90 protein-coding genes, 1 tRNA gene and 1 CRISPR repeat array (2 of these 92 running past the window's edge) are annotated in these 115,343 nt (G+C 55.3%); of the genes, 53 read left to right on the top strand and 38 right to left on the bottom strand.

Going from position 1 to position 115,343, the window contains the following annotated elements; all coding sequences use genetic code 11:
* Positions 1–1,705, top strand: the 3' portion of a protein-coding gene (locus FBR45_RS05820) for a glycoside hydrolase family 78 protein (protein WP_138500193.1). It extends 1,043 nt beyond the left edge of the window; only the last 1,705 of its 2,748 coding nucleotides appear in the window; the start codon falls outside the window, past its left edge; it ends in the stop codon at positions 1,703–1,705.
* 116 nt (positions 1,706–1,821) lie between these two features.
* Here FBR45_RS05820 and FBR45_RS05815 read toward each other — a convergent pair whose 3' ends face one another.
* Together FBR45_RS05815 and FBR45_RS05810 are read right to left on the bottom strand one after the other, a co-directional pair.
* Positions 1,822–2,847 (bottom strand): SPASM domain-containing protein, encoded by a 1,026-nt coding sequence (locus FBR45_RS05815; RefSeq protein WP_138500191.1) that lies wholly within the window; start codon positions 2,845–2,847, stop codon positions 1,822–1,824.
* Positions 2,848–2,894: 47 nt separating this feature from the next.
* Entirely contained in the window at positions 2,895–4,880 is a 1,986-nt protein-coding gene (locus FBR45_RS05810; RefSeq protein WP_138500189.1) for an alpha-amylase family protein, read from the bottom strand.
* Positions 4,881–4,913: 33 nt separating this feature from the next.
* Here FBR45_RS05810 and FBR45_RS05805 point away from each other — a divergent pair, with 33 nt between their 5' ends.
* The 7 genes from FBR45_RS05805 to FBR45_RS05775 all read left to right on the top strand — a co-directional run bounded on the left by FBR45_RS05805 (position 4,914) and on the right by FBR45_RS05775 (position 11,035).
* Positions 4,914–6,056 (top strand): NAD(P)/FAD-dependent oxidoreductase, encoded by a 1,143-nt coding sequence (locus FBR45_RS05805; RefSeq protein WP_394344357.1) that lies wholly within the window; start codon positions 4,914–4,916, stop codon positions 6,054–6,056.
* 141 nt (positions 6,057–6,197) lie between these two features.
* Positions 6,198–6,614, top strand: coding sequence for a hypothetical protein (locus FBR45_RS05800; protein ID WP_138500186.1), 417 nt, complete (start codon positions 6,198–6,200; stop codon positions 6,612–6,614).
* Between the two features lie 129 nt (positions 6,615–6,743).
* Complete coding sequence (locus FBR45_RS05795; protein ID WP_138500184.1) at positions 6,744–7,346, top strand: hypothetical protein; 603 nt, start codon at positions 6,744–6,746, stop codon at positions 7,344–7,346.
* A gap of 18 nt (positions 7,347–7,364) precedes the next feature.
* Positions 7,365–8,510, top strand: a complete 1,146-nt coding sequence (locus tag FBR45_RS05790; RefSeq protein WP_138500182.1) for a serine hydrolase domain-containing protein — start codon at positions 7,365–7,367, stop codon at positions 8,508–8,510.
* Complete coding sequence (locus FBR45_RS05785; RefSeq protein ID WP_138500180.1) at positions 8,507–9,199, top strand: hypothetical protein; 693 nt, start codon at positions 8,507–8,509, stop codon at positions 9,197–9,199. Before FBR45_RS05790 ends, FBR45_RS05785 begins: the two co-directional genes overlap by 4 nt.
* An 8-nt stretch (positions 9,200–9,207) precedes the next feature.
* Positions 9,208–10,251 carry a sensor histidine kinase gene (locus FBR45_RS05780; RefSeq protein ID WP_138500178.1) on the top strand — a complete coding sequence of 348 codons (1,044 nt, stop codon included), beginning with the start codon at positions 9,208–9,210 and terminating at the stop codon, positions 10,249–10,251.
* Positions 10,252–10,258: 7 nt separating this feature from the next.
* Positions 10,259–11,035 (top strand): LytR/AlgR family response regulator transcription factor, encoded by a 777-nt coding sequence (locus FBR45_RS05775; protein WP_138500176.1) that lies wholly within the window; start codon positions 10,259–10,261, stop codon positions 11,033–11,035.
* 12 nt (positions 11,036–11,047) lie between these two features.
* On the opposite strand, the gene FBR45_RS05770 is transcribed toward FBR45_RS05775, so the two are convergent.
* Positions 11,048–15,730 (bottom strand): translocation/assembly module TamB domain-containing protein, encoded by a 4,683-nt coding sequence (locus tag FBR45_RS05770; protein ID WP_138500174.1) that lies wholly within the window; start codon positions 15,728–15,730, stop codon positions 11,048–11,050.
* Positions 15,731–15,860: 130 nt separating this feature from the next.
* Between FBR45_RS05770 and tsaD the strand changes: the two genes are divergently transcribed.
* The 3 genes from tsaD to FBR45_RS05755 all read left to right on the top strand — a co-directional run bounded on the left by tsaD (position 15,861) and on the right by FBR45_RS05755 (position 18,683).
* Positions 15,861–16,859 (top strand): tRNA (adenosine(37)-N6)-threonylcarbamoyltransferase complex transferase subunit TsaD, encoded by a 999-nt coding sequence (tsaD, locus tag FBR45_RS05765; protein ID WP_138500172.1) that lies wholly within the window; start codon positions 15,861–15,863, stop codon positions 16,857–16,859.
* A gap of 63 nt (positions 16,860–16,922) precedes the next feature.
* Positions 16,923–17,822, top strand: a complete 900-nt coding sequence (locus FBR45_RS05760; RefSeq protein ID WP_138500170.1) for an MOSC domain-containing protein — start codon at positions 16,923–16,925, stop codon at positions 17,820–17,822.
* A gap of 33 nt (positions 17,823–17,855) precedes the next feature.
* The gene (locus FBR45_RS05755; protein WP_138500168.1) at positions 17,856–18,683 is read left to right on the top strand and encodes a UbiA prenyltransferase family protein; all 828 of its coding nucleotides are present in this window, start codon (positions 17,856–17,858) and stop codon (positions 18,681–18,683) included.
* On the opposite strand, the gene FBR45_RS05750 is transcribed toward FBR45_RS05755, so the two are convergent.
* Entirely contained in the window at positions 18,672–19,697 is a 1,026-nt protein-coding gene (locus FBR45_RS05750) for an alpha/beta fold hydrolase (RefSeq protein WP_138500166.1), read from the bottom strand. The two genes, FBR45_RS05755 and FBR45_RS05750, sit on opposite strands and share 12 nt — an antisense overlap.
* A 128-nt stretch (positions 19,698–19,825) precedes the next feature.
* Here FBR45_RS05750 and FBR45_RS05745 point away from each other — a divergent pair, with 128 nt between their 5' ends.
* Complete coding sequence (locus tag FBR45_RS05745) at positions 19,826–20,014, top strand: hypothetical protein (RefSeq protein WP_077920388.1); 189 nt, start codon at positions 19,826–19,828, stop codon at positions 20,012–20,014.
* A gap of 127 nt (positions 20,015–20,141) precedes the next feature.
* Here the strand turns inward: FBR45_RS05745 and FBR45_RS05740 are convergent, their stop codons facing one another.
* Complete coding sequence (locus tag FBR45_RS05740; RefSeq protein WP_138500164.1) at positions 20,142–20,684, bottom strand: PAS domain-containing protein; 543 nt, start codon at positions 20,682–20,684, stop codon at positions 20,142–20,144.
* 256 nt (positions 20,685–20,940) lie between these two features.
* Here FBR45_RS05740 and FBR45_RS05735 point away from each other — a divergent pair.
* The 4 genes from FBR45_RS05735 to FBR45_RS05720 all read left to right on the top strand — a co-directional run bounded on the left by FBR45_RS05735 (position 20,941) and on the right by FBR45_RS05720 (position 24,037).
* Positions 20,941–21,017, top strand: a tRNA-Asp gene (locus tag FBR45_RS05735).
* A gap of 509 nt (positions 21,018–21,526) precedes the next feature.
* Entirely contained in the window at positions 21,527–21,973 is a 447-nt protein-coding gene (locus FBR45_RS05730; RefSeq protein ID WP_138500162.1) for a lasso peptide biosynthesis B2 protein, read from the top strand.
* A 131-nt stretch (positions 21,974–22,104) separates the two neighbouring features.
* Positions 22,105–22,887 carry a phosphoenolpyruvate carboxykinase (ATP) gene (locus FBR45_RS05725; protein ID WP_246082119.1) on the top strand — a complete coding sequence of 261 codons (783 nt, stop codon included), beginning with the start codon at positions 22,105–22,107 and terminating at the stop codon, positions 22,885–22,887.
* Position 22,888: 1 nt separating this feature from the next.
* Positions 22,889–24,037, top strand: a complete 1,149-nt coding sequence (locus FBR45_RS05720) for a nucleotidyltransferase domain-containing protein (protein WP_138500158.1) — start codon at positions 22,889–22,891, stop codon at positions 24,035–24,037.
* A gap of 33 nt (positions 24,038–24,070) precedes the next feature.
* Here the strand turns inward: FBR45_RS05720 and FBR45_RS05715 are convergent, their stop codons facing one another.
* Positions 24,071–25,897, bottom strand: coding sequence for an asparagine synthase-related protein (locus FBR45_RS05715; RefSeq protein ID WP_246082118.1), 1,827 nt, complete (start codon positions 25,895–25,897; stop codon positions 24,071–24,073).
* 435 nt (positions 25,898–26,332) lie between these two features.
* Between FBR45_RS05715 and FBR45_RS05710 the strand changes: the two genes are divergently transcribed.
* Genes FBR45_RS05710 through FBR45_RS05695 form a run of 4 tightly spaced genes read left to right on the top strand, consistent with a single transcriptional unit; the run spans position 26,333 to position 32,443 of the window.
* Complete coding sequence (locus FBR45_RS05710; RefSeq protein WP_138500154.1) at positions 26,333–26,809, top strand: MarR family winged helix-turn-helix transcriptional regulator; 477 nt, start codon at positions 26,333–26,335, stop codon at positions 26,807–26,809.
* A gap of 55 nt (positions 26,810–26,864) precedes the next feature.
* Positions 26,865–28,220: a TolC family protein gene (locus FBR45_RS05705; protein WP_138500152.1), complete on the top strand. Its 1,356-nt coding sequence runs from the start codon at positions 26,865–26,867 to the stop codon at positions 28,218–28,220.
* 23 nt (positions 28,221–28,243) lie between these two features.
* A complete protein-coding gene (locus FBR45_RS05700) occupies positions 28,244–29,299 on the top strand; it encodes an efflux RND transporter periplasmic adaptor subunit (RefSeq protein ID WP_138500150.1) in 1,056 nt (351 codons plus the stop codon).
* 12 nt (positions 29,300–29,311) lie between these two features.
* Complete coding sequence (locus FBR45_RS05695; protein ID WP_138500148.1) at positions 29,312–32,443, top strand: efflux RND transporter permease subunit; 3,132 nt, start codon at positions 29,312–29,314, stop codon at positions 32,441–32,443.
* 38 nt (positions 32,444–32,481) lie between these two features.
* On the opposite strand, the gene FBR45_RS05690 is transcribed toward FBR45_RS05695, so the two are convergent.
* Both FBR45_RS05690 and FBR45_RS05685 read right to left on the bottom strand, forming a co-directional pair.
* The gene (locus FBR45_RS05690) at positions 32,482–33,045 is read right to left on the bottom strand and encodes a TetR/AcrR family transcriptional regulator (protein ID WP_138500146.1); all 564 of its coding nucleotides are present in this window, start codon (positions 33,043–33,045) and stop codon (positions 32,482–32,484) included.
* Between the two features lie 73 nt (positions 33,046–33,118).
* Positions 33,119–34,114, bottom strand: a complete 996-nt coding sequence (locus FBR45_RS05685) for a helix-turn-helix transcriptional regulator (RefSeq protein WP_171044840.1) — start codon at positions 34,112–34,114, stop codon at positions 33,119–33,121.
* Positions 34,115–34,293: 179 nt separating this feature from the next.
* Between FBR45_RS05685 and cas6 the strand changes: the two genes are divergently transcribed.
* The 10 genes from cas6 (at position 34,294) to FBR45_RS05635 (ending at position 50,085) form a co-directional block, all read left to right on the top strand.
* On the top strand, positions 34,294–35,157 hold the full coding sequence (gene cas6 / locus FBR45_RS05680; protein WP_138500141.1) for a CRISPR-associated endoribonuclease Cas6: 864 nt from the start codon (positions 34,294–34,296) through the stop codon (positions 35,155–35,157).
* Between the two features lie 358 nt (positions 35,158–35,515).
* On the top strand, positions 35,516–37,351 hold the full coding sequence (locus tag FBR45_RS05675) for a hypothetical protein (RefSeq protein WP_138500139.1): 1,836 nt from the start codon (positions 35,516–35,518) through the stop codon (positions 37,349–37,351).
* Position 37,352: 1 nt separating this feature from the next.
* A complete protein-coding gene (locus FBR45_RS05670) occupies positions 37,353–38,450 on the top strand; it encodes a DevR family CRISPR-associated autoregulator (RefSeq protein WP_138500138.1) in 1,098 nt (365 codons plus the stop codon).
* Positions 38,443–39,147 (top strand): CRISPR-associated protein Cas5, encoded by a 705-nt coding sequence (locus tag FBR45_RS05665; RefSeq protein WP_138500136.1) that lies wholly within the window; start codon positions 38,443–38,445, stop codon positions 39,145–39,147. The genes FBR45_RS05670 and FBR45_RS05665 overlap by 8 nt, the downstream gene beginning before the upstream one ends.
* Positions 39,148–39,153: 6 nt before the next feature.
* Positions 39,154–41,430, top strand: a complete 2,277-nt coding sequence (cas3, locus tag FBR45_RS05660; RefSeq protein WP_138500134.1) for a CRISPR-associated helicase Cas3' — start codon at positions 39,154–39,156, stop codon at positions 41,428–41,430.
* Positions 41,431–41,435: 5 nt separating this feature from the next.
* Positions 41,436–41,951, top strand: a complete 516-nt coding sequence (cas4, locus tag FBR45_RS05655) for a CRISPR-associated protein Cas4 (RefSeq protein ID WP_138500132.1) — start codon at positions 41,436–41,438, stop codon at positions 41,949–41,951.
* Positions 41,952–42,014: 63 nt separating this feature from the next.
* Positions 42,015–42,548: a serine/threonine-protein kinase gene (locus FBR45_RS05650; protein ID WP_138500130.1), complete on the top strand. Its 534-nt coding sequence runs from the start codon at positions 42,015–42,017 to the stop codon at positions 42,546–42,548.
* A 48-nt stretch (positions 42,549–42,596) separates the two neighbouring features.
* Positions 42,597–43,604 carry a type I-B CRISPR-associated endonuclease Cas1b gene (gene cas1b, locus FBR45_RS05645; protein ID WP_138500127.1) on the top strand — a complete coding sequence of 336 codons (1,008 nt, stop codon included), beginning with the start codon at positions 42,597–42,599 and terminating at the stop codon, positions 43,602–43,604.
* Between the two features lie 95 nt (positions 43,605–43,699).
* The gene (gene cas2, locus FBR45_RS05640) at positions 43,700–43,963 is read left to right on the top strand and encodes a CRISPR-associated endonuclease Cas2 (protein ID WP_129600129.1); all 264 of its coding nucleotides are present in this window, start codon (positions 43,700–43,702) and stop codon (positions 43,961–43,963) included.
* 213 nt (positions 43,964–44,176) lie between these two features.
* Positions 44,177–49,342: direct repeats of the CRISPR family, unit length 30 nt; unit sequence CTTCTAATCGTACCTGAGTGGAATTGAAAT.
* Positions 49,343–49,440: 98 nt separating this feature from the next.
* Positions 49,441–50,085: a 3-keto-disaccharide hydrolase gene (locus FBR45_RS05635; RefSeq protein WP_138500126.1), complete on the top strand. Its 645-nt coding sequence runs from the start codon at positions 49,441–49,443 to the stop codon at positions 50,083–50,085.
* An 85-nt stretch (positions 50,086–50,170) separates the two neighbouring features.
* On the opposite strand, the gene FBR45_RS05630 is transcribed toward FBR45_RS05635, so the two are convergent.
* The gene (locus FBR45_RS05630; RefSeq protein ID WP_138500123.1) at positions 50,171–51,160 is read right to left on the bottom strand and encodes a gluconolaconase; all 990 of its coding nucleotides are present in this window, start codon (positions 51,158–51,160) and stop codon (positions 50,171–50,173) included.
* Positions 51,161–51,259: 99 nt separating this feature from the next.
* The gene (locus FBR45_RS05625) at positions 51,260–52,249 is read right to left on the bottom strand and encodes an SMP-30/gluconolactonase/LRE family protein (RefSeq protein WP_138500121.1); all 990 of its coding nucleotides are present in this window, start codon (positions 52,247–52,249) and stop codon (positions 51,260–51,262) included.
* 101 nt (positions 52,250–52,350) lie between these two features.
* On the opposite strand from FBR45_RS05625, the gene FBR45_RS05620 reads away from it, so the two are divergent.
* From FBR45_RS05620 to meaB, 4 genes are all read left to right on the top strand, one after another.
* Positions 52,351–52,716 (top strand): hypothetical protein, encoded by a 366-nt coding sequence (locus FBR45_RS05620; protein WP_077919005.1) that lies wholly within the window; start codon positions 52,351–52,353, stop codon positions 52,714–52,716.
* Between the two features lie 112 nt (positions 52,717–52,828).
* A complete protein-coding gene (gene queA, locus FBR45_RS05615) occupies positions 52,829–53,872 on the top strand; it encodes a tRNA preQ1(34) S-adenosylmethionine ribosyltransferase-isomerase QueA (protein WP_077919006.1) in 1,044 nt (347 codons plus the stop codon).
* 55 nt (positions 53,873–53,927) lie between these two features.
* Positions 53,928–54,629, top strand: a complete 702-nt coding sequence (locus FBR45_RS05610; RefSeq protein WP_138500119.1) for a 2-C-methyl-D-erythritol 4-phosphate cytidylyltransferase — start codon at positions 53,928–53,930, stop codon at positions 54,627–54,629.
* Positions 54,630–54,742: 113 nt separating this feature from the next.
* Positions 54,743–55,714, top strand: a complete 972-nt coding sequence (meaB, locus tag FBR45_RS05605) for a methylmalonyl Co-A mutase-associated GTPase MeaB (protein ID WP_138500117.1) — start codon at positions 54,743–54,745, stop codon at positions 55,712–55,714.
* Between the two features lie 51 nt (positions 55,715–55,765).
* Here the strand turns inward: meaB and wrbA are convergent, their stop codons facing one another.
* The 9 genes from wrbA to FBR45_RS05560 form a co-directional block, all read right to left on the bottom strand.
* Positions 55,766–56,377 carry an NAD(P)H:quinone oxidoreductase gene (wrbA, locus tag FBR45_RS05600; RefSeq protein WP_138500115.1) on the bottom strand — a complete coding sequence of 204 codons (612 nt, stop codon included), beginning with the start codon at positions 56,375–56,377 and terminating at the stop codon, positions 55,766–55,768.
* 101 nt (positions 56,378–56,478) lie between these two features.
* On the bottom strand, positions 56,479–56,931 hold the full coding sequence (locus tag FBR45_RS05595) for a hypothetical protein (protein ID WP_138500113.1): 453 nt from the start codon (positions 56,929–56,931) through the stop codon (positions 56,479–56,481).
* 110 nt (positions 56,932–57,041) lie between these two features.
* Complete coding sequence (locus FBR45_RS05590) at positions 57,042–57,593, bottom strand: hypothetical protein (RefSeq protein WP_138500111.1); 552 nt, start codon at positions 57,591–57,593, stop codon at positions 57,042–57,044.
* Positions 57,594–57,957: 364 nt separating this feature from the next.
* Positions 57,958–59,448 carry a SusD/RagB family nutrient-binding outer membrane lipoprotein gene (locus FBR45_RS05585; protein ID WP_138500109.1) on the bottom strand — a complete coding sequence of 497 codons (1,491 nt, stop codon included), beginning with the start codon at positions 59,446–59,448 and terminating at the stop codon, positions 57,958–57,960.
* A 60-nt stretch (positions 59,449–59,508) separates the two neighbouring features.
* A complete protein-coding gene (locus FBR45_RS05580; protein WP_138500107.1) occupies positions 59,509–62,772 on the bottom strand; it encodes a SusC/RagA family TonB-linked outer membrane protein in 3,264 nt (1,087 codons plus the stop codon).
* A 539-nt stretch (positions 62,773–63,311) separates the two neighbouring features.
* Positions 63,312–64,820: a glycoside hydrolase family 130 protein gene (locus FBR45_RS05575; protein ID WP_138500105.1), complete on the bottom strand. Its 1,509-nt coding sequence runs from the start codon at positions 64,818–64,820 to the stop codon at positions 63,312–63,314.
* 106 nt (positions 64,821–64,926) lie between these two features.
* Positions 64,927–67,326, bottom strand: coding sequence for a glycosyltransferase family 4 protein (locus FBR45_RS05570; RefSeq protein ID WP_138500103.1), 2,400 nt, complete (start codon positions 67,324–67,326; stop codon positions 64,927–64,929).
* 240 nt (positions 67,327–67,566) lie between these two features.
* Entirely contained in the window at positions 67,567–68,328 is a 762-nt protein-coding gene (locus FBR45_RS05565) for a LytR/AlgR family response regulator transcription factor (protein ID WP_138500101.1), read from the bottom strand.
* Positions 68,325–70,337 carry a sensor histidine kinase gene (locus FBR45_RS05560; protein WP_246082117.1) on the bottom strand — a complete coding sequence of 671 codons (2,013 nt, stop codon included), beginning with the start codon at positions 70,335–70,337 and terminating at the stop codon, positions 68,325–68,327. The genes FBR45_RS05565 and FBR45_RS05560 overlap by 4 nt, the downstream gene beginning before the upstream one ends.
* Before the next feature lie 253 nt (positions 70,338–70,590).
* Here FBR45_RS05560 and FBR45_RS05555 point away from each other — a divergent pair, with 253 nt between their 5' ends.
* The 4 genes from FBR45_RS05555 to FBR45_RS05540 all read left to right on the top strand — a co-directional run bounded on the left by FBR45_RS05555 (position 70,591) and on the right by FBR45_RS05540 (position 77,782).
* On the top strand, positions 70,591–71,934 hold the full coding sequence (locus FBR45_RS05555) for an OmpA family protein (RefSeq protein ID WP_138500099.1): 1,344 nt from the start codon (positions 70,591–70,593) through the stop codon (positions 71,932–71,934).
* Positions 71,935–71,990: 56 nt separating this feature from the next.
* A complete protein-coding gene (locus FBR45_RS05550; RefSeq protein ID WP_138500097.1) occupies positions 71,991–74,711 on the top strand; it encodes a M4 family metallopeptidase in 2,721 nt (906 codons plus the stop codon).
* 118 nt (positions 74,712–74,829) lie between these two features.
* Positions 74,830–75,342, top strand: coding sequence for a DUF2306 domain-containing protein (locus tag FBR45_RS05545; protein ID WP_138500095.1), 513 nt, complete (start codon positions 74,830–74,832; stop codon positions 75,340–75,342).
* Between the two features lie 85 nt (positions 75,343–75,427).
* On the top strand, positions 75,428–77,782 hold the full coding sequence (locus tag FBR45_RS05540) for an efflux RND transporter permease subunit (protein ID WP_138500093.1): 2,355 nt from the start codon (positions 75,428–75,430) through the stop codon (positions 77,780–77,782).
* On the opposite strand, the gene FBR45_RS05535 is transcribed toward FBR45_RS05540, so the two are convergent.
* Together FBR45_RS05535 and FBR45_RS05530 are read right to left on the bottom strand one after the other, a co-directional pair.
* Positions 77,783–79,846, bottom strand: coding sequence for a sialate O-acetylesterase (locus tag FBR45_RS05535; protein WP_138500091.1), 2,064 nt, complete (start codon positions 79,844–79,846; stop codon positions 77,783–77,785). It lies immediately after the preceding gene.
* 109 nt (positions 79,847–79,955) lie between these two features.
* A complete protein-coding gene (locus FBR45_RS05530; protein ID WP_138500089.1) occupies positions 79,956–80,258 on the bottom strand; it encodes a DUF4286 family protein in 303 nt (100 codons plus the stop codon).
* Positions 80,259–80,344: 86 nt separating this feature from the next.
* Between FBR45_RS05530 and FBR45_RS05525 the strand changes: the two genes are divergently transcribed.
* Together FBR45_RS05525 and FBR45_RS05520 are read left to right on the top strand one after the other, a co-directional pair.
* Positions 80,345–80,779 (top strand): cytochrome B, encoded by a 435-nt coding sequence (locus tag FBR45_RS05525; RefSeq protein ID WP_138500087.1) that lies wholly within the window; start codon positions 80,345–80,347, stop codon positions 80,777–80,779.
* Positions 80,780–81,040: 261 nt separating this feature from the next.
* Positions 81,041–81,637 (top strand): C40 family peptidase, encoded by a 597-nt coding sequence (locus FBR45_RS05520; protein ID WP_171044839.1) that lies wholly within the window; start codon positions 81,041–81,043, stop codon positions 81,635–81,637.
* A 51-nt stretch (positions 81,638–81,688) separates the two neighbouring features.
* Here FBR45_RS05520 and argB read toward each other — a convergent pair whose 3' ends face one another.
* The 8 genes from argB to FBR45_RS05480 form a co-directional block, all read right to left on the bottom strand.
* Positions 81,689–82,474 (bottom strand): acetylglutamate kinase, encoded by a 786-nt coding sequence (gene argB, locus FBR45_RS05515; RefSeq protein WP_138500083.1) that lies wholly within the window; start codon positions 82,472–82,474, stop codon positions 81,689–81,691.
* 83 nt (positions 82,475–82,557) lie between these two features.
* On the bottom strand, positions 82,558–83,517 hold the full coding sequence (locus tag FBR45_RS05510; protein ID WP_138500081.1) for an N-acetylornithine carbamoyltransferase: 960 nt from the start codon (positions 83,515–83,517) through the stop codon (positions 82,558–82,560).
* A gap of 70 nt (positions 83,518–83,587) precedes the next feature.
* The gene (locus FBR45_RS05505) at positions 83,588–84,727 is read right to left on the bottom strand and encodes an aspartate aminotransferase family protein (RefSeq protein ID WP_138500079.1); all 1,140 of its coding nucleotides are present in this window, start codon (positions 84,725–84,727) and stop codon (positions 83,588–83,590) included.
* Between the two features lie 115 nt (positions 84,728–84,842).
* Positions 84,843–85,574 carry an alpha/beta fold hydrolase gene (locus tag FBR45_RS05500; protein ID WP_138500077.1) on the bottom strand — a complete coding sequence of 244 codons (732 nt, stop codon included), beginning with the start codon at positions 85,572–85,574 and terminating at the stop codon, positions 84,843–84,845.
* Between the two features lie 71 nt (positions 85,575–85,645).
* Positions 85,646–86,269, bottom strand: a complete 624-nt coding sequence (locus tag FBR45_RS05495) for a hypothetical protein (protein ID WP_138500075.1) — start codon at positions 86,267–86,269, stop codon at positions 85,646–85,648.
* Positions 86,270–86,457: 188 nt separating this feature from the next.
* Positions 86,458–87,063, bottom strand: a complete 606-nt coding sequence (locus FBR45_RS05490; RefSeq protein ID WP_138500073.1) for a hypothetical protein — start codon at positions 87,061–87,063, stop codon at positions 86,458–86,460.
* A gap of 164 nt (positions 87,064–87,227) precedes the next feature.
* Positions 87,228–88,460, bottom strand: a complete 1,233-nt coding sequence (clpX, locus tag FBR45_RS05485) for an ATP-dependent Clp protease ATP-binding subunit ClpX (protein ID WP_138500071.1) — start codon at positions 88,458–88,460, stop codon at positions 87,228–87,230.
* A 382-nt stretch (positions 88,461–88,842) separates the two neighbouring features.
* Positions 88,843–89,520: a ClpP family protease gene (locus FBR45_RS05480; RefSeq protein ID WP_138500069.1), complete on the bottom strand. Its 678-nt coding sequence runs from the start codon at positions 89,518–89,520 to the stop codon at positions 88,843–88,845.
* Positions 89,521–89,754: 234 nt separating this feature from the next.
* On the opposite strand from FBR45_RS05480, the gene FBR45_RS05475 reads away from it, so the two are divergent.
* The 5 genes from FBR45_RS05475 (at position 89,755) to FBR45_RS05455 (ending at position 96,271) form a co-directional block, all read left to right on the top strand.
* A complete protein-coding gene (locus FBR45_RS05475) occupies positions 89,755–90,165 on the top strand; it encodes a helix-turn-helix transcriptional regulator (protein ID WP_138500067.1) in 411 nt (136 codons plus the stop codon).
* A gap of 116 nt (positions 90,166–90,281) precedes the next feature.
* Positions 90,282–90,863 carry an RNA polymerase sigma-70 factor gene (locus tag FBR45_RS05470; RefSeq protein WP_246082116.1) on the top strand — a complete coding sequence of 194 codons (582 nt, stop codon included), beginning with the start codon at positions 90,282–90,284 and terminating at the stop codon, positions 90,861–90,863.
* Complete coding sequence (locus tag FBR45_RS05465; protein ID WP_138500063.1) at positions 90,863–91,894, top strand: FecR family protein; 1,032 nt, start codon at positions 90,863–90,865, stop codon at positions 91,892–91,894. The genes FBR45_RS05470 and FBR45_RS05465 overlap by 1 nt, the downstream gene beginning before the upstream one ends.
* A 60-nt stretch (positions 91,895–91,954) precedes the next feature.
* Positions 91,955–93,841, top strand: a complete 1,887-nt coding sequence (locus FBR45_RS05460) for an STN domain-containing protein (RefSeq protein ID WP_138500061.1) — start codon at positions 91,955–91,957, stop codon at positions 93,839–93,841.
* A 69-nt stretch (positions 93,842–93,910) separates the two neighbouring features.
* A complete protein-coding gene (locus FBR45_RS05455; protein ID WP_138500059.1) occupies positions 93,911–96,271 on the top strand; it encodes a TonB-dependent receptor in 2,361 nt (786 codons plus the stop codon).
* A gap of 83 nt (positions 96,272–96,354) precedes the next feature.
* Here the strand turns inward: FBR45_RS05455 and FBR45_RS05450 are convergent, their stop codons facing one another.
* Entirely contained in the window at positions 96,355–97,641 is a 1,287-nt protein-coding gene (locus FBR45_RS05450) for a sialidase family protein (protein WP_138500057.1), read from the bottom strand.
* A 191-nt stretch (positions 97,642–97,832) separates the two neighbouring features.
* On the opposite strand from FBR45_RS05450, the gene FBR45_RS05445 reads away from it, so the two are divergent.
* The 3 genes from FBR45_RS05445 (at position 97,833) to FBR45_RS05435 (ending at position 101,568) form a co-directional block, all read left to right on the top strand.
* Positions 97,833–98,903 carry a M42 family metallopeptidase gene (locus FBR45_RS05445; RefSeq protein ID WP_138500055.1) on the top strand — a complete coding sequence of 357 codons (1,071 nt, stop codon included), beginning with the start codon at positions 97,833–97,835 and terminating at the stop codon, positions 98,901–98,903.
* 301 nt (positions 98,904–99,204) lie between these two features.
* Positions 99,205–99,915 carry a hypothetical protein gene (locus FBR45_RS05440; RefSeq protein ID WP_138500053.1) on the top strand — a complete coding sequence of 237 codons (711 nt, stop codon included), beginning with the start codon at positions 99,205–99,207 and terminating at the stop codon, positions 99,913–99,915.
* Between the two features lie 33 nt (positions 99,916–99,948).
* The gene (locus FBR45_RS05435; RefSeq protein WP_138500051.1) at positions 99,949–101,568 is read left to right on the top strand and encodes a hypothetical protein; all 1,620 of its coding nucleotides are present in this window, start codon (positions 99,949–99,951) and stop codon (positions 101,566–101,568) included.
* A 127-nt stretch (positions 101,569–101,695) separates the two neighbouring features.
* On the opposite strand, the gene FBR45_RS05430 is transcribed toward FBR45_RS05435, so the two are convergent.
* From FBR45_RS05430 to FBR45_RS05420, 3 genes are read right to left on the bottom strand one after another with little or no spacing between them, the layout of a single operon-like run.
* Entirely contained in the window at positions 101,696–102,304 is a 609-nt protein-coding gene (locus tag FBR45_RS05430) for a hypothetical protein (protein WP_138500049.1), read from the bottom strand.
* Positions 102,305–102,349: 45 nt separating this feature from the next.
* Positions 102,350–105,310 carry an outer membrane beta-barrel family protein gene (locus tag FBR45_RS05425; protein WP_138500047.1) on the bottom strand — a complete coding sequence of 987 codons (2,961 nt, stop codon included), beginning with the start codon at positions 105,308–105,310 and terminating at the stop codon, positions 102,350–102,352.
* Between the two features lie 59 nt (positions 105,311–105,369).
* Positions 105,370–106,254, bottom strand: coding sequence for a GLPGLI family protein (locus FBR45_RS05420; protein ID WP_138500045.1), 885 nt, complete (start codon positions 106,252–106,254; stop codon positions 105,370–105,372).
* 120 nt (positions 106,255–106,374) lie between these two features.
* Here FBR45_RS05420 and FBR45_RS05415 point away from each other — a divergent pair, with 120 nt between their 5' ends.
* Both FBR45_RS05415 and FBR45_RS05410 read left to right on the top strand, forming a co-directional pair.
* The gene (locus FBR45_RS05415; RefSeq protein ID WP_138500043.1) at positions 106,375–107,124 is read left to right on the top strand and encodes a helical backbone metal receptor; all 750 of its coding nucleotides are present in this window, start codon (positions 106,375–106,377) and stop codon (positions 107,122–107,124) included.
* On the top strand, positions 107,124–108,176 hold the full coding sequence (locus tag FBR45_RS05410) for an AraC family transcriptional regulator (RefSeq protein WP_246082115.1): 1,053 nt from the start codon (positions 107,124–107,126) through the stop codon (positions 108,174–108,176). Before FBR45_RS05415 ends, FBR45_RS05410 begins: the two co-directional genes overlap by 1 nt.
* A 64-nt stretch (positions 108,177–108,240) precedes the next feature.
* Here the strand turns inward: FBR45_RS05410 and FBR45_RS05405 are convergent, their stop codons facing one another.
* From FBR45_RS05405 to aroA, 3 genes are all read right to left on the bottom strand, one after another.
* Complete coding sequence (locus tag FBR45_RS05405) at positions 108,241–109,128, bottom strand: hypothetical protein (protein WP_138500041.1); 888 nt, start codon at positions 109,126–109,128, stop codon at positions 108,241–108,243.
* A gap of 213 nt (positions 109,129–109,341) precedes the next feature.
* Positions 109,342–109,686 (bottom strand): DUF4260 domain-containing protein, encoded by a 345-nt coding sequence (locus tag FBR45_RS05400; RefSeq protein WP_138500039.1) that lies wholly within the window; start codon positions 109,684–109,686, stop codon positions 109,342–109,344.
* Positions 109,687–109,830: 144 nt separating this feature from the next.
* The gene (gene aroA, locus FBR45_RS05395; protein ID WP_138500036.1) at positions 109,831–111,108 is read right to left on the bottom strand and encodes a 3-phosphoshikimate 1-carboxyvinyltransferase; all 1,278 of its coding nucleotides are present in this window, start codon (positions 111,106–111,108) and stop codon (positions 109,831–109,833) included.
* A gap of 121 nt (positions 111,109–111,229) precedes the next feature.
* Here aroA and nagA point away from each other — a divergent pair, with 121 nt between their 5' ends.
* Positions 111,230–112,408 (top strand): N-acetylglucosamine-6-phosphate deacetylase, encoded by a 1,179-nt coding sequence (nagA, locus tag FBR45_RS05390; protein WP_138500034.1) that lies wholly within the window; start codon positions 111,230–111,232, stop codon positions 112,406–112,408.
* A 323-nt stretch (positions 112,409–112,731) separates the two neighbouring features.
* Here the strand turns inward: nagA and ribD are convergent, their stop codons facing one another.
* Positions 112,732–113,763: a bifunctional diaminohydroxyphosphoribosylaminopyrimidine deaminase/5-amino-6-(5-phosphoribosylamino)uracil reductase RibD gene (ribD, locus tag FBR45_RS05385; protein ID WP_138500033.1), complete on the bottom strand. Its 1,032-nt coding sequence runs from the start codon at positions 113,761–113,763 to the stop codon at positions 112,732–112,734.
* 99 nt (positions 113,764–113,862) lie between these two features.
* On the opposite strand from ribD, the gene FBR45_RS05380 reads away from it, so the two are divergent.
* Positions 113,863–114,336: a hypothetical protein gene (locus tag FBR45_RS05380; RefSeq protein WP_138500031.1), complete on the top strand. Its 474-nt coding sequence runs from the start codon at positions 113,863–113,865 to the stop codon at positions 114,334–114,336.
* Positions 114,337–114,413: 77 nt separating this feature from the next.
* On the opposite strand, the gene FBR45_RS05375 is transcribed toward FBR45_RS05380, so the two are convergent.
* On the bottom strand, positions 114,414–114,800 hold the full coding sequence (locus tag FBR45_RS05375) for a hypothetical protein (protein WP_138500029.1): 387 nt from the start codon (positions 114,798–114,800) through the stop codon (positions 114,414–114,416).
* A 149-nt stretch (positions 114,801–114,949) separates the two neighbouring features.
* On the opposite strand from FBR45_RS05375, the gene prmC reads away from it, so the two are divergent.
* A protein-coding gene (prmC, locus tag FBR45_RS05370) for a peptide chain release factor N(5)-glutamine methyltransferase (protein WP_138500027.1) crosses the window boundary here: on the top strand, positions 114,950–115,343 show its start. 455 nt of this gene lie beyond the right edge of the window; the window shows 394 of its 849 coding nt (coding positions 1–394); the start codon lies at positions 114,950–114,952; its stop codon lies off the right edge, out of view.

Below are 115,343 nucleotides of genomic sequence, written 5' to 3'. Positions count from 1 at the left end.
CACGCTGGTAGCCGACTTCGGCCAGAACATGACCGGCTGGATACGGTTGCGGGTGAGCGGACCGGCCGGCACAACGGTACGCATCCGCCATGCCGAAGTGCTCGACAAGAAAGGCGAGTTTTATACCACCAACCTGCGCCAGGCCAAACAGGAGCTGACCTACACCCTCAGCGGCAGCGGCAACGAAGTCTATGAGCCTCACTTCACCTTCATGGGATTCCGGTACGTAGCCGTTGACGGTTTCCCGGGCGAGCTGAAACCGGAGCACCTGACCGGCGTCGTGATCCATACCGACATGCCCCCTACGGGCCGGTTCGAGTGCTCCAGCGCGCTGATCAATCAGCTGCAACGCAATATCGAATGGGGGCAGAAAGGCAACTTTGTCGACGTACCGACCGACTGTCCGCAGCGCGACGAGCGACTCGGCTGGACCGGCGATGCGCAGGCCTTTTGCCGCACGGCGGGATTCAACCGGGGGGTGGCGGCTCTGTTTACCCGCTGGCTGGCCGACGTGGCCGCCGATCAGAGTGCCGAAGGGGCCGTACCTTTTGTGGTACCCGACATCCTGAGCCGGGTCGATCCGAAGACGGGCAACCGCGACGTAGCCACCTCGGCGGGCTGGGGCGACATCGCCACCATTGGCCCCTGGACCATGTATAACCTCTATGGCGACCGGCGGCTGCTCGAAACCCAGTACCCCAGCATGAAAGCGTACGTCGACTACATCCGGAAGAAAGCCGGGGCTACCAACATCTGGAAAAGCGGCAGCGTCTTCGGCGACTGGCTGTTCTACAAACCACACATGTACAGTCATACCGAACCCGACGGTTATACCAATGGCGATATGATCGCGACCGCGTTCTATGCCTACTCGACCGATCTGCTCCGTAAGGCCGCGACAGTGCTGGGCAAAACCGACGACGCCCGGCAGTATGGCGACCTGTTCGAGTCGATCAAAGCTACCTTTCAGCGCGAGTACGTTACGCCCTCGGGTCGTATCGCATCGGACTCGCAAACGGCCTATGTGCTGGCGCTGAACTTTAACCTGCTGGCCGACGAGCTGCGTCCGCTGGCAACTCAACATCTCGTCAACGACATCAGGAGCCGCAAAAACCACCTCTCGACCGGCTTCCTGGGTACGCCCTATCTCTGCCACGTTCTGTCGGACAATGGGTTTACCGATGTGGGCTATGATCTGCTGCTGCAGGAAACCTATCCTTCCTGGCTGTATCCCGTTCGGATGGGGGCAACAACGATCTGGGAGCGCTGGGACGGTATCAAACCCGACAGCACTTTTCAGGATGAAGGCATGAACTCGTTCAACCACTATGCCTACGGCGCCATCGGCGACTGGATGTACCGCGTTGTGGCGGGTATCGAACTTGGCCAGCCGGGTTACAAGCAAATCCGGGTTCAGCCACAGCCGACCGACCGGCTGACGTTTGCCAAAGCGGCTATGAAGAGTCCCTACGGCGACATCGAGTCGGGCTGGGAACGGAAAGACGGCCAGCTGGTGGTTCGGATCAGGGTACCGGCCAACACGACAGCCCTGATCCGGCTACCCCGTGCCGAAGCCGGTAGCGTTACCGAAAGTGGCAAACCGCTGGCCCAGGTTCCCGACTGTCGAAACATTACGCCCGACAAAGGGTCGCTGGCCATGGAAATCGGATCGGGTGAGTACACATTCACCTATCCCGAGAAATAGCCCATCCGGTGCTGCAGGTGCCGTAGGTTCGGTATGAGCATATCCTATCATACGCACCTACGGCGCTGGGCTGGCAGGTGGCGGCTAATGCATTGCCTTGACTGCGTAACTGCGGCCTAATCGGCCCAGACCTTTGTGCCTTCGGTGCAGTTGCGGCACATCTCGATGTCGGAGCGCGACCGGAGCAGCGTTTGCCGGAAGTCGTGGTAAGCCGGACCATGCCAGAGATTGGCAAACGATTCGGTTTGCAGATCGCCCAGCCGGTGGTGCGCGTCTTTATCGAAGCAGCAGGGTACTACCAGACCATCCCAGGTGATGACGCAGGAATGCCACATCTTCCAGCAATGGTCGCCAAAACCGTTCTTGATGCGGTACGTTCCGTCGGCCTGTGCCGCATACCGGCTGTACTGATCCAGCGTCGGAATCAAGTCCGACCCCTGTTCGTAGTCGTAAATCTGCGCGGTTTTAAGCCCTACTTCGTCAACGCCCAGCTCGCGGGCCAGCTTCTTCACCTCCGCAATCTGGTGCTGGTTGGGCTTCACAACCAGAAACTGGAATACGACATGGGGCGTGCGGGACTTCAGCTCTTTCTTCCAGCGCAGAATATTCTTCGTGCCTTCGAGTACTTTCTCCAGCCGGCCGCCCACCCGATACTGCTGGTATACCTCCTGGGTTGTACCATCTATGCTGATAATCAGCCGATCCAGACCCGACTCTACCGTTTTACGGGCGTTCGCGTCGGTCAGGTAGTGAGCGTTGGTGCTGGTAGCCGTGTAGATGTTCCGGTCGGTAGCGTATCGGACCAGCTCCAGAAACTGCGGATGCAGATACGGCTCACCCTGAAAATAGAAAATCAGATACAACAGCGTTTCGTGGAGCTCATCGATCGTTCGTTTGTACAAATCTTCACCGAGCATACCCGTAGGCCGTGTGAAGGACCGCAGGCCGCTGGGGCATTCGGGGCAGCGCAGGTTGCAGGAGGTAGTGGGCTCAAACGATACCGACATAGGCAACCCCCGATGCACTGACTGCCCCGTTTGCCGCGATCGGTAATAACTCGACACCACCTTCAGCGCATTGGCTACGCGTTTGGGCGTCAGCTTGGAAGCAAAATTAAGACCGTCGAGTATATTACGATTCATGAGGTAAAGGTACGTCCTGAACGGTTCTTAACCCACCATTCTCCCGGCTATTCGCCCACTTCAAGCCGCCAGACCCGGCAGCCGGCTTCGTCAAAAATGACTTCACCGTTTTCTGTGCCAGCAACGGTAGCTGGCAACGCTCCGGTCATGCTGGCCGCAAAGATATAACCACTCTCTTCGGCATGTGTCCAGGCCAGATAGCCTTGCTGGTCGGCGGGCGAAGTGAGCCAGCGGGTCGGTTTCTTCTCAATATCGGGCCAGATTTGCTCGGCAACCTGACGAATGCGGGTGATGATAACAAACTGATTGGCATTTTCGCCCCAGACAAACGGACCGTGTGTCACCTTGTCGGTTTCGCGGTCATCCTCGATCCGAAACACGTACAGCTTGGTATATTCTTCGTTGGCTCCGCGCTCGTCGTGCTGATTACGCACTTCAAAACCCAGCCCCGTATAACTCGGCCAATCGGTCAGAAACAGTGCCGTAAAGTAGCGGAACAGATTGCCGGTCCGGTAAAATTCATCGAAGCGTGGGTCGTCCTTGTCAGCGGTCATCACCGTAAAATTCGGCGCAAACCGGCGCACCTGGCGGTATTGATCGTAGAGGGTAAACTGCCGTACGAATTCATCGGACCCAACAACCAGCGACTGAAGATCGCCCAGGGTCGAGTCGGCTTCGATGGCATCGAGGTGGTCGAGTTCGTCCCCGTAGCCCATCACATCGGGCGGAGCCAGGAACGTTTCTGCGAAGAACCCGAAATACGCAACGCCGTTGCCGCGAACGTAGCGTTTGATGGACCGGAGGGGGTCGTAATAATGCCCGATCATGTCGGGGACGCCGTCCGGCCGCATCTGCACATGGGCCATGTCGCCCCGCATGAAATCGAAGTTATAGGTTCGCTGGCAATCGTGCACGCGTCGGCAGATGTAATCCCAGGCGGCATAGTTGGGCCGGTTGAAGTCGAGTTCCCATTTTTCGTTGTTGTCTTTCGACTCGTAGAAGCGGTACCGGGCCAGCGGCCCAAACACTCTGGACATCTGCTGCGGCCGATCGAATGCGTACTGGTACCAGCGCTGCCCGAAGTCATCGATTACGAAATCGATTGGGTCGATATGCAACCCCCGGTACGGCGGTCCCATGGTCATGGGCAGGGTTTCGTACCCCTGCGCGACCAGATGCCGAATCAGCGCCAGTCGGCGGTTCAGGCGCCCGCCATAATCGGCCGGATTACCAAACAGCATCCGCACCCGCTGCTCATCGGTCAGCAGCAGATGGGGTCCGTCGGACCGGTTCGAGGCAAAGAAAGTATCTTTGGAAAAATTGAGTGGGGAACCGTCAGCGGCTCCCTGAAACCGCAAAAACTGCCAGATGGCTTCTTCCACGTAGCGGTACACGTGGCTGGTATGATCAACGATACGCGCCTTATCGCGATGTACCCACTCGAACAGCGACGGGTGGGTCAGTACCATCTCCGAAAACCGGTCGGTATGCGGAATAACGTCCATCCCCACCGTGCGCCCCGTGGCATGGAGAAGGTTAATAACGGCCTTCAGCTGCTTCTCTACCGTATTAAGAGCGGGAACGTACTGAGCCAGGTCGGTGTCGAAAAATTCCGGGTTGATCTGCCAGCTGACCATGCCGTACAGGCTCCCGACCACGCCCGGCTCCCAGATCGGCAGCAGGTGGATACTGTCGTGGCAGGCGGGCAGGGTTAGGGTATACTGCACCGTTTTCCAGAACGAACCGATTGTGCGGACGTTTACGCCAACCATGTTGCTCTGTTTCAGCCAGCCCCCGTCGGTTTCCCGGGCTACGGGGCTGGGAATGGTTTCGGCCGGGTCGAGCGCCCGACGCAGCAGGTCGGTACCCAGCCGTTTGTGCAGCAGATCCAGGGTCTGATAGACCGAAAACTGAACGGCGGTCTGGGGTAACAAACCGGGTATGAATGACGATCGGCCCGACAGGTAGGCGTCGGTGTGGGTGGCATGCTGTTGTTGCCAGTCGGCTATCAGTTCGTTGAGGGTTGTAGGCATGGGGCAAATGTAAAACGGTTTTCACAAAACCAAATGTCAGCTTTGTTTGTCATGCTTAGTATGCAGGATGTTATCGTAGCAGGCGGAGGACTCGCCGGTTTGGTCAGCGCACTGGAACTGGCGCGGGCGGGCCATACCGTCACGCTGATCGAACGAAAAACGTACCCGTTTCACCGGGTTTGTGGCGAATACGTCTCCAACGAAGTCAGGGCCTACGTCGAATCGCTGGGCATTGATCTGGCGGGACTGGGCGCGGCCGACATCCGGCGTTTCGAGATTTCGTCGCCCTCGGGTCGGCTGCTCAGCAGTCCGCTCGATCTGGGCGGTTTCGGAATCAGCCGCTATACGCTCGACTACGAACTCTTTCAGCGGGCGCGAGCCGCCGGGGTAACATTCCTGTTGGGCCAGTCGGTCGAGGACGTGTCGTTTCAGGACGATGTGTTCACCGTTACCTTCAGCCACGGACAGACCCTGTCAGGCCGGCTCGTTATCGGCGCCTTTGGCAAACGGTCGCGGCTCGACAAAACCCTAGACCGACCCTTCATGCACCAACCTTCACCTTACATCGGGGTGAAATACCACGTCCGGATCGATCTACCCACCGACGTTATTGCGCTGCACAACTTTTCGGATGGCTACTGCGGTATGTCGGCCATTGAAAACGATGGGTACTGCGTCTGCTACCTCACCACCCGCGCCAACCTGCGCCGGTACGGCAACATTCCGGCTATGGAGCGGGCGGTGCTTCATCAGAACCCGCACCTGAAAGCCGTTTTCGACCGGGCCACGTTCCTGTACGCCAAACCCGAAGTGATCAACGAAATTTCGTTCGCGCCCAAACAGGCGGTTGACCAGCATCTGCTGATGGCAGGCGACTCGGCCGGGCTGATAACGCCCCTCTGCGGTAACGGCATGGCCATGGCCATTCATGGGGCCAAACTCGTCAGTGAGTTGTCTGACGCTTTTCTGCGTAATCAACTCAGTCGCCCGGCGCTGGAGCGTCACTACCAGCAGGCCTGGTCAGCGCAGTTTGCCCGGCGTTTGTGGGTCGGCCGCACCGTGCAGAAACTGTTTGGCCGACCCTGGCTGACCGAAGCGGGAATCCGGGCTTTTGGCGCGTTCAAACCGGCCCTGCGCACGGTTATGCGGCAAACCCACGGTCAGGTCATTGCCTGATCGGCACGCTTCATACGGGCAATTCATCCGTTCAGAACGGCTTTTACGCACTTCATATAACCCCCTATTCTGTAGCGATTTAGGTCGCCATACCTTTGTTGTGTTCAAATTAAACAACAACCAGAAACTACTGAACACAACATGAAAACTGTAGTCAAATCAATTCTGCTGGGCCTGCTTCTGCTAGGTTCATTCTGTGGGCTGATTGCCCTTACGGCCAGTGCGGCCGAAGCCAAACCGACCGACGACCACCTGGTTAAAACCGCTGTTCGTCACCGTCTGTACTCGTCACCTTCGGGGGAAGTCATTAACGTAAACGTGGAGAAACCTGCTGGCCAGCTGGTGCGTGTGTTCATTGCCGACGAAAGCGGCCGGGTGCTGGCTCATCAGACGATCGGGAAGAAAGGAGAAATATTCCGGCTCCGATTCAACGTGGCCGATCTGGAAGACGGCGCTTATAGCGTTCGTATCTCCAGCAAAAACACGGAAGATCAGTATGACTTTAAACTGATTACGCCTAAAGCCGAAAAGCCCGTTCGGTCGGTCAGTCTGAACTAAGTTGTTGGTCAGCCCCTACGGCTCGGGCGCTCTTTCAGACGACTCAGTACGCTTTACGAGCCCTTCATACCTACCCCGGTCTGCTTCGGTAAGCCGGGGTTTAATTTTGCTCCGTAACCAACAAAGACAATGACTATCAGACACACTCTGGCCCTGGCAATGCTCTCCGCTCAGATCGCCCTCGCCCAGAACGATCCCATCCGTCCACCAGCCCGCCCTCTGACGATCTCGCTCTTCTCCGAGTCGGTTAGCCTGCCCACTTTTAAAGGTTTTTTGCGCCGACCTAACCTTGGCGTTCGCATTGGCACAGAGTTTTATTACCGCAACCGGCCGGGTTCGCAGCTAATTCAGACGCTGAATGTCGGCTTTTACCACCATCGGGGCCTGCAAAGCGGCCTGTACCTGAATACCGAACTAGGGTACCGCAAATTCATAGGTGGCTTCTTTGCCGAAGGTTTTGTTGGCCTGGGCGCGCTGGGACTATCGCAGCAGCTCCGTCGATACGAACGAACCGAAACCGGGGATTTCAGGCCGGCGTCCCGCTGGATGCTGCGCGCCATGCCTTCGGTCAGCGCGGGGGTCGGCTACCAGTTCGGGCGGCAGACAACGATGCCGGTCACCCTATTTACCCGCTACGAAGCCTTCGTCGAAACGCCCTTCAGCAACCGGGGCATTCCGGTGCTGCCCCACTCAGCCCTGCACATAGGCACCCGATTTCCGGTCAATCCGTAACCCATCCTCATCCCGATCATGAACTTATCTGCTTACTGGCCTGCTCTGCTGGGCCTGCTCATGGGCTGCGAGCCCCTGGCCGTTCCACAACCCACCCCTCTTCCCTGCGGCCTGTCGGCCTACGCCCGGCATCCGCGCCACCAGACTTACCTGACCGAACTACAGCAGTACCGGCAGCAGTCGGTTGCGCCGGGTAGCATCCTGCTCATTCAAAAACCGGGCGAACCACGCTGGATCGGTGCCGTCGGCAAAGCCAATCTGGAACACCAGACCGACATACAGCCTTGTGGCCAGTTCCGGGTTGGGAGTATCACCAAGATGTTTGTAGCCGTAGCGGTTCTGAAACTGGCGGAGCAGGGCAAACTCCGGCTCGACGACCGGCTGGCGACCCTGCTGCCGCATACCGCTGGTCGTATTCCGCAGGCCGACCAGATCACCCTGCGGCACCTGCTGTCGCATACGAGTGGCCTCACCGATCCACCCAACGAAAGCATCCGGTATCAGCTCCGCATCGTCGATAACGCGCCGGAACGGTTCAGCCTGACCACCGATCAGTTACTGGACACCTATGTATACGGGAAACCGCTGCACTTCACGCCAGGAACCGGCTGGCGCTACAGCAATGCCAACTACTGGCTGCTGGGAAAACTGTTGGAGCAGCAAACCGGCAAACCCCTCCAAAGCGTACTAAACGACTGGATTTTCAAACCACTCGCGCTCAACGACACCTATATTGAGGTGCGGGACGATAGCCAGCTGGTGCGTGGCTATGCCGACCTCTACGGCGATGGACGCCTGTTCGATGTCAGCCACTGGGATCGGGCCGACAGCGATGGCGAAGCCGACGGCGGGATCATCTCGACAGCGGCCGACCTGGCTACGTTTGCCGAAGCGCTTTTTGGTGGTAAACTGCTCAGCGACGCCTGGCTGACGGAGATGCTCAATCACACCCGGCTCCCCAGCTGTCCCAACGGCGACTGCGAGTATGGGCTGGGCGTAGAACACTGGAAAACCGGACTGGGACTGGCCTACGGCCATAACGGCGGCTCGGTGGGTATCGAAGCCAACCTGCTTTACTTTCCCCACAATCGGGGCGTATTTGTCTTGTATAAAAACAACGGCAACGGCTCCGACAAACGGCTTATGGACCGACTCATGAAATGACAGCATCCCGCTCATCGCTTCAGATCTACGCCGGTTTGATTGGCTTCTGCCTGATTACGGTCGGGCTGGGCCGCTACCTCGATAGCCAGGGCGTAGCGAACCTCCGGCAGTTTGGCTGGGATAGCGTCGGGCTGGTAGCCCTCGGCACGGTGGGCGTCTGGCTGGCGCCCCGCACGGGCTTCGCCGACCTGCTCGATCCGCGCGTCACCAACTGGCAGCGCCTGGGTCGACCTCTGGCCATCGGGTTTCTCTTCGCACTGGCCGATGTACTGGTTTTTGTGGGGGTCATCCATCCCGAACCGGTTACCGCACTCCTGTTCTTCATGCAACCATTTCCCTATTCGATACTGCTGTACGGCTCGGGCGCGCTGTATGTCGACGTTCTGTACCGGCTCCTGCCCATTCCGGTTCTGATGTGGCTGGTTGGCCGGTACGCGCTTACCAATCCCCGGCATACGGGCCTGTTCTGGCTACTGGCGGGCCTCTCGTCATTGGTTGAACCGCTGGAGCAGCTCATCACCGACTCACCGGCCCTGATCGCGTATAGTTTTGCCAGTGGGTATCTGATGAATCTGTTGCAGGCCTATTTTTTCAGAAAGTATGGATTTCTGGCCGGGCTCATGATCCGGCTGGGGCATTATGCGCTCTGGCACGTCGGGTTTGGGCTGTGGGTTGAGCTGAGGTTATAAAACGAACCATGAACGGACTAAACGATAAGACCCTGCGACTGGCCGGACCGCTCATTCTCTGGGCGGTAGCCACCGTATTCTTTAATCTCTCTACGCTGGTACACGCTACCGTGAGTCCCTGGCGGTTTGTGCCGTACGGGATCGTAACGCTGTACATGACCTGGTTTACGGTTCGGTGGCTGGTTATACAGGCCCAGCGCCGATACGCGGGCCTGGAGCGCACCCGGCAACGGCTGATCTGGCTGGGCCTGGTCGGCTTGCCCGTAACAGCCCTGCTGGTCGGCGCCCGCATTATGCTGGCCCGCTACTGGGTCTTCGCGAACCAACCGGACTGGGATACCGGCGATATTCCGTTCATGCTCGGCATCGGCCTGTTCAATCTGGCAATTATTGTATCGATCTATGAATCGCGCTACTTTTTCAGGCAGTGGCTTCGTACCAAGCGGGAGGCCGAAGAGCTACAGCGCGCGCAGCTCGAAATGCAGCTCAGCTCGCTCCGCAGCCAGGTGCAGCCGCATTTCCTGTTCAACAGCCTGAACACCCTGCAGGCGCTGGTGAAGGCCAACGAAAATCCGAAAGCGATGCAGTTCATCGGTGATCTGGCGCAGGTGTACCGTTATCTGCTGCAAAGCAACGACCAGCTCCTGGTTTCGCTGGAGAGTGAGCTGGCCTTTACGCATGCTTACATCAACCTGCTCAAGACCCGCTTCGAAGATGGCCTGCAGCTCCACGTTGCCATCAATCCGGCCTATCGCCACTACCGACTGCCCCCGCTGACCCTGCAGCTCCTGGTCGAGAATACCGTGAAGCACAATGTCGTCAGCGCAACCCAGCCCCTCACGATCCGGATTTACGATCAGGACGAAGCGTTTCTGGTCGTCGAAAATAACCTGCAGCGCCGGCCCCGTTCCGATGTGGCGTCGGACAAAAAAGGGTTGCTGACCATCAGTCAGAAGTACCGGCTGCTCAACCAGCCCGACGTGGAAATTCACGAAAACGCAGCCACCTTCGCCGTAAAAGTCCCCCTTATGAAGCCTGTCCAGACCCCCTGACCAGCCTATGAACGTACTGATTATTGAAGATGAGCCACTGGCCGCCCGGCAGCTCCGGACCATGATTCAGGACTTCGATGCCGCCATCAGCGTGCTTGCCGTACTCGACAGCGTGGTCGGCGCGACCCAGTGGTTTCAGACGCACCCGCAGCCCGATCTGTTACTGGCCGACATTGAGCTGGTTGACGGGCAAAGCTTCGAGATTTTCGACCAGGTCGAGGTACGATGTCCGGTCATTTTTACGACGGCTTACGATGCCTTCGCCCTCCGGGCTTTCCAGGTGCATAGCGTCGATTACCTGCTGAAACCCATTGACGAAACAGCCCTGCGCCGGAGCCTGGAGAAATTCCGCGACATGCAGCGGCTCTTCGGGGCGGCTCGCGCCAGCACCGACCTGCGTGAGCTGATCGCTAGCCTGCGCCCCGAACCGACTGCCCAGCCCGATTACCGCGACCGGTTTTTGCTTAAACAGGGATCGCGGCTGCTGCCGGTCGATGTGGCCGAGATGGCTTATTTTTCGACCCGCGAGCGGCTCACGTTCGTACACACCTGGGATCAGCGCGCGCTGCTCATGGATTACACCCTCGATGAACTCGAAAGCCGACTCAACCCGAACTTATTTTTCCGAGCGAACCGGCAGTTTATCCTGCATGCGCAGGTTATCCAGCGGGTGCATATCCACTTCAACGGTCGGCTGAAACTGGACCTCAAACTTCCTGTCGACGAAGCAATTTTTATCAGTCGCGACAAAGCCGGTGAGTTCAGAGCCTGGCTGGGCGAATAAGTTTCCGGCCGGCTAGAAAGCGCCCCGGCTTGTGAAGGTGGTGATGGAGCTGGGCGCCGTGGGGGACGGCTCGCTGGGGGCGGGCGGGATCGACTGTATGCCGGGCGTTGGCCGCCGGACGTTGAAGAGCCGGTTGAACGAGCGGGTATAGAGTACGCTCAGTCCACCACCCGTGGTAATGGTGCTGTTGATACTCCCCTGCCCCAGTATGCTCTGCTGATTGCGGTTATACATCTTGGCGCGCAATCGGCCATCAGACGTAATGAAGTACTCGAGTGTCCACTCACCGAGCAGGCTGGCCGCGTTGTACTGGCTCTGGCCATACGTAAACCCACCGTCGCGGCTGATCCGGAGCCGGTCGTTCAGGAGCCGATACGAGAACCGGAGTTGCAGATTGTTGAGCAGGTTTTCGTTCTGCTGCGTACCGAAGCCCGTGAACCCGCCAAACGATACCCCCACATCCAGGTTTTCGTCCAGGTTGGAGGCCAGTCGGCTGATCTGGTTAGAGAGCAGCTCGCTCACGCTGTTGGCCACGCCTGAGTTGACCTGATTCTGATCGAAGAGGCTCGTACCTTCGGGCAACAGCTGGTTGAACAGGAGAACACTGCTGACCTGCCGGGTCAGTTCCTGCTCGTTGCTCTGCAACCGCGACTCGAAGCTGGTCACCGCCTGCCGGAAATCCGACGACGCCGGGTATTCCTTCACGTCGAGGTCGTAGCTGATGGCGGGGGCCCCCAGCTCGCCGTTCAGTTTGATGAGCAGATCGACCGGGTACCGGCGCGACTGATCGGCGGTTCGGTTTGTAGTGCCGTTTACTGCCAGCAGCGGAGCCAGCGAGGTATACTGGGTATAAGCCGCCGTTACGTCGAGCAGGGCGCCGTAGGGATCGCCCGTCCAGGTGATCCGGCTGTTGGGCTGTATCTGGAATCGTTTGTTGATCACATTCTGGAAGGTGAACGTATAATCACCTTTCTGGATCTCGTAGCTGCCCGTCATGGTGAAGTCGCCTTCGGTATCGACTTTCATGCCAAGCCGACCCTGGCCGTAGGCTTTGATGATGTCGCCCGTTTGCCGGTCCAGCTGAATTTCGCAATACGCGTCGGGTGTAATGTCGAAGTTAAAGTCCATCTGAATCCGCGACAGGTCAACGTCGCCCGAAGCTGGTGTGGCGTCGGTGGGTCTGGCAGGCTGACCAGCCGTCAGCGCGCTCCGGTTCACGAACCGAATCCGATCATCTGACGCGACCGATGTAGCCCCGTCGAGCGGAATAAAAATGCGCGTGCCTTTATTACTGGTCGCGTTGGCCCGGATGGTGAGATTATTGAGCGGTCCGTAGAGTTCGGCCTTGCCCGTCACAATGGCCTGGCCGTAGAACAGGTCGTTGTCTTTGGCCGTCGTATTCAGAATTTTAAAGTTCTTGAAATCGGCATCGAATCCCAGGGTAAAATACCGAAATCCGTCGTGATACACCCCACCTCGCAGCTGAGCGGTATTGCCGTCGGTGTCGCGCAGGGTCAGTCGGCGGGTAATAATCTCGTTCTCCCCGAAATAGATGACATCGTCGAAGGTAAAGTCAGTTTTAAGGTAGTCGAAGCGCCCCCGGCCCCCTTTTACGGCCAGCTCTCCCTTGAAAACGGGTGCCGATGGCTGACCCGTAACGGCAATTTTACCACTGGCCGTACCGCCCAGGTTGGAGAAGAGACCGGTCGTAAACGCTTCCAGTACGTGCAGGTCGGCCTCGTTCACACTGGCGCTGAGGGCCAGCGGACTGGCTTTCTGCTGGGGCGTGTAGTTCCCCGTCAGGGTCAGCACACTGGCTCCGTTGCGGTTAACGTCGGCGTTGACGTTGAGCCGCTGGGCCGACTGATCCCAGGCCAGCCGCCCATGTACGTCGCCAATCAGGGCGTTATCGTACGAGAGGGCATTGACAGCCAGCTCGCTCTCAACAATGGGAGTTTCGTAGATGTCACGCAGCGACAGGCTACCGTTGAGAATCCCGCCAAGGCTGGTAAGCAGGACCGGATTGAGCGACGCCAGCCGGAAGTTCTGAGCCACCATGTCGAGATGCTGGGTGGTGTCGGGCGAAATCTGACCCGATACGCGGATAAGCTGATCCTGATTCTGCACCGACACGTTGCGGAGGGTGTATTCATCGCCCACCTTCCGGATCAGGCTGGCCGGATTCAGTACCCAGTCGCCGTTGAGTACGCGCAGTCGCGACGGGCGGAAGGTCAGGTCGATGGCATCGCCTTTGAACCGCAGCTCGCCGTTCAGGTTAGCCCGGTTGGTACTGCCGACCTGCTCGATACTGCTCGTGAACTCGATATGATCGACGTCCCACGAGGCTTCGGCCTGCAGCTGCTGGGTGGGCAGCAGCGAGCTAAACGTCTGCCGGTCTGAACTCAGGACCGCCGAGGCCAGCACGGCCTGATCGTAGGTGTATTTGGAGCTGGTCAGGTCGAGTTCGCTCCGGCCAAACGCCAGCGAGCCGAGCCGCATAGAATCCGTTTTGAGCGTAGCTGTCAGAAACGACAGGCTGTCGACCGTAAACCGACCTTCGAGCCGCGAAGCCGACGCAACATGGTAGGTTGGCGCCAGAAACGTCAGCAGCGGCCGGGTGTCTTTGGCCGTAAACTGAAAATCGACGCCGTAGCGCGACGCAGCAGCCTGACCCGACCGGCGGGCGCGCAGTCGCTTCTGCTCGTAGTAGGTTTTCATCCCGGCAGCATCGCCCTCAAAATAGAGCTGGTATTCGCGTGCCAGCCGGGTCAGATCGTCGAATGTGTGCTGAAGCTGGAACGCCCCCTGCAGCCGGGCCGTCAGAAACTCCGAGTCCAGGTCGAAATAGCGCTGGTTGCTGACCGAATCGCGACCGGGCAGCGCGGCTGGTGCGCTAGTCCGCTCAACCGTCGATTGCAACGTCAGCGTACCTACGCTCAGGTTGCGCCGGTTCAGGCTCAGTTCAGCGTTCTGCAGGGCGATGCTCCCGACCAGATCATCGAGCTTATTTCCCGTCAGCTGCACATCCAGATCGGCCTGTACCACCAGGGAGTCGCTCAGATAGCCCAGTGCCCGCAGGTCAGCCTTCTTCACGGTGCCGTGCAGATCGAACCGATTGCGAGCGCCCTGCATGTCAAACTCGCCATCCACGGCCAGTACTGCGTTAGGATCATTCAGTCCCAGCTGCCCGTGAAAAAATGCCTTTTGCAGATTGCCGCGCAGGGTCAGATTCCGGTACTCGTAGCGCTGCCAGCCGAAACGGGCCAGCCGGGCATCGACATCGACGCTGGCCCGGGCCAGGTCGGTACCACGCCCTATGATGCGCCCTTCGCCGTCGAGCAGGCCGAACTGCTCAGGCTGGTCGATGAGCTGACCGAGGTTCAGCGCAGTTGCTTTCAGATTGGCGACGTAGGTAGTCGGGTCGGCCTGGTTGCCGAGCTTCAGCGCCAGATCGCCCGTCACCTGGCCCAGCGCCGTGCGGAAATCCCCTTTGGTTTTAAAGTCATCGAAGGCCCCCGCAAAGGTGGCGTTGAAGGCTACGGTTCCGAGCTTCTGTACAGTCTGGTTAAAAGCCGGGTCGGGGTAATACTGTCGGATGTCGGCCATGTTCACCACCGAGGGCGTAAAGGCAAAGGCCACCGTGGTCCGGTCAATATCGGGCAGTCCTTTCCAGGCCAGATCGCCCGCCAGCCGGCTCCGGCCCCCCGCGCCAAACCGCAGGTCGGTCCGGCTCAGGCGGAAATCCTCCACGGTCCCTTTAAACTGACCCGAAAGCAGCCAGGTTTCCTCCAGGCCGCGCAGGTAATCGGAGAAAAAGCCCAGGTCTTTAGACCGCACCTGGCTGTTGCGGAAATTAGCGCGCATGGTCACCTGGCTGTTGAAATGCCCGAATGCCGACGGTTTTTTGTACTGAAAAACCAGTTCGTTGCGGATAATCGAATTACCAATGTGCGCGTACAGCTGCGCCAGTTCCAGCTTGGTGTTGCAGTACAGAAGTTTGGTATCCAGCTGCCGGATCTTCAGCCGCGAGTCACGATCGACGCCCGACAGGCCCTTGATATCGAGCGCCACGGTATCGCCCAGAATGAGCAGATTGCTGACATCGGCGTTGATGTGCTGAATCGTGAAGTGATCGTAATCGAAGCGGTTCGGATTGTTGAGCAGCGGCTCGCGCGGGTCGTAGAGCGTATAGGACCCATCGGCCAGGGTGACCCGGGCCACCGTGAACGGCACGTTCTGGTTTGGGATGCTGGGTTTAGTGGGGTCGGACGTCAGCTCTTCGATGCGCGCGATGAAATCGTCCAGATTGGTATCGCCGTTGGCCGGGTTCTTGATCATCTGCACATTGGGGCGGTAGAGCACCACCTCGTCCAGATGCAGGTTATGCGCCGACGAGTCGATCAGGTTACGGAGGTTGTAGTTGGCATCCAGCCGCCCTACCCGGATCATGGGCCGGTTCTGCAGATCGCGGATGCTGACATCTTCGAGGGTGATGGAGTCGAACCACTTGACCGATACGCCCCCGACGGTAACGGGAAACTTAAGTTTGTCGGACAGGTAGGTGGCGCCCTCCTGCGCCAGCCGGGTTTGCACGGCCGGAATCTGAAGCCCCAGTATAACGCCAACCAGCAACCCTATCGCCGTCAGGAACAGATAGAGAAGTGTCTTGAGAAATATGACGAGAAACTGACGCATTCGGTCCGGAAATGCCTGATCGGGTAGTGTATGCGGGAAAAGCTATGCGTTAGACGTCTTTTTGAGGGAACGGTTTAGCCGCGACTTTCCTTATACAAGCTACAGAAAACATTATCCTTTTGTTTTTACGGTGAATATACTGGCAATTGAATCGTCCTGCGATGAAACATCGGCGGCTGTCCTATCCAACGGTCATCTTCTCTCAAACATTATTGCGACGCAGTTAATTCACGAGCAATATGGGGGTGTGGTGCCTGAACTGGCCTCGCGGGCGCATCAGCAGCACATTATGCCGGTAGTAGAACGGGCCTTGCTCGACGCAAATATAGCGAAAACTGACCTGTCGGCGGTAGCGTTTACCCGGGGGCCGGGTTTGCTGGGGTCGCTACTGGTCGGGGCTTCCTTTGCCAAGGCCCTGGCACTGGGTCTCAACATTCCGCTGATTGACGTCAACCACATGCAGGCGCATGTGCTGGCTCATTTTATCGAAGAACCCCGGCCGCCGTTTCCCTTTCTGTGCCTGACCGTTAGCGGGGGACATACCCAGCTGGTGCGCATCGACGGGCCGCTCAGCATGACCGTAATTGGCCAAACGCAGGACGATGCGGTGGGCGAAGCCTTCGACAAGTCGGCCAAGTTGTTAGGCCTGCCCTATCCCGGCGGGCCGCTTATCGATCGCTATGCCAAAGCCGGTAACCCGCTGGCGTTCCGGTTTCCGCTCGGCGAAATGCCGGGGCTCGACTATTCGTTCAGCGGCATCAAAACGGCCATTCTGTATTTTCTGCGCGACAATACGAAGACAAATCCTGATTTTATTCAGCAAAACCTCCCCGATATTTGCGCCAGTATTCAGCATACGCTGATCCAGATGCTGCTGACCAAGCTGAAACGGGCGGTTCGCGAAACGGGCATTCGGCACATCGCCATTGCCGGGGGCGTATCGGCCAATAGCGGCCTTCGGTCGGCGCTGACGCAGCTGGGCGATGAGCAGGGCTGGACGGTTTATATTCCGCGCTTCGAGTACTGTACCGACAATGCGGCCATGATTGCCATGGCTGCCCAGTTCAAGTACGAAGCAGGTGCTTTTGCCGACCAGACCATCAGCCCCCTGCCAAGGCTACACGTCTAGCCAGCCGTCATGGATCGGTTCGTGCTGGCGTCCCGATTGCGTATCGACTAACTACCGCCTTCTATGCCAACGATTTCAGCGCTGTATCTGTACCCCATCAAATCGCTTGGCGGCATCGCCGTTCAGGAAGCGATCGTTACGCCCAGAGGCTTTCAGTACGACCGGCGGTTCATGCTGGTCGATACCCACGGTCTGTTCATCACCCAGCGATCGAACCACCACATGGCGCTGATCGACGTCGCGCTCCGCAACGACCAGCTGCTGATCTGGCACCGCCAGCGCCCCGACCAGGTGCTCGAACTACCGCTTACGCCCTTGCCCGACACCCTGGTTCCGCTGCCAGTAACGATCTGGGACAGCGAGGATGTGCCCGCCCTGGCCGTCAGCGACGAAGCCGACCGCTGGTTCACCAACGCGCTGGGCAAACCGTGTCGGCTGGTCTACATGCCCGACACTACCCACCGGTCTGTGGAACCCGGCTACGCCCGCCCCGATGAAGCCGGTCAGCTGCCCGCCGTTAGCTTTGCCGACGGTTACCCGTATCTGCTCATCGGGCAGGCTTCCCTCGACGAGCTGAACCGGCGGCTGCCGGAGCCGGTAACTATGCAGCGGTTTCGCCCCAACATCGTGGTAAGCGGTAGCGGGCCGTACGACGAAGACAGCTGGAGCCAGTTCCGGGTTGGTGAACTGGACTTCTACGGCGTGAAGCCCTGCGCCCGCTGCGTGCTGACCACCATCGACCCCGCTACCGGCGAAACCGGCAAAGAACCCCTCCGGACCCTGAGCACCTTCCGCCAGTGGAAACATAAAATTCTGTTCGGTCAGAATGTACTCGCAGCGACTGACGGGCCTCGCTCATCGGCGCAACTAAGCGTGGGTCAGGCCGTTGAGGTAACAAACCGTACAACACCCTGGCTGGCCGCTCCCGCACCCCTGTCGTCATCTGAAAACCTGACCGCCTGAAATCTGTTTACTGGCTACTGACTACTGCCTGTTTTGATTACACCTATCCGCAACGCCTATTACCTGAGTTTCCCCGTCGTGATGGGGGCCGTCCTGTCGAACCGAATGGCCGCCCGCCTTTCCGATGTCGATCCCGTTCACTGGGCCACACCGATCGTGCTGGCGCTGGTGGTGTTTATCATCTATGCAACAGACCGGCTGCTCGACATCCAGAAGCCCACGCAACCCACAACGCCCCGGCACCGCTTTCATCAGCAGTACGCCCCGCTGCTCTGGCGCGTGGTGGCGGGGTCGGCGGGGCTGGCCCTGATCCTGACGTTCTTTCTGCCCGCTCCGGTAGTCAAGTTTGGAATAGTGCTGGGGGGCGTGTGTGCGGCTTATGTGCTGGCGGTGTACCGGCTTCCAGCGGGGCACCCGGCCCTGTATCTGAAAGAGCCAATGATTGCGGTGCTGTACTCCGTCGGCATCTGGGGCAGCGTCTGGGCGCAGCGGCCCACCGTTCGCGGTATCGAACTGGCCGAGTTTGGTATGTTTCTGGGTATCGCTCTGCAGAATCTGCTGCTGTTCGATGTGATGGAACAGCGCGAAGGCACGGCCCGGCCCGAATCATCGCTGGTTACCGTGCTGGGCGCGGCCCGCTGCGATACCCTGCTGCGCTGGCTGACCTTTGGTATTGTTGTGACCGGGTTCGTGGTGTGTTTCTCGACCGACGACCGGTTTGCCCAGCGGTCGGCGCTGATTCTGGCGCTGATGAGCGTGGTGCTGTACGGCATCCAGCGGTATCCGGCTTATTTTCTACGCAACGAGCGGTACCGCTGGCTGGGCGACGGCGTATTCTGGATGCCAGCTCTAGTGCTGTGAGGCTACCGGAGCCAGGGTGGTCAGCATCCCGGCTTCACCCGCGGTTTTTGGCTTAGGGACATCCCCGGCTTTCCCCACCATCGATTTGGCCTTAACGGCTTCTTTCACATCGCGCCGGGTCAGGATGTCGAGCAGGATTTCGGTCATGTATTCGCGCTTGTTGAACACGATATCGTGCCGGTTCTCGGGCAGCAGGAACTGCTTGACCCGGGCGTTAACCAGCTTCTTCTGCGCAAAATCTACGTTTGTCGGATAAACCAGTTCGTCGCGCTGACCGTGCAGCATCGTGATGCTGGCCCGGATTCGGGACCAGTCGGGCAGGATGGCTTCGAGCGCGCGCTGGTGAGCCAGCTTTTCATCGTTGGCCAGCCGCAGCAGCGTCGGTACGCACCAGCGAATGAGCGGACTATCGGCCAGGTAGCTGATTGGGTAGGTTCGCTCCAGCCCGGGCCCCAGCGCCGATGATACGAACACCACATGATCGACCAGGCCGGGGTTGTTCATCGCCAGCCGCGCCGATACCGACCCGCCGTACGACGAGCCCACAATCATCAGATACGAGGCATTGCGGTATCGATCGATGAGCGGTTGCAGCAATTCAGCCTGCCGCACTACCGACGTTTCGACCCGGCCAAAGTCAGAATAGCCATAGCCCGGCCGGTCGACCGCTACCAGCTGAGCGCGGTTGAGCAGCAGGGTGTCTTTAAAGAAAGCGTTGAAAAATGACAACGAACTTGGGGCGCCATGTACAAACAGAACCACCGGTTTTGCAACGGTGTCTGACCGGTCGGCCCGGGCGGGTGTTTCCATAAACCGAATGGTTCGGGGTACGCCATCGGGGGTATCGATCTGGTACCGGTGTACCGTTGGACGAATGCGCTGTTCCTGAAATTCGGCGGCCAGTTCCTCATCAGACTGCCGGAAATCAACAAACCAGGCAACTGATAAGGTGCCAACTACCAGCAACAAAAGGACAAGTAAAGACCAGCGAAAGACAATCAAAAAACGTTTCATAGCAGCAGTATGTACAGTAATAACTGCAAATAATCGGCCAATAGTTTTGAAAAAACCGAAACCTGCCTGAGCGGTAAACATTTCGGCAGGGAGGCCGTTCTGCCAGTAAACCAAAACCACGAAACGCTATGAAAGAACGAGCCGACGCCCCGGCGCAGGTCAGCGAGACCGACCTGGACCGCCCTAACCCGCAAAATCCCGGCGATACCGACATCAGTTCATCGGCCACGCGCCCGGAAACTCAGCAGGCCCTACAGGCCAACGACGCCGAGAAAATGACGCCCGACGACGCCAACGAACTCGACGACTCGGATTAGATGCACGCCCTTCAACGAAACAGCCCGGCCCTTCGCTGTCTATAGCAAAAGGACCGGGCTGTTTCATATATCGATTTACCTACCGCTTGCCTGACTGACGGTATGGGTGCGCTCTGTCGTTGCCGGGCTAGGCCGCTACTTCGCTCTCTACCGCCAGAAAGTGCGTCAGCTCGTTCTGATTATTGTAGAGAGGGTCAATATGCACCCGGCAGATATACGGTTCTCCGTTCTTCCGGTAATTGAGCAGATCAGCTTCTACCGAGTCGGCCCGGTCGAGCGAATCGCGCACCTGCTGCAGGGTATGCACGTCGGTATCCGGTCCCTGAAGCATTTTGGGAGTCCGGCCGAGGGCTTCGGTATGAGCGTAGCCGGTCATGGCCAGAAAATTCTGACTCGTCCACAGAATTGTTTTGGACAAATCAGTCAGCACGAGGGTATGACCGTTCTGTAGTTTCCGCAGGTAAGCGTTGCGTTTCCGGCGGGGCAGGTCCCAGTCAAAGATGTCGGCCAGCTGCCTGAACAGAGCCGCTTCTTTGTTTTTTGCCCGTTGCTGCGCCTGACTGAGCAGAAAAACTTCATAACAGGCAACGGGATAAGGCCGGCTTCCGTCCTGCTGAGACCGGCTGTATCCCCGGTTCACTAATTCGACGTACGATTCTGACGTGAGCATGGCCATTTGGGTTATTAGGATAAATGTACTACCTGCAACTGGTCTTTGCAACCTTTGCCGGTTAACAAACTGTGAAGAGGAGCTGGCAACAGAAAAAAATTTTTAGCAGAAACCAAACTGATAGTCAGCCAGTAAATCGGCATCCTGATCAACTCCGTCAAGTTTTTTTAGGAGCCCTCTTGTGTATAACACCAAAAGCCCCTACTTTTGTGCCACGATAAAGGAAAACGACAACGGTCGCCCCTTCATCGAAAATGGTTCGGTAGTTCAGTTGGTTAGAATACCTGCCTGTCACGCAGGGGGTCGCGGGTTCGAGCCCCGTCCGGACCGCCAGCTAAGTCCTGATTCGAAAGAGTCAGGACTTTTTTTTGTTCCCTTGGGACAAAGCATTTTTATATGGGCCTCCTCCCCACCACCGGGCATCCAAAAACGTGACCTTGAGCGCCAGCCTTCCCTGCTTCAACCTGGATTAGTCCCCCGCAGAGAGAGCAAACCGCTTTGGCCTGGGTAGTGTCGGGCTACAGTCAGGCGTAAAAACGGCAACTAGTTAGTGAAAATCATATATCCTCTTGTATTGGCGTTCAAAAAACCCGTGATTACCATTCACTTACCATTATCTATTACACGCATTGCAAGATCAGTTCTCTTCGGTGCTGGATACAGATACGATTGTGCTGAATTGCAAAAAAGGAATCAGCATGAATTGAATGGAGCTGGCGGGTTTATCTGGTCCCTATTACCCGACAAATACTATCTGTTCAAAAAATCAAAGACCAGTGAGTTTGACGTAGACGAATTTATCTGTCAGCAGGAACCATTGCTTTTCATAGGTAATCTATTTGATGAAAACCTTATCGAAACTACGGCTTAGATACGCCACCATCAGCTCGCTGCGCTGGACCGAGAAACTACTGTTTATGTATGTACTCGCGGTACTGATTCTCGTTAAGGTACTGATCCTGCTGTTTCCAGTAAGCTGGTTTATCACGCCCCGATCGGCCCCAGCTTCCCATACCTCGAAACGAGGAATCCCCATGACCACTATGAACAAACGGGTGTGGGCGGTAAATGTCCTCAGCAGGCACATTCCGCTTGGGTTCACCTGTCTGGTTCAGGCGCTTGCTGCGAAATGGCTGCTGAAAAAACAACCTCATATTCAGGTTCACATTGGCGTACGCAGCAATACCGCCGACGGGTTTTCTGCCCACGCCTGGGTAACCTACCAGTCGGTAATCATACTCGGTGAGCAACCCAACTTGCAGTTCGAGCCAATTTTAGCCTGGACGTGATGCCCTATTTTTACAGAGCCTATGGGCTATCGATCTCGTCCGATTTCCGGCTCCCCCCTCTTCCCGAAAGAGCAGCTACGGCTTTTGTCGATCTAACGATCAGGTACGGTCAACTGCCGACAAAGCCACCTATGGTACCCTCGAAAGCCTGGCGGGCGGGCCTGCATGCCCAATTCGCCCAAACGGACCAACATCATCTTTGGCTGGACTGGCCCCCACTCATTACGTTTATAGCCCGCCACGGCAACGAGCTGATTGTAGATTCGGCTCAGGCCGATGACCAGGTACTCGCTCTCTTTACGCTCAGCGAAGCACTAGGCCTCATTCTGTTCCAGAAGGGGTACTTCCTGCTACACGGCAGCGCTGTTCGCATTGGCCACGACGGGGTTGTATTTCTGGGAGAACCGGGAGCGGGCAAATCCACCACCGTTGCTGCTTTTGCCGCCAAAGGGGCTGGGGTCATCAGTGATGATATGGTTTGTATTCGACCAGACCCGGGGGGCGATCATACGCTGATTCCCGCTTTTTCGCAGGTAAAAATCTGGCAAAACAGCGTAGACGGACTAGCCTTACCCCTGGATTCCATGACACCCGTACGGGAGGGGGTAAACAAATTCTCGTGGCATGAATCGTTTCCATTCGACGAAGAACCCGTACCGTTAAAACAAGTAGTGGTGCTGCTGCCTCCGAACACACCAGGCAGTATAACGACTCCCGTTCCCAGCAGCCAGGTTCCCGTCGAATTACTCCATCATTTTCCGCTACCCGATGCCCTTCTGCATGGCCTTGAACTAAAAAAATGCTTCGAGCAAAGTGTGTCCATTGCACGAACTACCCCCCTTTTCCGTATGAGCCGCCCCGCTACCTTTACCGATTTGTATTCGTTTGTAGATCGCCTGAACGCTACACATTGACATGAAATCGCGCCACTCGACCGAGATCACTCTTCTGCTCATGGCCTGCTCATGGAATCCATCGACCAGACGAAACGAATCCATAGTATCGCTGCTGGAGCGATACACACCAGACTGGGACCGGCTTCTTACCCTGGCTAACTACCACCGGCTCACCCCTTTTTTGTATCACGCCCTCAACGAGGTTCCGTCCGTGCCTGATGCTTTTAGGGCAAGCCTGCGTCAGGAATGTCTGCATCGTACTACCGATAACCTGATCAAACTTCAGGAGTATCATCGAATAGCGGCCGTGCTCGACAAACAGGCAATCGGGTACATCCCATTCAAAGGAATTTACCTGGCAGAACACAGCTATCCCGAACGTGGCCTGCGCCCAATTGGCGATATGGACATTCTGGTCGACCAAAAAGACGTTCAGCGGGTGATCGACATCCTGTCGCCAGACGGCTACCGGATCGGCGATAAACACAAACCTTATTTAGAACATCCGGCCGGTGTGATCTGGGACGAGCTGAGCGAGATCAGTTTATTCAAACCCTACTTCGACACCAGCCGCTTCGATATTGATCTACACTGGCGGGTCAACTCGCTGTTAAGAGAAATCGGTGAGTTTGAGGTAAGCGATTTCCGCTCGACTCCCGATCTCATCATCGAGAATCAGGTCATTCTGTTAGTTCTTCACCACGGAGTCAATAATTCCTGGGAACGTATTGGCTACATAAATGACCTGTATTTTCTGCTTCATCGACAGGATCTCAACTGGGAGTGGCTGCTGAAAAAAGTAGAGCAACATCAACTGGAACGTATTTTTTTCACCGGCCTGTACTGGTGTCAGGCTATCTGGGAATTTCCGGTAATGGCCGAGGTTCAACAGCAGATGGATATGTACAACCTGGCCAGGCTGACCGAAATTCGTGAAAAAAGGTGGGAAAACGAACAGCCGGCCCTGTTCAGAACACTGCTCGTCGATTTTGCCTCTACAAAGGTGGCGTTGATTGATAAATTGAACGTTTATGGGCACTACACCCGTAGTTTTATGTTTCGATCTACAGTCATCACCATCGACAGCCATTCGTTTTTCATTCCTAAGCGATGGGGCTTTCTTACAGCTATGGTGCGGGTCTTTCTTTCCTTGATGCGCGCCCGCTAGCCAAACAGCCAATCACTGATACTGCCAACGGCTTCAACTCCTTTTGGGTAGTGCAGACAGCCAGAGAGAGAGGTAAATAATTCGGCTCAATAGCCAGTTGTAACGCGTTTTTTTCTGGATTGGTATTCGACCATTACATACGATGGTAACGATCTCGTTAAATACCGATCGGTCTATTATTTCCCAGATTTCGTGACTGGGTGATGCGATTTGCTCCCGAGTGGCCTGATAAAGTTGCTGTGCAGTCAGATTACCATATTCAACGAAGTTAGTCTTCGTAAGCCGGTTGCTGATGGCCGGGGGTAATACGGTTTGCAGACCCTGACGAATCAGTCCACGGCCACGCCCCTGATCGAAGTTCACCCAGGCCGGGGTTGCCAGCCCCACTTCAACAACCCGTTTGTCAAAGAAAGGACATGCATACTGGTGGCCGTAATAGGCGCCTATATGCTCTAATTGCTCATTACATAGCACATTTGTCGCATTGATGATCCGAATGAGAGGAACGGGATGTTCCGCTGACAGGCAGGCGCTCAGGCCCTCGGTAGCTGACGTTGACAACGGGGCCGACAACTGCTGAAATACCGGCGTAAACGCACTGTCAATCAGAGCACTATGCGTTATTTTGTCGCGAATACGCTGTATGCAGTAGGTCAGCATCGAAGCTGTAGACAACTCGAATCGTTGCTGCTGCGCAACCAGCGTACGCAGAAACGTCAGGAACGGCCTGTGTTTGAATCGCCTGACAACTTCGGCACCAACCGTGTACAGAACATAGGTTTCAAACTTTTCCCGTTCGCTCAAACTGAGCCACTTAGGACTGACATGCGTCAGATTCTGGCCGGGCTGGCTGATCCTTTGCCGACAGGCCTGTTGCACCCCCTCCCAGTCCTCCTGATCGATCAACTGATCCAGATAATCAAATCCCGTGGTGATGACACTGTCACCGTCGTGGCCCGTGAGGATGCTGTCACAACCGACCAAGCGGGCTTTTACCGAAACACTGAGATGAAAACTGGATGGCAGGATAAACTGCTCTGGCCGATCAAAAAGGCGATTGATTTCCAGGATAGAGGCAAGCACATCGGGTACGGGCTGTACGGTATGGTGCACCGGTTTCCATTTTTCGACAACGGCCTGCACATACGTCGATTCGTCCGTTGAGGCCAGCCCCGTATCAATGGTAAACGTATGTAAAGAAGGACGATCCTGCACCAGGAGCAGCTGCTGGGCCACGCAGCTAACCGATGATGAATCCAGACCCCCACTCAACTGGGAGCCTACACGGCTTTTATTCCCCATTCGGCTGTCGATAGCCCGCGTAAAATCGTCGCGGAATAAGGTGGCGTAATCAGCGGCTTCTGTCAGTCCGCTCACCCGGCTGAGATCTGGTTTCCAGTAAGCCCCAACCCGGCTGTGGCTACTGGTCAGCTGAAGATAATGGCCGGGCAGAACGCTGTATATGGCTTCGTAGAAGGTTTCTGCGCGGTACGGTACATAGGCCGTTGCCCAGGTCAGGTACTCTCTGTATTTGTGGCGATTCGGTTTGACGATGACCTCCCCGATGGCGAGCAGCGCCTTGATCTCCGTAGCAAATGCGCAAAACGAACCGGGTCGATGCACATAATACAACGGTTTAACGCCCAGCAAATCTCGGGCACAGACAAGCGTCTGCCGACGGTCGTCCCATAAGGCTATCGCAAAATCGGCGTTCAGTTGATTGAATGACGAAAATCCACGCTGCAGGTAGTTGTCAACCAGGGAATTGTTGGCGCCGGGCTGTGAAAAATCAGCAGTATCGGCAACGGCATACATACCCGCATTTATATCAACAGTCAGGGTGCTGTTAAATGCAAACAAGGTACCTTGTTTGTGGGAATAACGTTTTACCGTGCCTCTATGCACCAACAGGGTTTCAATGGCAGCCATGTCGGACAAATCGACAGGCCGTCCATCAAACCGGATTATTCCAGCGATTCCGCCCATATTACTTAACCAGGTTAGTGAACGAAAACGGACTGGCAAAATAAGCCTTTGCCATCACCTATTTATGGACTCAATGCTCCTTGTTAATCAGTACTGACCAGGACCCGTATTCAGCTGAAGCGAGAAGCTAGGCCGGTTCCCGTCTTTTATTGGTTCGACGGACAGACCTACACCCTGTAACGCCTGGCCGACTTCCCTCCTCGGGTGCCGTTGAACGTCAGTCGTCTAACAACGAATAGTATCTTAAAAAATAGGACACTTTTTAGCTAGCGATTTGGTTGATATAACAACCTACTTTACTTTTGCGGCATGACAGTGATTAAAGAACGAGAGCTACAGACCAGGTTTGCAGAACGCATGGGTACCCAGGCCATTTTTGTGATCAGTCATGTAGGTCACCTGATGGCACGCCGGGCCAACCGCGAACTGGCACGATTGGGGTTTACGATCCAGATCGAACAGTTCCCGGTCCTGTTTGTTGTCTACTTTGCCGGTGAGGAGCTACTGTCGCAACAGGAGATCGCCAACTTTCTCCAGAAGGACAAATCGGGCATACAGCGCTCGGTACGGACCTTAGAACGAGACGGTTACCTCCGGGTTGTACCAGATAGCGACGACCGGCGCAAGAACATGATCCGCCTGACGCCCGTCGGCAAGATGGTGATCGAGCAGGCCCTGAAAACAACCGAAACCATTGACCACGAAGTGATGAGCCAGCTGACTGCTGATGAACGCGATTCGTTCCTCAAAACCGTGATGAAGATCGCCACCCTACTGGAAAAATAATTTTTTTGCTTAATTAGTTGACATATCTACAGTAGATACGTCAACTTCTGGATTTATGAAACGATTAATTGCACTTTGCTTAGTTTTTGCGCTCGGCACCTCCCTGACCGGATGGGCTCAGACGCAACCCCAGCCCCCCGCCCCGGGCGGTTTTCGGCTGAAAGACTGTATCGACTACGGACTAAAGAATTTTGGCAGCGTTCGGCTGGCGCAGTATCAGGTAGAAACCGCCGATCAGCAGGCGCGGCAGGCGCTGGGGCAATACCTACCCCAGGTCAGTGCGACAGGAACAACCATCAACAACGTCAAGCTACAACAGAGCGTCGTTCCGGCGGGGGTGTTCGGTCCCGAACCGCGGGTGTTCATCATCGGACAGAAGTACCAGACCAACCTGACGGCGCAGGCCAGCCAGACTTTGTTCGACAAATCGCTGCTGCTGGGTATTAAAGCCAATAAGCCGAACCAGCAGCTGGCCGCCCTGAATACCCGACAGACGCAGGAAGATGTGATTTATAACATTACCAGCAACTACTACCAGGTGTTTGTGGCCCAGCAGCAGATCGCGCTGCTTCGCGACAACCTGGAACGGACCCAGCAGGTACTCAACATCCTGAAGCTCCAGCGCGACAACGGGGTGATTCAGCCCGTTGATTATACCCGTACGGAGGTTAGCTACAACAGCACCCAATCGCAGCTGACACTGGCCGAGAACGATCTTAACCTGGCGCTGAACCGGCTCAAATACCAGATGGGTATGCCGCAGGAGCAGAATCTGGTGCTATCGGACTCGACCCTGCTGACGCAGTTGCCCACCATTGACCAGGGGCAGTTCGACGCTAGTCGGCTGGTGTCGTTTCAGCAGGCCGAAACCAACCTGGCCCTTCAGAGTCTGCAATATCAGCGGATCAAAGCCGGGTATCTGCCCACGCTGAGCCTGACAGCCAACTACGGCACGGTGAACCTCGGCGCGCAGACGCTCGATCGTATTTTCAGCAACTTCGTTGGCTTCGGCAGCTTCGGACTACGGCTGAACATCCCCATTTTCGACGGATTTCAGCGGGACGCGCAGCTGAAGCAGCAACGGCTCACCCTACTGACCCAGGAAGAGCAACAGAAACTGAACGTATCGGCCTACCGGCTTCAGTTCAACAACGCCCAGTCGCAGATTCAGCGGGCCCAGGTGAGCCTGCAGAACGACGATCGCAACGTAAAGCTGGCGCAGGAGGTCTACAACATTACCACCCTGCAATACAAACAGGGCACCAAACTGCTAACCGACCTCATCAACGCCGACAATTCGTACCGCGAGGCCCGGACCAACTACATCAACTCGCTGATCAATCTGTACCAGGCCCGGCTCGATCTCGAACAATCGCAGGGGAGTCTCCTAAGCTTTTACAACCAACTCTGAGCAATACAACCGATTTATAGATCATGAAAAAGACAACGCTCATCGTCGTCGCAGCCATACTCGCCATAACCGGTCTGATTGGCTTCCGTCTGGCTTCCAACAAAAAGAAGATCGACGAGCAGAAAAAGCCTGCGGTCCTGACCAACGTGGCCATTCCGGTTACCGTAGCGCCGGTTGCCGAAGGTACCGTTAGCCAGCAACTCGTTAAAACGGGCAACCTGATTCCGTACAAGGAGGCCGACATCATTGCCACCACGGCCGGTAAAGTCACCAAAGTCAATTTCAACCTGGGTTCGTCGGTACGCGAAGGTGCCACCCTGGTTCAGTTCGACAACCGGCTCAAGGAGCTCTCGCTGGAGGCAACCCAACTTTCTATTGACCGGCTGAAGAAAGACGTGACGCGGTATAACACCCTGCTGGCCGGTAACGCTACCACCGAAATTCAGGTGAACGAAACCAAATACAACTACGAAAACGCCGTTAACCAGGCCGAGCAGATCAAAAAACAGATCGCCGATGCCAACGTGAAATCGCCCATCGGGGGTCGTATTGTCCAGAAAGACATCGAACCCGGCGAGTACATCACGGTTGGTAAAGTATTGGGACGCGTGCTGGACGTAGCCCGGCTGAAAGTGCAGGTACCCGTCAACGAAAGCGACGTATATCAGCTGCGCGAAGGACAGGCCGTCAACGTCTCGGCCGATGTGTTCCCGGGCCGGACCTTTAGGGGTCGTATTTCGTACATCGCTCCGCAGGGCACCGAAGAGCACAACTACCCGGTCGAGATTACCATCGACCAGGCCGGTAGCCTGAAAGCCGGTACGTTCGTTAATGTTGACTTCTCGCAGAAATCGGCGCAGAAAGCCCTGCAGATTCCGCGGTCGGCGCTGGTCGAAAGTATCAAGAACCCCTACGTCTACGTCGTTGCCGGTAACAAAGCCGTTCGGCGCACCATCCAGGTAGGTCGCGACTTTGGCGACACCATCGAAGTACTCAGCGGCCTCAACGCCGGCGAGCAGGTAGTTACGACGGGCCAGCTGAACCTCAGCGACGGCAAGCCGGTCCAAATCACCCAATAACCAACAGCTCTCATGTCTGTATCTGAAATAGCGGTTAAACGGCCCCTGCTGGTAACGACCATTTTTACGGTCCTGATCCTGTTCGGTGCCCTTAGTTACCAGCAGCTTTCCTACAACCTGCTGCCCAAGTTCGAAGCCAACGTCATCAGCGTGGTAACGACCTACCGGGGAGCCTCGGCCGACGAAGTAGAAACCAACGTAACCAAGCGGATTGAAGAAGCCCTGTCGGCGCTGGAAGGCCTCGACCGGATGACTTCAACCTCGCAGGAAGGCGCGTCGAGCGTGGTTATCCAGCTCAAGAACGGGGTCAACACCACCCTGGCCCAGCAGGACGCCCAGCGCAAGATCGAGCAGATTATCAACCTCCTGCCCGACCAGGCCGACCGCCCCATCCTGAATAAATTCTCGACCGACGAGATTCCCGTACTGCGAATGGGCGTTACGGCCGATATGTCGCCGACGGCCCTTTACGACCTGATCGACAACGACATTAAACCCCAGCTCTCGAACGTGGCCGGGGTGGGTCAGGTCAACGTCATCGGCGGCAACGAACGCGAAATCCAGGTCAACGTCAACACCGAAAAGCTGCGCGGCTACGGCCTCTCGATCGGTCAGGTGTCCCAGGCCATCAACGCAGCCAACGCCAGCTACCCGGCGGGTCAGCTCGAAACCCGGCAGTCGCAGTACTCGATTCGCTTCGACGCGTCGGTACAAACGGTGAAGCGCCTGCGCGACCTGATCATAGCCCAGCGCAATGACGGCAGCCAGGTGCTGCTGAAAGACGTAGCCGAAGTCGTTGACGCTACGACCAAACCGACGGCCATCAACCACATCAACGCCCGGCCTTCCATCGGTTTGCAGATTCAGAAGCAGTCAGACGCCAACGCCGTATCGGTGAGCCAGCAGGCGCAGGTTAAAATTGCGCAGCTGGAAAAGCAGTACAGCAAAGTAGGGCTCAAGTTCAACATCGCATCGGACCAGTCGATTTATACCCTGGCATCGGCCCACGCGGTTGTTGAGGACATGGGGCTGGCGGTGCTGATCGTATCGCTGGTGATGCTGCTGTTCCTGCACAGTTTCCGCTCGGCGCTGTTCGTCCTGGTGGCGCTGCCGTCGTCCATGATCCCGACCTTTGCGCTGATGTACATCATGGGCTTCTCGCTGAACCTGATGACGCTGATGGCCCTCTCGCTGGTGGTCGGTATCCTGGTCGATGACTCCATTGTGGTGCTGGAAAATATTAACCGACACCTCGAAATGGGGAAAGACAAACGACAGGCGGCCCTCGACGGCCGGAGCGAGATCGGCTTTACGGCGCTGGCCATTACCCTGGTCGACGTGGTGGTATTCGTACCGCTGGCTATGACCGGTGGCCTGATCGGGAACATTCTGCGCGAGTTTGCGCTGGTGGTCGTGTTCTCTACCCTGATGAGTCTGCTGGTGTCGTTCACCCTGACGCCCCTGCTGGCGTCGCGCTTCGGCAAAATCGAAGTGCTGAACCCCAAGTCCCTGTGGGGTAGCCTCAACCTGGGCTTCGAGCGCTTCCTCGACCGGCTCACCAGTGCCTACGGCCGCATCCTGGTGTGGGTACTGGGCCACAAACGGTACGTCTTCCTGGGCGTCATTGCGCTGCTGGTTGGCTCGATTGCGCTGGTCCCGGCCGGTTTCATTGGCGGTGCGTTCATGCCGCAGAGCGACCAGGCCGAAATGAGCGTACAGGTCGAGCTGACGCCAACGGCCTCCATCTACCAGACCAACGCCGTGGCGCAGCGGGCCGAGCAGATCATCATGAAGCACCCCGAAGTGACCAACGTGTTCACCAACGTGGGCTACAGCAGCAACGGCCTGGCCACGGCCTCCAACAGCAACCTTGCCGACATCAACGTGAAGCTGGTCGACAAGAAACAGCGGACGCTCTCGACCGAAGCCTTCGGGCAGATGCTGAAGCGGGAAGTCGGGCAGATTCCGGGGGTTAAAGTAACGGTCAGTCCGGTCGGTATTGTAGGAGCCTCGCAGGCACCGATCATGATTGCCGTCAAAGGCACCAACCTGGCCAACATCCGCCAGGCAGCTGAAATTGTTAAACAGGTCACCACCTCGGTACCCGGTACGCAGGACGTGAAATATTCGGTGAAAGATCCGAAGCCCGAAGTAACGGTCAACCTGAACCGCGAGCGAATGGCCCAGCTGGGTATCAACGCATCGGATGTTGGTATCGCGCTGCAAAACGCCTTCCGGGGTAACGATCAGTCGAAGTTCAAGCAGAACGGGAACGAGTACGACATCCTGGTCAGCCTCGACCAGTTTGACCGGACCCAGGCGCAGGACGTAAGCCGGCTGACGTTTGTCAACAACCAGGGCAACACCTTCGAGCTGTCGCAGTTTGCCACCGTTCAGGAGCAGGTAGGCGAAAGCGTCCTGGAGCGCATCGACCGGCTGTCGTCCATCACCATCAACGCCCAGGTAGTGGGCCGTCCGGTGGGTACGGTGGGGGCCGACATTCAGGCCAAAATGGCGCAACAGACCCTACCCGAGGGCGTAAGCATCCAGTACCTGGGGCAGCTGCAGCAGCAGTCCGACGCCTTCGGTAGTCTGGGTCTGGCGCTGATGATTGCCATTCTGCTGGTATACTTCATCATGGTAGCCCTGTACGAAAGCGTTGTTTACCCGTTTGTGGTCCTTTTCTCGATACCGGTGGCGCTGGTCGGTGCCCTGCTGGCGCTGGCGCTGACCATGGAAAGCCTGACGGTATTCTCGATTGTGGGGATGATTATGCTGCTCGGTCTGGTGGCCAAGAACGCCATCCTGATCGTTGACTTTGCCAACCAGCTGAAGGCCGAAGGGCACGACGTCATCGACGCCCTGATCGAAGCGGGTAAAGAGCGGCTTCGCCCGATTCTGATGACAACCCTGGCCATGATTCTGGGTATGCTACCTATTGCGCTGGCCAGTGGTGCCGGTGCCGAAACCAAGAACGGGATGGCCTGGGTCATCATCGGGGGGCTGACCTCGTCGCTGATCCTGACCCTGCTCGTGGTACCATCAATGTATCTGGTCGTTGACCGGATCATGGCCCGGTTCACGAAGAAGAAAGTCATCCCGAAAAAACCCCAGGAGCTGGAAGTCGCCAAAGCCATGGAGTAATCGACCAGAAGGCCTGCCGAGCGGCAGGCCTTCTGTATTTACAGTCGGTGCCGTTCGTACAGGGCCAGCCCGGTCTGGGTCAGCAGTCCCCGCACGAAGTGGTGCTTGATGGACAGTTCGGCGCCGGCATGGGGCACATCCCACTGACTTTGTTCGAGCCACAGCCAGGCCATGGTCGTCTCGTCCAGGTCGGTGCGGTACAGCCCCTGCCCGACCCCCGCCCGCAGGTTGGCCAGCAGAATGGTATTGATGTATTCGGTCCGGAACGACTGAAAGTAGGTCCAGATCGTCGGGTAATGCCGCTGGATGTCGCGCAGCAGGTTCGGGTTTACGGTCTGTTTGTACTGAATGAGCCGATCCCAGATCAGCAGCGCGCTCGCCATTGGGTTGGTCACCTGATCATGAATGGCGTTGGCTTCGTGCAGGCTCTCGTTCAGCTGGCTCTCCAGTATCTGCCTCACGAGGTCTTCCTTGCTGCCGAAATACTGATACACCGTCTTTTTAGAGATACCCAACTGCTGGGCTATATCCTCCAGCCGGATGGATTTCACCCCGAACTGGTTGAACAGCTGCCGGGTCTCCGTAATGATTCGCTCTTTCATGCTTCATTAACCCCCGCAACGGCCGAGAGTTATGCCAGGCCGTATACCGCGTACCCCTGCCCCCCCGCAGGGGTTATTCGGCGTATTGCTGGAGTGATTGCTGCAGGTAGGTTTTTAGCTGTACCACCAGATGAGGGGGCGAAAGAACCTTTACCGTCGGACCCAGTCGCGCCAGTTCGTACACCAGTTCTTTGTTGATAATTATTCGGAGCCGGATGCGACACTCAGACTCGGTGTCGCACAACACATCGTCTTCGGTAAACGGAAAAAACGGCTGCGCCCGGAAATAACGCCCCTGCTGCGGACTGAACGACAGCACCACCGCTTCCGGCTCCTTGTCTTCGTATACCGCTACCCCCAGCGAGTGCCGAAAATACCCGTCGGCATCGAAATTGGGGATAACCGTATCCGGTGCGGTTTCCGTTACGACCAGACTCCCGGCCACGATCCGATCCAGCCCAAACACCCGCAACAGCCCATAATCGACCTGATACCCAACCAGGTACCAGCGGTTCCGGTGCTCTTTGACCAGGTACGGAACTACCCGATGGGGACTCGGCGCCGGGGCGTCGAACTTCTGATGACTGAACGTCACCATCGTTTTATTCCGGATTGCCTGTAACAAGAGAGCGACATACTCACTTCCCCGACTGTAGGGCACCGACTCGAAATGCAGGTACTGCCGGTAATCGGCCGAGCCCGAAAACCGGAACCGCACCGCCTTCTCCAGCTTGTCGACCAGGCCTTCCAGATCGCGAAACATAGCCAGTTCCTTAAACTGATTCAGCGTAGCCACCGCCGTTTCGAGCGCAGCCAGTTCGTCGTTGCTGAACGGCAGCTGAATAGCCATATCGAAAGGCGTTTCGTAGCAATAGCCGCCCTCGCTGCGCCGGTACACAATGGGGGCGTTGTACTCCTCGCGCATGAATTGCAGATCTTCTTTCAGGGTGCGCTCCGAGACGCCACACAGCCGCATCAGCTCCTGCCTGGATACTGGTCGGCCGCCCCAGCGGTTGAGTCGGTCATTGATCTTCTGAAGTCGGTCAAGACGATTTTTTACGATTGGCATGGAAAAAAAATAGTTTCGTGCAGATAGATTGCCCGATGCTACAAGACCTTTGAACCGCTTACTAACATGAGCTTGTAACTGGTACAGCAAAGGCATAACATTACAGACATGTAAATCTAATCATTGATTCAGTGCCGGGTTAACCGTTTACTCAGTCGATGTGATTTCTATCCACCACCATGCAGTTTCGACTCGTTCTCCGCCCTACTGCCCGGCAAACCCTGGTTCCGTTCAATTACGCATATCGGCTCAGTGCGTTCATCTACGCCGTACTGGCCGAAGCCGATGAGCAGTATGCGCATTTTCTGCACAACCAGGGATATACGTATTCGAGTACCCGACGATTCAAGCTGTTCACCTTTTCGGACCTGATCATGCCCAATGCCCGCCTGGACGTACGCGCGGGCGGTATGTGGGTCAACTCACCCCATATCGAGTGGATCGTTAGCTTCTACGTCGACAAAGCCGCTCAGGATTTTATCATAGGGCTGTTTCAGGACCAGCGCTGTGTGATTGCCACGCCCCGGCACCGGGCTGAGTTTATCATTGAGCGGGTAGAGGCCGTACCGGTGGAGATAACAAGCGATACGGTTCGGTTACGGACGCTTTCGCCGGTAGTGATTGCGGAAAAAGATGAGCGGGGCATGGATCAGTACCTCCACCCGGCCGACGAGCAGTTTGGCCCCCTGCTGGTGTCGAATCTACTGGCTAAGCATGCCAGCGTACAAGCGGCTCTATCGACAGGCGACCTGACGGATTACGAACCGGAACCGGCTCCGCTCACCTACCGACTGCTGCCCAATCCGGGGCGGCAAGCGGCCCAGCCCAAATCAAGATTAGTCACGATTAAAGAAGGTGCGCGAGAAGAAACCAAAGTGCGCGGCTACTACGGCTTCCAGTTCGAGCTAAACGGCCCCAAGGAATTGCTGGAAATGGCCGTACTGGCCGGTGTAGGGCGGTATAACGCGGAAGGATTCGGGTGTGTGGGACTTACAGAAACCAAACCTACTTCTGGGGTGTCTGATTTTGTTTCGTCGCCATGAAGGCATTCCAGTCGAAATCCTTCAAAACTGTATTCATCACATAATCGGCTTTTGCCTTTGCCCCTTCTTCGGCTGTGTCAAACTTACGGCTAAGGGGGTGATTAGGTGGCAGTTTCCGCTCCGTTTTTTTAATTGTCGATGCCATGATATTGTTACTACAGAATTATGATGAATTTCAAAATAAGCACTTAGCAATGAAATGACAATATTTAAGGATTACACAGGCAGCGCTATGCTCAATAACGCGCTACAAACCATCGAAGCCCTAACTAATCAACATATTAGTACAGTTGATGCCGATACATTGCTTAAACTATTCAGGAATCCGTACAGTGATGGTTTACATACACTCATACGTTTGAATAAGCGACTCAAGAGCTATACGATGCTCTTCTCTAAAAATGGGCCGCTATTCAACGATAAGGAGTTTGGCGAAGCCATCTACAACCAACTCATTTCTGGTATTCTAGAAAATGTGGAGGGCGAGGGTCCATATACTTGCGAGTTGTCGGGCTTGAAGTTCAAAACAACGTTTGATGCTTTCTATGAACAGACGCTCCGTAAGGTAGGCTATCCAGTCAGCAAGATTAACGGCAAAGATAAAACCGTCAATCGTTGTTGGTTTCCGTTGTTGGGTGGGTTAGGCTCTGACGCACAGGCATTACCACAAGCCAAATATGCGCTTACCGTTCACCCTATTTGTTTGGCTATTATGCAGTTCCTGCCCTTGTCTGCGGTGCTTTATAAAGGTGGTATTCTGCTAGTTGACTCATCTAATTATGAATTATCGAGAATACTGATAGCTAAATATGCCGCCCATATTAAAGATAAAATAGGAACCGTATCTGCTAACGCGGTAGTAGATAATGTAAAAGACTTTTCAAAAGGAAATTACATTCTTGACATTTTAGATATTGTCGCTTTTAAAGAACAAGCCGATAAAACTACTGCTATTAATCTTTGGAGTTTTACCAATTCAGGTACCGGAGCGAGTTGTGAAATTGACCGCATCCCAAACCAACTAATCGTTAAGCTGCTCAAGCTGTACAGAAATCCTTCGCTACGGCCAACGCTGGAAGGGATTCTAAAGAATCCAAAAATTCAGTCAGACTTCCTGGAATGCCTTGAGGGGAATATTGACTTCTATGGGCTTTACCCCAACAAAAATTCAGATGGCGTTTCTATTCGATTCTATGAAGAATACCAACGTCTTGTCGGAAATGAGGATAAGTTAGAATATGCCAAATACATCGCTCATCTGTTGGGTAAAGGGGAGTGGAGTAAAGCTCAATATAAGTTTTTAGAAAAATCGGACGCTCCTAACAGCGATTATGCCCTGTACAAAAGTATGGTTTTTGAATCTATGGTAGGAGCAGCAAGTCGCAAAGAATGGCATTGGGCGCATCATATTTCAGTTCTCAATAATCCTGAAAGAATTCCTGTAGACGGTACCATTAGTCGTATGTATCGGATGGTGCATTTCTATTATCTAACGCTGTCTGCTGATGACGACGTAACAATGCCTCCTGTTCCAGATATAGCAAGCTCGCCTATCGGTCAGTCGATTAATCTGTTCTTTCATTTGATGGGTGAAGACAAGCGTAGCTACAGCAGTCGTTGGTTAGGAACCCGTTATCAAGAAGGCAATCCGTTACCCTTATTAATTCGAGAAAGCAGCCGGTTATATGAGTTTGAAACAGTTTATTCATTATTGTTCGACTCAGAAAATCGCCAAAACGCTTATGGGCTGCGGGATATTCTGCGGATATATCTAAACTATTACCGCAATGAGCCGACCCCTCGGTTAGTATTTCAACCGACAGAGCTGCTTCCTAAGCCCAGCGTTGAGCAGAGTTATTACATTAAAAACTTCCGACAATTCGTCGACGAATACATCCATTACTATCGTGATGGACGGAATAAAGGAAGATTGGATGAAGAAAAATTTCGTCAGCATGTGCTGGTTCCTATGCGTCGGGAAAGCTTTCAAATTGCTCAATGGATAGATTCCGTTAGTGAAAGTATGACTGAGCTGGAAAAGGAGCTGGAACAACCGTTTGCCCCCTCGATTCCTCCTGAAAAACTTTTGTACGACTATATGGGCAAATACAACCCATCGTTTACCCGATTTGCTATTGAGTACCTTTTAAATCAATTCTATCATCAATCATTGCTTTCTTTAACAACAGTTTAGTATGGCAACTCTTAACAACATTACCGGTGCGTTGGTCATCGATGGTACGGCCGCTTTTTTAAATGGGGCAGGTTTAGGCGCAGGCGAAGACCGCAACAAAGTAGTCCCAAAAGTATTTGAAGAAATGGTGAATGGCCGCCGTGAAAAAGTGCCTTACGTGTCGGCTCAGGCATGGAGAAGATGGCTCCGAAACACTTCAAATGAGGAAAATAACTGGACACCCAGCGAATTGCAGGCGATCGGCGTTTCAAAAAAAGGAACCACTAATAAAATTTCTACACAGCTTGATCCAATTGCTTTTCCGGAAGATGATTTATTCGGCTATATGCGTAGTGGGGGAAATGATAAATCAGGAGCGGGTGATGAAGAGGATGAAGATGAAGCACCTGCAAAAACTAAAGCGGAAAGTGTTCAGCGGACATCGCCGTTTAAATGCTCTGTCTTAAAGGGTATTCGTGGTAAGCGGACGTTAAACGTTGATGAGGGTTTTGTGCATCTCAAAGAAAATACACCATTGCCGTACTCAACGCAATTTTATGCGGCTCATCTTGAGGGATTCTTCAATCTCGAATACTACCGGCTTGGGCAATTTGACAACTTGGGTAGTAAACAGGAATTGGCCTCTGAGACGGTTAAGCAATATGCAGATCAGTTAACCTATAAACCTTTAGGTGCAAAAGGAACATTCAAACGCTTCACGCTACAAAATGCGGAACATTCACGCAAAGAGCGTGCGGCTGGTTTGCTACGTGGCTTGGCTTTTTTACGGGGTGGCGCAAAGCAAGCTGCATTCGGTGCAGATGTAAGCCCCAAAGTGTTGATTTTGGCTGGACTTGAATGTGCAAATCCAGTCTTTAATAATCTGTTTGAGGGTTCTGGCGAAATGCCTTCTTTGAAAATAAACGCTCTGAAACAGATCATTGACGATTACCAAAACAAACTGGCAACACCCGTCTATATTGGTATACGGGAAGGGTATCTACAGAATGAAGCTGAGGTTAAAGCTCTCTCAAACAATTCCACGATTGTTGTTGGCTCGCCTGTAAGCGTTGCTCAGGATTTTATAAAAGCTCACTTGACTACAACATCCAATGAATGAAGTGCTGGAAGTTCAATTTGATGGATGGACAGCAACCCCACGTTTGCCATTTGTCCTTTCAGGAAATGCGCTTTGCATGACGGTACCTTCTTACTCGTCGCTATTGGGGTTGATCGGTTGCTGTTTGGGACGTATTGTAACACATGATGAAGTACAGTTTGGATTTCATTATCAATACGTAACAGAAGCTAATGACTTAGAAACCCGCCAGCGGTTAGAGTTTGATGGCCGTAACGTAAAGCCACACGCCAAAGGGACGGATGCATACAAGCGGGAGTTTCATGTAGTAGCGGCAACTGACTCGACGGGAGATCTTCAACCTTGTTTGACTCTCTGGCTAAATCGCACAGATTGGATTGATTATTTCCGCTATCCAGTTGGAACACCTGCATTGGGACGCTCACAGGACTTACTACGAATCCGATTTGAATCGGTTCGAGTTGTCGCAGTTGAGGCTGTTACGCAGGCAAAAATTAGTGGATGCGCTTTACCATTTACACCAGGTATGCAGGTGGCCGGGCAGCTAGTGCAACTAGCCGACGCTTACGAAGAATACACGCGAGTGGGGGCAGGTCGAAAGCCGATCAATCCGCGTGTTTTCATTAATCTGGCAGCAGGTACTGGTCAAGAAATATCAATCGGTAATCTGTTCAGAACCAACGAAGGCAAAAGTTTCTATCTACACAACTGGCAATGATTTAAAATGGATTTCAGCGTTTACAAAGCCAAAAGTGATGACCTAACGTTTGCCCTCTGCATGACGCTTGAGGAACATACGCGACGGGTAGTTCGAGCGGGCATTGAATTAGTTAACCGGTTGCCTTTTACTGAAGACGAGCGTAACAAGTGGCTAAAAAAAGCTATTCGTTGTGCTGTATGGCATGACATCGGCAAATTGCACAAGAGCTTTCAAGCGAATCTGAAAAAGGGAACAACGGTTGTAAGTATTCGCCACGAACTCATCTCACTTTGGTTTTGTGAGCAGTTCTTGAATCTTCCTATTGACGAATTATTTGCCATTGCTACGCATCACAAAGGGATCGTTTCAGATGGTTTCAAGAAACTTTCTCTTTACGAGATAGGAGCTGATTTAGCCTGTCATCTATCCGACGACCCTGAATTGGTAAAGAATGCTGAAGAGATCGTTAAGGCATGGGGTACGCTTTTCAACGATGTTTCACCAATAACAAATAATGTTTCTCCTAAAGACGCCTATTCGGATGAAATTCAATTTCTTCTAATGAATGATAAGCAGCAATCACAGCCGACAGATAGGTTACAACTAGCTCGTATGCGTGGATTGCTGATGGCTGCTGATCATATCGGTTCTGCAAAGACAGAAAGCGATTTGCCAGTATGGAAACGACTTGAGTTGACAGATTTTTACCCCACTACCCTAAACAACAAAAACAAAATCGTTCGAGTACCTTTTCGACCATTTCAGGAGCGGATGCAGCGTTATATAGGCGACGTTATTTTACACGCGCCAACGGGTTCGGGGAAAACGGAAGCAGCATTAAGTTGGGTGTATGCCAATCAGACGGAAAATGCCAGACTGTTTTACTTGTTGCCGTATACTGCCAGTATCAATGCTATGGTACGTAGACTTAAGGGCGTTTATGGGAAAGAACGTGTAACAGCTCTTCACAGCAAAGCCCTTGATTTTTTCTATGAGGAAGCAATCAATGAAACGAACAATTTTCAACAAAGCGAAGAGATTGCTCGAAATAAACGGTCTGCTTCCCGTGAATTATTCTATCCTGTCAAAGTTGCTACGTTGCATCAGGTATTGAAACATGCGCTACATGGTAAAGGATGGGATATGAGTCTATTCGACTACCAAAACGCACTGTTTATCATTGACGAATTCCATACGTACGATGCACACCTAACAGGGATGATGCTGGCAACGCTAAAGTGGCTTAAGCGGTTTTGCAACGCTAAAATTCTGTTGATGTCGGCAACCATTCCCAAGTTTCTACTTGATCGAATTGTCAATGAACTGTTTGATGGTGATACATCGAGAATTCTTCGCCCAAATCCAGGTAATCCAGCCGATGCAGATATATTAAAACGTATTCGCCATAAATTGATTTGCCAACCTAAGAAAACAGTTATTGATTCAACTGAGCAGATTACACAGATACTAGAGGAAGGAAAGAAAACTGTACTGATTATTGTCAACAACGTTAGTACTTGTCAGAAACTGAGTCAAACCTTTGATAAATTTAATCCCAAACTATTGCACGGTGGATTTCATCGCAAAGACCGTAAAGAGATTGAAAAGAGTATTACTGCAGACGACAGAAAGGAGCGTCCTCGATTATTAATTGCTACACAGGCCGTAGAGGTTAGTTTAGATATTGATTATGATGTTGCGTTTATTGAGAATGCTCCGATTGACGCGCTAATTCAACGATTTGGCCGAGTCAACCGAGCTGGCAAGCGTAAAAAACCATCCGAAATATACCTTTTTGAACTTAGCATTGGCAATACTAAACGGATATACGACCAAGCTATCGTAGATGAAACATGGCGTGTTCTGTTGAAACTGGATGGACAAGAGCTATCTGAGCAACATTTGGTCGATGCCTGCGATGAAGTCTATGAAAAGGGCTATACCGAAGAACAAGAGCGAAATTTCCAAATTGGTTTTAATCACGAACGTATCGTCAATTTTGAAAGCACATTTCATGCGGGTGATTGGGCAGATTGGGTTGAGGACGTTATTGATAAGACTAATCTAAAGATTGATATTCTGTGCGAAAATCTAAGGTCTGAATTCGAAGCTAAAAGGAAGGAAGGTAAGTACATTGAAGCCAGCCAGCTTTTGGTGCAGGCTTATCCGTGGGAGTGCCCTAAAGAGCATCAAATCAAATTGGAAGACAAGCAGAATACGCTGGTGGCAACTAATCTTGAGTATACTAAAGGAGTTGGTTATCAACGAATAGAGCGTTCACCTGATTTCCATTTCCTGTAGAATCTATGGCTCACGCCAACGCAACTCTTATCAACTATTACCACCTATGCCACCGGAAGATGTGGCTGCACGCGCACCAAATCCGTATGGAACACACGTCCGAAGCGGTGACCGAAGGAAAACAGCTTCACGAACACGCCTACCCCCAACGCGCCGAACGATACCGCGAAATCACGATTGATGGCTCTAAGATCGATTTCTACGACCCGTATGACAAAGTGGTACATGAGATCAAGAAGTCGGACAAGCTGGAGCATTCGCACGTAGCCCAGGTACAGTTTTATCTTTATCTGCTCCGTAAAAATGGCATCGACGGAGCAACCGGATTGATCGAGTACCCCAAGCCGCGGCAGACACAGACCGTCCGGCTCGAAGCCGAGGATATCCCGGTAGTGGAAGAGTGGATTCGAGATATTGAACGGATCGTGGATAGTGAGCAGTGTCCGGGTCGGATCAGCAAATCGAAATGCCGGGCGTGCAGTTACTTTGATTTCTGCTATGTCGAAGAATCCAGTCAATAAAATCGGACAGCCGAAGCGGAGCAATAGCCACCGCCCAGCTGTTCGTTCTGTTCTCTACCCAGTATGAAATATCCTCGTCAACTGTCGGCTGGTGCAAACAACGCGGTCATTGCTGTATCGGAAACCGAAGTAGCTAAGCTCTTTACGAGTGATACGCGCTCCGATATTGGTTCAGAAGCCGAAAAGATGAAGTTCGCCAACACAATTAATGATTTGGTGGTCAGGTTTATCCGACTCGATTATAGTGAAGAACTACAGGCCGAAATGCTGGTCATGGAGCGTATTCGTCCGTTTGACTACCGGGCTTACGAAATTGAACGTTGGGAATTATGGTATGATGTGTTTGCCGATGATTTGACGGCCTTACATCAGGCGGGGTTTGTTCATCAAGATTTAAAGCCGAGACGTCGGCCCGGGCTTTCTGATCTGGGCGGCCTGGCGTTTGATAATATTCTGCTCACCGAACACGGCCTACGGCTGATCGATGTAGGCATATCGGCCTTGAAAGAGCAGGTAGGCGAGCGGATTTTTGCCAGATATCTGGACGTTGAACAAACCGAACTGGTACAGTTTCGGAATTATTTTTTGAACGGATAAGGCCGCGTAAAACAGTATTCGTCTCTGCCTCTTCGCTACATCAACTTTATGAAACAAACCAAATACCTCTTCAACGCTGGCCGCATGAGTCGGCAGGACAACACGCTGAAGTTTACGCCGGTAGACGAAGCCGGCCAGGAAGGACAGCCGCGCTTTCTGCCCGTTGAGCAGGTGTCGGACCTGTATGTCTTCGGCAGTCTGGACGCCAACTCGGCCCTTTATAACTTTCTGGGCAAGGAAGGCATCGCCGTTCACTTCTTCGACTATTACGAGCATTATACCGGTTCGTTTATGCCGAGGGAGTATCTGCTGGCGGGCAAAATGCAGGTCGAGCAAACCCGCTATTATTTGTCGCCCAAAAAGCGGATCGCCATTGCCCGAACGTTTGTAGAAGGGGCAGCCTGCAACATTTTGCGGGTGTTGAAGTACTACAACAATCGGCAGAAAGACCTGGAAGCGGCCGTTACCACGGTAGAGCAGCTGCTGGCAAGCGTACCGACCGCCCCGGACGTACCGACGCTGATGGGTATTGAAGGCAACATTCGCCAGACATATTATAGCTGCTTCGATGCCATTGTGGGGGAAACATTCTGTCTGGATGGTCGCAGCAAACGCCCACCCCAAAACGAGTTGAACGCGCTGATTTCATTTGGCAATATGCTCTGCTACACCGCCTGTCTGAGCATGATTTATCATACACAGCTGAACCCGACCATTAGCTTTCTGCACGAGCCGGGCGCGCGCCGGTATTCGCTGGCGCTGGACATGGCCGAGATTTTCAAACCAATTCTGGTTGACCGGCTCATTTTCCGTATGGTGAACAAGCGGCAGCTCCAGGCGTCAGACTTTCGGGCCGAGGTGGGCGGCTGCGTCATGAAAGAAGCGGCCCGGAAGCGGTTTCTGGAGGAGTTCGACGCAGCGCTGAAAGAAACGATCAAACACCGGGCCCTGGGTCGGAGCGTGAGTTATCGACACCTGATTAAGCTGGAGTGTTACAAGCTTCAGAAGCATTTGCTGGGGATCGAGGAGTACAAACCATTCAAGGCCTGGTGGTAAGTTAATTTTTTGAATGAGCGAATGCGTGATGGCGTGCGTACTTGTTGCGCAGCTTTTCACTCAATCGCTTATCCACTCAATCACTCCATAAAAACATGTACGTGATTCTGGTGTATGACATGGGGCAGAAGCGGGTCGGCAAAATGCTGAAGCTCTGTCGGCGGTATTTGAACTGGATACAGAATTCTGTTTTCGAGGGTGAAATGACGGAGGTACAGCTAAAAGAACTGCTTTATGAAGCCCGGCGGATTATGCGCGAAGACGAGGATAGCCTGATTCTGTTCAAAAACCGGGATCAGAAGTGGCTCGACAAGGAAATCGTGGGTGTAGAACGGCAGTCGACGGATAACTTTTTGTAAGGAGAATGTCGTCGGTCTGGCCAGAATTGTTCTTTGACATGCTGTAAAGACAAGCAATAATGCACCGTTTGGCTATAAAAGCCTGATACTGAACCGTCGTCGATCGCCGGACTTTTTCGTAGTAATGGCGATCGACGATTTTTAGGCCAAAAAATTAATTGTCAGCGTGCCTTTGGACAGCCTGAAGGCACTTTTTTCGTGATAATTTCACGGCTTCTAATCGTACCTGAGTGGAATTGAAATTAGCGACTGGCAAGCCCGTCGAGTTTCCGGCCGGGCTTCTAATCGTACCTGAGTGGAATTGAAATTAAAGTCCAGCACTGCCACGCGCAAGGGGCTGGCACTTCTAATCGTACCTGAGTGGAATTGAAATGTCTACTATCAGCAGGTTATCAGATGAGGGGTCGACTTCTAATCGTACCTGAGTGGAATTGAAATGCATAACCGGCGTCCGGCGTCGTCCTGGCTTGCGTTCTTCTAATCGTACCTGAGTGGAATTGAAATGGCGCTGCGTATAGCCATACCGTCCCGGCTGATGCCCTTCTAATCGTACCTGAGTGGAATTGAAATAGCCAACGGGCATCTGGCAACAGGTGCGGAACCTGACTTCTAATCGTACCTGAGTGGAATTGAAATTAGCTCAATGGCGTGAGATGCGACACCCTCTAAACGACTTCTAATCGTACCTGAGTGGAATTGAAATATGAAACAACTAGCTATTGCCCTGCTTTTGCTACTGGTCTTCTAATCGTACCTGAGTGGAATTGAAATGAGGGTAAACTATTGGGCATCGTCGGGACCGACCTGCTTCTAATCGTACCTGAGTGGAATTGAAATTTGGAAATTACGTCGCCGTTAATGTAGCTCGATGCCTTCTAATCGTACCTGAGTGGAATTGAAATTCGTATTATTAAAAAGAATCTTAAAGACCCTGACAGCTTCTAATCGTACCTGAGTGGAATTGAAATCGAAGTCCCCACTATGGTTGTCATTGCTGACGTTATCTTCTAATCGTACCTGAGTGGAATTGAAATGGGTGCGGGTTGAGAGTGAGAAGTCGTATTTAGGCTTCTAATCGTACCTGAGTGGAATTGAAATCGTGAACAACCTGAGCCAGTTTCGATTCTGCCCCGAGCTTCTAATCGTACCTGAGTGGAATTGAAATAATACGCATCAGCCAAATCAATCAGGTATTGCAGGGCTTCTAATCGTACCTGAGTGGAATTGAAATATGGACTTGAAGACAGCCAGTACAAACGGGTCCTGGCTTCTAATCGTACCTGAGTGGAATTGAAATCGTTGCCTAGTTCATCCGATTTCGCTGGACTAGGCTTCTAATCGTACCTGAGTGGAATTGAAATGCCATGAACGTCTATGTGCATGAGGGTGCGGGCTGGCTTCTAATCGTACCTGAGTGGAATTGAAATATATTCTGCGAGTAGTTAAACCGGATTCTTACGCACCCTTCTAATCGTACCTGAGTGGAATTGAAATCCGTTCACTAAGCCCGAAATCTGCTGCGGCAAATGGCTTCTAATCGTACCTGAGTGGAATTGAAATGTTGGCCCGTGCCTGTCAGGACTACCCGGACGCGTATCTTCTAATCGTACCTGAGTGGAATTGAAATTCAGACATCCCGTTTGAGCCAGTGGTCTATATCAGCCTTCTAATCGTACCTGAGTGGAATTGAAATTATCGAATTAATCCTAGTCGCTAACCACACGTAACACTTCTAATCGTACCTGAGTGGAATTGAAATGATGATGCGGTTCGCCTGCCCTACCTGATGAGCACAGACTTCTAATCGTACCTGAGTGGAATTGAAATGGATTGCGCTCATGCGCGACCTCCAACCTATCCCCACTTCTAATCGTACCTGAGTGGAATTGAAATTGGGTGACCGGATTATTACCGCTACGAATGAACGCCCTTCTAATCGTACCTGAGTGGAATTGAAATGACGAAGCGCGAGGTCATGGACCTACCTCGCGACTACCTTCTAATCGTACCTGAGTGGAATTGAAATGTCAACAGCGCAGTAGCTAGTAAATTGGCCACGACCTTCTAATCGTACCTGAGTGGAATTGAAATCCAGTTGCTTGTTCCTCCCCTGCCCTGCTGGTAGGCCTTCTAATCGTACCTGAGTGGAATTGAAATCAGGTCGGCGGCTGTTAGCATAAAAGCGTCGCCAAACTTCTAATCGTACCTGAGTGGAATTGAAATGCGTCGTGCTGGCTTGCGCTTAGTGCAGACCTTAGCGCTTCTAATCGTACCTGAGTGGAATTGAAATAATAGTTTGGGGCGGGATTGGAATGAATCTCCCGAGATCTTCTAATCGTACCTGAGTGGAATTGAAATTCACGCTCAGGGACGAGCCAGGCTATAAACCGATACCTTCTAATCGTACCTGAGTGGAATTGAAATTTTTTTTCGTGACATTATTCCCGCCGAATTGCAAACTTCTAATCGTACCTGAGTGGAATTGAAATCAAGACCCATGCCCAACGCGAAACAATCAAAGCCGTCTTCTAATCGTACCTGAGTGGAATTGAAATTGTGACGCCTGCGAATGGGTAGCAATGAATCCGCCCTTCTAATCGTACCTGAGTGGAATTGAAATGGACAGTAGCCTACCGCGTAACGGGCGGGCTGCGCGACTTCTAATCGTACCTGAGTGGAATTGAAATCGAGTGTACGACACTCCGGCTCGTGGTTCTGGGCAAGGCTTCTAATCGTACCTGAGTGGAATTGAAATTCGCCTGAATGCAAGTAGCTACTCCATGCCGTCCGGGCTTCTAATCGTACCTGAGTGGAATTGAAATGTCATCGAGCAACAGGCATCAACGGCGCGAGGTCTGGCTTCTAATCGTACCTGAGTGGAATTGAAATTACCCACCGTAAAATGATCAACCTCTACCGCACCACTTCTAATCGTACCTGAGTGGAATTGAAATGCCGTGCGCGCCCGGCGCAGGCTGTCGGCGGTCCCTTCTTCTAATCGTACCTGAGTGGAATTGAAATGTGCTGCAGGAGCGCATCCCCGACGGCCCCAAAGTAACTTCTAATCGTACCTGAGTGGAATTGAAATAACGCCGGTTGGCTCTACTCGAAGCGGAACAGCGCTTCTAATCGTACCTGAGTGGAATTGAAATAAAGTAGCTAGATACGGCTGTGCTAAGGTCTTTGTCTTCTAATCGTACCTGAGTGGAATTGAAATAACGGGATGAATCAATAGCGGCTATCGTGTCGGATACTTCTAATCGTACCTGAGTGGAATTGAAATCTAAGCTGCGGGGTCGATGAGGTAGCGCCAGACGATCTTCTAATCGTACCTGAGTGGAATTGAAATAATGGCTGGAACGGTTGGGGTGGGTTCGCCAGTCTCTTCTAATCGTACCTGAGTGGAATTGAAATTTTTTCGAGCGCCCTGATTTTGTCCTGCAACCGCTCTTCTAATCGTACCTGAGTGGAATTGAAATTTCCTGAAAGAGCAGTGCGACGCCATCGGCCTACCCCTTCTAATCGTACCTGAGTGGAATTGAAATTGGCAAATCCGGCTTGACACAGGTAGGGCGAAAGACTTCTAATCGTACCTGAGTGGAATTGAAATAACACACCCACGTTCGCTACAATCTGGAGGATGGCTTCTAATCGTACCTGAGTGGAATTGAAATGCATTTGCGCAGGAACAGTACGCGAAGGTGTTGACTTCTAATCGTACCTGAGTGGAATTGAAATTGGCTGGCCCGGCTAGCTCGTGCCTGTCAAGATTACCCTTCTAATCGTACCTGAGTGGAATTGAAATGTTTTAAAATCATCGACCATCTGGTGTACCGACTCGCTTCTAATCGTACCTGAGTGGAATTGAAATTGTAGCCTTTGTTTCGAAACCGGTTCAGCGTATCCTTCTAATCGTACCTGAGTGGAATTGAAATGTCGACTTCGGCCCGGGCCATGGCTTCGGTAACCGGCTTCTAATCGTACCTGAGTGGAATTGAAATGTCGACTTCGGCCCGGGCCATAGCTTCGGTTTGTCTTCTAATCGTACCTGAGTGGAATTGAAATACGTGATCGCGTATGGCCGATTGACGGAAAACCTGCTTCTAATCGTACCTGAGTGGAATTGAAATGACAACGTTCGTTCGGGCTATTAATAACCTGTCCGGCCTTCTAATCGTACCTGAGTGGAATTGAAATGACCAGCCGCGTAACGGTGAACACGTTCGCGGATGCTTCTAATCGTACCTGAGTGGAATTGAAATTCCGGCAAACTAACCGGCAACGCGGCCAGCAGCTCGCTTCTAATCGTACCTGAGTGGAATTGAAATAGTAAACCTCGACTTCCTAGACGCAATCCTCTAATGCTTCTAATCGTACCTGAGTGGAATTGAAATTCACAGAAACAGGGCTGATTATGGGCCAGCAGACGGCTTCTAATCGTACCTGAGTGGAATTGAAATGCCGCACGCGCCCGGCGCAGGGTGTCAGCGGTTCCGCTTCTAATCGTACCTGAGTGGAATTGAAATATGGCATAGCGGCCAAACAGTAGCTGCATCAGCGCTTCTAATCGTACCTGAGTGGAATTGAAATACGTACTGACTGACTTAGCCGACGATGTGCGCGATACTTCTAATCGTACCTGAGTGGAATTGAAATCTCAACAACCAGCGCGATACGGGCCGCGAGTTCGGCTTCTAATCGTACCTGAGTGGAATTGAAATTCAGCCTTTCCCTGCGTTCAGCCTTGCCGCCGTTCTTCTAATCGTACCTGAGTGGAATTGAAATGATCACCGACCCTGTACTGAAGGGCGCCAGCTGCACTTCTAATCGTACCTGAGTGGAATTGAAATTCGCAGTCGATGTCGATGGCCAGGCCCGACATATGCCTTCTAATCGTACCTGAGTGGAATTGAAATTACCACTTTGCAGCCGCTCGTTTTGCTCCTGTAGTTCTTCTAATCGTACCTGAGTGGAATTGAAATACTGTCTGTTTCTGCGGAAGAACGGGACCGACCTGCGCTTCTAATCGTACCTGAGTGGAATTGAAATCTGTAAACAAGGCACACAATAAATCCACACCTCAGCCCTTCTAATCGTACCTGAGTGGAATTGAAATCAAGAATAAAACCGATAAATCATTGTCGGTAAACCCTTCTAATCGTACCTGAGTGGAATTGAAATCAGCGAATCGTATATCAGTAGGGCTGATATGGGCCCTTCTAATCGTACCTGAGTGGAATTGAAATTTGACACCATCAAATCGGCTATCGGTTACGTGCTCACCTTCTAATCGTACCTGAGTGGAATTGAAATAATGTGAACCCTACCTGCGGCAGGTAATACCACCACCTTCTAATCGTACCTGAGTGGAATTAGGATCGGCGGGGAAGTTGGTTGAGTTGTTCGGTTGGTCCGTTAGGATTTGGGAGGTTCGTTCTTTAGTTGATGAAGGTATTCCATAATGCCTGATGCTAACTATGAAATCATACCTTATTGCGCTGGCTACAGCGGTCGTGCTGGCGGGCTGCTCCGGCAATAAAACCACCCAACAGGCCAATGGCTGGACCAGCCTCTTCGATGGGAAAACCCTCACCGGCTGGCGGGCTGCCGAAAACCCGACCACCTTCAGCGTACAGGATGGGGCCATTGTGGTCTTCGGCCCACGGGCGCACCTGTTCTACGACGGGCCCGTCAACAATCATTCGTTCAAAAACTTCGAGTGGAAAGCGCAGGTGAAAACGATGCCCGGTGCCAACTCCGGCATGTTTATCCATACCACCTACCAGGATACCGGCTGGCCCGTCAAAGGCTACGAAATCCAGGTGAACCAGACCCATACCGACTGGCGAAAGACCGGCAGCGTGTACTCCTTTCAGGATGTGAAAGAAACCTTCGTGAAAGATGACGAATGGTATACCGAACAGATTACGGTCGAGGGTAAAAAAGTGACCGTTCGCATCAACGGCAAAGTTATCAACGAGTATACCGAACCCGACAATGCCGAACGCACCGGCGATAACGCGACCCGCCGGCTCAGCAGCGGCACCGTGGCGCTGCAGGGCCATGACCCCAAAAGCAAGGTGCTCTACAAAGACATTATGATCCGGGTGCTGCCCGACTGATCGGCTCCCTTTTCAGTACGAACGGTCGGTTCGGGCGTGCAGATAGGCGCCCGAACCGACCGTTCGTACTTTTCGGACACTGGCTTTATCGGAATTTCTGAATGCTGTACTGGTTGCTTTGCAGCTGGGCCGGGTTCATGGCCATGGCCGCTGCGCCTACCTCACCGATCCGGGCGTTGAGGGTAAAAATACTGTTGTTCACCAGCACGTTGGTGGTAGCCTGCGCATAGCCGTTCGTGTCGTTTCGGACTAGGCTGGCCGTGGCGAAATTGTCGGTGCTGCGAACCAGGGATACCTGACTGCCGCTATTGGTCACGATATAGAGATCGGTCGTCCCCACGAGGGTAATGCCGTCTCCCCCCTGCAGGGTCAGTCCGCCCACTTCGGTGATGGCGTTGCCGTTGTTGAGATCGATCTTGAAGAGTTTGCCTTCGCTGGTTTTTACGGCAATCAGGTAGCCGCCGGGGTGGTAAATGATGCCGTTCATGCCAAACATGCCCATGGGCGCGCCCAGGCGGGTGTCGTTCACCAGAATAGAGGGGGTTCCGTCGGGCGCTACTTTATAAATGACGGGGGCAAACGAATCCGTTACGTAGACGTTGTTCTGCGGATCGACCGCCAGATCGTTGGCAAAATGACGAACGCCCGGCAGCAGGTTGTCCAGGTCGACGCGGTTGGTAAGCTGGCGGGTAGTCAGATCGAACACCAGCAGTTCGGCCAGCTGAAAAGCGGTTTCGGGTTTGCTCTTGACCGAGACACCCTGATCGCCATTGCAGACCAGAATCCGGCCACTGCCCACCTTCACCCCGATGCCGCTAACGAGGGCCGGGTCCGTGAGCAGGTCTTCATACACGCCCGTTGTCGACACGGTGCCGATTTTCCCCTGGGTGATCGACGTAATGATGAACCGATCCAGCTGCGCGGAGTACGCAATTCCTTCGGGGTACTGGCGGGCGGCCGTAAACTCGATCCGATCCGGGAAAACGGCATTGGGACTGTCGCGGTGATCTTCGCAGCCCGTCAGGCAGGCAGATGCGGCCAGCAGAACGCCGGAGACTATACACGATGTTTTCATAACGCAGGACTAGACAATAGATAAAACATATAGAACAAGACGACCAATCGGCACGCCCTTTCCCGTAAGTACCTGTCAAGTCACTTTGTTTCTCTAATATTACGGAGTGGGAACGGCCGGCCGAAACTGCTGGATGCTATAGTCGCGGGCCTGGAGCTGGGCGGGGTTGCCGGCCGCTGCGCTTAGTTCACCGATGCGGGCGTTGAGGGTATAGATCCGACTCCCCACGGCTACGCTGGTGGTGGCCTGCTCGTAGCCAGTAGTATCTGCGCTGACGAGGGTGGCGGTTTTCCAGTCGTCGGTGCTTCTCAGCCGGGATACCTTTTGCCCTTCGTTCACGACGTACAGCTCATTGTCCAGCAGCGTCAGGCCATCGCCCCCCGCTACGGTTACACCCGTAATTTCGGTGATGATATTCGGATTGGCCACACTGACCTTAAACAGTTTGCCTTCGTTCGATTTCACCACGATCAGGTAACCGCCGGGGTGGTAAACGATACCGTTCAGGTTGACCCCCTGCGCCCCGGCAAACAGGGGGCTGTTGATAAAAATACTGGGCTTATAATCAGGCGTAACGCGGTAGATCACCGGCGCAAACGAATCGGTGATGTAGGCGTTCCCCTGCGGATCGAAAGCCAGATCGTTGGCAAAATGACGAACGCCCGGCAGCAGCGAGTCGAGCCGGATGGTCTGCACTCGGGCGCGGGTCGTGAGGTTAAACACCAGCAGCCCGGCCGTTCTGAGGGTGGTCTGGACAGTGCTTTTGGTTGATACCCCCTGATCGGCGTTGCAGACGTATAGCAGGTTGCCGCGAATTTTCAGGCCGATGCCGCTGATGAGCCGGGTGTCGGTGAGGAAGTCGGCATACCGCCCGGTAAGGTCAACGGTACCTACCTTGCCCTGCGTGATGGAGCTGACCAGAAACCGGTCGAGAACGGGCGAATAGGTAATACCTTCGGGATAAAGCCGGTCGGCCTGGAACGCAATTCGTTCGGGAAACACGGCCGCATTGAACTCGCTGTCGGGCGTGTTGCAGGCCCACATACCGGCCAGGAAAAGAACGGGAAGGCGTAGCAGATACCGGAACATAGGCGAATGATTTACTCGATGAGGCAACGGATTCCATAAAGTAGCAAAAAACTATCCGTTTTGTTTTGGGTTTACACTAGAAACGTAATACTACCAACGTCATGAATCATTTCACCACCTTAACCGAAGCCATGGAAGCCCTGCGCGAACGCGGCTATACCCACGAATTCGGCCCGAAAAGCGATTATCTGGAAGAGAAAAGCACCGAGACCAAACTCAAAAGCGATGAGTTCAACGTAGACGAGTTCCACCGGTTCGAGGGCACGTCGGACCCCGGCGATGAGATGACGCTATACGCCATCACGGCTGCCAATGGTATGAAAGGCGTCTTTGTATCGGCTCAGGGCACCTACTCCAACGAAGCCTCGTCGGAACTGATGGCCAAGTTCAACGTATCGGACCGCGCGGGCGTCAACACCGACGGCGCGGTGCAGCCAATGGATGGTTTGCCCGTCGGCGATAATTGATTTTTGTCATATTTGCAAGAAAAAAGCCCGGAACATACTCAATTTTCCGGGCTTTTCGCTATCTTTGCGCCCTTTACAGAAAAAAGATTGTTGTTATTCGTGCCGATAGATCATGAAATTATCCGAATTCAAGTTTGATTTACCCGAGAGTCTCATTGCTAAATACCCGGTTGAGCGGGGTGAATCGCGGTTGATGGTTGTTGACCGTAAAGCCAAAACCATTGAGCATAAACAGTTTTCGGATATACTCAGCTATTTCACCGATGGCGATGTAATGGTCATCAACAACACGAAAGTGTTTCCGGCGCGTTTGTATGGCAACAAAGAGAAAACCGGCGCTAAAATTGAGGTCTTTCTGCTGCGGGAACTGAACCGCGAAATGAAACTCTGGGACGTACTGGTCGATCCGGCCCGTAAGATCCGCGTTGGGAACAAACTGTATTTCGGCGATAGTGACCTGGTAGCAGAAGTTATCGACAATACTACCTCGCGCGGCCGTACGATCCGTTTCCTGTTCGACGGTAACCACGAGGAGTTTATGAAAGCGGTGGATGAACTGGGCGAAACCCCCATCCCGCGCGAGATGCAGCGCGAAGCCGAACTGGCCGACCGGGATCATTACCAGACCGTTTTTGCCCAGCACGTTGGCGCCGTAGCGGCCCCCACGGCCGGTCTGCACTTTACCCGCGCCATGATGAAGCGGATGGAGATCAAAGGGATTCACTTTGCGCCCATTACCCTGCACGTTGGTCTGGGTACGTTCCGTCAGGTAGACGTAGAAGACCTCACCAAGCACAAAACCGATTCGGAGAATTACCGGATTCCGGCCGATGCGGCCCAGATCGTCAATACCGCGCTCGATGGCGGTAAACGCGTCTGTGCGGTGGGTACGACCTCGCTCAAAGCCATCGAATCGTCGGTGTCGGCCAATAGTCGGCTGAAGCCGGTAGAGGGCTGGACGGATAAGTTTATCTTCCCCCCTTACGATTTTAAAATTGCCAATTCGCTGCTGACCAGCCTGCACCTGCCCGAGTCGATCCTGATCATGATGACGAGCGCGTTTGGCGGTCATGAGCTGATCAAGGAAGCGTATCAGGTAGCCATCAAGGAGAAGTACCGCTTCTTCAGCTATGGCGATGCAATGCTGATTCTGTAAGCCCGCGCCCAATAGTGGGTTGTCGTTTGTAGTTTTGCGTTAGTTTATCCTTCGCATGACAACCCACGACCAACCGACCTCCTCCCCGGCCAGCCCGGCCTATTTTGCCATTATCGTTGCCGGTGGCAGCGGTAGCCGGATGAAATCGGACATACCCAAGCAGTTTCTGCTGCTGAACGGCAAGCCGATCCTGCAACATACACTGGACCAGTTTCTGGCGGTACTGCCCGCCGAACAGATCATACTCGTACTGCCCGCCCGCGAACGCCAGACCTGGTTGTCGCTGTGCGGGCAGTACGGCTTTCAGGCACCGGTGCGGTTGATCGACGGCGGAGCCTCGCGCTTTCAGTCGGTGCGCAACGGCCTGCAGGCCATTCCTCTGTCGGTCGACGGTGGCGTTGTGGCGGTACACGATGGGGTTCGGCCATTCATTGCACCCGACATCATTCGCAGCAGCTTCGAGACGGCTGCCCGCCTGGGCTCGGCGGTGACCTGCGTACCGGCCAAGGATTCCGTTCGGATTGTCGGGACCGACGGCATGAGCCGGGCAATTGACCGGGCCAGTGTCCGGCTCGTGCAGACGCCACAGACGTTTCGGCTCGACTGGTTCCGGCAGGCGTTCGCGACCGATGAGCAGCCTCACTTCACCGACTGCGCCAGTGTGCTCGAACATGCCGGTTTCCCCATCGCGCTGATCGACGGCGCCTACGAAAACATCAAGATCACGACCCCCGACGATCTGGGGTACCGGGGTTAGTTAGCCAGGTATTTTATTCATATCGCCCCGCCGGGGCCGAGTGGGCGGCAGCGCCAGTTTCCAGTACTAGATTCCGTAACTTGCTGATCCGATCAGTTGATTAACCCGCTTCCATGCGTCACCGCTTTCCGCCCGATTACTACATCAACGGTATCCTGAACGGCGACCGGCTTACGCTTAGCCGCGCCATTACCCTCGTCGAGAGCCAGCGGTCAGACGATCAGCTATTGGCGCAACAGGTACTGGAAGGGGTGTTGCCCAACACCGGAAACAGCATCCGAGTCGGTATTACGGGGGTTCCGGGGGTTGGAAAAAGTACGTTTATCGAAGCCTTCGGCCGCTACCTGACCGGGCAGGGTCATCGGCTGGCCGTGCTGGCCGTAGACCCCACCAGCCAGCGGTCGGGCGGTAGCCTGCTCGGCGATAAAACCCGGATGGAGACACTGTCGATGGACCCAAACGCCTACATCCGCCCCTCCCCGGCCGGTGATTCGCTGGGGGGCGTGTCGCACCGTACGCGCGAAACCATGCTGCTCTGCGAAGCCGCTGGCTACGATGTCGTTCTGGTCGAAACGGTGGGTGTAGGCCAGTCCGAAACGGTGGTGCACGGCATGGTCGATTTTTTCATGCTGCTCATGCTGGCGGGTGCCGGAGATGAGTTGCAGGGCATGAAACGTGGCATCATGGAGCTGGCCGACGCGCTCTGTATTACCAAAGCCGATGGCGACAACCGGGCCGCGGCCGACCGGGCGCGGGTCGAGTACCAGAACGCGCTGCACCTGTTTCCGCCTACCGGCACCGGCTGGTTTCCGCCCGTTCTGACCGGCTCAGCCCTCACCGGCGAAGGCGTAGATACGGTCTGGCAAACAATCCGGGATCAGCAGCAACTGACAACGGCCAACGGCTACCGCAACCAGCGTCGGCAGGAGCAGCAGCTTACCTGGTTCAGAGCCCTGCTGCGGCAACGACTCGAGGGTATGTTCTACGAGCAGCCCGGTATTCGCGAGCGGTTAGCCCATATCGAAGAGCAGGTTCGGACTGGCACCCTCCTCCCCGGCCCCGCCATCGACCAGCTTCTGCACTAAAAAAGCCACTGCTCAACGCAGTGGCTTCGGATGGGGGATAGAAGAAAAAGCTTACGCGTGTTGCGGCTGCCCAACAAAAGTAGCCGTCACCTCGGCTACGCGCTTACCCTGAAACCGGGCCGCATCCAGGGCAACCTCGTTGGGTGGCACCGTACCGTTCTGGCTCGTATGCGAGGTACCATAGGGGTTGCCCGACTGGAACTGGATCGGATCAGCGTAGCCCGGGCCAACAATGATACTGCCCCAGTGGTAAAAGGTGTTATTCAGACTCAGTAGCGTCGACTCATGGCCACCGTGGGCTGTAGCCGCGCTGGTGAAGGACGACCCAATTTTGTTCACGAGCTTGCCCTGTCCCCAGAGCGGACCGGTTGTATCAATGAACTGCTTGAGCTGAGCGGCCGGCATGCCGTAGCGCGTGGGAGCTCCCAGGATGATGGCATCGGCCCATTCCAGATCATCCAGCGTAGCTTCGGGCACATCCTGGGTTTCGAGCCGGTGACTCGACCAGCCTTCGTTCGATGCAATGGCTTCTTCGGGAGCCAGTTCTTTTACTTTCAGCACCCGCACCTCGGCGCCAGCCTGCTTGGCTCCTTCTTCGATGGCACGGGCTATTTTGTAGGTAGTACCCGTGGCACTGTAGTAAATAATTGCAATTTTCGTCATGATCCGTTGCTGGATAAGATAAGTGTATATACACGAAAAGAACTACAAGAAAACCCCTGACCAGTTCAGATTGATGAACCGGTCAGGGGCTTGTCTACAGCTTAGGAGTTACCCAGCGTACGGTCTGGCTCGTTGGCCCGGGTGGCCGGGATAGCGCCTTCCTGCGTGCTGCGGTTCCAGTCAGCATCGGCCACTTTCTCATCGGTAGAGAGGGCGTCCGGGTTCTGGTAAGCCGTCATGGGTTCGTCTTCGTCCGTCGATGCGTCTTCGGCGTCCATGGGTAGCGGCTCCTGCCCCCACGAGGCCCGCTTCGACTCATCGATGCGCTCGGCCGACATATCGTCGTTTTCGTCGTCGCTGGCCAGGGCAGCCGCCTGGGTCACATCCCCCGGCACGTCGGTATCCCTGATTTCAGCGACGCGCGAGGGCAGTTCGCTGTCCAGATTCTTATCGTTGAGTTGCGCCAGTTCGGGATGAATACCCATGGTGCTGCGCATTTGCTTGGCCGCGTTGGACTCGGTGCTTTCTTTGCGGGAATTGCTACTTACGCTCATAACGTTGGTTGGTTTATCGGTTAACGGAATATAAAGTGGTTTATAGCCGGTGCATTCGAACTCACCAGAGACTTCTCCGACAAGGGCAGGCAGTACCGGCCATAACCCGGTTAATAAGTAGGCTGATTGTTGAGATCGGTACCTGTTTCGGCTACTTCTTCCTCGCGCGACTGATCGGTTTCGTCCGTATCGTTTGTGTCGCTATCATCGGCTTCCGTATCGTCGTCCTCGCCCCCGCCAGACTCCTGCTGGGCTTTGGCGGCTTTCTGGGCGTTGGGAGCGCCAACACGGTCGGCCGATGCGTAATCATCGGGACCGTGGGTCGTTACGTCGACCATGGCCGTATTGGTTTTGTCGGCACCAGCAGCTGCGTTCTGGGCGCCCTCTTCGGTCACTTCCATGGTACTATTGTCCATGTCGCCCATACGTAGAACGCCATTTTCGCTGTCCATGTCGGTGCTGCCCATAGCGCGGTTGTTACGGCCATCCTGACCGCCCCGAACCTGTTCGCTGTCGAGACCATTGGGTGAATTTTCGGTTTCCGGCCGGTGCTTATTATCCTGTTTATAGACATCAGCATCAGCGCCATCCGAGCCAAAAGGGCCTTCTGTGCGGCCAATTATCTGCGCGTCGTCGCGCTTTACGTCCTTTTCGTCTTTCATAGCGTTGGGCTTATTCAATACATAGAATAACTGGATTTTTGGCAAAAGGTTATCCCGCCCCTGTTACAGCCCATCAGCCCAACCTACCGAAAAATCAATATTTGTACCGATAAATATACATTATGTCCGAAGGTTCATTTGAGTGTATACATTTGTATGTGTAAGCCAGCAAAAATCTTTACATGGCTGCAACTAAATACCCCTTTTCAGGGTCTATATTATACAGACTATATGGCTGCCTTTTACATACGTTTTGGGCAGTCTTCGATATAAAAGAGTTTAATAGTTGGATAAAGCGTAATACCGAAAGCGGGCCGACATTGTCGACCCGCTTTTTTGATTTTCCGGTATTTGTCCGTCTGGATCAGGGTTTATCCCACCACACGCGCGAACTGGTTCTGTCGCCGTTCGACAAACGGCCTACGGCCGCTTCGTACGCAGCGGTGTTCAGCGTTGGCTCCGTGTTCGGATACCCGTACCGGCGCGGAATCTGCTTGCTTTCGTTTACCGCATAGGGGGTAGGCTGCAGATTCGGGTACCCCGTCCGACGCCATTCGGTCCAGGCTTCCGATCCGTTCGGATACAACGCGATCCAGCGCTGATCACCAATTTTTGCCAGGATGTCGCCAGCGGTAGGCGCTACGTTCGGGCTGGCAATGTAGGCCGTGAATTTAGCGGCATCGTAAACTCCCCACTGCTCCCACGACGCACGAATCGCGTCATTGTAAGCAGTTCTCGCATCGGCAGAAATCCAGCCGAGGACCGATGCCTCAGCTTTGGCCAGTAGCATCTGAGACGCCGTAATGATGTAGCTGGGCTGCGTCTTGGCCAGCACTTTTGCGCTGGGCAGGGCATACTCAGGATTATCGTTCGTATAATCGATGAGCAGGTCGCGGGTCAGTCCATAGGGAAGGCCCACAAAGTCGCCGGTGCTGGTTGGGGTAGCGTAAGCCGGCAGACGCGGATCGTTCAGGCTTTCCAGCTTGTTGACCAGCACATCGCTCACACCGTAGTCGCTACGACCATCAAACAGAGCATTGTCCGGATTCCGGAACTGATTCACGTCCGTATACCGAATGGTTGCGTTGTCGGCGTTGGTGCTGATGTAGCCAGCCGCATCATTGTAGGCAGCCGTGAACTCCGTACGGCCCGTGGCAGGGTCTACTTTGGTCAGGCGCAGCGCCAGGATCATCCGCAGCGAGTTGGCAAACTTCTTCCACTTGGTAGCGTTACCCGCAAACAGGATATCGCCGTCGAACGCCCGGCCGTTGTCGAACTGTGCACTGGCTTCTTTCAGCTCTTTGAACAGATCGGCATAGATCGCCTGCTGTGGGTCATATTCGACCTGCGTCTGCTTCTTGAGCGCGTTGAAGTAAGGCACATCGCCCCAGCGGTCGGTTACCACCGAGAACACATACGCTTTCAGAATCCGGGCCGTAGCCAGCTGGTTGTTGTTCGAACCAAACTGCGCAACATAGGCTCTGGTCGACTCATCGGTATTGTAGTCGATGATGGTCTGCAGATCCTGCAGGGTTACGGCATAGTAGCGGTTCCAGTCGGCAAACGTGGTCGCATATAGCGAATTTTCGGGATACTGGCTCTCCGACCAGTACTGCACGAACAAACGCGGCTCAGGCGCCAGCGTGGTCAGTCGGCCAGCAATACCTTCCAGCAAAGCGCCGGTTGCCGTGGTTGGCGGTACACCGAGCATGGCTTCGGTCAGCAGCGCCGAGGTTACCGGCGTTACGGCAGCGTTCGGGTTTATGTTCTGATCACCAAAGTCGCTGCAGCTCGCCATCAGGCCCAGTCCGGTTAGCAGACCGAGCGTCAGGAATCTATTTTTAACGGTAGTCATTTGTGTTTGAATTGAGTACGCGACCCACCCCGCAGCGCGGGTCGCGTGGGTACATGGCTCTTAGAAACTTAAACGAACGTTGAAGCCCAGCGAGCGGGTGCCCGGCTGCTGGCCGTTTTCGCCGAAGCGCTGTGCCAGCTCCGACGGATCGATGTTCGGGTTAGAAGCGTAGATCAGCCAGGGGTTACGAGCTACTACGCTCAGGTTCACGCCCTGAATGTATTTGTTCGGTTTGATCGGCAGGGTATAGCCAAAGCTCACCTCCCGCAGTTTGATGTACGACGCATCGAATACCGAGTTATCGATGATGCTGTTGTTACCAAACTGATGGTAGTAATCGTAAGCCGGTACGTAGGTATCGATAGCCTCGCCGGTTTCGCTCACGCCCTGTACCCGAACGCCACCGCCATTGGCTACGTCGTCCCGAACGTTCATGCCTTTGTCATTGGTAGCGGCCGTTTCGGCGTACAGACCCGAGTAGGTACCCCAGAAGTTCGACAGCGAGAAGTATTTACCACCGCGCTGGAAGTCAAGGCTCAGACCCAGTGAGAAATCCCGGTACCGCAGCGTGTTCACCAGACCACCCGTGAAATCGGGCAGTACCGAGCCAAAATACTGGTTCGGTGCGAATACATAAGTACCGTCTTCGTTCAGTACTGGCTGGCCGTTCTGGTAGACGATACCATTGCCGCGCAGCTGACCCCAGCGGTTGTTGCCACCGTTGTCGACACCGGTCGAGTGAATCACGTACGAGTAACCGAACTGGTCATTGGTCGAGAACGACTGACCCGTAGCGCCGAACGCCGTCGACGAGGTAGCCTGAATCGAGTTGATACCCGGTGCCAGGCTGATGATCCGCGAGTTGTTGCGGGCGAAGTTCAGGGTAATATCCCAGTTGAAGTCCTTACCCACGATGGGCTTACCATCCAGCTGAATTTCGATCCCGTCACGCTCGATCCGGCCGGCGTTGATAACCTGCTGGGTAAAGCCGCTGACGGTTGTTACGTCTACGTTCAGGATCTCGTTGATCTTGTTCTCCCGGTAGTACGTAAACGCCAGACCGGCCCGGTTCTTCAGAAAGCGCAGATCGACCCCGGCTTCGAACGCCGACGACAGCGACGGAACGATGTTGGCGTTGGTCAGCAGGTTCGGGGTGGTAATCAGGCTGTTCGTGTTATTGTACTTGAACTGGTTTACCTGATAGGTCAGAGCCAGCTGGTACGGGTTCAGGTCAGAACCGACCTGCGCCCAGCTACCGCGCAGTTTACCGAACGACAGGAACGGCAGCGCGTTGCGGGTCAGCTCCGAGAACACGAAGCTACCGCCTACCGATGGGTAGAAGTACGAGTTGTTGTTGGCAGGCAGGGCCGAACTCCAGTCGTTACGACCCGTTACTTCCAGGAACACCAGGTCACGCCAGCCCAGCGATGCACGGGCGTAAAGGCTGCGCACGGTTTTGCTGAAACGGTTGTTGGTCTGGCTGAACGAGCCGATCGAGTTACCGATCGTAAAGAGATCCGGTACGAACAGACCACCCGTGGTAGCCAGGTCAACGCGCGTATAGCGGTTATCCCGGATGTTACCCCCAACGTTGGCGTTCAGCGTGAAGTCTTCGCCGAAGCTATCGTCGTAGGTAGCCAGGAACTCGTAGTTGTCTTCGCGGTCGGTGATCTGACCGGTGGCGTATTCGGCTTTCAGACCCGTCTGCGACGCGCTGGTCTCCAGAATATTCGGCGTTTTGTTCTCGTAGTTCGTGTTCCGCTGGTTCCGGCGCAACCAACCCTGTACCCGGAACTTATCGTTGATCTTGTAGGTCAGGTTCACATCCCCGAAAATCCGGTCGCGGTTGGTCTGGTAGTCGATGTTGTCGAGGTACGAGTACCAGTTGTACCAGTAGTTACCGCGGTTGAAGGCGGGCGTCTGGAAGTTGGTCGTTGTGGTTGGGTTGGTGTGGTTCCAGCTGGCCAGCGCACCGGTAGGCGTACGCAGGGCGCGCAGCTCGCGGAGTTTGCTCATGTCCAGATCGCGGTGGAACCACTGGTTGAACGAACCCGAACCCGACAGGTTGGAGTAGGCATCGTCAAACTCGCCACCCAGCCGTTCGGTCGTGTAGTTAATGTTCAGACCGGCCGTCAGTTTGGTACCCAGGTCGAAGGTCGTAGCCGCGGTGATGTAATTCCGCTTCAGCGACGTGTTAGGCAGGATACCCGTCTGGTCGAGGTTGTTGTACGACAGGCGCAGGTTATAACCCGTGCCGCTCGTGCGGAGGCTTACGCCGTTGTTGAGCGTCCGGCCCGTGTTATAATAGTCGCGCACGTTGTTGGGCTGGGGCGTGAAAGCGGCCGTTTGGAACGAATAAGCATGACCCGGATACCAGGCGTACCAGGGGATGTATTCGCTGCCATCGATGCGCGGACCCCACGAAGCGTCATCCGAATAGTCGTGGTACTTCTTGCCGTTCAGTGCCTGCCACTCAACCGGGTTGCCGGGAGCCCAGGTAAACGTACGCCAGTCGGCCGATCCACCGCCACCGTACTGGTTCTGGTATTTCGGGATGACGTTCACGCGGTCAAACGTGGTGGTGCTGTTGATGTCGATACCAATGCCTTTGCGATTCAGTCCTTTTTTGGTCGTGATCACGATCACACCGGCATCGCCCCGCTGGCCGTAGAGGGCCGTCGCGTTGGGGCCTTTCAGTACCGAGATGTTCTCAATATCGTCGGGGTTGATGTCCAGCGTGGGGGGTGTATCCGAATCGCCCGTTAGGGGCGTACCGTCTACGACGTATAGCGGGTTTTTATCGACCAGCGAAGCCGCCCCACGGATACGAACTACGGCACCCGAACCCAGCTTGGAACCGGCCTGGCTCAGTACCTGAAGACCGGCTACTTTACCCGCCAGAGCGTTACCGGCATCCGCCTGCCGAACCACCTGAAGCTGATCCTGGGTGATTTGCTGGGTAGCGAACGAAACCGATTTAGCGTCGCGCTTGATACCCAGAGCTGTAACGACAACCTCCTGCAATTGGGCTGCGTCTGAAACTAGTGTTACGTTGATGGAAGTTTGATTACCTACCGCTACTTCTTTACTCGTAAACCCAATAAAACTAAAAACCAGCGTCGAACCCGCTGGAACGTTGAGTCGGTATGTACCACTCGCATCGGTACTGGTGCCGCGCGATGTGCCTTTCACCGCTACGTTAACGCCGGGAAGATCAGACCCATCTTCTGACGACGTTACCTTTCCACTGATGGCAATATCCTGCGCCATCGACGGTAGATAGAACAAGCACAGCAGGAACTGTACCACTAGAAATTTTCTCATAAAAGTGATCTTAAGTGTAGGTTAACGCTGAATCAGCATTTTTTCTAATATCAAAATTGTGCAAAATAGTTGTCACAACAAAATTTCGTAGTCTATAATTTTTACAGAATTATTAGAATACTAAAGTACCATCCGGGCGAATATTCATATTATCAAATTATAACTATCTCAAAACCAACGATTTTTTGTTAAGAAATCATAATTCTATCCCCCTTCACAAGCTGATCCACTGACGGACAAACTGTTTATACTTCCGCCCTAATCTCGCCGAAAAATCAACTTTTTCTATCATACGGGAAACTGACAAAATATTAGATTAGTCATATTTACTTAAGTACTTTAGGCCCTATACACTGAGTAAACCAAAAGCAACCGTGCAGATAGTCAGTACACTACCTGTAGCGTTTTTTCTTCAATATTCAGCCGAACCTGGCGCGACTGCTGTCTGGGCCCCAACAAAAAAACCTGCCATGAGGCAGGTTTTTACCAGCGTACTGGATGGTATTGATTCTACCGGTTGGAGCCGATGACCCGGGTGTTCAGGCCACTTCCTCCTGGCTGGCTGAGGGGGCCGTCGTGTTTCGGGTGGGGCTGGCCTGGCCGGTCAGTTCAGCCAGTAGCTCACTGACGCTGACCATGGCAAAACTGCTGGCGTAGTCGGCCATAGCATACGGAATAATTAGTTTGTCGCCGTTGATAACGCCCCCGCAGCTGTATACGACGTTGGGCACATAGCCTTCGCGTTCGTTTTCGTCGGGACTCAGGATGGGCTCGGTTGTTCGCCCGATTACTTTGCTGGGGTCATTCAGATCGAGCAGGAAAGCGCCTATGGCGTATTTACGCATCGGCCCGACGCCGTGGCTCAGTACGAGCCAGCCCGCTTCGGTTTCGATGGGCGAACCGCAGTTACCCAGCTGCACGTACTCCCAATGGTAGGTTGGCTTCAGAATGAGTTCTTTGGTTTGCCAGAAATACAGGTCGTCCGAGTACATCAGGTAGATATTCTCCCCATCCTGCCGCGAAATCATTACGTAGCGCCCGTCAATTTTACGGGGAAACAAGGCCATACCCTTGTTCGATACCTCGGCGCCGTTGAGGGTACTGACGCTGAAGTGCGAAAAATCTTTGGTTTCCAGCAGCTGCGGGAACGTAACCCGGCCGTTGTAAGCCGTATAGGTAGCATAGTAGGTCACCTCCCCGTTATCGTCGGTAAACTGCACGAAGCGGGCGTCTTCGATACCGTTGGTCTCGTTGGGCGACGATGGAAAAATGCAGCGCTCATCGAGGCTCTGATCATCGTCGAAATCGATTTCGTAGTTCGACTTGGCCAGGGCCAGCAAACCACTCGCAATGGTTTCGTATTCGGCGTTATAGCGGTACTGGGCCAGGATCCGTTTGATCTGGGCGTCGAGTTCGGTCAGGCTGAACTCCTCGCCCAGGCCGATCATCATTTTTTCCTGAATGCTGTTTTCGAGCCGCAGTTCGTAGAGTTTGCGCTCAAACTGCGTCCGGTTAAACCGCTGGGTAGACAGGATATCGGGGGCGGTGACGTAGCGGGATGGCTTCCGCAGTACGATATTGCTTTCCTCGTCGATGTACCCCATCCGGAACGAGATCGAAGATACGTGGCCCTCGCCGGTAGCCCGCAGGCTCAGGATAAACCGTTTGTAGCCAGGCGGCACGTTGGTCTGGTCGGGGTGCCAGATCATGGAGGGGTTGAACAGGGCAGCCGACTCCAGCGAATACTCCATGGTGAAATAGGCTCCCAGCAGCAGTTTGCGCTCCTGCGTCAGGGGTTCGTCGGTCAGGAGCTGGGGTCTGATCTGCTCAAACCGCTGTAGTAAAAACCGTTCCAGCTTGTAATGTCGGCCGCCAAACTCCCGAATGACTTCGTCGAGCTTCTGATCAACTTCATCGTCGGTCATAGACCCAACGCGGGCAATGATCTTTAACGTGCGGGTAGCACTTCCCAGCTCAAAGGGACGAAACAAAACACGCGTCGGGTCCGGCCGGAGAACAATACCCGTTCGGGTTGCTTTTATGCTCATTTATAAAAAGTTTTCAGTGTCTGTATACGGTTTCCGGCAAATTTCGTCCGATTTGGCCAGCCATCACCCAAAACCGTATACAGAAAACTGAAAACTACTAAAGTTATTACCCATTCACCAGCGCAGAAACGGCCAGATTTACCGATTTTGCTTCGGACCGTTGCTTCTGAACGCTATGCAGCTCGGCCAGCGCCAGCAGATACGACAGTGTGCTTTCGGCACCCTGGTTCTGGTTGACCCGGTCAATATGCAGGCCATCGCGGCAACCGCCCGTCTGCGCGTCGTATAAAGGCAACCCCAGGTCGTTGTGGCCGGTAAACCATTTGAACACCCGGAGGGCGGTACGGTGCCAGTCTTCGTCGCCGGTAACGGCATAAGCCGCCAGGCAGGCCGATACCGTACTCTGCGCTTCGAGTGGCTGCTGGTCGAAGTAAGCGCGGGGCTGTCCTTTGATGTAGAACCCGTTCGAGCCGATGGGCTGGAAATTACCCCATGCCGGATTGGTGCGAGTCGATACACCCGGTGCCTGGTTGCCGAAGTCGGCCGTACGGGGTCCGGCCGTTTGCAGCTCGATCAGCCACCGCAGCGAGTTTAACCCGATCTGAACCAGCTTCTCATCGCCCGAGCGGAGCAGCACGTGTGCCAGCACCGCATTGTCGTACGAGAGCACGTTCTCGAACCAGGGCCAGTCTTCCGTTGCCGTAGCGTTGTATAAGTCCATCAGCTTGCCGAGCAGTTGCTGCTGGATAGTTTTGGCCAGCCGGTCGTCGCCGAATTTTTTCTGGTACTCGTAGATACCCAGCAGCGAGAACGCCCACGCCCGGGGCGAGGGCATATGAACAATACTGGGCAAAACTTTCTCGATCAGGTTAATGGCCCAGGTTACCGTGTTTTTGTTGGCGTCGCGACCCAGGCAGGTGCCCAGGGCCCAGACGGCCCGGCCCGTGCTGTCGTCCGAGCCGACGTCTTCGAGCCAGCGTCGGTCGTAACTCATGAAATTACGGAACCGGCGGTGTTCGTCGGTGTAGGCGTAGTTGAGAAACGCGCAGTAGTCGTCGGCGGCCTTGTCGAGTTTCTGTTCGCTCAGCCCCGCATCGCGCAGGGTCATGGCCAGAATCAGCGCCCGGGCGTTATCGTCGGTGCAGTAGCCTTCTTCGTAAAACGGCAGGTGATACCGCGCGTGCTGCACGATACCGGTCGAGTCGGTCAGGCGGTACAGATGGTCGAGCCGGATGGCGGGCAGCACGAATCCACTGGCGCTCCCCATATACGGTGCCAGTCGGCCAATGGTACTCATGCGTTCCTGACGCGCCTGCGCAAACGAGTTGGCATAAGCCTGGATGGACCGCTCCCAGATCATTTCGCGCCCCATCAGGTAGCCCCGCTTCCGCATGGCGTGCCGCATGGGCTCGTCGGTGAGCAGGTTGATGATCTGATCGGCAATAGCATCGTGATCGCCAAACGGCACCAGCACGCCCCGGCCGTCGGCCAGCAGTTCTTCGGCATGCCAGTACGGCGTCGACACGACTGCTTTACCGCAGCCAAATGCGTAGGATAGCGTACCCGACGTAATCTGAGCCGGGTTCAGGTAGGGCGTAATGTAAATATCTGCCGAGCCGATGTACTCGAGCAGGTCGTCGAGTTCAACGAATTGGTTGTAGAACCGTACGTTGTCACGCACACCCAGATCTTCGGCCAGTTTTTTCAGGCTGTCGCGGTACGCTTCGCCTTCATGTTTGATCAGGTGCGGGTGAGTAGCGCCCAATACCATATAAACAGCGTTCGGAACCTTCTCCACTATACGCGGCAACGCCCGAATCACGTTTTCGATGCCTTTGTTGGGCGACAGCAGACCAAACGTAAGCAGGGTTTGCTTGCCTTCCATGCCGAATTTATCCTTGTAAAAGTGCGGATCGACAAACGGCATATCCGGAATCCCGTGCGGAATCAGGTCGATTTTCTCTTCGGGTATTTCGTAAATATTGATCAGGAAATCACGACCTTTCTCCGACATACAAACCACCCGGGCCGACAGATCGGCAATGCTTTTCAGCACCAGCAGCTGATCTTCGTTCGGGTTTTTCAGGATGGTATGGAAGGTCGTAACAACAGGCATCGACAGATTCCGGAGCATCGTCAGGATATAACTGCCGGCTGGTCCGCCAAAAATGCCGTATTCATGCTGCAGACAGACCACATCCACATCTTTGGCATTGAGAAACTCGGCTGCCCGCCGGTACGCTTCTTTATCATGCTGGTAAAAATCGTAACGAACCTCCGTAGGGTAGTCATAGCCATCGGGTGTATCGTTTACGGATACAACGATAGGGCGGGCATCAGGAATAAATCGGGCATATGACGTATACAGATCCGACGTGAATGTGGCAATGCCACACTGACGGGGCAGGTAGTCACCAACAAAAGCCACGTTTTTCGGATTATGTGGCCATGCCGCCGTTGCTGTTCCGCCCTGCTCAGGCGAAACGCGATTGGTAGGAGTCGTCATAATTATTGAAAGGTTTTGCCGCGCTAAAGAACCGCGACATGCCTGGTAACGCTATTGAATCTATATAACTATAATAATAATCGATTGAGCCAGTCTTTTGTTTTGAGAAACAAAACATATTTGCATCATACCTTGGCTAAAGCGCACTTTAAACAAATATTATTTTATATACTATACAATTTACCGCATTTATTATTGGTTTTACAATATTTCCCAAAACGGTAACAAATGAATTATTCATCATCGGCGCTCAATGCTGCCGAGTAGCTCAAGTAGATAATCCCGTTTTGGCTTATTGACCGGCACCTGGGCTCCGTCGGCCATGAGCAAATACCCCCCCTCCTGCCGAACGATCTTGCGCAGGTAAGCCGGGTTGATCAGGTGCGAGTGATGTACCCGAACAAAGCCACAGGGCTCCAGCGCCTGCCCTACCTCTTTCAGCGTTCGGCAAATGAGCAGGCTGGAGTTATCCTGCAGAAAGAAATGCGTATAGCTGGCATCGGCCGTACAACGAACAATATCGCTCACGTCGATGATCTCATGGCCTTCCTGCGTTGGCAGCGCCACCCGGGTCCGGCCGGGGCTGGCTGGTGTCTGCTGGTAGTGTTCCTGAAACAGCTGATACTGCCTTTGCTGCAACTGCCTTACTTTTCGCTGCTGCCAAAGTCCGATGGCTTCGCGCAGTTCGTTTTCCTGGATGGGTTTGAGCAGGTAATTCAGGGCGCTGAACCGAAAGGCCCGAATAGCATACTGGTCGTAGGCTGTTGTGAAAATTACATCGAAATGAAAATCACCGACTTGCTCAAGCAGGCTGAAGCCGTTCATACGCGGCATTTCAATATCCAGAAACAGCACATCGAAGGCCGTATGCCGAATAAACTCAAGAGCCGCTTCGGGCTGATTGAACTTAGCCATTACCTGTACATTCATGTCGAGCTTGCGTAGCTTCATGTCGAGCAACTCGGTAGCGTGCTTTTCGTCGTCGATCAGGATCGCTTTCATAACTGATTGTGACTGGTTTGTGGCCGAGATGGGCTTGTCAGCCGAAGTTGGTAAGTAATTCGGACCAGCGTACCGCAGCGACCGCCATCGGCCAGGTCGATCAGCTGTACGTTGAGTTGCGAAGGGTAATTCCGGTTGAACAGGTCGATCCGCTGCTGAGTAATAGCCATCCCGAGCGATTTCTGTCGGGTGGCCGAGCGGCTTTTCAGCCGGGCCGACTGCTCGCGCCCGATTCCATTATCTTCTATCTCAAACTGAATGGTTTCTTCGTTGAGCATCAGCACCCGCAGCCATACACATTTGTCGGGTCGATGACTGTGCTGCAGGCCATGCCAGACTGCGTTTTCTACAAAAGGCTGTAGTAATAGCGGGGGAACAACCACCGCATCCTGATCAATAGCCGGATCAATGTCGATTACATACTGGAAGTTTTCGTCGAATCGACTGCTTTCCAGTTCAAGATACAGCTGTAGTCCGCTTATCTCTTCAGTCAGCCGGACGGTATCTTCGTTGGAATGATTGAGAATCAGGCGCAGCAACCGCGAGAAGTTAGACAGATAACGGGTGGCGTTGGCTTCGTCTCCCTTCAGTACAAAATACTCGATGGTGTTCAGGCTGTTGAAGAGGAAGTGGGGGTTCATCTGGCTGCGCAGGGCCAGCATTTCTACTTCGGCCAGTCGTTTTTCATAGGCCGTTCGCTGCTCGATTTCATCGATATAAGCCGCCTGACTGGCCTGCCGTTCGCGGTCGATGATCCGGATACGATGGGCCAGCGCCAGGGCAAAAACGATGATTTCGAGCAACACTCCCAGGGGCAGCATCAACAGATTATCTACATAGCCCGGCAACGACTCACCCACCAGAATGATCTCGCCTGCCCGCAGAGAAGCCAGTACGCCAATGACCGTAAGCAGTACATTACCTACCACCACATAGCGCGTCAGTACGGAGGGCACCCGCCAGAGCATCCAGACCAGCACCGCCACATGTACCGACCCAAATACCAACCGGCAAAACCAGTAGCTCAGCTGATAAAGGCCACCGTCGTTGGTCAGCAGCAGCAGCCCCCCCGCCAACAGGCTATAGGCAATAGCAAACCGCCCCCACTGCTGCAGCTGGCGGGCCGCTGCCGGATGCGTCCGCGCCAGGTCAAGCAGCTCGACCAGGAAATACATATACGCGCCCCAGCCAACCCAGACGATACTTTCCATTGCATGGTAGCGAAGCAGGGGCATGGTGGCAAAAACCTGCCCAATGGGTGTATACGTTCGGGTCTTCAGTAAAGCGTACAAACAACCGGCCAGCACGTACAGCGCGTAATAGCCATACAGCGGCCGACGGTAATAGAGGTAGATCAGCACTACAAACAACAGGAAAAACAACAACCCTCCCTGCACCCACGACCGGTACTGCAGTTCGGGCAGGTTACGCCTGTACTGAAACAGGGCCTGCCGAAAATGAAATGCTTCTGATTCAAATCGCAATCCCAGCGAGGGGCGGGGCAGTTCCGAATGGGTCAGCGCCGGTAGCAGGCCCGGGCGGTTAGCGACCCGGATCAGAACAACCGTGGTCTGTCGGGCCCCGAACCGGAGGGGTATGTACTGGTCATCGTCGGGAGTAGCCCAGTCCTGGCGCGGAACCATGGTGCCGCACCGCAGCGAATCGATCAGACGCCCCGAGTCGGGCATAAGCCGATAACAAACGACGGTCTGACTGGTAGCCGCGTAGGTATAGAGCGTCCGGCTTGTATCGGCATCGTTCAGTACCAGCAGGCGAAGCCAGTAGACCTGCTGGCCGTTGGTGGGCAGGTTCGAGGAGACTCGCTCCCCTGCCGCCTGCCGAAACACCGAGAGCCAGCCTGCCTGTCGGTCTGTACTCCTCAGTACAGACCGGTCGCGCAGATAGATTGGCCCGCGGTCCAGCTGGCTTAACCGGATGGTATCAAGATGGCTGGCCACCCCTAACCGGCCAGACAGCATCATACCCAAAAAGAGTAGCCAGCGAACCATAGGTTTTCAACGACAAAGTCCCGTGAAACAATAGTACGAAAAGCACCCGACTGAGTAAAGTCAGGCTAACAGACAGTGCGTTTCAGTTTACCAGCCAAGCGTTTCGACCCATATGCACGCCTGGTCCGTGTATTCACTCATATAAGATGCTGACAAACCCAAAGTCCAGACTGGTCAATTTCCCGGTCCGATTCTGGAACCTCCTGCGGACCTTTCGTTAACGTTCACAAAGCAGCAACCAACCACTCCGCGTATGAATTACATCGCTTTACCAACCCTGGCTTGTTTACTGATGGCTACTGCGGCAGCCAAGGCTCAGGTGCGCGTCTCAGATCCGAAACAAACCGTAGAACGCAATGTAGAGTATCGGGTCAATAATAAGGTAGATCAGAGTATAAACCGGGGACTCGATAAAGTAGAGCAGGGCATTGGCAACATCTTCAAAAAAAAGGAAAAGAAAGCCAGCGGACAGCAACCCGCCGATGACACCGCTCAACAAACGGCCGATGGACCGGCCAGCCCCGCCAATCAGCAACCCACCGGCACGCCGGTAGGCGAAGCGGCAGACACGGGCACCCCCCGCCCGTTAAAAGCTTACAGCCGATTCGACTTTGTTCCCGGCGAGAAAGTAGTGGCCCTAGAGGATTTCGGTCAGGATGCGGTTGGCGACTACCCGGCTAAATGGAATACCAACGCCAGCGGTGAAGTAGTGACCCTGGATGGGCGGTCAGAAAAATGGCTGGCGGTTACGCAGAACGGCCTCTTCTACCCCGAATTTCTCGCGGCTCTACCCGAAAACTTTACGCTGGAAATGGACATGGTCATCACCCCCGGGTTAGATAACAACCTCCTGGGCACGGCGCTGAACTTCGTTGATGGGAAAGCAGCCAAAAATCTGCTTACGGCAGACCGAAAAAATACCGTACAGCTCAACATTCATCCGGGTGGCGGGTATACCAGCGTTACGGCCTGGGATGCTGACGAAACGATTCGGGTAACCAACGAAAACTACGAGAAAGAGTGGCTCAGTGGCGAGAAGCCAGCCGCCCGGTTATCGGTCTGGCGGCAGAAAAACCGACTTCGGGTCTACCTGAACGAAGTTAAAATCTGGGATATTCCACGCGCCTTCGACCCGAGCGTAACATACCGGCTTGTACTGGAACGCAGTTTCTTTACGACCGAAAACCAGGCCTGGTATATCGGCAATCTGCGCGTTGCCGTGGGTGCTCCCGATACACGCTCAAAACTAATTACGGAAGGTAAATTCAGCACAACGGGTATTCTGTTCGATGTTAACTCCGACAAAATCCGCCCGGAGTCGTATGGTGTACTGAAAGAAATCGGGCAGGTGCTGAAAGAGAATGCCGGTATACGCGTCAAAATAGTTGGCCACACTGATTCAGATGGCAACGACGCCAGCAATCTCGCCCTATCAAAACGACGGGCGGCTTCGGTCAAAACGGCGCTGGCCACTGAGTTCGGCGTTGATGTTAATCGCCTGGATACCGATGGGAAAGGCGAAAGCCAGCCCGTTGGCCCCAACACCACGCCCGAAGGCAAAGCCAACAACCGGCGCGTCGAATTCCTGAAACTGTAAAGCCGAGCCTACCAAGCTGTATCGAACAGACAAGCCGCACGCCCGGAACTGAAGCTATGACCATCAAATCGTTGTTCATACTACTCGTCTTTCTATCAACGGCTGGCGCCAGCTGGTCGCAACAACTAACGCCGGGCCAGCAGGCTGAACTGAAACGACTATCCGAGGAAGCGCAGGCAGCCTTCAGGAAGGCGCTCGATCCCGACAACATAACCCGTTTGTTCGACGAACAGATTCAGGAAGCCAGAAAGAGTGGGGCCACACCTGCCCAGATTCGGGAACTTGAGCAAGCAAAAGTCGACGCCCTTCAACAGTTCCGCACCAACCAGAAAGAAGGAGCTCAACAGACTGAAACAATTGCCAGCCCGAACCCCAGCAAGAAAGCAGCTGACCCCAACAAGGCTTTGCTGACAACACTGAAAAACCGGCCCTCTCAACCCGATTCAGGCATCGCGCCGGTCATGTACGACCCTTTACCAGGCCGTTACTCCCTCATACCAATGGCTTTCCGGGTCTACGCCGATCGCAAGCTGACACCCGGGCAGTTCGTAGCATTCATGCAAAAACGCTTTCAGGTCATTCTTCGCGAAACCGGCCAATTTGGTGCCGGGAGAGGGCAGAGTCGACGCTATGAACAACTGCACGAAGGACATCCCATCCGGCTATCGCACTATAGCATTACGCTCGACACTAACGGGTACGTAATACGGGCCAACGGCGATCTTTTCACGATAACCCGGGTTGCTAACCCGCCCCGGCAGGCCAGCGAGCTCCTGTTGGCGCTGCGTCAGGCTACCCAGCTACCAACGCTGACTCTTCACAATCAGATCTCCTCAGAAACACCCCTCCCCTATGCCCAACCGCTGCCGATGGCATGGGTACACCCCAATCTGGACCCAGCAAACCGAGCCCCTGTACTGGCTCAGCCCTTTACAGTTGTCACCCCCACCCAGCATCGGCGATGGTATCTCGACGCACAAACGGGAGCCCTGGTAGCTACCGAAAATCGGCGGCCTGCCTGCGCCCCTCAGCCCGGCCCCTACAAAACCGTTGTTCAGACATTTCATCACCAGAAACGAAATGTCGGCGTCGTGGCGGGGTTGTATGCCGGAAAATCGGTAATCCGACTGGCCGACAGCACCGAAACGCCTGCGATTGTCATCATCAAGCCGCACTACCATGTTGTTCCCGAGTTTACCACCGACACGCTCCTCAACGATGCTGCGCTCAGGAACCGGGGCGATTTCGACGCGTTGTACGGCTTCCGGCAGTCGGCCCGCTTTTTCAAAAACCTGGGTCATCATAGCTTCGACAATCAGGGCTCTTCCGTTCACGCTGAGTCATACCTGGAAGAAAACGCCTGCTGGTCGCCCGACAGCCGGAAATTTTACTTCGGCCTGGTGAATAAAACCCCATTTGCTGATCTTAACACAATTGGGCACGAGTTCACCCATGCCGTTAACGAGTACACCTGTGGTCTGATTTATCAGGGCGAATCAGGCGCTCTCAACGAATCCATTGCCGACATATTCGGCACCTGTATCGAGCATCAGGCTGTTGGCGGAAACTGGCTGCTGGCCGAAGCAGTTGTTCCGGGCGGTACTCGGGATATGGCCAATCCCACCGCCAAAGGTGACCCCGATACCTACCTCGAATCACCCTGGGGCTCTACCAGTACGACCTACGACGAAGGAAACGTGCATAAAAATTCGGGGGTTGGCAATAAGTGGTTCTACCTGCTCATCAAAGGAGGTAAAGGACAAAACGGCCTCAAACACCCATACGACGTTTTCCCGACAATGCCGTATAACACCCTGGCCCGGATAGTACTGACGACCTTACCCCGGCTAAGTCCCCGATCTGGTTACGAAGACCTGTGCCGCGAAACTATTGCCACAGCCGGGCAGCTCTTCGGCGAATGTAACGGTGTTACCGAAGCTGTAAAACGGGCCTGGTATGCCGTTGGGGTTCTGGAAGATGCCCCCGTGCCGTGTAAACCTGGCTGGACTATGGATATGGTTATGAAAAACGAAGGGCAGAAAATGGTTATAAACCTCTACTTTAAAGGCGATAGCGCTGTCTCTGTATACCGAAGCCACGATGGGTTCGTGAAAACGTTTTCCCGCCGAAGCAGCCCCACAATTACTGCTGTTGTGAAGAACGAAGATGGTATCCACACCCGTACATTCCCGAAAGACTGGACCAATTTTCTGGAACGAACGATGGACCAAACCCTGCCCGAGCAGGATGCGCTGATGGCCGAAGCGCTACAGGAAGCCAGGGCCGAACTGGCCAACCCGAACACCTCGCCCGAACGACAGGCTGAGTTAAGGAAAACGATACACATGACCGAAGACTTCATCCGACAAGGACAACAGGGCCGCGCCGACATGAAGAAACAGCTGGCGGAAATACGTGAAGGCAGCCAGGCAAAGTCAGAGATGGCTTTCTGGGGCAGCCGACAGGCGCGACGCGAGTTTGACAAGAAATACATCAAGGCAACAACTACTTATCAGGGCACCTATCTGGCCCGTAAATACGTACTGGATGGCAGCGCAGCCGGCATGTACTGGTGGACAACCGCTCAGATTCCGCTCAGCTTTTCGGACCTGACGCTGATGCTTCCTGCCGCACCAACCCTCCAGATGCGCTCGGGTCTTGACCACTGGATTCGGGGCTTTCCATTACAATTTCACGATATCTTTCAGATCCAGAACATTCGTGAGAGTGCCCCCGCCAATTTTGATACCCTCTTTTCAACAGCACCTGTTTTTTGACAGATCACTTTGTCAGCGACTCCCCGGCCTTTGTCGGGCTCAGGGCCATGTTTGTCTGAAATAAGTGGTTCAGGCCGGAGGTGGCGGCTAGGTTTGTGATTATAAACCAGTAACCACCATGAACAACTTTGTCCACTCTACTATTGGCCTCCTCCACCTGACAGCCGCCGTTGTGGCCATGATCACCGGCGCCATCGTTATCCTTACGCCCAAAGCGACGGTAAGACATAAACGAATCGGGTATGTCTACGTGGTCAGTATGCTGCTCGTTAACCTGACAGCCTTCCTGATTTACCAGCTGTTCGGCAAGTTTGGGCCCTTTCACGTGGCCGCTCTGTTCAGTTTCGTCACGATACTGGGCGGAATGATTCCAATCCTGTTCCGACGCCGGTTTCCAGACTGGCTGTCGTATCATTATTTCTTCATGAACTGGTCGGTAGTAGGGCTCTATGCCGCGTTCTGGGCCGAAACGCTGGTGCGGCTATTTCGGATGGCGCAGTTCTGGCCGGTGGTGGTGCTGGCAACCCTGGCCACGACCCTTACCGGCAGTATCCTGATCCGGCGGCATAAAGATCGGTTTCTGACCGGTCGGCCCGCAACCCCCATCGGCAAGCCCACCCTTTTTCCTTAACTTGCGCCTTCATTGTTTGGCGTTCGGCCTGAGAAGTTCGACGTGCCTGCTGCGTCAAACCTCAACCCAAACGCCATACAGTTGAATGGTCTGGCACCGTATCTCCTCCTTAATTCTTCGCCATCGGCTGGCCCTGGTAGCCGCTGTTCTGATTGGCACGGCCTTCATGGGCTACCAGGCCAGTCACGTTAAGTTATCCTACGAACTCGCCAAAATCCTGCCCGTTTCAGATACCGAATACAAGCGGTACGAGACCTTTAAAAGCCGTTTTGGCCAGGATGGCAGCGTCATGGTGCTGGGCATCGAGTCGGACAGTATGTACCAGCTCGATTTCTTCAATGACTGGTACGCCCTCAGCCAGCGCATCAACGCCATCGAAGGCATTCGGGACGTGGTCGCCAACGCTAACCTCTACGACATTGTCCGCGACGATACGGCCCAAAAATTCCGGATTGTACCGCTGGTACCCCGCCCTCTCTCTACCCAGTCGTCGGTCGATAGCCTCCGCGACCGGATTGCCCGGCTGCCGTTTTACCGCGGGCTGGTGCAGGACAGCAGTGGCCGGGCTCACCTGATGGCCGTTACCTTCGATCAGAAGCTGATCAACACCAAAAGCCGCATTGCCACCGTTCGGCGGGTAGCAGCCATGGCCGACTCCTTCGGAACGCAGCACAGGCTCACGGTTCACAAGTCGGGCATGCCCTACATCCGGACTGAGTTTTCGGCTAAGGTCAGCCAGGAGCTTACCCTCTTCATGGTGCTGGCTTTTGTGGTTACGGCGCTGATTCTGGTTTACTTTTTCCGGTCGCTGACGGTGATGATCGCGGCTGCGCTGGTGGTAGGTATCGGGGTGATCTGGGTGACCGGCTACATTGTTCTCTTCGGCTACGACATTACCATCCTGACGGGTCTGCTGCCCCCGCTCATCATCGTGATCGGGATTCCGAACGTTATTTTTCTGCTCAACCGCTACCACGAAGAGCTGAACCGACGGCATCAGAAAGACGACGCGCTGCGGATCGCCATCGAAAAGGTAGGCGAAACGACTTTTTTTGCCAACGTAACCACGAGTATCGGCTTCTTCGTTTTCTACTTCACGGCCAGCCCGCTGCTGCTGCAGTTCGGGCTGGTAGCGGCTTTTGGTATCATGACGACCTACGCCGTATCGCTGATTCTGATTCCGATTATTTTCAGCTACCTACCGGCCCCTTCGCCCAAACAACGGGGCCACCTCGACCGGCGTCAGGTCACGCGTTTTCTCAGCTGGGTCGATCAGCTGGTCCGCACGCGTCGCACGGCTATCTATAGCTTCATTGCGGTCGTAACGGCGGTATCGATATTTTTTGCCCTGCGGATCAATGCCATCGGGTACGTGGTTGATGACCTGCCGGCCAACGATCCCATCTACGCGGATCTTAAATGGATCGAGAGTCGGTTTAAAGGGGTTATGCCGTTCGAAGTGAGTATCGACACCAAACGGCCCGGCCGGGTACTGACCCCACAGACACTGAGCAAAATCCGCCTGCTGGAGCGCGAGTTCAGCAAATACCCCGAGTTCACCCGCCCCCTGTCACTGGCCGAAGCCGTCAAGTTCTTTTACCAGGCCTACCGCGGGGGCGACCCCAAGTATTATGCGCTGCCCGGCGCGCTCGAACTGGGCCAGCTAGCCAGTTATGCCCCCCAGCTGAAGGGGTCAGAAAGTCGCTTCAAAGGCTACCTGGACAGTACCCGCCGGTATACGCGTATCAGTTTCCAGATGCCCGACGTCGGTACCGTCCGTACTACCGAGCTGCTGAGCCGGCTCCAGCCCAAGGTAGATTCGATTTTCAACATAGACCGCGAAACGGGCCAGCGCGTAGCGGCCGATGAGCAGTACGACGTCAGCATCACTGGCAACAGTGTAGTTTTTACCCGCGGCAATGATTACCTGCTGAAAAACCTCGCCGAAAGCACCATACTGGCCATTCTGCTGGTTTCGGTGATTCTGATTATTCTCCTGCGCGATATCCGGCTGAGCCTGATTGCCATTCTGCCCAGTGTGGTCCCCCTCATCGTTACGGCCGGAATCATGGGCTTCTTCGACATTCACCTCAAACCCTCTACCATCCTCATCTTCAGCATCGCCTTCGGCATATCTTCCGACGGCACTATCTATTTTATCACCAAATACCGCGACGAGCTTCGGAACGGGAAACGATCGCTGACGCAGGCCGTATCAGAAACCATTCGGTATACCGGCCTGAGCATGTTCTATACGGCCATTATTCTGTTTGCGGGCTTCGCCATCTTTACGGCATCGACCTTCCAGGGAACCATAGCCCTCGGCATTCTGGTGTCCATCACCCTGCTGATGGGCATGGCTTCCAATCTGATTCTCCTGCCGGCCTTCCTGCTAACGGTCGATAAGCGCCGAAAAGCCGCTGTGCCGAGCCAGTCTTAGCTAGGGAAGCGTTGGTGGATGGATAGACAGATCCAGCAGGGCGGTATCGTCTTCACCATTGGTATAACCGTTTCCCGGCCTGGAATCTGGATCAGTGACGGCTGCCGCCTGAATTTCTGCGTTGAGCCGGGCCCGGCCCAGCGGGGTTGTAACCGTGGCTCTGAATGAGAGTGTGGCCGTTCGGCCAGCCGCCAGATCGCTGATCGTGCCGCTGACCAGCCCGCTCACCACCGTCATGCCGGGGCCGTCCAGAAACGAGAGGGCGGCTGGCAATGTACATCCCACCCGAACGCTCCCCGACGAACGGCCGCCCCGGTTGGCGACGACCAGACTAATGGACAGCAGCTCCCCGGTCCGTACCGCCAGCCGACTCGACACCAGTTGCAGACTCAGGTCGGCTGTGTTGGGATCCGGGATGGGCTGGTTCGAGGCAACAGCAGGCAGCGGGTCGGCGTTGACCGAAACGGGAACACTGAATACCTGCCCGGCCGACGCCCGGGTTCGAAAGGTGACCTGGGCCAGATCGTCCTGCCCATCGCCGATGCTCGTATTGGGTTGCGAGTCGACATCCAGCTGATCGGCCCTGACAATTTCGGCCGCCAGCTGATAAACGCCCTCCTGCGTAGGCTGAACCAGGAAGGTCACCGAACGCGGTATCGACGGTTGTACCTCCGGCAGTTTGACCAGAACCAGCCCCCGTTTATGGGTCACCTGCGTCCCCTGCATAAAGGGTAGCGCCGGGGGCAGATTACACCGCAGCCAGACGCTGGTAGCCGTTCGCGGCCCCGTATTGTCGACCGTCAGGCTAACCCGAACCGGTGTGTTCAGTGCCGGACTGGTTTGGTCCGTATACATGCGTAGGCTCAGGTCGGTACTCGTTATGGCCGAAGGCAGACGAGGCTGGGTGTTCTGAAAGAAAGCATCGGTTAGCGAGCCGTTCCAGGCATCTCCCACCTGCCGCAGCCCATCGCCGGATAAATGAACCCCATCCGTACGGGGCATCTGAATGGCGTCGGTATTGGGGCCGGGATACACCCCGCTGACCTGCTGGACAACCTGATTCTGGGCGTTGATCACCGGCGCGTACTGCGTCAGGTGGTAGTTCAGGTACAGGTTGTTATCCATCGATGCCCGCGCCACCACCCAGGGCAGGGCGAACCCGGCATCGGCCCGGCACTGCGCTATGACCGTTTGCAGATCAGCCGCGTACCGGGAAGCCGACGGGTCGGTATCGTAAAACTCCGATTCGCCCTGGTGCCAGAGCACCGCCCGCAAGCCCGTCAGGGGTACATAGTCCTGCACGACGCGCTTCAGATTGCCGTACGGCATACCCGGCCGAAAATAATCGCCCCCCGACGTTGCGGTACTATCGACAGTAATACTTTCGCGCCAGTTTCGTACGGCCGTACCAGACCAGGCGGTATTGTAGAACAGGATCGGTACGTTTAGCCGGGCCGTCAGCAGATCGCCCAGCCGACCCCAGTTCCAGGCCGTCTGGCCGCGGGGGCCAACGGTACCCGTAGCCGACAGGGGCGCCCCGGTAAACGGAATCGGCAACCGGATGGTATCGTTCAGGTTAAAGTGCGGACTGCAGACCACCCGCTCATCGGCCGGGTTAATGGCATCCCGGTTTCGAAGGCCCTGCCCGTTCGACTGGCCCGCAACGACAAACACCTCGCCCACGCCCACCGGCTTTACCTCCGCCACGGCCGTAATCAGCCCGCTGCGCCAGGCCCGCACCTCGATCCGGTACCAGCCCCCGCTAACCGTCAGCCGCCCCCCGAAATGGCCCTGGGCGGGTGCTGCGTCGAGCAGAACCCAACCGGTAGCCTGCCCCTGTCCCGGATTCATTTCCGTCAGACGAGCCTCTACCTGATCCGTCAGCGCCGGACAAAGCCCCATGATCGACAGGGTCGTTTGGTTATTGTTACCGCGCTGAAACACCAACCGGGCCGTCGGGAAAGTAATCGTCAGCTGCGCGTTGCAGACAAGCGTTATCAAAAGAAGTACCCCAGGCAGACCAACCCGCTTGCCGAGCAGCACACAGGATTTATAGAGCGGCATAATTCATCAGGTGATAGACACAAATACAAAAATTTGCTTCTATCTGACGGAAGACAACTCTATAAGACACTATTTACTATATGGTCTATTTGATAACTATTTATTTAAACTAACTATCTTCTAGTAACGTGTCAAATGATACAAACTGCCCTCCGAACCGATGTTGAATGCGCTGCTGCATGGTTTCGGCATGTTGGGCCAGGTAGGTTTCGTATTCGGTCCGGCTCTCGAAGTTAAGCTGGAGAGAATAGGTAACGCCCCCGTTGTCAAGCTCCGTCAGCAGCCGAAGCAGGCGATGATCGACGGTAAGGCCCGTTGCTTTAACGGCTGGCAGATAGAACGCTTTGATCCAGCGCAGCCAGTCGGTAGCTACTTCCTGGGCCACGCTATAGGTTGTGTTATAAAGAATCATACCCATTCAACACCGTCGGGTCGGTGTAAGTTGACCATTTGGTTGTTTCTTTGCCGAAACAAATTGATTCATCAAACCTACTTTTTATGTATCCCGGATTAGTACACGCCCACTCAGGCCTCCGCTGGATTGCGCTCATCCTGCTGCTGGCTGCCGTGGCTGTTGCCATTGGCAAGTGGCAGGGTCGCAGCGGCTATACCGATGGTAACCGCAAACTGTATTTATTCACGCTGATTGCGGTTCATACCCAGCTGCTTATCGGACTGCTGCTTTACTTCATCAGCCCCAAAGTGAATTTCGACCAGCTGAGTGACAAACTGTATCGATTTTATACCGTTGAGCACACGACAGGCATGCTGATCGCCATTGTGCTGATCACGATCGGCTACTCCCGCTCAAAACGGGCTACCGATCCCACCACGAAGCAGCGGCTGGTTGGTATCTTCTACGGCCTCGGTCTGCTCCTGATTCTGGCCTCTATTCCCTGGCCCTTCCGTATTCCGGGCGCTGGCTGGTTCTAAAAAATCAAACCCGTCTTCGGCTGAAGTTATTGCTGGAGACGGGTTTATTCTATTATTTCTATAGAGATTTTATTAAAATTATATTAAATATTCCTTCCCTATTCTACCTTATTTATACCCTCGTGCCTAATTACCAGCTGGTTACAAATTGTGGCACTTAACATGTGGTTTCAGGAGTGTAGAAATCTCTCCTCAACTATTTGGCATTTATTCCACAACTCCCTACTTTTATATCAAGTAATTTGTACCTAACCTTTGATCATGATGATAAAAATGCTCCTGGCAGTAGCATGTTCTGTCTCGTTTGGCATCGTTCAGGCACAAAACGTACCCACCGTCACTCCACATTCACCCACCGTACCCGACATTTCCACCGTAGCTTACCCTGTACCCACCGTAACGTCTAGTAAGCCCACCGTTCACTTAACCGATCCATCGTTTTACGAACAGATTCCGCTCGTCAACGAGGTTATCGGCTTCGCTAAAAAGCACCTTTCCATTCGGTACCGGTCTGGCGGCACCAGCACACGCGGGTTTGACTGTTCAGGTTTTACCCGCTTTTGTTTTAGCCACTTCGGGCTCAGTCTGCCTCATTCCAGTGCCGCCCAGGGTAATGTCGGTCATGCCGTCGACAAATCCGACGCGCAACCCGGCGACCTCATTCTCTTTAAAGGACACAGTTCAGGAGGTAACCGCATTGGTCACGTTGGTCTGATTACGGAGGTGATCGGAGACCGGATCAAATTCATCCACTCGGCCTGGAACGGGGGCGTCCGGTATGACTACCTGCACGCCGATTATTACCAGCGCCGGTTCATGGGCGTTCGGCGGGTTGTTACCCTACTGGCCGAAAAATAGCACGGTAACTGCTTTATCTGATTATAAAAATAAAGCGGCTCAAGGGCCGCTTTATTTATGTAGGGTCGTGCCAGCCCCACCGCTCGTTACGGCAGCTCCCAGCTCGTCGGCGTGGCAGATCACTACCCGGGCCACGCCGTTATCCAGCGCCCTAAACGCATTATCCAGCTTAGGAATCATGCCTTTATTGATGAACCCGGCGGCTTTGTAGTCCGCGTAAGTGGTCGGGTTTAGCGCCGGAATAACGCTGTCATCGTTAGCAGGATCCGCCAGTACGCCCCGCTTCTCGAAACAATAGACCAGCGTTACAGTATCGTGCCGGGCCAGATCAACCGCAATAGCGGAAGCCATGGTGTCGGCATTGGTGTTCAGCAAACCACCCTGGTTGTCGTAGCTGATGGGCGCAATAACCGGCGTCAGGCTCTGGCGCAGAAAGAACTGAATCTGTCCGGCATTGACTTCGTCCAGATCGCCTACAAAGCCGTAATCGATGGCCCCGACCGGCCGCTTGTGAGCCAGTACAATTCGGGCATCGGCGCCGGTAAGACCAATGGCGTTGCAATCCAGCGTCTGAAGCTTTGCCACGATCTGTTTGTTGACCAAACCGCCGTATACCATCGTAACGACGTCCAGCATGGGCTGGTCGGTAATACGCCGTCCTTCTACCATGGTGGTCTGAACGCCCAGCTTCTCAGCAACCTGGGTCGCTATTTTACCGCCACCGTGTACCAGAAGTTTAGCACCGGGCAAACCGGCGAAGGCGGTCAGAAAACGCAGCAGGGCGTCGGGGTTATCGATGACGTTACCGCCAATTTTTACTACGGTCAGGTTATTCATGCCAGACTAGCACACAGCCGACTCGGGCAGGCTCCACTCAGCTAAGCTTCGCTGCGTAAAGTACCCAGTCCTGCCGGCTGTGATCAATAGGTTTTAAGAATTTCTTTCAGTACCGCCTGGGCCGACCACTCCCGGTTAGCCGCCTGCTCGATCACCAGCGACTGCGGCCCATCCAGCACGGCGTCGGCCACTTTCAGGTTACGCCGAACGGGCAGGCAGTGCATAAACTTACCCGCGTTGGTCCGGACCATATCGTCCATCGTAACGGCCCAGGACGGGTCCTGGGTCAGCACCTGTCCGTAGTTAGTGTAGGATGACCAGTTTTTTCCGTAGATGAAATCGGCCCCGGCAAAGGCTTCTTCACGGTTGTAGATGACCCGGGCGTTACCCGCAAACTCAGGAGCCAGCTCATACCCTTTGGGATGGGTTATAACGAACTCGACATGACCCGACGCAGCCCGGGCGTTCATCCACTCACTGAACGAGTTGGCTACGGCCTGGGGCAGCGGCTTGAAATGAGGAAGCCAGGTCAGCACCACCCTGGGGCGGGCCACGGTCTTCGCTTCTTCGATCGTGATACAATCGGCCAGCGACTGCAGCGGATGCCGCGTGGCAGACTCCAGGTTCACGATCGGCACCCGGGCGTAGCGGGCAAACTGCTGCATGACCTGTTCGCGGTAGTCGCTGTCGCGGTCTTTCAGTTCGGCAAAGGCTCTGATGCCGATGATATCGCAGTATCGGCCAATCACGGCAGCCGCTTCGCGAACGTGCTCCGCTTTATCGCCGTTCATCAGCACCCCTTCTTCCATCTCCAGTCCCCAGGAGTCCTGACCGACGTTCATGATCATCACGTTCAGACCCAGGTTCTGGGCGGCTTTCTGGGTACTGAGCCGCGTGCGCAGGCTGGAGTTGAAAAAGATGAGCCCAATGGTTTTGTTCTTACCCAGCAGCTGGTCGGCAAACGGGTTGGCTTTGGCATCCCGGCCAGACTGAATGAGCGCGTCGAGGTCGGTTACGTCAGCGAGAGAAAGAAAGTTGGTCATAGTGTAGGGAAACGCGGAGCGCGCAAATCGGCATCGGCTGGCAGCAAGCCCGGCCGGACCAAAAATAAGTTTATAAGGAAACAGCCTGCTTCACCTCCTGCTGCAGGGCGTCGAGGAACAGATCGGCTTCGTCGGTACCGATGGCCAGCGAAGGCAGCAGCCGGATGGTGTTCTTACCGGCCACGCCCGTGAACTGCTTGTGTCCGAAGAGCAGCGCTTTCCGAAGAGCATCAACCGGGTAATCGTATTCGATACCGATCATCAGCCCGCGGCCACGCAGTTCTTTATAGCCGCCAATCTGCCGGATACCGTTCATGAGGTAATCGCCCATACGAACGGCGTTGTCGATCAGCCCTTCGTCGCGCATGATGTCGAGCACGGCAATGGCGGCCGTACAGGCCAGGTGGTTCCCGCCAAACGTCGTACCGAGCAGCCCGTAGCTGGCGTGGAACTTTGGCGAGATCAGGATCCCCCCGATCGGAAAACCATTACCCATTCCTTTGGCCATCGAGATAATATCAGCCTCGATACCGCTGAACTGGTGCGAGAAGAACCGCCCCGACCGGCCGTATCCGCACTGAACCCCATCCAGGATGAGTACAGCCCCTGTTTCGTCGCACCGACGGCGCAGTGTTTGCAGAAACTCATCAGTGGCTACATGAATACCGCCAACGCCCTGAATGCCTTCAATAATAACCGCACAGGTCTCGCTGGTAATGCCGGCAATTGCAGCCTCTATATCATTGTAGGGCAAGAACCGAACGTGCTGGTTGTAGTTGACGGGCGCCACGATGGCCGGGTTGTCGGTGGCGGCAACGGCGCCGGCCGTGCGGCCATGAAACGCTTTCGTAAACGCCACCACCTGGGTGCGGCCCGTATGAAACGACGCCAGCTTCAGCGCATTCTCGTTGGCTTCGGCCCCGGAATTACACAGAAACAGGGCATAGTCCGGATGGTCCGACAAATCGCCCAGTTTATCGGCCAGCTCCTGCTGCAGCGGAATCTTTACCGAGTTCGAATAAAACGAGATCCGGTGCAGCTGGTCGGTCAGCGCCTGTACGTACCGGGGGTGCGTATGCCCTACCGAGATGACGGCGTGGCCGCCGTACAGGTCCAGATAACGGGTGCCTTGGGCATCCCAGAGGTAGCTGCCCTCCGCCCGAACGGGTTCGATGTCGTAGAGGGGGTAAACGTTAAACAAGTCAGCCATTGGTCCGATCAATAATCCGTGGGTGCAAGTTTACGGATAATCGGGCGAAATGGGGTCCGGAAACACAAAAAGGAAGCCATGGAGCCTCCTTTTTATGTTTCCGGACCGCTGGACTTCAGGCAGGCAGCCCGTCAATGAATGTCTGGAGTGCCTGTACGGCAGCTTCGGGTTCTTCGATCATACCCAGATGACCAGACTGGTCGAGCGTAACCAGCTGAACCTGATCCGACAGCTCGGCCAGGGTAGCGGTTTTGTCGTAGGCAATCAGCTGGTCCTGTTTGCCGAGTATCAGCAGCACCGGAAACGAAGCGGTTCGCAGCACATCGGTCCGGTCAGGGCGACCCATAATAGCCTCCATACCAGCCGCCAGCGCATCGGCGGGTATCGTGCGGTAGCGGTCGATATACGGTTTCAGCTGATCGGCGGGATAATCGGGAGCCACCATTTTGGGCAGGGTCGACTCGATAAACGGTTCCGCGCCGACCGTATTGAGTTTCCCAATGGTTTGTTGGCGCTGTGCTTTCTTCGCGTCATCGTCGGCATAGGCGGTTGAGTGGAACAGCACCAGGCCTTTTACCCGGTTCGGATACCGCTCGGCAAACGCCAGCGCGATATAGCCCCCCATTGAATGGCCGACCAGTACGACTTGCCCATCAGCACCGGCTTCGGCCGCCAGATGCTTGCTGATCAGCTCGGCGTATTCGTCGATGCTGCGGTGGGTGGCCACGTGCGCCACGTCCGGTACGACGACCGGAAACTTGGCCGACAGATCGGCATCGACCCGCTGCCAGATGGTAGCGTCGACGCCATGGCCGTGGATAAGACAGACAAGCGGTTGTTGGTTCATAGTAGCAAAAAAACCTAAAAGACCGTATGAACAGGTCTTTTAGGTTTCAGTAATTGTAGTTGTACGATTTACTATTCAAGCACGCCCAGCAGGATCAGTACAATACCTACGATAAGCAGGATCAAACCAATTACGCCGATTACTCCGCCGAAGATCAGCGACAGCAGCAAACCGATGGCCCCGATGATGATACCATTGCGGGTGTTGCGGTTCAGCGCCTTCGAATCGTCAGGAGCTACGTGATTTTTGATCTTCTTATCCATTTTCTTCAGCATCGTCCGCTCCATCAGCGACATTTTCTTCGTCGCTCCGGCGGTGGTAGCTACGGCCGTTTTGGCGTTGGATGTAGCCAGCAGCTGGTTAGCACGCTCAATGTGTTTGGCCAGTTTTTTGTTCGAAGCCAGTTTGCTGTCGTTGCGAACATAAGCTTCTACCTGGTTCATCACCTGCCGAACCTGAGCTGTCTGCTCGGCCGGTGCAGGAGCCGCAACGGGCGCTACTTCAACAGCGGGCGTTTCAGCAACAACCGCCGGCTGAGCCACCTCGGCCGGGGTAACAACGGCTACTGTCTGAGGCTGGGGCGACTTATACTGCTCGCGCTGGCTTGGCTGAAAATAAGCAACCGGACGGCTGCAGGAGGAGAGAATGGCGGCACCCATCAGGGCGGCAAAAAGATTCCGGGAAAGTGTGTTCATTGAAAAAACAGATTAAAATACATACTGACTTATCAACCAAAACAACCGCAACTTATAAGGTTTGTTGGATGTCAGGCAAAAAAATTGTATAAAATTGAGCGAATGAAGGATCACATCATATGAAATTCCCGGGTAATGAGCCCACTAGCTCTTCCCGGAAATTTCATGGAAATGAACGCAGATACGCGCTAGGCCAATAGTCCGACCAAGAGTACAATGGCCCCGGCCAGGAGCAGAATAACCCCCAGCGTACCCGAACCGCCCAGCAGCAGAACGAGCAGACCGATAATCACCGCTACGGCACCAGCCGCCAGAATACCCGTGTTGGCCATTGCTTTTTCGGGGTTGTTGGGGGCCAGCTGGCGGTTAATTTTCTTGTTTAGCTTCTTGATCATCAGCCGTTCAACAAGCCCGGCTTTTTTCTGAGGAGCCGTAGTCGCAGCGGGCGTCAGCGTGTTTTTCTGCGCGGCCGAGGTCAGCATGGTCCGCACCTTGTTCAGGCGTTTCTGTACGGTTTTATCGGTGGCCAGTTTGGCGTCGTTGCGCACCATCGCGTCCATCTGATCCAGTGCGGCATTGGCCTGGGCAATCGGCTGGGCGGGTGTGGTGGCCACAACGGATTCGTTTACATCACCAACCGGAGCTGCTACATCCGCTACGGGAGTCGGTGCAGCGGGTGCTTTCGCAAACGACTCGCGGGGGCTTTTCTGGAAATAAGCTACCGGGCGGCTGCAGGAGGCAAAGAAAATGGTCAGCACGAGGCCGACCAGCAGACGTTGTGTAAGCGTGTTCATGGTGTAACGTTGGTTTAATGGTCAAATGGATTTGTTTATCAGGGGGTAAACCGGCGCTACCGTCAATTGTTGAGAGTTTAGAAAACTATTCGATCAACTGGTCAACAAAAAACCCCGACATCGGTGTGATGTCGGGGTTTTTTGTTGGTCTGAAGCCGCGTCGATCAGGCTACGGAGCGTAGTTCCTGATGGGCGGTCTTGCCGAATTTTTCGCGGGCGTACTCCAGACTGACGGTCAGCTCTTTTATGCCTGTCTGCGACGGAATTTCGAACATGGCGTCGGTAATGATCGACTCACAGATAGACCGCAGGCCCCGGGCGCCGAGGCCGTACTGCAACGCCTGGTCTACGATGTAATCGAGCGCGCTATGATCCCAGTGCAGGGTCACCCCTTCCATCTGGAACAGTTTGTCATACTGTTTCGTGATGGCGTTTTTGGGCTCGGTTAGAATCTGCTTCAGCGCGGCTCGATCGAGTGGCTCCAGGTGAGTCAGCACCGGCAACCGGCCAATCAGCTCCGGAATCAGCCCGAATGATTTCAGATCGAGGGCCGAGATATACCGCATCAGATGCCCGCGCTCGAAGGTTTCGTTCAGGCGCCGATCACCCGAGAAACCGATGGGTCGGGTGTTGATCCGCTTGGTAATGTGCCGCTCGATACCATCAAAAGCCCCTCCGCAGATAAACAGAATATTCTCGGTGTTAAGCGCAATCAGGCGCTGGTCCGGATGTTTACGACCACCCTGGGGCGGCACGTTGACGACCGATCCTTCGAGCAGTTTCAGCAGCGCCTGCTGTACCCCTTCGCCACTGACATCGCGGGTAATGCTGGGATTGTCGGACTTGCGGGCAATCTTATCGATCTCGTCGATGTAGACAATACCCCGTTCAGCGGCCTCCACGTTATAGTCTGCGGCCTGCAGCAGGCGCGTCAGAATCGTTTCGACATCTTCGCCTACGTAGCCGGCTTCAGTAATGACCGTAGCATCGGCAATACAGAACGGGACTTCCAGAATCTTGGCAATGGACCGGGCCAGGTAGGTCTTGCCCGTACCGGTTTCGCCCACCATGATAATGTTCGACTTCTCGATCGTAACATCATCGTTGGTTTTGAGCTGCATCAACCGCTTGTAGTGGTTATAGACCGCTACGGTAATGGATTTCTTGGCTTCATCCTGACCAATAATATACTGGTCCAGATGCCGCTTCATATCGACGGGCTTGATCAGGTTGATCTTGATTTCGGCCGGTTCACTCCGTTGCGGGCGCATTTCTTCCAGCACCACCTGGTGCCCCTGCTCGATGCAGTAATTACAGATGTGCGCGTCGATTCCCGAGAGCAGCAACATCACCTCGTTTTTGCGTCGTCCGCAGAACGAGCAACTGATTTGTGGCATGAACGTTTGCAGTGTATTAAGCTGGTTTGTACGGACGAAGGCCGAGCCGCCGTGTTCTGGCTAATTACCTGACTATTTTCAGCAGCCTGTCTGGCTACCCAATCGGGATTCAGTTCGGTCTTGTCCGGGTTTGTGTAACGGTATGTAGCGTGTCTTTGTTACCTCAAGTTCGCTAAAAAAAGCGACCCGGGCACACCCGGGTCCTCAGTAGTCTGCAAATTTATTGACCGGTGCCCGAATTGCCTAAAAAACGCATCAAATGACCTACAATGCCCATTTGATCACCGGACAAACCAGTCAATACATAGCCCGTTATAAACAGACAGGGGCAACCGAACAGGTTGACTGTTCAGCTGCCCCAATCTGATTCGAAGTGGCGTAACTATGCTTTCTCCCGACGCAGTACCTCGTCGATCAGGCCGTATTCTTTAGCTTCTTCGGCGCGCATCCATTTGTCGCGGTCCGAATCCTTTTCGATCTGCTCAACGGTCTTACCCGAGTGATGGGCCAGAATCTGATACAGCTCTTCGCGAAGTTTGACGATCTCGCGGGCCGTAATCTCAATATCGACCGATTGTCCCTGCGCGCCACCCGACGGCTGGTGAATCATGATGCGGGCGTGGGGCAGGGCGGTCCGCTTACCCGCTGCGCCACCGGCCAGCAATACCGCGCCCATCGACGCAGCCAGGCTCGTGCAGACGGTAGCCACGTCGGGCCGTACGTACTGCATGGTGTCATAGATACCCAAACCGGCATAGACCGAGCCGCCGGGGCTGTTGAGGTACATCAGAATGTCTTTCTTGGGATCGGCCGACTCCAGAAAAAGCAACTGGGCCACAATGATGTTGGCAATATTGTCATCGACGGGAAGGCCCATAAAAATGATCCGGTCGGCCATCAGGCGCGAAAACACGTCGACTTCGCGGAAGTTCATCGGACGCTCTTCGATGACAGACCGGGTCATGTTCTCGACAGTGTGGTTCATGTAGCCGTCAACGGTCAGGCCATTCAGCCCCATATGGTGTACGGCGTACTTGCGGAATTCGTTCTGAAAATTCATATCCTGGATTTACGCTTTAGTATAAAACGATGATAAGCGGGTGTTAGTTTCGGGCTAATTAACCACACATAGACCGACTACACAAAGATTATGGCGTTCTTCAATAAACTTAATGCCCGTCCGTGTCCATTGTGTCGCTGTGCTTCATAAACTTGCACCGAACGATGCAAAATTGCGTTATGCAACCGAAATACCCTGTCGGTCTCTGTTTAGATTTTATCGGTATCACTTGAGATGAAGACCTCTGTCGAAGAAAAAATACGGCTACACAGGCTCCAGCGCGGACTTTCGCAGGAAAACATGGCCGACCTCCTCAACCTGTCAACTACGGCTTACGGCGATATAGAACGCGGCAAGACGGAGCTGACGCTGACGCGCCTGACCCAGATCGCGTCGGTACTGGAGCTGTCGCCGGTGGCCCTGCTGTCAGACGATGCGCTGACGGCTCAGGTCGTCGACACGCCCGACGAGGATGCGGAGCACGAGCGTGAAACCCTGCGGCTGACGGTTGAGAAGCAGCAGATCGAAATCGATAAACTCCGGCTCGAAGCCGAGTACTGGAAACGCAAATACGACGACCGAATCGCCCTCGAGCTGGTTCGCAGTATAGGGGCTCAACAACCCCGCGAACGAATCGGGTTTTAGGTCGGGACAAGCCCCGCATTTTTTTTCATAGGTGCGTAGGGGTATCCCTGCGTTCGGTGGTCATAGTGTAAAACCACCGAAAAACACCGCATCCTCTGACAACAACGGCTCCTTTTGTGCAGACAACTCCGGACGAAACCCTGATCGGCGAAATCCGCATCGGCAACGAAGCGGTGTTCGAGACCGTATTTCGTCAGTATTACGCGCCCCTCTGCCGGTACGCCCGCCCGATGCTGGGCGACATCGACGAAGCCGAAGAGGTGGTACAGGCGATTTTTCTGACGGTTTGGGAACGGCGCGAATCGTTGTTGATTACCACTTCCCTGAAAGCGTATCTGTATCGGGCTGTTCATAACCGCTGTCTCAACCGGCTCAACCAGCAATCCGTTCAGGCCGGTCACCGCCAGCAGGCCGCCGATGAACTGTACAGCAACCCACCCAGCCCAACCCAGGATTTGATGGCCGACGAGTTGAGCACCCGGCTTCAGCAAGCCATGGGCCGACTACCCGAACAGTGCCGACGGGCGTTTGAGCTGAGCCGGTTCGACGAGTTATCGTATAAAGAAATTGCCGATCGGCTGGGTATTGCCACCAAAACGGTCGAGAACCAGATTGGCAAAGCACTGCGTATTCTCCGTACTGAATTGAGCGACTATTTACCACTTTTACTTCTCCTGGCCTGGGGAACTGGCGCATAATGGCAACTGAACCGCAATCACCGATCGATGACGCGCTGCTGGGCAAGTTTCTGGCGGGCGAAGCCTCCGCAGCCGAGGCCGAACGGATACGTCGCTGGCTGACCGACCCTGCCAACCAGCGCGAATACGATAGGTTTGCCCGGATCTGGCACACAGCCGGTCAGCTTACCCAGACCGAAACGGTCAATACCGAGGCCGCCTGGCAACAGGTTCGCAGCCGAATGCACCAGCCGTCTCCAGCCGTTACCAAAACCGTTGTGCGCCCCTTGCCCGTTCGGCCAGCGCCCTGGCGCAGCTACGGCCGGATAGCGGCCATGCTCGCGCTGGCGGTGCTGGCCGGCGTGTCGGTCTGGCGCTATACCCGCTCCAGCACCGCCGACCAGCCAGCCGCGCTCCTCTCCGTAGCCACCACCTCGACCGCGCGGCAGTTTACCCTGCCCGATGGATCGACGGTCTGGCTCAACCGCAACAGTCGGCTGACCTATCCGGCCACGTTTACCGACAGCAGCCGGACTATTTCCCTTACCGGCGAAGCTTTTTTCGATGTCACCCATGATCCGGCGCATCCGTTTCGGGTACGGGCCGGAAAGGCCGTGGTCCGCGTACTGGGCACCTCGTTCAATGTGCGCTCGCGGGGCGATAGTGTGCAAGTGGCGGTACGAACCGGGCGGGTACAGCTGTCAGCTCCGCGGCAGGCCATTGTGCTGACACCCAATCAGCAGGCTACCTACCAGCGGACTGCCGATACCATCCGCCGACCGGTAGCCCTGGATGCCAACCAGCTGGCCTATCAGACCGGGCGCCTGTCGTTTGTCAATACCTCGCTGGCCGAGGTGGTGCGAACGCTGCACGATGTTTACGGTACTGACATCCGGCTCGATACACCCGCCCTCAGCAACTGCCGGCTGACGGCCGACTTCAACCGCGAATCGGCCGATGCCGTGCTGGCGGTGGTGGCCGAAACCCTGTCGCTAACCGTCCGACGCGACGGCAATACGCGCGTACTTACCGGCGCTGGCTGTGGACAATAACATAACCTGGCATGGGGGTATTAGCCCGCTGACTGGTCTTTGGTCAAACCAGCATTTGTTATGACCTTACTTCGCATTTTCGTTTTTCTGCTTCTCACCCCGGTTTGGCTGCGTGCCCAGTCGACACCCCCGCTCGAACGGCTGATCACGGTTACCCTGCGCAACGAACCGCTCAATCAAGCCCTTACTGTTATCAGCCGTACCGGCCAGTTTAGCTTTTCGTATAACCCCGCCATCCTGAACCAGAGCCGCCCCGTTAGCCTGCGGGTGGTCAACCGGCCCGTCCGCGAGGTACTGGGGCAGCTTTTCGGCGGAACCGTCCGGCTCCGGTCGCGGGGTAACCACGTCATTCTACTCCGTGCCGACGAGCCCGAACAGCCCAAAGACTTTATCCTCGACGGCTACGTCATTGACGGGCAAACCACCGAACGGATCGGGTCCGTAACCGTTTTCGAACGTAACTCGCTGCGGTCGGCCCTGTCTAACGAGTACGGCTACTACCGGCTGAAACTCCCGGCCGACCTGGCTGCGGTGCGGCTCGAAGTTCGGCGTCAGGCTTACCTGAGCCAGTCGCTGGCCATTCCGTCGCGCCGGTCGCAGCCCCAGAATATTTACCTGACTCCCCTGCCCCGGCCTGCTGCCGTCAGTCCGCTCGACACCCGGCCGTTACCGACCGATTCAGCCAGTCGGCCCGGCCCGATTCTGGCTGAACGGCCCGTCGTCTTTGCCTCGGCCGATTCGGGTACGGTACCGATGCCCGCATCGTTTCTGGACCGGAGCCGGCAAACCATTGGCCGCTGGGCGCTGTCGACCCGGCAACTCCTGACCGATATCAACCTCGACCGCGACACGCTGTACCGCACCTGGCAGGTATCATTTCTGCCGGGTATCGGCACAAACCGGGGGCTGGGTGGCCGTATTATCAACGACTATTCGGTCAACATTTTGATCGGGCATTCGCTGGGCGTACGGAAGGCCGAGTTTGGTGGCTTGTTCAACCTCGTCCGCGAAGACGTGCAGGGGGTGCAGGCAGCCGGTTTCGGAAACCTCGTTGGGGGCAATACGCAGGGGGTTCAGCTCGCAGGATTCATGAATACAACCCAGGGCAACGTTGGGCCGGTGCAACTGGCGGGCTTCGTCAATACCGTTGGCGGCACCGTTCGGGGCCTGCAGGCGGCCGGGTTTCTGAATGTGGTCCGAAAAGACGTGCAGGGCGTTCAGCTGGCTGGCTTCCTCAACGCCGACCGGTCCAGGGTGCAGGGCGCTCAGGCAGCCGGTTTTGCCAATGTGGTCGGGGGCGATGCGGGTGGTTTCCAGGTGGCCGGATTCACCAATGTGGTTCGGGGCCAACTACGGGGCTGGCAGGTGAGCGGTTTTCTGAACGTAGCCCGCGACGTGGTCAGTGGCCGACAGGTAGGCTTCATCAACCTGGCCCGCTCGTCGGAGCGCGCACCCGTCGGTTTTTTCAGCTACGTACAGACGAATGGGTACCGGGCCATAGAGGCTTCGGCCAACGAGGTCACGCCCCTCAACGCCACGTTCCGGACGGGGGTTCGCTCGTTTTATAACCTCTTCACGGCCGGGTATAATCCGGGCGGACGCTTCTGGAGTTACGGCTACGGGCTGGGCACCGCTACGGCCGAACGACGCGGCTGGTCGGTATCGCTGGAAGGCAGCGTACACCAGCTCAACCGCACCGATGAGTGGATCGATAACCTGAACATGCTGCTGCGGCTCTCTCCCCAGCTCAGCAAACAGATAGCCGCCGGACTGGGTATTACGGCAGGGCCGACGCTCAACGGCTACTACTCGAACGATGTATTTCTCAACCCCCTGCGCAACCAGTCGCTCCCGGCGGCTATTCTGACCCCCGACGCGCCGGACAACACCCGCGACGAATGGTCGGGCTGGCTGGGCTGGCAGGTAGGGCTGCGGTACAGCCTGTAAAAAAAGCCCCCCGCTCGTGGGGGTTACTGAGCGGGAAGCGGTCATAGGCGCAAACATGCTACACACGCTATGCGCTTCCCGCTCCTGCCGACGCTACTAATCGGCCTCTTTCTACCCCTCATCACAATGGCCCAACCGCTGACTCAAACCGTGCGCGGGGTCGTGGTCGACCAAAGCCTGCAAACTCCCATTCCCGGCGCCACGGTCGTTCTTCAGACGGCTACACCAGCCAGGGGAACCCTCACCGACACCGACGGATCGTTTCGACTGGCTGGCGTTCCGGTTGGGCGGCAAACCCTCCGGATTTCATTTGTCGGCTACAAAGACGCCCTGTTGGCCAACGTAGTTGTCGATGCCGGAAAAGAACTGGTACTCACCGTAGCTCTTGAAGAAGCCATTGGCCAGCTGGCCGAAGTAACGGTGAAGCCTACTGTCGAGAAAGACAAACCGCTGAACGAAATGGCAACGGTATCGGCCCGTACGTTCTCGGTCGAAGAGACGCAGCGCTTTGCCGCAGCCGTCAACGACCCGGCCCGCATGGCCACGGCCTACGCCGGGGTAGTCGGGGCCAGCGACGGCAACAACACCATCGTTATCCGGGGCAACACCCCTAACGGACTGCTCTGGCGGATGGAAGGCGTCGAGATTCCGAACCCCAATCACTTCGCCAACGTAGGCACCGCGTCGGGGGGCATCTCGATTCTGAGCGCCCAGCTACTGGCTAATTCCGACTTCATGACGGGGGCGTTTCCGGCCGAATACGGCAACGCGCTCTCGGGCGTTTTCGATCTGCGGCTGCGTCGGGGCAACAACCAGAAGCCGGAACATACCATTCAGGCGGGGGTGCTGGGGATCGACGTATCGAGCGAGGGGCCATTCAGCAAGCGGTACAAAGGGTCGTACCTGTTCAACTACCGCTACTCCACCCTTGGCTTGCTGAGCAGACTGGGGCTGGACGTAGGCACGGGCGTGACCACCTTTCAGGATGTGTCGTTCAACGTTTACCTGCCCACCGCCAAAGCCGGCACGTTTACCCTCTTCGGCTTTGGCGGCCTCAGCAGCCAGAACACCGATGCCGTCCGCGACTCAACGGTCTGGCGGGCCAGCTACGAACGCTACGACGATCGGTTTACGGCCAATACAGGCGCCGTTGGTGCCACGCACGCGATCAATATCGGCCCGCGGGCGTTTCTTAAAACGGTCTTTTCCGGTTCGGGTTACCAGAACCGCTACCAGAGCGATTACCTGACCGAGCAGTACCGCCCCGAACTTCGGTACCGGGAACAGTATACCATCCGAAAAGCCATTGCTTCCAGCACCCTGACCTACAAGCTGACGAGCCAGCACACCATTCGGGCTGGTCTGATTGGGTCGCAGATCGGCTATACCCTCGCCCGCGATGAATGGGCGGCCGATCAGGAACGGGTTGTTACCACCGTACGGGTACCTGGTCAGTCTACGGTTACGCTACAAGCATTCGGGCAGTGGAATTACCGGCTGTCGGAGCAGTTGACCGTAAACGCCGGGCTGCATTACCTGCGGCTCTTCCTGAACGGGTCCGACGCCCTGGAGCCGCGTGGGTCGGTACGCTGGTCGTTCCGGCCGGGGCAGTCGCTCAGCCTGGGCTACGGCCTCCACAGCCAGACCCAGAACCCGGCCGTTCTGTTTGCTACCTCGCCCGGGGTCGGTCAGCGGTCGAACCAGGCGCTTGGCTTCACCCGTTCGCATCATGTCGTACTGGCTTATGACCGTCGCCTGACCGATCAGCTGCGGCTGAAAGCCGAAACCTACTACCAGTCGCTGTTCAATATTCCGGTCAGTGCCGACACGGCCGACTCATTCTCCATCATCAATTTCCTCGACGGGCTGAGCACCGACAAGCTGGTCAACAGCGGTACGGGACGTAACTACGGGCTGGAGCTGACCCTGGAGCAGTTTCTGAATAAAGGCGTGTATTTCCTGTTGTCATCGTCGCTGTACCGGTCCGAATACCGGGGGTCGGATCAGATCTGGCGGAGCAGCCGCTTCGACGGTCGTCATGCCACGAGTTTTCTGGCGGGGAAAGAGCTAGCCACCGGCGACCGGGGCCTGTTCCGAAACGGTACTATCGGGCTCAATATCAAGCTGACTTACTACGGCGGTTACCGCGAAACACCCGTCGACCTGGCCGCGTCGCAGGAACGGGGCGCAACGGTCCGGTACGACGACCTGGCCTATACTGTTCAGCTGCCCAACTATTTTCGCACCGATGTGCGGTTCAGCTGGAAAAAGAACCGCCCCCGCTCCACCAGAACCCTCTCGCTCGACGTACAGAACGTAACCAATCGCCAGAATGTCTTCGGCCGCTACTTCGATCCGCAAACCGGCACTACCCGCACCAGCTACCAAACAGGCCTCTTACCGGTGCTGAGCTACCGCGTCGCGTTTTAAAAACAGCATGGCCACGTCTGACAGGAATCGGACGTGGCCATGCTGGGCTGGATACGATTTGCTACTACGGCAGGCCGTTGGGACTACAGGCTCACAGACGCCCAGTCGATACCGTTTTTATTGTTGGGCTTCCGCACTTCGTAAGCCACCAGCAACTGACCGTCGACCACGACCCCACTGGCGTTGGTGCCGTTCTGCGCATTTTTGACGTACTGGGTGGCCGCGGTACCGGCAGCGTCGATGGTACGGAACGCAATGACCGAGCTCATGCCACTCTCCGACGGCTGGCTCTGCTCCCAGAGCAGTACCGACGACTTCGAGGCAGGTACCAGATACGCATTTTTGGCGGTAGGATCGTCGAGCACAAACAGCCGCTTGCCCTGCCCGTTCACCACCCGGATACCCGGCGAATCGGTCGTGCCCGAGAACCAGGCTACCAGCGGATTGCCGCCACCCGCGCTGGAGGTTGGGCCCGAGTGCGGGCAACCGTTGATCTGCCAGTTGTCTTTCGACAGGATCGCAGGCTTCGTAAAGGTTTTTCCGTTATCCGTCGAGCTCATCCGGGCAATGTCGCGGATGTTGTCCTGGTTTTCGCGATAGTATACGTGCAGCGTGCCGACGGGGTCGACCAGCAGACTGATGTTGCAGCACGCACAAACGTAGGGGTCCAGAACGCGCTCGGCGCCAAATTTTCCGCCTGCGGTTGTTACCAGCCGCAAATCGCGCTGCTCGTGTTCGTTGCCCGGAATATCGTTCAGCCAGGTTACGGCTATCTCGTCGTTGGCCAGCACGGTGGCGTCGAAAAAACCACGTACAATATTCGGTGTTTTATCAGCGTGAACCGGCTCGGGCAAGGTCCAAGTGTTACCCTGATCGGCGGAAGTAACATAAACAATCCTCAGATCGCGTGGCCGGCCACCACCACGGGCCGGTTTGGACGCGTCGGCCTTCGGGGCGTTGTGCCCTTCGTGTCCGCCGTGGGTATGATCAGCAGTCGGAACAACCGAAGCCTGTGCGTTGGTGGGTTCGGGACCGCGCAGGGCAAATACAGCTACTGGCGATCCATTCTTACGAAACAGCAGTTTGGGCCGCATCAGCCGCGAGTTACCGATACCCGCTGCCGAATAAATCAGTTTCTTACCCCCAAACGTCCTGCCTTTGTCGCCGGACTTGGCCCAGTAGAAGTATACTACGCCATTGTTGTCTTTTTCGGTCCAGGAGAGAGCCACCTCACCGGCGGGGGTGCGGGATAGCGTAGGCACCGCATAAGCGCGGGTGGTATCGCTGAAGAGGCCCGTGTGGGCGTAGCTCGCCAACCCACAGAGGGTCAGCAGACAGAAGAAAGTTATTTGCTTGAGAAAGGTACGCATACGATAGGGGTTTGACCAGTGCGGGCAAGAGTTATTTATATTAAGTCTAAGTTACAGCAAAGGTAAACGATGCCTTGCATGTTTGTTCTGCTGTTTGCAAAAATTCTGCTTACCGTGTCGGGCACCCGCTTATATTTGATCGGTTTACCTTGAAACGGCCCGCAGACACAGGCCATTTTCCTTCTACATCCATGAACGAATCGAGTAAAAATTTTCTGTATCAGTACCTCAACAATGCCTCACCGACCGGATTCGAATCGTCGGGGCAGCAGATCTGGCTGGATTACCTCAAGCCTTATACCGACGAGTATATTGTCGATACCTACGGTACGGCGGTGGGCGTAATCGGGCCGGGCAAAGACTATAAAGTGGTGATCGAAGCCCACTCCGACGAGATTTCATGGTTCGTCAACTACATCTCCGACGACGGCTATATCTACGTTCGGCGCAACGGGGGTTCCGACGCGCTGATTGCCCCGTCGATGCGGGTGCTGCTCCATACTAAAAAAGGCCCCGTAACGGGTATTTTCGGCTGGCCGGCCATTCATGTCCGCGACCTGGCCAAAGATGCCGCACCCAAAGTGACCGACCTTACCATCGACGTGGGGGCTGCTACGAAGCAGGAAGTAGAGGAGATGGGGATTCATGTCGGCACGGTAGCCACCTTCTCCGACGGGCTGATGGAGCTGAACGATCGCTTTTACGTAGGTCGGGCATTGGACAACCGCATGGGCGGATTCATGATTGCCGAAGTGGCGCGGCTGCTCAAAGAAAACAACATTACCCTGCCCTACACGCTGTATATCGTGAATGCGGTTCAGGAAGAAATCGGTCTGCGCGGGGCCGAAATGATTGCCCGCCGACTAAAGCCCGATCTGGCCATCTGTACCGACGTAACCCACGACACCCAATCGCCGAAGTACGACAAGAAAGAACAGGGCGATCTCAAGTGCGGAGGGGGCCCGGTGCTTTGCTACGGCCCGGCGGTGCAGAACAACGTCCTCGATTTCCTGATCGACGTGGCGCAGACCCAGGACATCGCCTTTCAGCGGCAGGCGGTAAGCCGCTCGACCGGTACCGATACCGATGCGTTCGCCTATGCTACGGAAGGCATTGCCTCCGCGCTGATCTCTCTCCCGCTGAAGTACATGCACACCACCGTCGAAACCGTTCATAAAGAGGACGTACAGAACGTTATTAAGCTCATGTACGAAACCCTGCTAGCCCTGAAAGGCAACGAAGATTTCCGGTACATCAGATAAAAAACGCCCGCAGGCCGAAAGGCACCTGCAACAGGGAGCTGGACCAACGTTCAGCTCCCTGTTTGTTTATAGACCCACGCCAGCCGGTATCCAGCCCGTAAGCAATGGCCTGGTTGCCACCCATTTAAACTACTATTTCTATAGGTAATACATAAATTATTGATTTTCAAATCAGAATCCGATCTATATAAGAAATACACCCTTTGCTAGATTCACCACCACTTAGTAAATATAGATACCATTAATCTGTTTTATAACAACATTTTGTTACCAAATTTGCGCAAATAATAAATAAACGCATATGCGATATAGCTACCTCATCCTGCTGCTGGCCACCTCCCTGTCGGCCTACTGCCAGACTGGCCTTTCTACCGATCAGCGGCAAGTTAACACCCCGATCCGGCCGTTACCCTCCTACCGGCCCGGGTTCGCCGTCATGCTCTCTGCCGGTTCGGCGGGCGGTGGCGTAGCTGTTGGGTACTCCCTCAACCGGCAACTGGCGGCCCGGCTTGGGCTCAACCTATTCAGCTACTCAGGTACGCTGACAAGCGGCAAAGATACCGACGACATTCAGATCGGGTTCGATTACAAGCTGAAGCTTCTCAACACCAATCTGCTGCTCGACTATTATCCGTTCAAACGGTCCGGGTTTCGGCTGACGGGTGGAGCTTTTTACAATCTCAACCAGATCAGCTTCTTCGGCAAACCGGTCAAAGACGTGAAGTTCAACGACATCACCTTCACTATAGACGAAGTGGGAACCCTCGACGGCAGAGCCGACTTCAACAAGATTGCGCCTTATATCGGGCTCGGCTTTGGAAATCCGTACACCCGTAGCCGGCTTAAGTTCATGGCTGACGTTGGTTTCTTCTACCAGCAGTCTCCACAAATTACGTTTAGAACGACCGGCCTGCTGGAGCCATCGTCGGACCAGGGTGCCGTCATTGAAAATAACCTGAAGCCGCTTAAGTATTACCCGATTGTCACGATTGGCTTGGCCTACAAACTGTAATCCATACCAGCCTTCAAACTGTATAGTCCTTTTATGAAAAACCTTCGTTCGTTATCGTCGTACTCTCTGCTCAAGGCAGTGGCGCTGTCTACCACCATCGGCCTGGCCGTGGGTTGTCAGAACCTCAAAGACATTCAGAATATCGATCCGCTCAGGGATGTGGTATTCAAACTGAACTACCAACCGGCAAAAACCCAGATACAGGGGCTGGTTGTTGACGCCAGAACCGGCTTACCGCTGCAGATTCCCATCCAGGTGTACATCGTAGGGAAAGACGCCGGTCGGGCCATTACCTTCGACGGTAAAGCCATTAGTACTTACCGAGCCCCCAAAGGTGATATCTTCATCGGCCTGACCGGAGCTGAGCCAACCCGCGCCACCCCAGCCGAACTGCGCATTGTCGTGGACGCCGATGGGTATACCGCTTCCAGCATGAACCTGACCCTGACCAGAGCCCTCAATGATCCGTTTACGATCCGGCTGGTCAAGTTCGACGCGCCCCCGACGGGTGCAGCCTCGAAAGCGCTATCGACCCCGACGTCGGCATCGGGCGTGGTGACGTCGCCCCGGGTGGTGGAGATCACGACGCCAGCGAGCGGCTCGATCGCGGCTACCCAGCTGAGCCTGTCCATCCCGGCCAGCACGGCCCTGAAAGACAGCAAAGGTGCTCCGGTCACGGGCAATGTAACTACTTCAGTTGTGGCTTTCAACGGGCAAAGTCCGGAAGCGCTGCAGGCTTTTCCGGGTGGCCTAACGGCACCGGTGGCCAAAAGCGCTCAGGGTAAAACCGACGCCAAAGGCCTTTTCAATCCAATCGGGTTTGTGGCCATCGAAATGAAGAATCCGGCCGGGCAGATCGTATCGACCTTCAGCCAGCCGGTTACGATTCAGATGAGTGTGCCGACGACTACGTTCAATCCGGCAACGGGTCGGCCCATCAGCGTCAATGACCGGCTTGAGGTCTACAGCTATAACGAACTGACCGGCGCCTGGACGTTTGAGCGGGAGGTAGCCGTTCGGCAGGCAACCAACGGACTGGCTGTCGACGTTCCAATCACTCACCTGTCGTACTACAGCATAACCACCCAGCGCGCGGCCGAAACCTGCTCGATCACCTACACGGTTCGTAACCTGCCCACGGGCACCGCCTACGTATATTCGCTTTTCAGGTACGATCAGGGCTTCGGCGGCACCCGGCAGGTGGTCGCTTCGCAGAGCAGCACCGATGGCCGTATTTCCTTTACCGTGCCCGCTGGTAATTACGAACTGGCTCTGTACGATCCGCTCGACAATACGCTACTCGGCTCGACCCGCAGCACCAATCCGTGTGGTGATATCGGCGTAGACGTTACGATTCCAACCGGCCAGCTGAAAGCGGCCTTTACCGTGCGGGCGGTCTGTGAAAACGGGAAAAATTTCGAGGTATACCCCACCGTCAGCGTTTACTACGGCGAAACCGGCAAAACCCCCGTTGCGGTTGCTACCTTCGAGAACGGCAAAGGGATTCTGACGGGTCTCAAACCGAATACGAGCTATACCGCTACCGTTTACTACGAAGGCGGCTACAGCGTCGATTTCAACTCCGGCACCCAGGACTCCGAACACCTGCTCGAGTACGTGCTGAAGTCATACACCCAGGCCTGCAAGAACTAGCTACTACGGTGCCGCGACGCCGGGCTTTATCCGGCCTCCGTTCATCGCTCTCTACGTCATCTTACCCTTTACACACGCAAGCCCGACCAGACTAATCTGGTCGGGCTTGCTGTTGGTGGAGGCTGGTTCATTTGCCGCTGGTGGTCGATACCGGCGGGTTGATCATAATATGGGCGCGGTGGGTGCCGGGGTCCATGATCCAGGGCATACCGGGGGCTTCGGGTTTGAGCGGCAGCCCCGTACTCTCGACCGTTGCGTACGGAATGTACACCACAGAGCGCAGGTAGCCATCCTTTACAGTGCCGGTGGTCGGGTCGTAGTTGTCGGGCTTGGCTGTATACACAAACAGCGAGGAGGGATTTTTTGGCATGGCCCATTTTTTGGCTTTCACCTCCTGCTCCCGAATCTCCAGTATCTCGTTCGGTTTCTTACCCTGTTGCTTCAGCTCCCGGCCCCGCTTCATAAACGGTTCCAGATCGCGGTGGTAGCACGACACGCTGAGCCCTTTCTGAGCCGGGTCGTCGGCCAGGCAGATCAGTTCGTTGGTACCTTTTCGTAATACCATGAACTCGTTTTTAGCCGAGTAGCCGTATACGGTAGCCCCGGCCTGTTTATCGGCCGGAGCGGCCAGCACAGCGGTCCTGATCTGGATGTCGGCCGGTGGCACATCGGTTGACTGGGCCAGCGCCCCGAAGCCAGCCGATACCAGCCCTACTGTCAGCAGAGTCGTTTTCATAGTAGCGTGTGTTTCTCTTACAAGCCGATCGGGCCGTTGACTTACTCACCCGTTCCGGCGAAAGCCCCGCGGACCGGTTCCGGGCCCCTGCCGATTGAACGGACTCATGCCGGGCGCATTGCCCGAAAAATTACGCAGGTTGTAAACAAAACTGACCAGAAAATAGCGGTTCAGGACCCGGCTCTGCACCTCTTCGGTATACGTATCAGTCACGTTCCTGACGATGCTGCGGTTCTGGTTCAGCAGATCAAAGGCCTGAAAACGAATCTCGCCCTGCTTTTGCTTGAACAGCTGTTTGGCCAGCGTGGCGTTCCAGAGGGTAAACGACTGGTTGAAAGCACCCGACGAGCCGCCGTAGTGGTTGTAGTACACATCGGTCGATACCGTGAAGCCGCCCGGCAGCTGGTAGAACGCATCGATGGTGACGGTCTGGTTCAGGAAAGTCGTGTTCTGCTGCGGCTGGAGCGAGTACCGCGCCGACTGAAAATTGATGGTGCCGCCGAGGTTCAAGTCCAGCTTTTCGGTGAAGTTCGAGCTGATGTTCAGCCCCTGCCCCACGAGCCAGTTGTTGGCCAGGTTGGCCCGGTCGTTTACGAAACTGGTACCCCGGTTGTAGGTCAGGTTGGTGGTCAGGTTCAGATTGGCCTTTTGCTGACCCAGCTTAACGGGCTGCCCCAGCACCAGCGACCCGTTGGCTGTATAGTAGCCATCGGTATTAACGGGCTGCGTCACCTGCGCGCCGGTTTCGTTGAAACGGGTGGCGTTTACGATCTTGTTATCGGTCCGGCTCAGGTTCACGAACGCGAACAGATTGCGAAAGGTAGTTGGCTGAAACCGGTTGAAATTAAGCGACAGCGTATGGGTATATTCGGGTTGCAGGGCCGCGTTGCCGAGCCGGATATTGAGCGGATTGATATTGTCCGGTACGGGTTGTAACTGGCTCACGCTGGGCGCGTTGATGCGGGTGCGGTAGTTGACTCGCAGCCGGCGGTTTTTCCCGAAGTTATAGGTAAACAGGGCATTAGGCAGCAGATTCGTAAACGTCCGGCTGAAGGTGGCGCCGGGGGTAATGTCAGTAGTATCGGGGGTAAGGTTGTCCGAGTTCAGCATGGCCTGCTGGGCATCGAAACCAAGGGCGTAGGTATATTTGAGCCGGTTGGTTTGCCAGGTCATACCGGCCCGGTTGGTCATGAACGTGTTCAGAAATCGGTTGCTGAGCTGGGCGTTGGGCAGGTCGTACTGGCCGGTAGCTTCGTTGAAATTATTGACGAACCGGTTCGAGGTGTTGTTGTTGTTCGACAGGGCGTAGTGGAACTCGATGGTCTGTCGCAACGACAGCGGCTCGGTATAGCTGAGGTTGATGCTGTTGGTTACCGACTGGGTTTCCTGATCGTTGCGCTGGTTGATGACCTGTTCGAAAGGAGCCGTCTGGCTAACTGGTCCACTGGCGGTTGTCGAAATGGGGGTGTTGGGCCGGGCAAAGGTGTTGAGCGATCTGTTAAACCCTTCGTTGTCGACGTTGTTCATCGCCATGTTCCAGTTCAGGGAAATGGTTCGCCCGCGTTTGCGAAACTTACGCAGCAGCAGTACCGAGTTGTTAGCGGTAAAACCGGTTCCGGTCGAGCTGTAGTTGGTATTGCTGGTGTTGACCGGGCGGCCCTGCCCGTCGAGGGTCTGCGAGCTGCTCCGGGTCTGGAAGCCTGAACTCAGCCACGACAGGTTCGGAATAACCCGGATCGTAGTCAGCGAATCAAGACGGTAGTCGAGCCGGAGGTTGACCCGGTGGTTGGTGTTGGTATTGTCGGAGCCATTGTCGCGATTGGTCACAAAAGCCGAGTCGGCCCGGCCGGTACCCGACAGGCCGTTGGGCAGTACGTTCTCGCGTCGGCTGCGCTGATCGGTCAGGGTGTTGGTCTGGCTGGCGTTATAACTGCCTGCCACATCGATTTTTTTGCCCCAGGTGTCGCGGTAGTTCAGCCCACCGGCCCACGACTGGGTAATGGCATTGTTACCGACCTGTCCCCCATTACCCACGCCGGCGAAGGTTCCTCCCCCGCCAACCCGAACCAGGTTGCTGCCTCCGCCACCGCCCATACCCTGACCGGCCCCGCCAAAATTACTGCCCAGGCCCAGGTCCTGCGCCGTGAACCCCTGCTGGTTGAGGTTATTGGCCATGCCCAGCACCGAGATTTGTCGGCCATTGTTGAACCGGTTCAGGCTGGCCCGCGCTGAATACCGAACGTCCTCGCCCGGCTGCGGCCCGGCCGCTACCGACTGCTGCCCGAACGATCCTTTCCGTTTATCTTTCTTGGTGGTGATGTTGATCGTCTTTTCCCGGTCGCCATCGTCGACCCCCGAAAACTGCGACTGCTCTGACTGCTGGTCGTAGAGTTGCACCTTGTCGATGATGTCGGCGGGCAGGTTACGGGTGGCCATTTTCGGATCGTTACCGAAGAAGGGCTTCCCATCGACCAGCACTTTCCGGACCTCCTGCCCCTGCGCCTTTACGGTACCGTCGCGACTGACCTCAACGCCCGGCAGCTTCTTAAGCAAATCCTCTACCTGAGCATTGGGACGGGTCTTGAACGAATCGGCGTTGAACTCGAGCGTGTCTCCTTTGACGGCAATGGGCGCTTTTTCGCCCTGCACCTGAATTTCGCCCAGGGTCTGCGAGGTAGCCACCAGATCGATAGTACCCGCATCTGGATTAAGCGTGGCCGACGAGACCGTTACGGGCCGGGCCTTACCCCGGTAGCCTACGTAGGTAACCAGCACCCGATACGCCCCCGCAGCCACTTTCGGGAATGCAAACTGCCCCTCGCCATCGGTAATCCCGAACGTAACGAGCGACGAATCCCGCGCCGACAGCAGCGATACCGACGCTTCGAGCAACGGTTTGCGGGTCAGCGAGTCCACAACCGCCCCCCGGATGCTGCCCGACTGAGCCAGCGCAGCTTTCATAAAGACAGGACATACCAAAAAAATGACCAGAAGAAGTCGTTTCATAAGTTGTTTGAGGAACGGGCCGGTCTGCCACCACTGACCGAGCGTGTTTGAGCGCTTTTTCAGTTACGGGGGGGCATACCGTTCATCATCCGTTGCCGGAACGTAGCCATCGATTTCCGGCGTAGCTCGTTCATCTCGTCCGACGAAACGGCTTTGGCATTGGCGGGGGGCTGTACGGCGCTGTCGGCAACCGCTTCGGCCGATACGCTCGTGGCTTTGAACGATTCGTTGTCCGATTCGATCTGGAGCACCACGCCCCGCTCCGGCGTCAGCGCGGCTACGGGCGAGTAGGTAAACGGCAGCTCGGTCGTGTACCAGACGGTATAGGTTTCGGCTTCACCGGGGGCCGGTGCGGTGGCCGACGCATCGCCGGGCCGACCACCCATAGTGGGGCGGGCCACACGGGCGGTGGCAGTGGCTTTGTGGCAGAGGTATCCGGCAATCTTTCGGGTTTTGTCGGAGGGTTGCCAGTTCTCGGGTTTGGGCATGGGCCGCTCCGTGCGGTAGGTGGTCTTCACCGAATCGTTGGTGATCGTCATGACGTCGATACGCTGGCGATTGGCCAGATCCAGGAAGGTCGTCTGTTCAAACGGGGGCGTCATGCGGGTTTCGCGGGGAACACCACCGCCCCCGCCGGGTCCACCGCCTATGGTTCGGCTGATCATCATGTTCTGCGGCCGGTCGCGTTCCTCCTTGGCCATGGTGCCCGAAAAAACCAGCTTCTGGGTAAACGAGATCACCTCCGGCATGCCTTCGGGCGCATCGGGAGCGCCGGGACTTCCGGGCCGTACTTCCTGACCGTTGATTACCATCCGTACCTGCGAGAGGTCGACCCGGCGCATGCCTTCGTAGGTGATTTTACCTGCAGTGGGTGGCGTCTGGGCCAACGCAACCGAGGTTGCCAGTAACGTAGGTAAGAGCGCAGAGAATAGATTTTGTTTCATGGCGTAAAGAGCGATTCGGCGGTTGAATGTTGCATAAATATCCCGTTTGGCGGATTGTATTTTGTTAAAAGACGTTAATGAGGAGACGAATGCCCAAATTGTGCCGCTGAATACCATCCTATGAGTCCCAAACGCCTTATTTCCGTTGTCCCGTCGCAAACCGAACTGCTGTTCGACCTGGGGCTGGACGATGCAATTGTGGGTGTCACTAAATTCTGCATCCACCCGGCCGACCGGGTACGCAACAAGCCCATAGTGGGTGGTACCAAGACGCTGAATCTGGACCGTATTCACGACCTTCGGCCCGACCTGATCCTGGCAAATAAGGAAGAGAACACCCGAGACGAGATCGAAGAGCTACAGCAACGGTACCGCGTTCACGTGACTGACATGGCTACGATTCCTGAAGCGTTGTCGATGATCCGCGAGGTAGGAACGCTCGTCGGCAGAAGCCGGCAGGCCGAATCCATCATTACCCGGATCACGAACAGCCTGCCCGCTTTTCCATCCGATTCGGCTTCGCCGTCGGTTGCTTACTTGATCTGGCGCAAGCCGTATATGGTGGCGGCAGGCGGCACCTTCATCGACGCCATGCTCACCGCAGCGGGCTTCCGAAATGCCTTTGCCAGCCAGACCCGTTATCCCGAGCTAGAACCCGACGCGCTGCGGGCGGCCCGCCCCGATCTGATTTTCCTGTCGTCGGAGCCGTACCCCTTCGGCGACAAACACCGGGCCGAGTTCCAGGCTCTCTGTCCGGACGCCCGGGTCGCGATTGTCGATGGCGAGATTTTTTCCTGGTACGGCAGCCGGCTGTTGCAGGCGGGTGACTATCTTAAGAACTTACGCAACCAACTAGACTACCACCCCTGATGGCTACTAATACTTCGTCTGCTATTCGCTCAGCGCCGGCTGCCGATCATATGCTGTCGGTGGCGTCGGTCAACCTGGTTCTGTTTGCGGTTCGGCAACGCGGACTCGATCCCGGGGAGTTGGCCCGGGCGGTAGGCATCGACCCGGCCCGGCTCCGCAACCCCGACGAGCGACTGCCGATCCGGACCATGCAGCACCTCTGGCAGGAAATCGTAAGCCGCTCCGGCGATCCGTCTATTGCGCTCTCGATCGGTGAGCTGGTGAACCCGTTGTCGTTTGGGGTACTGGCCTATGTGATGATGCACTGCCCCAACCTGGGTCAGGCCTTTCAGAAGCTTATTCAGTATCAGGATATCGTCTGTGAAGGCATCCGCACCAGCGGTCGGCACGAGGGTTCGGCCTATGTGCTGTCGCTGCGGCTGACCAGCCCCGACATTGTTTTTCCGGCCTACGCCGTCGAGTCGGAACTGTCGGTCTATTTGGCGGCCATGCGGGCGCTGACGGGGCAGGCGCTCGTAGCCAGGGAGGTCTGGTTTGCCTACCCGCGCCCCATCGATACCAGCCAGCACGAACGGGTTTTCGGCCCGGCCCGGCTCCGGTTCGACGCGCCCGAATCGGCCCTCGTCCTCGACCGCGCCCTGCTCGACACGCCCATCCTCAACGCCAGCCCGGGGCTGTTTACCCTCTTTGAACAACAGGCCAACGAATCAATGAAACGCCTGAAAACCCCGGCCCTGACCGAGCGGGTCCGGACCGAGATTCTGGTATTGATGAAAGGGGAAGAGCCGACGCTGGCAGCCGTTGCCGACCGGCTCGCCATGGGCATCCGGACGTTACAGCTGCATCTGAAAAGCGAACAGACCAGCTATCAGCAGATTCTGGACCAGGTGCGCCGGGATATGGCGATAAAGCACCTGCGCGAACCGCACTTCAGCACCACCGACATTGCCTACCTGCTGGGATTTGCGGAGCCGAGCGTCTTTTTCCGGTCGTTCCGAAAATGGACCGGTCAGACTCCGGGCGCCTATCGCCAGCAACTGTATGCCAGCTAGATACCAGCTTCGGCAGCCTCACAAGACTACTTACGTACAGACGCTCGAAGACTTATTTTCCGGCTCACTTATAGGTGATCGTATACTGAAATTTCCCCATAGCGCCCAGCGGGGCGATACGCTGTGTCGGAAATCCGCGCTCGTTGACCTGCTGCGTTTCGCTGACTAGCGTATAGGTGTTGCAGCCGTACAGGGCGGTACAGTGCTTTATGGTACGGGACAGGAGATTATTAGTCGTCAGCGCATTATCCAGTCCAATCAGGCCGGTAGAGAGTACCTCCCGGTTAAAAACAGCCAGTAGCGCCGTTAGTATTTGATACTCTTTACTCTGCGCAAACACATTCTGATGTGGATCGTACTGCTGATTTACCACCTCGGAAAAGTTATTCGGATTGCGCGCCTTGCTCCAGCTCGATTCGGCCGCTGCATCCAGGTTCCCCTGGCGGTCCAGAAAGAGTCGGCCCAGACTGACATTGGTCTTCAGCGGATACCCCTGCTGATCGACGGCAAAAGAGGCCGTTTTGACGGTCTGGCCCCCAATCACCAAACGGGCATTGATCGTTTGGCCGGTATACGCCAGTTCGAAGCGGCCCGGTTTGGATTGACCATACGCATCCGAATCACGATCGTCAGAAAGCGCGTCTATCGATACGGAAGACAGGCGATCGTGATCATACGCAAACTGCACCCACTGGTTTACAGGTTTGTTACCGGGCGAGGCAGCCAGCAGCGAGTCGCGAACCGACACCAGCTGGTTGGCCGCGTTGTAGACAAAAAGAGACCGGTAGACGAGGTGAGCGAGCGTACCCTCAGCATGGTAGTCGATCGAAGCAGGCAGGGTCAGCCGGGTCGGGGCGACTTCAGCGTCGATGGTCGTCAGTTTCTGACAGGAGGTAGCAGCGAGCAGAACGCTTCCTAAAAAAAGGCTGGTTAAACGGGCGGTGTAGTTCATAACAGATCGGATGCAGAGACAGGCAAAAAACAGGCAAATTCTCGACAAAACAAAACAGTCGACTTATTTCATATGATGGATATACCGAATTGATGCTGAGACTCTAACCCAATACGGCGTTCCATTGATCGTCTCCTATCAGAAATGGCTATCTGCTTAACTTTATCGCCGGCCGGAACGGTAGTTAGTTCATCCCAGTCAGCCCCGGTGCTTCTACAGCGCTCCCAAACTGGTATGCTTGAAACTATCGGCGTACTTCAGCCCGTAGCCCGCCACCCGGTCCATACTCGAATGCGCTACCAGCATGACCCCCGTCAGCATCAGGTACTGATTACCGACGGCCAGCCCCCAGATACCGATCAGGATACCCAGCGCTTTGTGGTGAACCAGATTATAGGTTACAGCGCCCACGGCCGGGTTAATCAGGTACCCTACCATACTCAGGTCGGGTAGCAGTAGCAGGGCCGGAAACCACCACCAGGCAAACGTCAATTGCGAAAACAGATACACACACGCCAGGAATAAGGCAAACTCTTCGGCTTTGAGCAGGTTTTTCATCGGATTAGTGTTCGTGAGAACGTTTAGTACATCACAAAGGTCCGACGAACCGACCGGGTGGTCGATGACGAAAAAAGCAATCTTACTGACCAATTACGAAAATCGCAGCGTCGTTGATCGACCCACCAGGCCCGGCATAATCAGCTAAGCTTTGGTCCCTTCGGCCAGCGGCTCCACCATGACAACGTTGGCCATATCATCCCAGAACGAGGGATACGACTTGGCCACAACGCCCGGCTCTTCGATGATGACAGCGCGCTGCATCGCCACCGGCGCAAAGGCCATGGCCATCCGGTGATCGTCGTAGGTATCAATAACCGGGGTAGATAGCCCGGCCGGCGCATCGGTCAGCGAACGGACTTCGTAGCGGTGGTTTGCTTCGACCTCTACCAGTTCAGCCCCTAGTTTTCGGAGTTCAGTCTGCAGGGCCAGTACGCGGTCGGTTTCTTTGATCTTCAGGCTTTCGATGCCGGTCAGGGTGAGCGCCACCCCGCTAACGGCCGCACAGACGGCCACGGTCTGCGCCAGATCCGGACAGTCGGTAAAATCCCAGCTCAGGGCCGACTCGGCCGGGCGCCGGGTCAGCGTCACGCCCCGATCGGTAAAAGTGCTCTCGACGCCCAGCGCCCGCATGATTTCGACAATAGCACTGTCGCCCTGCAACGACTGCGGCTTCAGTCCAAGCAGGTCGATGGTGGTATCCGGATCGCCCGACAAGGCCACTACGCTGTACCAGTAACTGGCACCCGACCAATCGGACTCGATCTGATACGGTTTCGGTGTATAGGGCTGGGGAGCTACGGTAATGGTTCGCTCGTCCCAGTTAGCCTGCACATCGGCCCCGAAATAGACCATCTGCGCTATCGTCATCTCGATATACGGGCGTGACCCGATCGGGCCGGTCAGCGTCAGGGTCAGACCCTGCGGCAGCATCGGGGCAATCATCAGCAGGGCCGAGATGTACTGGCTGCTCACGTCGCCCCGGATGCTAAGTGTATACTGACCCGACGCGCTGAACCCGTTCAGTTGCAGCGGAGGATAACCTTCGTTGTTGAGGTACATAATGTCGGCCCCGAGTGCCCGCAGCGCATCGACCAGGATACCGATGGGCCGTTCGCACATGCGGGGGGTACCCGTCATAATCTTCGGCTGCCCCGTTACGGCGAAATAAGCCGTCAGGAACCGCATAGTCGTACCCGCATCGAGTACATCGGCCGTGTCGGGCTGCCCCGTTGGTGCGACCGCTTTCAGCAGCCGGATCATGGTTTGCGTATCACGGGCTGTAGATAGATTCTGGAGATCACACCGGAAACCGGTCAGGGCATCGAGGATGAGGGCGCGGTTGCTTTCGCTCTTCGACGAAGCCAGCGGGATAGTAGCCCGAACGGGACCAGGGGCAGGAGATAAACGAACGGCGTTCAAAAGACAGGATGGGTAATGGCTCGAATTAGTTCGCAAAAAAACGAAATAACCGCTAGATTCCGGCCATGTTTACGGCCGACAGTCGGTTGGCTGTACGAAAAATAGCCCTTACACGACGTAGATGAACTACATTACCAACGCCACTGTCTTCACCGGCAACGAATGGCTGCCCGGTGCGTCGGTGCGCCTGACCAATGGTCGTATCCAGGAACTGACCACCGATCCGGTAACGGCCTCCGACGACGATGTACTGGATATCAACGGCGATTACCTGGTCCCGGGCCTGATTGATCTGCAGCTCTACGGGGGTTCTCACCTCTTCCTGAACGATCAGCCTACACCCGACACGGTCCGCCATATATACGACACCCACGCCCGCAACGGCACCACGAGCCTGCTGCCCACCATTCATTCGACTTCACTCGATCTGATGCAGCAGGCGATGGCCGCGGTACAGACCGTTCGGCACGAAAATCCGTTCGGGGTTCCGGGTATCCACGCAGAAGGCCCTTATTTCAACCCCATCAAACGCGGAGCCCACAGCGCGGCCTATGTCCGAACCCCGGCCGAGGGCGAGCTGGAAACGCTGTTCGGCACCAACGCCGACATAATCCGAATCCTGACGCTGGCCCCCGAAATACTGACGCCTTCGCAACGGGATATAATCCAGCAGCTGAAGCATTCGAACACGCTACTGTCGCTGGGCCACTCCAACGCGACCTATCTTCAGGCCCGGCAGTCGTTCGACAGTGGTTTCACGCCCCTGTCTACGCACCTGTACAATGCCATGCGTGGATTCGAGAGCCGTGAGCCGGGCGTTGTGGGGGCCGTTTTTGACCACCCGGCGGTTCGGGTCAGCATCATTGCCGATGGCTACCATTGCGATCCGGCCACGATCCGAATTGCCCATAAGCTCCTGGGCGACCGGCTGTTTCTAATATCCGACGCCCTGTTTGCCAGCTCACCGGGCCGCCCCGGACCACGGGCTACGTTCTCGCTGGGTGAATTTGTCGTTCATTACGAGCCGGATGCCAATGGACCCGGCCGCTACGTCAATAACGAAGGGAAGCTGGCCGGATCGGCCCTGACGCTGATCGACTGCGTTCGGGTGGCGGTCAATCAGGCAGCCGTCGCCTTATCCGATGCGTTGCGGATGGCCAGTACGATTCCGGCGGAGATCATCGGGATGGGTAACGAGTTAGGAAAAATTCAGCCTGGCTACGTCGCCAACCTGGTTCGGCTCGACCAGTCGCTGACTACAAAAAGCGTATGGGTTTCGGGGGCGTTGATGGCGCCTTGATCGGTTAACCCCGGCATTCATGCCGACGGCACCAAGGCAAACCTCGGCAATCCCCGGCATTTATGCCGGGGCTATTCATGGATCGCCCCGGGCCAGATCCGGCTCATTAGACCAATGACTAGCGTCGGCATTTATGCCGATGCAACCAATCCCCACTCGCTACCAACTACCAACCCCCGGCATAAATGCCGGGGCTAGTCATGGATCGCCCTAGGGCCAGATCCGGACTCATTAGACCAATGACTAGCGTCGGCATTCATGCCGACGGGACCAATCCCCGACGTTATCAATCCGAACCCGCATCATAATATACCCCGACACCATCAATCCACCCGTCGATACAGGCTCAGCTCGTCGTCGCCTACGCGCCCGCGGTCGAAAAGGATACCCCGCACGGTAGGGGCTTCGATACCTCCGCCCAATAGCATCGGGCTGCGGAACACCCGCATTTCGTCCCAGAGACCGGCGTCGATAAAGGCATTGAGCAGGGTAGTTCCCCCTTCTACCAGGACCGACTGAACAGACCGCTGCCGCAGATCGTCGAGCAGCTGGGGCAGAAGTGGCTGGTCAGCCTTCAGCTGTACGAGAGTCGTCTGGCCAACGGTTTCTGTTTTGATCAGGTTGTACCGTAGCGTGGGCTGCGACCCGTCGAATAGGTGGAGCCCCGCATCCAGCCGAAGCGCCCGGTCGATAACGATCCGTATCGGGTTTCGGCCGGGTACCAGCCGTACGTTAAGCCGGGGGTTGTCGGTGTGGGCGGTGTTGGTGCCAACCATGATCGCGTCTTCTTCAGTCCGCCAGCGGTGTACCAGCCGTTGCGACAGGGGTCCGCTGATCTGCACCGGCGTACCACCCGCCCCCGCCAGATACCCATCGGTCGTTTCGGCCCACTTCAGGATCACATACGGCCGCTGTTTCTCCATGAAAGTAAAAAAGCGGCCGTTGAGCCATCGACCCTCTTCGGCCAGTACGCCCGTTTCGACCGGAATGCCAGCTGCCCGCAGTTTGTCGAACCCCCGCCCGGCTACCAACGGATTCGGATCATCGTTACAGCAGACAACCCGGCCAATTTTCTTTTCGATCAGCAGATCGGCGCAGGGGGGCTGTTTGCCGTAATGCGAGCAGGGTTCGAGAGTTACGTAGGCGGTGCTGTCGGCCAGTAGCGGTTCATCTTCAGGGCGAAGCGACAGCACGGCGTTCCGTTCAGCGTGGGCCTGCCCGTAGCGTTCGTGCCAGCCTTCGCCAATAATCCGATCGCCGTGAACAATTACGCAACCCACCATCGGGTTGGGGCTGACGTGGCCCCGACCTAGCGCGGCCAGTTCGAGCGCACGACGCATATATTGTTCATTCATCATCAGGTTGTAGATGATTGCGTCTGACCTATATAATCAGACGCAATCGATTTCTAGATTGCTTTGCTATATTTCTTAAAAAGAAACCCAAATTACGTCATGCTTCGCACATGCATTACCTCCGTCCTGCTGGGTATTGGCCTGATAACGGCCGGAACCGCACAGGCTCAAACCCTGACCGAAAACACCACCTGGCTCAAAAAAGAACTCAATGAGCTTGTCGATAGCAGCGATGCCAAACCGGTTTTCGACTTTAAAGACTGCCTGATGACTATGAATGTCAATACAAAAGAAGAAGGCATTCGGGTCAAAGTAGACATGAACTGGCCATTGAAAGAAATTCGCAAAGTAAGTTATAAAGCAGCCAGTAACGGCAACTACACCCTGGTTCTGGATGTTCCGGCCAACCAGGTAAAAGGAAAAGTAAAGGTTGGTATTTTCTCGAAAACGCTGCGCGAAAAAGGCGACGGCGGACACACCTCGCTCGACCTGAACACCCGCGACGAAAAACGAATACAGGCCATTCAGCAACGGTTCGAAACGTCCATCCGGCAATGCCAGCGCGGGAGTTGACCACCGAACTCCCCAAACACACAAATGACCCGGAAACGATCCGGGCCATTTGTCTCTCGTTAAACAGGTGTGCTTACTTATTCCCCGACGGCCGTTTTGTCGGCCGTTTTCTTATCGCCAGCTCGTTTTACGTACTGGCCCTGATCAGCCGTGGTGGATGAGCCATGGCCGGTTTTATAGTTGCGGCTGGCCAGCGAAGCCGGCTCATTGGCCGTTACTGTCAGGCCACCCGACGGTGTCGTACCCGGTACAGATTGTTTATAATTGGCCACCGCCCCCTGCGCCGTAGGAACTATCACCGGTGTTCCGGCTTTCTGCTCCCAGCGACGGGCTTCGGCACTTTTATTGGCATGTTTGTAGTTGTGCGTCGAGTATGTATGGTCATGACGGGTGTTGCTGCTCTGGGCCATGGCAGCCGCCGTAGTCAGCACTAAACCGGTCACTATCAATAGGGTCGTTTTCATCGTTTTGTTAATTTAATACGCTTTATCGCCGTTGCGATGGTACAAAGGTGGGGTCACCCCCTAAGAACCGGGTTAGTTCGGGGTTAGAAAACGGTTAGAATTCTCCCGCCTTTTTGCCAGCTTTACACTTCAATTACTTTTGATACCGAATGGCCACAGCCAAACCGCTATACGACCGCCTAAGCAAGAACATTACCGCCTACGCGCCTGAAGAAGCGCGCGAAATGGCCTTTATGCTGCTCGACCATTACTTCGGACTCCGAAAAACCGACGTTCTGACCGACAAACCCTTACCGCCCAATCGAACCGAACCGGATTGGTTCCGGATACTGGAACGGCTGAACCGGCAGGAACCCATCCAGCACGTTATTGGTACCACCATCTTCTGCGGACTGGAGTTTGAGGTATCGCCCGATGTGCTCATTCCGCGGCCCGAGACCGAAGACCTGGTGCGCCTGATCATGCACGACTTTGCCGACCGTACCGACGATGTACCCATTGTAGATATTGGTACGGGCAGTGGCTGTATTGCCGTAACGCTGG

The sequence above is a fragment of the Spirosoma lacussanchae genome, from assembly GCF_005870035.1.
GTDB lineage: Bacteria > Bacteroidota > Bacteroidia > Cytophagales > Spirosomataceae > Spirosoma > Spirosoma lacussanchae.
Note: the sequence above shows the minus strand (reverse complement) of the source record. Positions and strands in the feature narration are given on the sequence as shown.

What these genes read in the sequence shown, in the direction of transcription:
- FBR45_RS05815 (WP_138500191.1), bottom strand. Translation starts at nt 2,847, where the DNA reads ATGAATCGTAATATACTCGACGGTCTTAATTTTGCTTCCAAGCTGACG.
- FBR45_RS05810 (WP_138500189.1), bottom strand. Translation starts at nt 4,880, where the DNA reads ATGCCTACAACCCTCAACGAACTGATAGCCGACTGGCAACAACAGCAT.
- FBR45_RS05805 (WP_394344357.1), top strand. Translation starts at nt 4,914, where the DNA reads ATGTCAGCTTTGTTTGTCATGCTTAGTATGCAGGATGTTATCGTAGCA.
- FBR45_RS05800 (WP_138500186.1), top strand. Translation starts at nt 6,198, where the DNA reads ATGAAAACTGTAGTCAAATCAATTCTGCTGGGCCTGCTTCTGCTAGGT.
- FBR45_RS05795 (WP_138500184.1), top strand. Translation starts at nt 6,744, where the DNA reads ATGACTATCAGACACACTCTGGCCCTGGCAATGCTCTCCGCTCAGATC.
- FBR45_RS05790 (WP_138500182.1), top strand. Translation starts at nt 7,365, where the DNA reads ATGAACTTATCTGCTTACTGGCCTGCTCTGCTGGGCCTGCTCATGGGC.
- FBR45_RS05785 (WP_138500180.1), top strand. Translation starts at nt 8,507, where the DNA reads ATGACAGCATCCCGCTCATCGCTTCAGATCTACGCCGGTTTGATTGGC.
- FBR45_RS05780 (WP_138500178.1), top strand. Translation starts at nt 9,208, where the DNA reads ATGAACGGACTAAACGATAAGACCCTGCGACTGGCCGGACCGCTCATT.
- FBR45_RS05775 (WP_138500176.1), top strand. Translation starts at nt 10,259, where the DNA reads ATGAACGTACTGATTATTGAAGATGAGCCACTGGCCGCCCGGCAGCTC.
- FBR45_RS05770 (WP_138500174.1), bottom strand. Translation starts at nt 15,730, where the DNA reads ATGCGTCAGTTTCTCGTCATATTTCTCAAGACACTTCTCTATCTGTTC.
- FBR45_RS05760 (WP_138500170.1), top strand. Translation starts at nt 16,923, where the DNA reads ATGCCAACGATTTCAGCGCTGTATCTGTACCCCATCAAATCGCTTGGC.
- FBR45_RS05750 (WP_138500166.1), bottom strand. Translation starts at nt 19,697, where the DNA reads ATGAAACGTTTTTTGATTGTCTTTCGCTGGTCTTTACTTGTCCTTTTG.
- FBR45_RS05745 (WP_077920388.1), top strand. Translation starts at nt 19,826, where the DNA reads ATGAAAGAACGAGCCGACGCCCCGGCGCAGGTCAGCGAGACCGACCTG.
- FBR45_RS05740 (WP_138500164.1), bottom strand. Translation starts at nt 20,684, where the DNA reads ATGCTCACGTCAGAATCGTACGTCGAATTAGTGAACCGGGGATACAGC.
- FBR45_RS05730 (WP_138500162.1), top strand. Translation starts at nt 21,527, where the DNA reads ATGAAAACCTTATCGAAACTACGGCTTAGATACGCCACCATCAGCTCG.
- FBR45_RS05725 (WP_246082119.1), top strand. Translation starts at nt 22,105, where the DNA reads ATGGTACCCTCGAAAGCCTGGCGGGCGGGCCTGCATGCCCAATTCGCC.
- FBR45_RS05720 (WP_138500158.1), top strand. Translation starts at nt 22,889, where the DNA reads ATGAAATCGCGCCACTCGACCGAGATCACTCTTCTGCTCATGGCCTGC.
- FBR45_RS05710 (WP_138500154.1), top strand. Translation starts at nt 26,333, where the DNA reads ATGACAGTGATTAAAGAACGAGAGCTACAGACCAGGTTTGCAGAACGC.
- FBR45_RS05705 (WP_138500152.1), top strand. Translation starts at nt 26,865, where the DNA reads ATGAAACGATTAATTGCACTTTGCTTAGTTTTTGCGCTCGGCACCTCC.
- FBR45_RS05700 (WP_138500150.1), top strand. Translation starts at nt 28,244, where the DNA reads ATGAAAAAGACAACGCTCATCGTCGTCGCAGCCATACTCGCCATAACC.
- FBR45_RS05695 (WP_138500148.1), top strand. Translation starts at nt 29,312, where the DNA reads ATGTCTGTATCTGAAATAGCGGTTAAACGGCCCCTGCTGGTAACGACC.
- FBR45_RS05690 (WP_138500146.1), bottom strand. Translation starts at nt 33,045, where the DNA reads ATGAAAGAGCGAATCATTACGGAGACCCGGCAGCTGTTCAACCAGTTC.
- FBR45_RS05685 (WP_171044840.1), bottom strand. Translation starts at nt 34,114, where the DNA reads ATGCCAATCGTAAAAAATCGTCTTGACCGACTTCAGAAGATCAATGAC.
- cas6 (WP_138500141.1), top strand. Translation starts at nt 34,294, where the DNA reads ATGCAGTTTCGACTCGTTCTCCGCCCTACTGCCCGGCAAACCCTGGTT.
- FBR45_RS05670 (WP_138500138.1), top strand. Translation starts at nt 37,353, where the DNA reads ATGGCAACTCTTAACAACATTACCGGTGCGTTGGTCATCGATGGTACG.
- FBR45_RS05665 (WP_138500136.1), top strand. Translation starts at nt 38,443, where the DNA reads ATGAATGAAGTGCTGGAAGTTCAATTTGATGGATGGACAGCAACCCCA.
- cas3 (WP_138500134.1), top strand. Translation starts at nt 39,154, where the DNA reads ATGGATTTCAGCGTTTACAAAGCCAAAAGTGATGACCTAACGTTTGCC.
- cas4 (WP_138500132.1), top strand. Translation starts at nt 41,436, where the DNA reads ATGGCTCACGCCAACGCAACTCTTATCAACTATTACCACCTATGCCAC.
- FBR45_RS05650 (WP_138500130.1), top strand. Translation starts at nt 42,015, where the DNA reads ATGAAATATCCTCGTCAACTGTCGGCTGGTGCAAACAACGCGGTCATT.
- cas1b (WP_138500127.1), top strand. Translation starts at nt 42,597, where the DNA reads ATGAAACAAACCAAATACCTCTTCAACGCTGGCCGCATGAGTCGGCAG.
- cas2 (WP_129600129.1), top strand. Translation starts at nt 43,700, where the DNA reads ATGTACGTGATTCTGGTGTATGACATGGGGCAGAAGCGGGTCGGCAAA.
- FBR45_RS05635 (WP_138500126.1), top strand. Translation starts at nt 49,441, where the DNA reads ATGAAATCATACCTTATTGCGCTGGCTACAGCGGTCGTGCTGGCGGGC.
- FBR45_RS05630 (WP_138500123.1), bottom strand. Translation starts at nt 51,160, where the DNA reads ATGAAAACATCGTGTATAGTCTCCGGCGTTCTGCTGGCCGCATCTGCC.
- FBR45_RS05625 (WP_138500121.1), bottom strand. Translation starts at nt 52,249, where the DNA reads ATGTTCCGGTATCTGCTACGCCTTCCCGTTCTTTTCCTGGCCGGTATG.
- FBR45_RS05620 (WP_077919005.1), top strand. Translation starts at nt 52,351, where the DNA reads ATGAATCATTTCACCACCTTAACCGAAGCCATGGAAGCCCTGCGCGAA.
- queA (WP_077919006.1), top strand. Translation starts at nt 52,829, where the DNA reads ATGAAATTATCCGAATTCAAGTTTGATTTACCCGAGAGTCTCATTGCT.
- FBR45_RS05610 (WP_138500119.1), top strand. Translation starts at nt 53,928, where the DNA reads ATGACAACCCACGACCAACCGACCTCCTCCCCGGCCAGCCCGGCCTAT.
- meaB (WP_138500117.1), top strand. Translation starts at nt 54,743, where the DNA reads ATGCGTCACCGCTTTCCGCCCGATTACTACATCAACGGTATCCTGAAC.
- wrbA (WP_138500115.1), bottom strand. Translation starts at nt 56,377, where the DNA reads ATGACGAAAATTGCAATTATTTACTACAGTGCCACGGGTACTACCTAC.
- FBR45_RS05595 (WP_138500113.1), bottom strand. Translation starts at nt 56,931, where the DNA reads ATGAGCGTAAGTAGCAATTCCCGCAAAGAAAGCACCGAGTCCAACGCG.
- FBR45_RS05590 (WP_138500111.1), bottom strand. Translation starts at nt 57,593, where the DNA reads ATGAAAGACGAAAAGGACGTAAAGCGCGACGACGCGCAGATAATTGGC.
- FBR45_RS05585 (WP_138500109.1), bottom strand. Translation starts at nt 59,448, where the DNA reads ATGACTACCGTTAAAAATAGATTCCTGACGCTCGGTCTGCTAACCGGA.
- FBR45_RS05580 (WP_138500107.1), bottom strand. Translation starts at nt 62,772, where the DNA reads ATGAGAAAATTTCTAGTGGTACAGTTCCTGCTGTGCTTGTTCTATCTA.
- FBR45_RS05575 (WP_138500105.1), bottom strand. Translation starts at nt 64,820, where the DNA reads ATGAGCATAAAAGCAACCCGAACGGGTATTGTTCTCCGGCCGGACCCG.
- FBR45_RS05570 (WP_138500103.1), bottom strand. Translation starts at nt 67,326, where the DNA reads ATGACGACTCCTACCAATCGCGTTTCGCCTGAGCAGGGCGGAACAGCA.
- FBR45_RS05565 (WP_138500101.1), bottom strand. Translation starts at nt 68,328, where the DNA reads ATGAAAGCGATCCTGATCGACGACGAAAAGCACGCTACCGAGTTGCTC.
- FBR45_RS05560 (WP_246082117.1), bottom strand. Translation starts at nt 70,337, where the DNA reads ATGGTTCGCTGGCTACTCTTTTTGGGTATGATGCTGTCTGGCCGGTTA.
- FBR45_RS05555 (WP_138500099.1), top strand. Translation starts at nt 70,591, where the DNA reads ATGAATTACATCGCTTTACCAACCCTGGCTTGTTTACTGATGGCTACT.
- FBR45_RS05550 (WP_138500097.1), top strand. Translation starts at nt 71,991, where the DNA reads ATGACCATCAAATCGTTGTTCATACTACTCGTCTTTCTATCAACGGCT.
- FBR45_RS05545 (WP_138500095.1), top strand. Translation starts at nt 74,830, where the DNA reads ATGAACAACTTTGTCCACTCTACTATTGGCCTCCTCCACCTGACAGCC.
- FBR45_RS05540 (WP_138500093.1), top strand. Translation starts at nt 75,428, where the DNA reads ATGGTCTGGCACCGTATCTCCTCCTTAATTCTTCGCCATCGGCTGGCC.
- FBR45_RS05535 (WP_138500091.1), bottom strand. Translation starts at nt 79,846, where the DNA reads ATGCCGCTCTATAAATCCTGTGTGCTGCTCGGCAAGCGGGTTGGTCTG.
- FBR45_RS05530 (WP_138500089.1), bottom strand. Translation starts at nt 80,258, where the DNA reads ATGATTCTTTATAACACAACCTATAGCGTGGCCCAGGAAGTAGCTACC.
- FBR45_RS05525 (WP_138500087.1), top strand. Translation starts at nt 80,345, where the DNA reads ATGTATCCCGGATTAGTACACGCCCACTCAGGCCTCCGCTGGATTGCG.
- FBR45_RS05520 (WP_171044839.1), top strand. Translation starts at nt 81,041, where the DNA reads ATGATGATAAAAATGCTCCTGGCAGTAGCATGTTCTGTCTCGTTTGGC.
- argB (WP_138500083.1), bottom strand. Translation starts at nt 82,474, where the DNA reads ATGAATAACCTGACCGTAGTAAAAATTGGCGGTAACGTCATCGATAAC.
- FBR45_RS05510 (WP_138500081.1), bottom strand. Translation starts at nt 83,517, where the DNA reads ATGACCAACTTTCTTTCTCTCGCTGACGTAACCGACCTCGACGCGCTC.
- FBR45_RS05505 (WP_138500079.1), bottom strand. Translation starts at nt 84,727, where the DNA reads ATGGCTGACTTGTTTAACGTTTACCCCCTCTACGACATCGAACCCGTT.
- FBR45_RS05500 (WP_138500077.1), bottom strand. Translation starts at nt 85,574, where the DNA reads ATGAACCAACAACCGCTTGTCTGTCTTATCCACGGCCATGGCGTCGAC.
- FBR45_RS05495 (WP_138500075.1), bottom strand. Translation starts at nt 86,269, where the DNA reads ATGAACACACTTTCCCGGAATCTTTTTGCCGCCCTGATGGGTGCCGCC.
- FBR45_RS05490 (WP_138500073.1), bottom strand. Translation starts at nt 87,063, where the DNA reads ATGAACACGCTTACACAACGTCTGCTGGTCGGCCTCGTGCTGACCATT.
- clpX (WP_138500071.1), bottom strand. Translation starts at nt 88,460, where the DNA reads ATGCCACAAATCAGTTGCTCGTTCTGCGGACGACGCAAAAACGAGGTG.
- FBR45_RS05480 (WP_138500069.1), bottom strand. Translation starts at nt 89,520, where the DNA reads ATGAATTTTCAGAACGAATTCCGCAAGTACGCCGTACACCATATGGGG.
- FBR45_RS05475 (WP_138500067.1), top strand. Translation starts at nt 89,755, where the DNA reads ATGAAGACCTCTGTCGAAGAAAAAATACGGCTACACAGGCTCCAGCGC.
- FBR45_RS05465 (WP_138500063.1), top strand. Translation starts at nt 90,863, where the DNA reads ATGGCAACTGAACCGCAATCACCGATCGATGACGCGCTGCTGGGCAAG.
- FBR45_RS05460 (WP_138500061.1), top strand. Translation starts at nt 91,955, where the DNA reads ATGACCTTACTTCGCATTTTCGTTTTTCTGCTTCTCACCCCGGTTTGG.
- FBR45_RS05455 (WP_138500059.1), top strand. Translation starts at nt 93,911, where the DNA reads ATGCGCTTCCCGCTCCTGCCGACGCTACTAATCGGCCTCTTTCTACCC.
- FBR45_RS05450 (WP_138500057.1), bottom strand. Translation starts at nt 97,641, where the DNA reads ATGCGTACCTTTCTCAAGCAAATAACTTTCTTCTGTCTGCTGACCCTC.
- FBR45_RS05445 (WP_138500055.1), top strand. Translation starts at nt 97,833, where the DNA reads ATGAACGAATCGAGTAAAAATTTTCTGTATCAGTACCTCAACAATGCC.
- FBR45_RS05440 (WP_138500053.1), top strand. Translation starts at nt 99,205, where the DNA reads ATGCGATATAGCTACCTCATCCTGCTGCTGGCCACCTCCCTGTCGGCC.
- FBR45_RS05435 (WP_138500051.1), top strand. Translation starts at nt 99,949, where the DNA reads ATGAAAAACCTTCGTTCGTTATCGTCGTACTCTCTGCTCAAGGCAGTG.
- FBR45_RS05430 (WP_138500049.1), bottom strand. Translation starts at nt 102,304, where the DNA reads ATGAAAACGACTCTGCTGACAGTAGGGCTGGTATCGGCTGGCTTCGGG.
- FBR45_RS05425 (WP_138500047.1), bottom strand. Translation starts at nt 105,310, where the DNA reads ATGAAACGACTTCTTCTGGTCATTTTTTTGGTATGTCCTGTCTTTATG.
- FBR45_RS05420 (WP_138500045.1), bottom strand. Translation starts at nt 106,254, where the DNA reads ATGAAACAAAATCTATTCTCTGCGCTCTTACCTACGTTACTGGCAACC.
- FBR45_RS05415 (WP_138500043.1), top strand. Translation starts at nt 106,375, where the DNA reads ATGAGTCCCAAACGCCTTATTTCCGTTGTCCCGTCGCAAACCGAACTG.
- FBR45_RS05410 (WP_246082115.1), top strand. Translation starts at nt 107,124, where the DNA reads ATGGCTACTAATACTTCGTCTGCTATTCGCTCAGCGCCGGCTGCCGAT.
- FBR45_RS05405 (WP_138500041.1), bottom strand. Translation starts at nt 109,128, where the DNA reads ATGAACTACACCGCCCGTTTAACCAGCCTTTTTTTAGGAAGCGTTCTG.
- FBR45_RS05400 (WP_138500039.1), bottom strand. Translation starts at nt 109,686, where the DNA reads ATGAAAAACCTGCTCAAAGCCGAAGAGTTTGCCTTATTCCTGGCGTGT.
- nagA (WP_138500034.1), top strand. Translation starts at nt 111,230, where the DNA reads ATGAACTACATTACCAACGCCACTGTCTTCACCGGCAACGAATGGCTG.
- ribD (WP_138500033.1), bottom strand. Translation starts at nt 113,763, where the DNA reads ATGAATGAACAATATATGCGTCGTGCGCTCGAACTGGCCGCGCTAGGT.
- FBR45_RS05380 (WP_138500031.1), top strand. Translation starts at nt 113,863, where the DNA reads ATGCTTCGCACATGCATTACCTCCGTCCTGCTGGGTATTGGCCTGATA.
- FBR45_RS05375 (WP_138500029.1), bottom strand. Translation starts at nt 114,800, where the DNA reads ATGAAAACGACCCTATTGATAGTGACCGGTTTAGTGCTGACTACGGCG.